This is a genomic window from Halomonas sp. KO116 (assembly GCF_000734975.2).
GTDB classification, from domain to species: domain Bacteria; phylum Pseudomonadota; class Gammaproteobacteria; order Pseudomonadales; family Halomonadaceae; genus Vreelandella; species Vreelandella glaciei.
Window position 1 is genome coordinate 1 of record NZ_CP011054.1, and the last position, 115,343, is coordinate 115,343.

Annotated in this window: 117 protein-coding genes (1 of these 117 running past the window's edge); 91 read left to right on the forward strand and 26 right to left on the reverse strand. The window is 51.0% G+C overall.

The annotated features are described in order from the left end of the window. The 20 genes from mobH to traN all read left to right on the forward strand — a co-directional run bounded on the left by mobH (window position 1) and on the right by traN (window position 28,700). Window positions 1–4,110, forward strand: a complete 4,110-nt coding sequence (mobH, locus tag KO116_RS24360) for a MobH family relaxase (RefSeq protein ID WP_052703868.1) — start codon at window positions 1–3, stop codon at window positions 4,108–4,110. Between the two features lie 7 nt (window positions 4,111–4,117). Beyond that, window positions 4,118–5,974 carry a conjugative transfer system coupling protein TraD gene (gene traD, locus KO116_RS22975; RefSeq protein ID WP_035565601.1) on the forward strand — a complete coding sequence of 619 codons (1,857 nt, stop codon included), beginning with the start codon at window positions 4,118–4,120 and terminating at the stop codon, window positions 5,972–5,974. Window positions 5,975–6,019: 45 nt separating this feature from the next. Next, window positions 6,020–6,574, forward strand: a complete 555-nt coding sequence (locus KO116_RS22980) for a hypothetical protein (protein WP_144408659.1) — start codon at window positions 6,020–6,022, stop codon at window positions 6,572–6,574. Further along, complete coding sequence (locus KO116_RS22985) at window positions 6,531–7,160, forward strand: DUF4400 domain-containing protein (protein WP_035565595.1); 630 nt, start codon at window positions 6,531–6,533, stop codon at window positions 7,158–7,160. Before KO116_RS22980 ends, KO116_RS22985 begins: the two co-directional genes overlap by 44 nt. 101 nt (window positions 7,161–7,261) lie before the next feature. Further along, window positions 7,262–7,579 (forward strand): hypothetical protein, encoded by a 318-nt coding sequence (locus KO116_RS22990; RefSeq protein WP_035565592.1) that lies wholly within the window; start codon window positions 7,262–7,264, stop codon window positions 7,577–7,579. A 178-nt stretch (window positions 7,580–7,757) separates the two neighbouring features. Then, the gene (gene traL, locus KO116_RS22995) at window positions 7,758–8,036 is read left to right on the forward strand and encodes a type IV conjugative transfer system protein TraL (RefSeq protein ID WP_035565752.1); all 279 of its coding nucleotides are present in this window, start codon (window positions 7,758–7,760) and stop codon (window positions 8,034–8,036) included. Then, a complete protein-coding gene (locus KO116_RS23000) occupies window positions 8,033–8,656 on the forward strand; it encodes a TraE/TraK family type IV conjugative transfer system protein (protein ID WP_035565590.1) in 624 nt (207 codons plus the stop codon). Before traL ends, KO116_RS23000 begins: the two co-directional genes overlap by 4 nt. Beyond that, the gene (locus KO116_RS23005; protein WP_035565588.1) at window positions 8,649–9,590 is read left to right on the forward strand and encodes a TraK domain-containing protein; all 942 of its coding nucleotides are present in this window, start codon (window positions 8,649–8,651) and stop codon (window positions 9,588–9,590) included. Before KO116_RS23000 ends, KO116_RS23005 begins: the two co-directional genes overlap by 8 nt. Beyond that, window positions 9,590–10,999, forward strand: a complete 1,410-nt coding sequence (locus KO116_RS23010; protein WP_052703869.1) for a TraB/VirB10 family protein — start codon at window positions 9,590–9,592, stop codon at window positions 10,997–10,999. Before KO116_RS23005 ends, KO116_RS23010 begins: the two co-directional genes overlap by 1 nt. Before the next feature lie 64 nt (window positions 11,000–11,063). Continuing rightward, window positions 11,064–11,579, forward strand: coding sequence for a TraV family lipoprotein (locus KO116_RS25380; protein ID WP_082072724.1), 516 nt, complete (start codon window positions 11,064–11,066; stop codon window positions 11,577–11,579). Window positions 11,580–11,611: 32 nt separating this feature from the next. Further along, the gene (traA, locus tag KO116_RS23020; RefSeq protein ID WP_045812345.1) at window positions 11,612–11,983 is read left to right on the forward strand and encodes a TraA family conjugative transfer protein; all 372 of its coding nucleotides are present in this window, start codon (window positions 11,612–11,614) and stop codon (window positions 11,981–11,983) included. 366 nt (window positions 11,984–12,349) lie between these two features. Beyond that, a complete protein-coding gene (locus KO116_RS23025; RefSeq protein WP_035565587.1) occupies window positions 12,350–17,941 on the forward strand; it encodes an Ig-like domain-containing protein in 5,592 nt (1,863 codons plus the stop codon). A gap of 195 nt (window positions 17,942–18,136) precedes the next feature. After that, on the forward strand, window positions 18,137–18,892 hold the full coding sequence (locus tag KO116_RS23030) for a DsbC family protein (protein ID WP_052703870.1): 756 nt from the start codon (window positions 18,137–18,139) through the stop codon (window positions 18,890–18,892). Between the two features lies 1 nt (window position 18,893). Then, window positions 18,894–21,341, forward strand: a complete 2,448-nt coding sequence (gene traC, locus KO116_RS23035; protein WP_035565585.1) for a type IV secretion system protein TraC — start codon at window positions 18,894–18,896, stop codon at window positions 21,339–21,341. Beyond that, window positions 21,331–21,843, forward strand: coding sequence for a hypothetical protein (locus KO116_RS23040; RefSeq protein ID WP_035565583.1), 513 nt, complete (start codon window positions 21,331–21,333; stop codon window positions 21,841–21,843). Before traC ends, KO116_RS23040 begins: the two co-directional genes overlap by 11 nt. Window positions 21,844–21,845: 2 nt before the next feature. After that, on the forward strand, window positions 21,846–22,403 hold the full coding sequence (gene lepB / locus KO116_RS23045; protein WP_052703871.1) for a signal peptidase I: 558 nt from the start codon (window positions 21,846–21,848) through the stop codon (window positions 22,401–22,403). After that, window positions 22,378–24,333: a TrbC family F-type conjugative pilus assembly protein gene (locus KO116_RS24365; RefSeq protein WP_052703872.1), complete on the forward strand. Its 1,956-nt coding sequence runs from the start codon at window positions 22,378–22,380 to the stop codon at window positions 24,331–24,333. Before lepB ends, KO116_RS24365 begins: the two co-directional genes overlap by 26 nt. Beyond that, window positions 24,330–25,349, forward strand: a complete 1,020-nt coding sequence (locus tag KO116_RS23055; RefSeq protein WP_035565579.1) for a TraU family protein — start codon at window positions 24,330–24,332, stop codon at window positions 25,347–25,349. The genes KO116_RS24365 and KO116_RS23055 overlap by 4 nt, the downstream gene beginning before the upstream one ends. Window positions 25,350–25,365: 16 nt before the next feature. Continuing rightward, window positions 25,366–25,905: a DUF2726 domain-containing protein gene (locus KO116_RS23060; RefSeq protein ID WP_052703873.1), complete on the forward strand. Its 540-nt coding sequence runs from the start codon at window positions 25,366–25,368 to the stop codon at window positions 25,903–25,905. Then, complete coding sequence (gene traN / locus KO116_RS23065; protein WP_035565577.1) at window positions 25,905–28,700, forward strand: conjugal transfer mating pair stabilization protein TraN; 2,796 nt, start codon at window positions 25,905–25,907, stop codon at window positions 28,698–28,700. Before KO116_RS23060 ends, traN begins: the two co-directional genes overlap by 1 nt. 89 nt (window positions 28,701–28,789) lie before the next feature. On the opposite strand, the gene KO116_RS23070 is transcribed toward traN, so the two are convergent. Continuing rightward, window positions 28,790–29,686 (reverse strand): hypothetical protein, encoded by an 897-nt coding sequence (locus KO116_RS23070; protein WP_035565574.1) that lies wholly within the window; start codon window positions 29,684–29,686, stop codon window positions 28,790–28,792. A gap of 148 nt (window positions 29,687–29,834) precedes the next feature. Beyond that, window positions 29,835–30,620: a DUF1845 domain-containing protein gene (locus KO116_RS23075; protein ID WP_052703874.1), complete on the reverse strand. Its 786-nt coding sequence runs from the start codon at window positions 30,618–30,620 to the stop codon at window positions 29,835–29,837. A gap of 487 nt (window positions 30,621–31,107) precedes the next feature. Here KO116_RS23075 and KO116_RS23080 point away from each other — a divergent pair, with 487 nt between their 5' ends. The 15 genes from KO116_RS23080 (at window position 31,108) to KO116_RS23150 (ending at window position 46,692) form a co-directional block, all read left to right on the forward strand. Then, window positions 31,108–31,416, forward strand: a complete 309-nt coding sequence (locus tag KO116_RS23080) for a hypothetical protein (RefSeq protein ID WP_035565570.1) — start codon at window positions 31,108–31,110, stop codon at window positions 31,414–31,416. Window positions 31,417–31,658: 242 nt separating this feature from the next. Then, window positions 31,659–31,856 carry a hypothetical protein gene (locus KO116_RS23085; protein ID WP_035565568.1) on the forward strand — a complete coding sequence of 66 codons (198 nt, stop codon included), beginning with the start codon at window positions 31,659–31,661 and terminating at the stop codon, window positions 31,854–31,856. 260 nt (window positions 31,857–32,116) lie between these two features. Beyond that, the gene (locus KO116_RS23090) at window positions 32,117–33,160 is read left to right on the forward strand and encodes an AAA family ATPase (RefSeq protein ID WP_045812346.1); all 1,044 of its coding nucleotides are present in this window, start codon (window positions 32,117–32,119) and stop codon (window positions 33,158–33,160) included. A 74-nt stretch (window positions 33,161–33,234) separates the two neighbouring features. After that, window positions 33,235–33,792 carry a hypothetical protein gene (locus KO116_RS23095; protein ID WP_144408661.1) on the forward strand — a complete coding sequence of 186 codons (558 nt, stop codon included), beginning with the start codon at window positions 33,235–33,237 and terminating at the stop codon, window positions 33,790–33,792. A gap of 88 nt (window positions 33,793–33,880) precedes the next feature. Then, the gene (gene bet / locus KO116_RS26370; protein WP_052703875.1) at window positions 33,881–35,002 is read left to right on the forward strand and encodes a phage recombination protein Bet; all 1,122 of its coding nucleotides are present in this window, start codon (window positions 33,881–33,883) and stop codon (window positions 35,000–35,002) included. Window positions 35,003–35,061: 59 nt separating this feature from the next. Continuing rightward, entirely contained in the window at window positions 35,062–36,054 is a 993-nt protein-coding gene (locus KO116_RS23105; RefSeq protein ID WP_035565563.1) for a YqaJ viral recombinase family nuclease, read from the forward strand. Window positions 36,055–36,295: 241 nt separating this feature from the next. Next, window positions 36,296–37,702 (forward strand): DUF3150 domain-containing protein, encoded by a 1,407-nt coding sequence (locus tag KO116_RS24375; protein WP_052703876.1) that lies wholly within the window; start codon window positions 36,296–36,298, stop codon window positions 37,700–37,702. Between the two features lie 95 nt (window positions 37,703–37,797). After that, complete coding sequence (locus KO116_RS23115) at window positions 37,798–39,822, forward strand: VWA domain-containing protein (RefSeq protein WP_035565561.1); 2,025 nt, start codon at window positions 37,798–37,800, stop codon at window positions 39,820–39,822. Between the two features lie 304 nt (window positions 39,823–40,126). Further along, window positions 40,127–40,573, forward strand: a complete 447-nt coding sequence (locus KO116_RS24380) for a hypothetical protein (RefSeq protein ID WP_052703877.1) — start codon at window positions 40,127–40,129, stop codon at window positions 40,571–40,573. Between the two features lie 92 nt (window positions 40,574–40,665). Further along, window positions 40,666–41,049 (forward strand): hypothetical protein, encoded by a 384-nt coding sequence (locus KO116_RS23125; protein ID WP_035565559.1) that lies wholly within the window; start codon window positions 40,666–40,668, stop codon window positions 41,047–41,049. A gap of 80 nt (window positions 41,050–41,129) precedes the next feature. Next, window positions 41,130–41,585 carry a hypothetical protein gene (locus KO116_RS23130; protein ID WP_035565554.1) on the forward strand — a complete coding sequence of 152 codons (456 nt, stop codon included), beginning with the start codon at window positions 41,130–41,132 and terminating at the stop codon, window positions 41,583–41,585. Window positions 41,586–41,653: 68 nt separating this feature from the next. Next, the gene (locus KO116_RS23135; protein ID WP_094584656.1) at window positions 41,654–42,139 is read left to right on the forward strand and encodes a hypothetical protein; all 486 of its coding nucleotides are present in this window, start codon (window positions 41,654–41,656) and stop codon (window positions 42,137–42,139) included. 81 nt (window positions 42,140–42,220) lie between these two features. Next, window positions 42,221–43,336, forward strand: coding sequence for a hypothetical protein (locus KO116_RS23140; protein ID WP_442905835.1), 1,116 nt, complete (start codon window positions 42,221–42,223; stop codon window positions 43,334–43,336). A 98-nt stretch (window positions 43,337–43,434) separates the two neighbouring features. Then, entirely contained in the window at window positions 43,435–45,288 is a 1,854-nt protein-coding gene (locus KO116_RS23145; protein WP_045812347.1) for a phosphoadenosine phosphosulfate reductase domain-containing protein, read from the forward strand. 141 nt (window positions 45,289–45,429) lie between these two features. Then, window positions 45,430–46,692 (forward strand): DNA methyltransferase, encoded by a 1,263-nt coding sequence (locus KO116_RS23150; RefSeq protein ID WP_045812348.1) that lies wholly within the window; start codon window positions 45,430–45,432, stop codon window positions 46,690–46,692. A 215-nt stretch (window positions 46,693–46,907) separates the two neighbouring features. Here the strand turns inward: KO116_RS23150 and KO116_RS25385 are convergent, their stop codons facing one another. Further along, window positions 46,908–47,066, reverse strand: a complete 159-nt coding sequence (locus KO116_RS25385) for a hypothetical protein (RefSeq protein ID WP_157738127.1) — start codon at window positions 47,064–47,066, stop codon at window positions 46,908–46,910. A gap of 185 nt (window positions 47,067–47,251) precedes the next feature. On the opposite strand from KO116_RS25385, the gene KO116_RS23155 reads away from it, so the two are divergent. From KO116_RS23155 to KO116_RS23195, 9 genes are all read left to right on the forward strand, one after another. Continuing rightward, complete coding sequence (locus tag KO116_RS23155; RefSeq protein ID WP_035565550.1) at window positions 47,252–47,725, forward strand: GNAT family N-acetyltransferase; 474 nt, start codon at window positions 47,252–47,254, stop codon at window positions 47,723–47,725. A 188-nt stretch (window positions 47,726–47,913) separates the two neighbouring features. Then, entirely contained in the window at window positions 47,914–48,447 is a 534-nt protein-coding gene (locus KO116_RS23160; protein WP_035565548.1) for a hypothetical protein, read from the forward strand. Window positions 48,448–48,533: 86 nt separating this feature from the next. Next, window positions 48,534–48,740 (forward strand): hypothetical protein, encoded by a 207-nt coding sequence (locus KO116_RS23165; RefSeq protein WP_035565547.1) that lies wholly within the window; start codon window positions 48,534–48,536, stop codon window positions 48,738–48,740. Between the two features lie 84 nt (window positions 48,741–48,824). Then, window positions 48,825–49,556 carry a DUF5983 family protein gene (locus KO116_RS23170; RefSeq protein WP_035565545.1) on the forward strand — a complete coding sequence of 244 codons (732 nt, stop codon included), beginning with the start codon at window positions 48,825–48,827 and terminating at the stop codon, window positions 49,554–49,556. Window positions 49,557–49,671: 115 nt separating this feature from the next. Then, window positions 49,672–50,304, forward strand: a complete 633-nt coding sequence (locus KO116_RS23175) for a hypothetical protein (RefSeq protein ID WP_035565544.1) — start codon at window positions 49,672–49,674, stop codon at window positions 50,302–50,304. A 95-nt stretch (window positions 50,305–50,399) separates the two neighbouring features. Continuing rightward, window positions 50,400–51,686, forward strand: a complete 1,287-nt coding sequence (locus KO116_RS23180) for a hypothetical protein (RefSeq protein ID WP_035565542.1) — start codon at window positions 50,400–50,402, stop codon at window positions 51,684–51,686. 108 nt (window positions 51,687–51,794) lie between these two features. Beyond that, window positions 51,795–52,445, forward strand: coding sequence for an SOS response-associated peptidase (locus tag KO116_RS23185; protein ID WP_035565541.1), 651 nt, complete (start codon window positions 51,795–51,797; stop codon window positions 52,443–52,445). Window positions 52,446–52,529: 84 nt separating this feature from the next. Beyond that, complete coding sequence (gene parS / locus KO116_RS23190; RefSeq protein WP_035565538.1) at window positions 52,530–53,000, forward strand: type II RES/Xre toxin-antitoxin system antitoxin; 471 nt, start codon at window positions 52,530–52,532, stop codon at window positions 52,998–53,000. Continuing rightward, complete coding sequence (locus tag KO116_RS23195) at window positions 52,997–53,461, forward strand: RES family NAD+ phosphorylase (protein ID WP_035565535.1); 465 nt, start codon at window positions 52,997–52,999, stop codon at window positions 53,459–53,461. Before parS ends, KO116_RS23195 begins: the two co-directional genes overlap by 4 nt. A 45-nt stretch (window positions 53,462–53,506) precedes the next feature. Here the strand turns inward: KO116_RS23195 and KO116_RS23200 are convergent, their stop codons facing one another. Together KO116_RS23200 and KO116_RS23205 are read right to left on the reverse strand one after the other, a co-directional pair. Continuing rightward, window positions 53,507–53,779 (reverse strand): DUF1456 family protein, encoded by a 273-nt coding sequence (locus KO116_RS23200; protein WP_035565533.1) that lies wholly within the window; start codon window positions 53,777–53,779, stop codon window positions 53,507–53,509. A 224-nt stretch (window positions 53,780–54,003) separates the two neighbouring features. Next, a complete protein-coding gene (locus KO116_RS23205) occupies window positions 54,004–54,753 on the reverse strand; it encodes a hypothetical protein (protein ID WP_035565530.1) in 750 nt (249 codons plus the stop codon). 237 nt (window positions 54,754–54,990) lie between these two features. Between KO116_RS23205 and KO116_RS23210 the strand changes: the two genes are divergently transcribed. The 11 genes from KO116_RS23210 (at window position 54,991) to KO116_RS23260 (ending at window position 65,200) form a co-directional block, all read left to right on the forward strand. Continuing rightward, window positions 54,991–55,653 carry a tyrosine-type recombinase/integrase gene (locus tag KO116_RS23210; protein ID WP_035565527.1) on the forward strand — a complete coding sequence of 221 codons (663 nt, stop codon included), beginning with the start codon at window positions 54,991–54,993 and terminating at the stop codon, window positions 55,651–55,653. Then, window positions 55,653–55,862 carry a TrfB-related DNA-binding protein gene (locus KO116_RS23215; RefSeq protein ID WP_035565525.1) on the forward strand — a complete coding sequence of 70 codons (210 nt, stop codon included), beginning with the start codon at window positions 55,653–55,655 and terminating at the stop codon, window positions 55,860–55,862. The genes KO116_RS23210 and KO116_RS23215 overlap by 1 nt, the downstream gene beginning before the upstream one ends. A 246-nt stretch (window positions 55,863–56,108) precedes the next feature. Beyond that, window positions 56,109–57,899: an acyl-CoA dehydrogenase gene (locus tag KO116_RS23220; RefSeq protein WP_035565523.1), complete on the forward strand. Its 1,791-nt coding sequence runs from the start codon at window positions 56,109–56,111 to the stop codon at window positions 57,897–57,899. 198 nt (window positions 57,900–58,097) lie between these two features. Continuing rightward, complete coding sequence (locus KO116_RS23225) at window positions 58,098–59,471, forward strand: solute carrier family 23 protein (RefSeq protein WP_035565521.1); 1,374 nt, start codon at window positions 58,098–58,100, stop codon at window positions 59,469–59,471. 46 nt (window positions 59,472–59,517) lie between these two features. Continuing rightward, entirely contained in the window at window positions 59,518–61,149 is a 1,632-nt protein-coding gene (locus KO116_RS23230) for an acyl-CoA synthetase (RefSeq protein WP_035565519.1), read from the forward strand. An 18-nt stretch (window positions 61,150–61,167) separates the two neighbouring features. Further along, on the forward strand, window positions 61,168–62,016 hold the full coding sequence (locus KO116_RS23235; RefSeq protein WP_035565516.1) for a 3-hydroxybutyryl-CoA dehydrogenase: 849 nt from the start codon (window positions 61,168–61,170) through the stop codon (window positions 62,014–62,016). Window positions 62,017–62,137: 121 nt separating this feature from the next. After that, the gene (locus tag KO116_RS23240; protein ID WP_035565515.1) at window positions 62,138–62,911 is read left to right on the forward strand and encodes an enoyl-CoA hydratase-related protein; all 774 of its coding nucleotides are present in this window, start codon (window positions 62,138–62,140) and stop codon (window positions 62,909–62,911) included. Window positions 62,912–63,019: 108 nt separating this feature from the next. After that, window positions 63,020–63,715 (forward strand): glutathione S-transferase family protein, encoded by a 696-nt coding sequence (locus KO116_RS23245; RefSeq protein ID WP_035565513.1) that lies wholly within the window; start codon window positions 63,020–63,022, stop codon window positions 63,713–63,715. A gap of 65 nt (window positions 63,716–63,780) precedes the next feature. Then, window positions 63,781–64,320 carry a YaeQ family protein gene (locus KO116_RS23250; protein ID WP_035565511.1) on the forward strand — a complete coding sequence of 180 codons (540 nt, stop codon included), beginning with the start codon at window positions 63,781–63,783 and terminating at the stop codon, window positions 64,318–64,320. A gap of 105 nt (window positions 64,321–64,425) precedes the next feature. Next, complete coding sequence (locus KO116_RS23255) at window positions 64,426–64,755, forward strand: hypothetical protein (RefSeq protein WP_158414230.1); 330 nt, start codon at window positions 64,426–64,428, stop codon at window positions 64,753–64,755. A 19-nt stretch (window positions 64,756–64,774) separates the two neighbouring features. Continuing rightward, on the forward strand, window positions 64,775–65,200 hold the full coding sequence (locus KO116_RS23260) for a hypothetical protein (RefSeq protein WP_035565507.1): 426 nt from the start codon (window positions 64,775–64,777) through the stop codon (window positions 65,198–65,200). A 254-nt stretch (window positions 65,201–65,454) separates the two neighbouring features. Here KO116_RS23260 and KO116_RS23265 read toward each other — a convergent pair whose 3' ends face one another. Beyond that, a complete protein-coding gene (locus tag KO116_RS23265; protein WP_035565503.1) occupies window positions 65,455–66,252 on the reverse strand; it encodes a hypothetical protein in 798 nt (265 codons plus the stop codon). 210 nt (window positions 66,253–66,462) lie between these two features. On the opposite strand from KO116_RS23265, the gene KO116_RS23270 reads away from it, so the two are divergent. The 13 genes from KO116_RS23270 (at window position 66,463) to KO116_RS23335 (ending at window position 76,220) form a co-directional block, all read left to right on the forward strand. Further along, on the forward strand, window positions 66,463–67,464 hold the full coding sequence (locus KO116_RS23270) for a hypothetical protein (protein ID WP_144408662.1): 1,002 nt from the start codon (window positions 66,463–66,465) through the stop codon (window positions 67,462–67,464). Window positions 67,465–67,467: 3 nt separating this feature from the next. Beyond that, window positions 67,468–68,076 carry a type I-F CRISPR-associated endoribonuclease Cas6/Csy4 gene (locus KO116_RS23275; protein WP_035565497.1) on the forward strand — a complete coding sequence of 203 codons (609 nt, stop codon included), beginning with the start codon at window positions 67,468–67,470 and terminating at the stop codon, window positions 68,074–68,076. Window positions 68,077–68,087: 11 nt separating this feature from the next. Further along, entirely contained in the window at window positions 68,088–70,388 is a 2,301-nt protein-coding gene (locus KO116_RS23280) for a helicase C-terminal domain-containing protein (RefSeq protein ID WP_035565494.1), read from the forward strand. After that, window positions 70,388–71,077: a hypothetical protein gene (locus KO116_RS23285; protein WP_035565491.1), complete on the forward strand. Its 690-nt coding sequence runs from the start codon at window positions 70,388–70,390 to the stop codon at window positions 71,075–71,077. Before KO116_RS23280 ends, KO116_RS23285 begins: the two co-directional genes overlap by 1 nt. Before the next feature lie 702 nt (window positions 71,078–71,779). Beyond that, complete coding sequence (locus tag KO116_RS23295) at window positions 71,780–72,034, forward strand: hypothetical protein (RefSeq protein WP_035565487.1); 255 nt, start codon at window positions 71,780–71,782, stop codon at window positions 72,032–72,034. A gap of 312 nt (window positions 72,035–72,346) precedes the next feature. Further along, complete coding sequence (locus KO116_RS23300) at window positions 72,347–72,724, forward strand: hypothetical protein (RefSeq protein ID WP_144408663.1); 378 nt, start codon at window positions 72,347–72,349, stop codon at window positions 72,722–72,724. A 748-nt stretch (window positions 72,725–73,472) separates the two neighbouring features. Then, window positions 73,473–74,087, forward strand: a complete 615-nt coding sequence (locus tag KO116_RS23305) for a hypothetical protein (protein WP_035565481.1) — start codon at window positions 73,473–73,475, stop codon at window positions 74,085–74,087. Between the two features lie 79 nt (window positions 74,088–74,166). Continuing rightward, complete coding sequence (locus KO116_RS23310; RefSeq protein WP_035565478.1) at window positions 74,167–74,658, forward strand: hypothetical protein; 492 nt, start codon at window positions 74,167–74,169, stop codon at window positions 74,656–74,658. Next, a complete protein-coding gene (locus KO116_RS23315) occupies window positions 74,658–74,903 on the forward strand; it encodes a hypothetical protein (RefSeq protein WP_035565475.1) in 246 nt (81 codons plus the stop codon). Before KO116_RS23310 ends, KO116_RS23315 begins: the two co-directional genes overlap by 1 nt. Window positions 74,904–74,919: 16 nt before the next feature. Further along, complete coding sequence (locus KO116_RS23320; protein WP_035565473.1) at window positions 74,920–75,150, forward strand: hypothetical protein; 231 nt, start codon at window positions 74,920–74,922, stop codon at window positions 75,148–75,150. A gap of 93 nt (window positions 75,151–75,243) precedes the next feature. Further along, a complete protein-coding gene (locus KO116_RS23325) occupies window positions 75,244–75,567 on the forward strand; it encodes a hypothetical protein (protein WP_035565470.1) in 324 nt (107 codons plus the stop codon). 14 nt (window positions 75,568–75,581) lie between these two features. Further along, window positions 75,582–75,890, forward strand: coding sequence for a hypothetical protein (locus KO116_RS23330; RefSeq protein WP_035565467.1), 309 nt, complete (start codon window positions 75,582–75,584; stop codon window positions 75,888–75,890). Window positions 75,891–75,899: 9 nt separating this feature from the next. Further along, window positions 75,900–76,220, forward strand: a complete 321-nt coding sequence (locus tag KO116_RS23335; protein ID WP_035565465.1) for a hypothetical protein — start codon at window positions 75,900–75,902, stop codon at window positions 76,218–76,220. A 97-nt stretch (window positions 76,221–76,317) separates the two neighbouring features. Here KO116_RS23335 and grpE read toward each other — a convergent pair whose 3' ends face one another. After that, window positions 76,318–77,391, reverse strand: coding sequence for a nucleotide exchange factor GrpE (grpE, locus tag KO116_RS24385; RefSeq protein ID WP_052703879.1), 1,074 nt, complete (start codon window positions 77,389–77,391; stop codon window positions 76,318–76,320). A gap of 384 nt (window positions 77,392–77,775) precedes the next feature. Here grpE and KO116_RS23345 point away from each other — a divergent pair, with 384 nt between their 5' ends. From KO116_RS23345 to KO116_RS23400, 12 genes are all read left to right on the forward strand, one after another. After that, window positions 77,776–78,033, forward strand: a complete 258-nt coding sequence (locus KO116_RS23345; RefSeq protein WP_035565463.1) for a hypothetical protein — start codon at window positions 77,776–77,778, stop codon at window positions 78,031–78,033. Window positions 78,034–78,068: 35 nt separating this feature from the next. Beyond that, window positions 78,069–78,461: a hypothetical protein gene (locus KO116_RS23350; protein WP_035565461.1), complete on the forward strand. Its 393-nt coding sequence runs from the start codon at window positions 78,069–78,071 to the stop codon at window positions 78,459–78,461. A gap of 13 nt (window positions 78,462–78,474) precedes the next feature. Further along, window positions 78,475–78,924 (forward strand): hypothetical protein, encoded by a 450-nt coding sequence (locus tag KO116_RS23355; protein WP_052703880.1) that lies wholly within the window; start codon window positions 78,475–78,477, stop codon window positions 78,922–78,924. Between the two features lie 44 nt (window positions 78,925–78,968). After that, window positions 78,969–79,199 carry a hypothetical protein gene (locus tag KO116_RS23360; protein WP_035565459.1) on the forward strand — a complete coding sequence of 77 codons (231 nt, stop codon included), beginning with the start codon at window positions 78,969–78,971 and terminating at the stop codon, window positions 79,197–79,199. Window positions 79,200–79,283: 84 nt separating this feature from the next. Further along, window positions 79,284–80,153, forward strand: a complete 870-nt coding sequence (locus KO116_RS23365; RefSeq protein ID WP_035565457.1) for a hypothetical protein — start codon at window positions 79,284–79,286, stop codon at window positions 80,151–80,153. Window positions 80,154–80,261: 108 nt separating this feature from the next. Continuing rightward, window positions 80,262–80,939 (forward strand): hypothetical protein, encoded by a 678-nt coding sequence (locus tag KO116_RS23370; protein ID WP_035565455.1) that lies wholly within the window; start codon window positions 80,262–80,264, stop codon window positions 80,937–80,939. Window positions 80,940–81,216: 277 nt separating this feature from the next. After that, window positions 81,217–81,429: a hypothetical protein gene (locus tag KO116_RS23375; protein ID WP_035565452.1), complete on the forward strand. Its 213-nt coding sequence runs from the start codon at window positions 81,217–81,219 to the stop codon at window positions 81,427–81,429. Further along, window positions 81,426–81,644 (forward strand): hypothetical protein, encoded by a 219-nt coding sequence (locus KO116_RS23380; RefSeq protein WP_035565450.1) that lies wholly within the window; start codon window positions 81,426–81,428, stop codon window positions 81,642–81,644. The genes KO116_RS23375 and KO116_RS23380 overlap by 4 nt, the downstream gene beginning before the upstream one ends. Before the next feature lie 362 nt (window positions 81,645–82,006). After that, a complete protein-coding gene (locus KO116_RS23385) occupies window positions 82,007–82,891 on the forward strand; it encodes a hypothetical protein (protein ID WP_035565448.1) in 885 nt (294 codons plus the stop codon). 100 nt (window positions 82,892–82,991) lie between these two features. Then, the gene (locus KO116_RS23390) at window positions 82,992–83,435 is read left to right on the forward strand and encodes a hypothetical protein (protein WP_035565446.1); all 444 of its coding nucleotides are present in this window, start codon (window positions 82,992–82,994) and stop codon (window positions 83,433–83,435) included. A 134-nt stretch (window positions 83,436–83,569) separates the two neighbouring features. Continuing rightward, complete coding sequence (locus KO116_RS23395) at window positions 83,570–84,133, forward strand: JAB domain-containing protein (protein WP_082072727.1); 564 nt, start codon at window positions 83,570–83,572, stop codon at window positions 84,131–84,133. 92 nt (window positions 84,134–84,225) lie between these two features. Continuing rightward, window positions 84,226–84,576, forward strand: a complete 351-nt coding sequence (locus KO116_RS23400; RefSeq protein WP_035565444.1) for a hypothetical protein — start codon at window positions 84,226–84,228, stop codon at window positions 84,574–84,576. A 70-nt stretch (window positions 84,577–84,646) separates the two neighbouring features. Here the strand turns inward: KO116_RS23400 and KO116_RS25250 are convergent. Together KO116_RS25250 and KO116_RS23415 are read right to left on the reverse strand one after the other, a co-directional pair. After that, window positions 84,647–86,004 (reverse strand): IS3 family transposase gene (locus tag KO116_RS25250; protein ID WP_094584660.1). Its coding sequence is split into 2 segments (ribosomal slippage): window positions 84,647–85,524 and window positions 85,524–86,004, totalling 1,359 coding nucleotides; the frame shifts between segments, so codons are not numbered across the junction. Between the two features lie 76 nt (window positions 86,005–86,080). Continuing rightward, a complete protein-coding gene (locus KO116_RS23415; protein WP_144408664.1) occupies window positions 86,081–86,395 on the reverse strand; it encodes a hypothetical protein in 315 nt (104 codons plus the stop codon). Window positions 86,396–86,578: 183 nt separating this feature from the next. Between KO116_RS23415 and KO116_RS23420 the strand changes: the two genes are divergently transcribed. The 5 genes from KO116_RS23420 (at window position 86,579) to KO116_RS23440 (ending at window position 90,109) form a co-directional block, all read left to right on the forward strand. Beyond that, entirely contained in the window at window positions 86,579–86,941 is a 363-nt protein-coding gene (locus KO116_RS23420) for a hypothetical protein (protein ID WP_035565436.1), read from the forward strand. A gap of 97 nt (window positions 86,942–87,038) precedes the next feature. Beyond that, window positions 87,039–87,332 carry a hypothetical protein gene (locus tag KO116_RS23425; RefSeq protein ID WP_035565434.1) on the forward strand — a complete coding sequence of 98 codons (294 nt, stop codon included), beginning with the start codon at window positions 87,039–87,041 and terminating at the stop codon, window positions 87,330–87,332. Between the two features lie 96 nt (window positions 87,333–87,428). Next, entirely contained in the window at window positions 87,429–87,845 is a 417-nt protein-coding gene (locus KO116_RS23430; protein ID WP_035565432.1) for a hypothetical protein, read from the forward strand. 9 nt (window positions 87,846–87,854) lie between these two features. Beyond that, window positions 87,855–88,424 (forward strand): hypothetical protein, encoded by a 570-nt coding sequence (locus KO116_RS23435; protein ID WP_035565430.1) that lies wholly within the window; start codon window positions 87,855–87,857, stop codon window positions 88,422–88,424. A 464-nt stretch (window positions 88,425–88,888) separates the two neighbouring features. Continuing rightward, window positions 88,889–90,109: a DUF7146 domain-containing protein gene (locus KO116_RS23440; RefSeq protein ID WP_052703881.1), complete on the forward strand. Its 1,221-nt coding sequence runs from the start codon at window positions 88,889–88,891 to the stop codon at window positions 90,107–90,109. A 147-nt stretch (window positions 90,110–90,256) separates the two neighbouring features. Here KO116_RS23440 and KO116_RS23445 read toward each other — a convergent pair whose 3' ends face one another. Then, window positions 90,257–90,631: a histone-like nucleoid-structuring protein, MvaT/MvaU family gene (locus tag KO116_RS23445; RefSeq protein ID WP_035565428.1), complete on the reverse strand. Its 375-nt coding sequence runs from the start codon at window positions 90,629–90,631 to the stop codon at window positions 90,257–90,259. 207 nt (window positions 90,632–90,838) lie between these two features. On the opposite strand from KO116_RS23445, the gene KO116_RS23450 reads away from it, so the two are divergent. The 4 genes from KO116_RS23450 to KO116_RS23465 all read left to right on the forward strand — a co-directional run bounded on the left by KO116_RS23450 (window position 90,839) and on the right by KO116_RS23465 (window position 94,505). Continuing rightward, window positions 90,839–91,675, forward strand: a complete 837-nt coding sequence (locus KO116_RS23450; RefSeq protein ID WP_144408665.1) for a hypothetical protein — start codon at window positions 90,839–90,841, stop codon at window positions 91,673–91,675. A gap of 14 nt (window positions 91,676–91,689) precedes the next feature. Then, complete coding sequence (locus tag KO116_RS23455) at window positions 91,690–92,007, forward strand: hypothetical protein (RefSeq protein WP_035565424.1); 318 nt, start codon at window positions 91,690–91,692, stop codon at window positions 92,005–92,007. 642 nt (window positions 92,008–92,649) lie between these two features. Then, window positions 92,650–93,834, forward strand: coding sequence for a tyrosine-type recombinase/integrase (locus KO116_RS23460; RefSeq protein WP_035565422.1), 1,185 nt, complete (start codon window positions 92,650–92,652; stop codon window positions 93,832–93,834). 35 nt (window positions 93,835–93,869) lie between these two features. After that, window positions 93,870–94,505: a hypothetical protein gene (locus KO116_RS23465; RefSeq protein ID WP_035565420.1), complete on the forward strand. Its 636-nt coding sequence runs from the start codon at window positions 93,870–93,872 to the stop codon at window positions 94,503–94,505. 53 nt (window positions 94,506–94,558) lie between these two features. Here the strand turns inward: KO116_RS23465 and KO116_RS23470 are convergent, their stop codons facing one another. The 16 genes from KO116_RS23470 to KO116_RS23540 form a co-directional block, all read right to left on the reverse strand. Next, window positions 94,559–94,801, reverse strand: coding sequence for a hypothetical protein (locus KO116_RS23470; protein WP_035565418.1), 243 nt, complete (start codon window positions 94,799–94,801; stop codon window positions 94,559–94,561). 62 nt (window positions 94,802–94,863) lie between these two features. Continuing rightward, window positions 94,864–95,970, reverse strand: coding sequence for a hypothetical protein (locus KO116_RS23475; RefSeq protein WP_035565416.1), 1,107 nt, complete (start codon window positions 95,968–95,970; stop codon window positions 94,864–94,866). A 307-nt stretch (window positions 95,971–96,277) separates the two neighbouring features. After that, complete coding sequence (locus tag KO116_RS23480; RefSeq protein ID WP_144408666.1) at window positions 96,278–96,775, reverse strand: hypothetical protein; 498 nt, start codon at window positions 96,773–96,775, stop codon at window positions 96,278–96,280. A 225-nt stretch (window positions 96,776–97,000) separates the two neighbouring features. Continuing rightward, window positions 97,001–99,811, reverse strand: coding sequence for a phospholipase D-like domain-containing anti-phage protein (locus tag KO116_RS23485; RefSeq protein ID WP_045812349.1), 2,811 nt, complete (start codon window positions 99,809–99,811; stop codon window positions 97,001–97,003). 32 nt (window positions 99,812–99,843) lie between these two features. Beyond that, window positions 99,844–102,894 carry an anti-phage-associated DUF1156 domain-containing protein gene (locus KO116_RS23490; protein WP_035565697.1) on the reverse strand — a complete coding sequence of 1,017 codons (3,051 nt, stop codon included), beginning with the start codon at window positions 102,892–102,894 and terminating at the stop codon, window positions 99,844–99,846. A 12-nt stretch (window positions 102,895–102,906) separates the two neighbouring features. Then, the gene (locus KO116_RS23495) at window positions 102,907–103,524 is read right to left on the reverse strand and encodes an anti-phage-associated DUF3780 domain-containing protein (RefSeq protein ID WP_045812369.1); all 618 of its coding nucleotides are present in this window, start codon (window positions 103,522–103,524) and stop codon (window positions 102,907–102,909) included. Window positions 103,525–103,562: 38 nt separating this feature from the next. Beyond that, the gene (locus tag KO116_RS23500; RefSeq protein ID WP_035565412.1) at window positions 103,563–106,667 is read right to left on the reverse strand and encodes an anti-phage-associated DUF499 domain-containing protein; all 3,105 of its coding nucleotides are present in this window, start codon (window positions 106,665–106,667) and stop codon (window positions 103,563–103,565) included. A 4-nt stretch (window positions 106,668–106,671) separates the two neighbouring features. Next, window positions 106,672–106,860 (reverse strand): hypothetical protein, encoded by a 189-nt coding sequence (locus tag KO116_RS25260; protein ID WP_144408667.1) that lies wholly within the window; start codon window positions 106,858–106,860, stop codon window positions 106,672–106,674. Window positions 106,861–107,060: 200 nt separating this feature from the next. Further along, a complete protein-coding gene (locus tag KO116_RS23505; RefSeq protein ID WP_035565409.1) occupies window positions 107,061–107,315 on the reverse strand; it encodes a hypothetical protein in 255 nt (84 codons plus the stop codon). A 58-nt stretch (window positions 107,316–107,373) separates the two neighbouring features. Further along, window positions 107,374–108,075: a hypothetical protein gene (locus tag KO116_RS25560; protein WP_198362320.1), complete on the reverse strand. Its 702-nt coding sequence runs from the start codon at window positions 108,073–108,075 to the stop codon at window positions 107,374–107,376. A gap of 17 nt (window positions 108,076–108,092) precedes the next feature. Further along, window positions 108,093–109,976: a hypothetical protein gene (locus tag KO116_RS23515; RefSeq protein ID WP_144408668.1), complete on the reverse strand. Its 1,884-nt coding sequence runs from the start codon at window positions 109,974–109,976 to the stop codon at window positions 108,093–108,095. After that, on the reverse strand, window positions 109,957–110,949 hold the full coding sequence (locus KO116_RS23520; RefSeq protein ID WP_082072729.1) for an IS30 family transposase: 993 nt from the start codon (window positions 110,947–110,949) through the stop codon (window positions 109,957–109,959). Before KO116_RS23520 ends, KO116_RS23515 begins: the two co-directional genes overlap by 20 nt. A 127-nt stretch (window positions 110,950–111,076) precedes the next feature. Next, the gene (locus KO116_RS23525; RefSeq protein WP_035564255.1) at window positions 111,077–111,559 is read right to left on the reverse strand and encodes an RDD family protein; all 483 of its coding nucleotides are present in this window, start codon (window positions 111,557–111,559) and stop codon (window positions 111,077–111,079) included. A 62-nt stretch (window positions 111,560–111,621) separates the two neighbouring features. Continuing rightward, the gene (locus KO116_RS23530) at window positions 111,622–112,713 is read right to left on the reverse strand and encodes an endonuclease/exonuclease/phosphatase family protein (protein ID WP_035564256.1); all 1,092 of its coding nucleotides are present in this window, start codon (window positions 112,711–112,713) and stop codon (window positions 111,622–111,624) included. 31 nt (window positions 112,714–112,744) lie between these two features. Beyond that, the gene (locus KO116_RS23535) at window positions 112,745–113,290 is read right to left on the reverse strand and encodes a hypothetical protein (RefSeq protein ID WP_144408669.1); all 546 of its coding nucleotides are present in this window, start codon (window positions 113,288–113,290) and stop codon (window positions 112,745–112,747) included. Then, window positions 113,247–113,876: a hypothetical protein gene (locus KO116_RS23540; protein WP_035564261.1), complete on the reverse strand. Its 630-nt coding sequence runs from the start codon at window positions 113,874–113,876 to the stop codon at window positions 113,247–113,249. Before KO116_RS23540 ends, KO116_RS23535 begins: the two co-directional genes overlap by 44 nt. A gap of 188 nt (window positions 113,877–114,064) precedes the next feature. On the opposite strand from KO116_RS23540, the gene KO116_RS23545 reads away from it, so the two are divergent. Then, window positions 114,065–115,096, forward strand: a complete 1,032-nt coding sequence (locus KO116_RS23545; RefSeq protein WP_035564263.1) for a DNA-binding protein — start codon at window positions 114,065–114,067, stop codon at window positions 115,094–115,096. A gap of 3 nt (window positions 115,097–115,099) precedes the next feature. Continuing rightward, window positions 115,100–115,343: the 5' portion of a DNA replication terminus site-binding protein gene (locus KO116_RS23550; protein WP_035564265.1), read on the forward strand. Its footprint extends 641 nt past the window's final position; only the first 244 of its 885 coding nucleotides appear in the window; the start codon lies at window positions 115,100–115,102; the stop codon falls past the right edge of the window.

Genomic DNA, 115,343 nt, shown 5'->3' on the forward strand with positions numbered 1-115,343 from the left:
ATGTTGAGTGCGCTCAAAAAAAGGTGGATGGCCTGGCAGGCGAAAAATACGGACTCATCAGCATCTAGCAATGGCGACATACACGCTCATCTGATGGATTTGGAAGATGCGGATATTCCGCGTTACCCACCCTTTGCAAAAGGGTTGCCGGCTACCCCGATAGATAAGCTGCTCGCTACCCAGCGCCAGCTAATCGCTAGAATTCACCAATCGCTCGGGTTTTCACGGGAAGATGGCGAACGGCTGCTGTTTCCGGTTATCCGCAACTATGCCGCGTTTGTGCATTTGCTACCGGCCTCAGAAGCACATCATCACCGTGGTGCTGGTGGTCTATTCCGACATGGGCTTGAAGTAGCCTTTTGGGCGACCCAGGCCTCCGAAGCCGTTATTTTTGAGCCGGAAGGCTCGCCGGAAGAAAAAATTGAGAAGGAACCCCGCTGGCGCTTTGGCGTCTTCCTTGGCGCGCTTATGCACGATTTGGGAAAGCCACTCTCTGATGTAGTCGTTACCGATAAGCCCGGAAAGCTTGAGTGGAACCCATACGCGGAAACCCTGGAGGAGTGGTTACGAGAGACCAGCATCACTCACTATTTTTTGCGCTGGAATAAAGGCCGTCACCAACGCCATGAACGCTTGGCTACGCTAGCGCTGAACATGGTCATGACGCCGGAAGTAAATCGTTATTTGCGCTTACCCGGCCCTGAATTGATGAAAACGCTGATAGAAGCGATTTCAGGCACCAGCGCGCTTCACCCGATGGCTAAGCTGATCATGCTGGCCGATTCCGAAAGCGTTAAGCGCGATCTGAAAGAAAGCCGCTTAAGTGTGGACGGTACCTCGCTGGGTGTGTCCATCGAGCCCTACATTATCGACGCCATACGATCACTGGTTCAAAGCGGACGCTGGAAAACCAACCAGATGGATGCGCAAGTCTGGCACTTTCCACAAGGCACGTTTATCGCTTGGCGTCAGGCCGTGCCGTCGTTGGTGCAGAAGCTCAAAGACAATTCGGTACCGGCCGTTCCCCACGATCCCGATACCCTAGCCGACTATCTCATTGACCGTGGTTTTGCACTGCCACGCCCTATACCGGGTCGGGAAGATGAAGCAGACGAACATTATTACCGCTATTGGGAAGTGACGGTAAAGCTTGAAGCCGAAGAAGGTCTGACGGTCGAGCCCACGATACTCATGCTGCGCATGGAAGATTCATTCCTAGTATTCGGCAATGCGACTAACCCACCCGAGGAGCTGGAGGCGACCATCCCTGGGTTAGACGCTGATGGGCAGCTGATAGCTACACAAGAGAGCGGTGAAACAGCACAGGAGGGTGAACAGGCGAACACTGGCGAGGAAGATGACGCCGAGGAGGAGAGCGATGGAGAGCAGCCGCCTAGCAGTGTGCGCGCACGTCTTCTTAGCTTTCAAGCCGCTGGTGATGGCGACTCAGAAAATGTATTGGCTGCACTAGATGCGCTATCGGCGGATGCATTCGGGAGCGGGGCTAGTGAGACCAGCAATACGATAGTAAGCCGTAATACGGATAATACAGTAATTACAGTAGGGGGTAGTGAGGAGCCAGACGCCGAGCAAAGTGCGTCAGCATCAAATAAGTTGACCGGTAACAGCGCGAGTATTACCGGAATTGACGCCTTAGATTTGCTTACGCCCAAGTCCAATAAACCAAGCCCTAAAAAATCAACAACTAGCAGCAATGAGAAAGGCATAGCCGATGCCGATCTGGGGAACCTGTTAGGTACGAACAAAAGGAAACCCGCAACACCGACACCGGTTAAAAGTACGTCGGCTGCGACTGAAAAACGGGCTGCTTTAGACAATGATTCCCTTGCAGCTCTTATCGGTTCGGATGCAGCTCAGAAAAAAGCCATCCAATCGAACAAGGGTAATGGCGCGCTAACGCCAGCCGTAGCCACACCCTCGCCTAAGGCAGCCAGTGAGGGCAGCGCAGGGTTAACGCAAGCAGCGGTCGTCAAGCGTCCCAGTAGCAAAGCAGTAGCTCCCGAGCCAGTTTCCCCGGTTAACGACGAAGAACATGACGCGTTGGACGATAGCGAATCCGTACTCGCCACCTTAGCCGAGCTGTCTAGCGCGATGGGCGCCGATATGGGTATGGATCTGCCGTTTGAACTGCCGGAAGCAACCTCCAGCGGCACTGAGACAGACGAAGACGATGATATCCAGTACGAAAGCCTGGAAACAGATGGCGCGGATGTAGCGGCAACTACAGAACAACCTACGGTAAACGAAGCACCTAATGTAGCTCCACTGGTCGATACCGCGCATGAAATAACCGCTGATGTTTCTCCAGTAGAAAGCGTGTCATCGCCAATGTCGGGGGAGAGTACGCAGGCCCCAGTAGTGGCGGTAACGGACGAAGCGAGAGGCAATGCGGTCCCAAAGCAAGATGCTAAAAAGCCTAAGCATAAACGGCGTAAGCGTGCTGCCAACTCCCCCCAGTCGGAGACGGCAACGCCAGATATGTTCGCAGCCAACGAAGTGAACAAGGCAAGCGAAAAGAAAGGCTCAGAGGCCGTGCCGGCAGCTGGTGGATCTAATGACTGGTTAGCTCACTTGACGGGACTGGCGCCAGCTCAAACACCATCACCTACGGTAAAGGCTGCCAAGACGCCGGTTAATAAACAAGGTAGTGATTTTGACTTCCTAATGGGGGCTGGCGCGCAGAAGCATAGCCGGAATAAAGCAAAAACGACGTTACCTACCCCAGATCCTACAACCGTACCGGCCACCCGTGAGCCAGCGACAACCGATGATAACAGCACAACTGTAGAGCCGGAGTCGGTCAAGGTACTTGTCGAGGTTGAGATACCCGCCTCGCCAACAAATGAGCCTATAGAGAGCGCTGCAAACTCACTATTTGATATTGGGATGCCTGATTTTGGCAGCGAGCCTGAACCGGACAACACCTCAACGGCTGAGGTGGTTGATACAGATAACGTTGAAAGCCTAGAAGGGGAGTTACCGGGCGTCTCCCTTGTGTTGGATGAACCGCAATGTCAGGAGCAGGGTGATCCAGTTTTGGATGCTGGTACAGCTGACAGGGGCGATCTGCCCCCCGTCGATTGTTACGACGATATGCCTCCAATGGATGACGATGATGATATGCATCCTATAGAGGACGATTACACGCCATCCAACCAGGATGTGACAAATACGTCGCCTAACAAACCAACGGCCCATAGCGAGCAATCAGACGACTCTACAGGGGAAGACCTGGCGCCATTGACGGTTATACCTATTACTGCAGGCAACGACTTGGCGGAACAGGTAGCCAATCAGTACCTATCCGATGTGCTAGCACCAATCTTGAAGGGCTATGGCTTACTCGGGCAGGTATTGCTACGTGAGCCCCCGCACCTTGTGCTGCTGGTTGACGCTGCATGCCAACTTCTTGATGTGGAACGTGGAGTATTGATCCCCGCGCTAGTGAATGGCGGGGCTGTTCTCGATTCCGATGTTTCACTGAACATTGAGAAGCTAATACTTGCTCCCGCGACGGGTCGGTGGGTGGAGCGCTTGCTGCGTGAGCGCGAAGCAGAACGATTAAACGATATCGCCATGGCCGAGGAGTCAGATAACGCGACCCGCCGAGCTGATGAAAAACCAACCACGTCAATTGTTCGTCGTAAAACACGTTCAAGCCTGCCGGACAATGCTCCCACCTCTTTAATGGGCGAAACGTTTAAGACGGCTCCACCTGAGTCATCTTCGCGCAAAGATGCCTGGGCAAGTTCGCCGTCTGTGCTGAATGGCACAAATACAGATCAAGACGATGACAGCACCGATGGTAGTGCGGACGAAGAACATGTTCCGTCGCCACGAGCGAGCTTGTCAGCCCACGATGCGCTTAGTCGGTTGCGGTCAATGATCCTGGTGGGTGAGGGGGAGTGGCTGGCGGGGAGCGTGAGCAAAGAGGGTGAGGGTTACAGCACTAGCGATTTATGTCTTGAGAAAGTGGTTAAAGATAACCCGGAGCTATCCCGCGCCATGTTGCGTAATGCCCTTAGAGCCTCAACCGATTTGAAGATGGCTGTTGTGGCGAAAGATAAACGAATATTCGTGAAGGATTAACACGGCAATGAGCGAAGATATTGCGTATGAAATGCCCTGGCGGGCTAATTATGAGGCGATGGCCATAGCGGGATGGTGTGCTGCGTCCGTCACGGCTTACGGCATTAATCAGCTCACGAACATGCCCCCAGAACCGTTCTATTGGATGAACGGTATCTGTGGCGTGATGGTGCTTGCCCGTATTCCTAAAGCCATAAAACTCCATACGCTTAAGAAGCATTTGAAGGGGCGTGAGTTGGAGTTCATCAAGTTCGAGGGCTTGATGAAGAAGATTAAAAAGCATCCTACTGAAATGTGGTTGGGCACGGGTTTTCACTGGGAGAGTCGCCATGCGCAGCGCGCCTTTGAAATCCTTAAACGCGATTGGTCAAAGATCGTTTCCATCGGCAATGAAAGCGGGAAGCTCCAGGCAAAACTAACAGGCGAGAAAAGGGCGGTCCCGATGGGCCATACCTGGATACATGGGGTGGAGCCTAAAGAGCATGCCCTTATGCAGCCCCTCCAGCATTCCGAATCACACACGTTGATTGTGGGTACCACCGGTAGTGGCAAGACCAGGTTCTTTGACCTAATGATCAACCAGGCCATTGCACGCGGCGAATGCGTCATCATCATTGACCCGAAAGGCGATAAGGAAATGCGTGACAACGCTCGTCGGGCCTGCGAGAAGTTAGGCACCCCCGAACGTTTTATCTCGTTCCACCCTGGCTTTCCCAAAGAGTCAGCACGCATCAATCCTCTCCGTAATTTCACCCGGTTAACCGAAATTGCCTCCCGTATCGCTGCGCTGGTGCCGTCAGAGGCCGGGGCCGACCCGTTTAAAGCCTTTGGTTGGCAAGCTTTGAACAACCTCTCGCAAGGGCTTTACATTATTGATCAGCGTCCAACGCTCAAGAATTTGAGAAGTTTGCTTGAGGGTGGGGCTGATGGGCTGGTCATAGAAGCCATTTCAATTTATAGCGAAAGGAATATTGAGGACTGGCAGAGCCTCGCAGCGCCCTACCTTGATAAGGCAGCCGGAGGTACACGTACCAAGCGGGCTCGTATGCTGTGTCACTTTTATACGGAAGTCGTCCAGCAGATTAAACCCAGTTCTGAGCTGGAAGGCCTCCTGTCGATGTTCCAGCATGACGCCGCACACTTCGGGAAAATGGTGGCATCACTGTTGCCTATTCTTAACATGCTCACCTCGGGTGACCTGGGCGAATTGCTGTCGCCCGATCCTCACGATATGACAGATGATCGCCCGATCACCGATTCCGAGAAGATCATCAATAATTGCATGGTTGCGTATATCGGCCTCGATTCGCTCACCGACAACATGGTGGCCTCGGCTATTGGCTCGATCTTTCTTAGTGACCTCACCGCTGTCGCGGGTAAGCGCTATAACTACGGCAAAAATCTTAAAACCATCAACGTTTTTGTCGATGAGGCTGCGGAGTGTATCAACGACCCGATGATCATGTTGCTTAACAAGGGCCGGGGCGCGCTGTTCCGCTTGTTCGTCGCGACTCAGACCTATGCTGACTTCGTGGCACGTCTAGGTAGCCAGGAAAAGGCGCTGCAGGTGCTAGGTAACATCAATAACACCATTGCGCTGCGGGTGAAGGATACCGAAACCCAAGAGTTTATTACCAAAAGCCTTCCCATGACGCGGGTGAAATACGTAATGCGAACCCAAGGGCAGAATACCGTGGCGGATCAACCAATATTCCACGGGGGTAACCAGGGTGAACGCTTGATGGAGGAGGAGAGCGAGCTTTTCCCTACGGCGCTCCTTGGGATGCTGCCTAATTTGGAGTTCGTAGCGAACATAAGCGGTGGGCAATTCATTAAGGGTCGAATACCGATTCTTAAGCTCTAGCATATGACTACCGAAACTATAACGAAGTTACTAAGGGTACTGCGCGTGATTCCCGATAAAGAGAAGCGCCCACTCATTGATGTGTTGCGAACGGACTATCAGCGCCATGCGCATTTTGCGGAGCTGTTGTTTTATGACTGGCCCAAGGCAAAAGAGGTGGCCATCGCAATGTTGGACTATGTAAGTCTTCATATCCGTCGCCAGGATGAAGCACTGGCACTGGAAATCCTTTGTGAAGCCTTATCCGCCTATAGCGAGGTGGCCCAGTTTGCCCGGATAAACCGCAATGAGAAGGTTGATGATGCGCTGCGGTTGGCTATTTTTGTCGATGCCCTGGTAACGGTTTCACTTCGTGATTTGCAAATTGCGATAGAAACCGAAAAGGGTGAGCAATGGACGCTACCGGAGGGAGTCGCTTTAAGTAAATGGTTAGCTGAGCATGACGGCGATTTAACCGTGTATCACCAGCCGCTCCTCGACTCGATGCCCGTTCGCGCCATGATCTACGGAGCAATCACAACCGAATCCGTTAAACGCATCCTACAAAGAGCAGATTATGAAAACGCCATTTTGGCTAATCGCTTGGCTATTAGTCGCTGAACTTTTCATCATTATGGTTTTTATACCGGGCCACTGGACTGAGCGAGTGATCCAGAAAGAATCCACGATGATTGAGAGTCAGCTGGGTAGAGATACTGTGGAGTGGATCGACCGCAAAGCATTGCAGTGGTACAACCGCTCAATGTGGGACACCGGCATCTATCACACCCTACATACGCTGCTGATACCTACCGAACAAGAGCGCGTAGCGAGCCGGGGGATGGAAGGTATCGGCGGCAAAATCTTTCCTTGGGTAGAGGACCGCTTGGCGGCCATGATGAACGTGGTTTATCAAGTGTTCGCCCGTGCTGCGCTGTTGATCGTCTGGGCGCCCTACATGCTCATTCTGTTAGTGCCCGCCCTGTGGGATGGGTTTATGACCTGGAAGATTAAGCGCACCAACTTCGATTATGCGTCGCCTATATGGCATCGCTATGGGGTAAGAGGTGTCTTTTTTGTTCTCCAGTGCTTACTTATCGCCTTCTTTGCCCCCGTTGCGCTCAACCCCATCATCATCCCGATGACCATGATGGTGATGTGCGTAATGATGGGGCTGGCCACGGCGAACTTGCAGAAACGGATTTAAGGAAGGCTGCATGCAACTAGCAAATCCTAAGTTTGCTTGCACTGCATGCAGTGCACCTTGATAGATTAAGAGCTCAACATGCGTACTGCGAGGAGGTGACGATGGGTATGGAAGACAGGGATTATTACTGGGAAGACAGAAAACGCCGCGAAGCGTTGATGCTTGAGAAGGTAGACGTAGACGCTCCACATCAAGGTAACGGTACTGGTAATGGCAAACCATGGGGCCCCATCGTCGTGCCACGCGATTACGCTTGTACGCGCCGATCCAAACTGCGCCCAGTGATTATGAAAGGGTTCCTGTTCGGCGCCTTTTGCGGCGTGTCAGCAACCCTAACGACTATTCTTTTCAATCCATCCCTCTTGAATAAGCCATTAACCTTCATCGGCTACTTTTGGCGCGGTCTAGGAATCCTCTAGGCCGTTTCTTTTTTTCAGCAAGTTGTCGTTGTATTCCCGTCCAGTAGTTATCCCTTCGATGCCTACAGTGTTTTTTTATAAAAGTGCTGTAGTGCGCCTTTAAGGGCTCTATGGGGCCGGGGTCTTTTTGACATAAGCGCGCAAAATGGCGCCTATTCAAAAATACCTGGAGTCGCAGATGGAGCCCGTAGAAATTCCTGGCCGTATAGATGACCCAATCCACGTCCTAATGTGGTCGCTCGATGAAATGGGCCCCATCTTCGTTGGCCTAATTATCGGCATGGCCATAGGGCAGGCCATGATTGGGTTTGGTCTCGGTGTGCTGATTACCAATAACTATCGCAAGTACCGTGACCGTCACCCCGATGGTTACCTATTCCACATGTTCTATTGGTCAGGTTTTTATCAATCCACTCGCAGCATGGTGAATCCCTTCATTCGGAGGTACTTACCGTGAGGCTTGATCGCTTAACTAAAACCTGGAATGGCGCACTGAAAGAAAATCGTGGCCACCGTTTAGTGAACCTTGTTTTAGCCGTGGCGATAGTGCTGGCGCTGGTTAAGGCCTTCACCGTCGATACCATCGTCACTATCCAGCCTTATACCCTCAATGAAGAAGCCTGGGTTAGTCAGAACAAGTCCTCCCAAAGTTATAAAGAGTCATGGGCGATGATGTTGTCCGCACTCACCGGCAATGTCACGCCAGGTAGTGTGGAGTTTGTTAAAGAACGCATCGAGCCTTTGCTATCCCCCCAAATCTACCGTGACGTTATGGAAGCACTGGAAATTCAGTCGCTTAACATCCAGCGAGACCGTGTAAACATGCGCTTTGAGGCGCGTGCTGTTGAATATGAGCCTGAAAGCGATGTGGTGTACGTCTATGGCAATTCATACGTCCAGGGTGCAACAGGCGATCCGGTACGTGAAGAACGTACTTACGAATACATCATAGATATTCGCAACTACAGCCCTGTTGTGACTCACATCGAAACCTACTCCGGTCGCCCGCGCACCGAACGTGTCCGCCAACAAATGGAACGAAGTCTTGAAAGAGAAGAGGAGCGCAACCGTGACTAAACCGTATCGTTTTCGACTGGCGCTGAATGCGTTGGCCCTAGCGGTAACGTTGGGCGCCACCACGGCTATGGCCGAAGTACAAATCCCTGTCGAGCCGGTCAATATGAGCGTCCCTAACAATGTGCTGCGCAATAACGTACCGGCGCTCACCAGTAGTGGCGGTAGCGGCAATACCAGCGCAAGAAGTACCTCGCCTCGTACCGAAATGAATGAGGCATCCAACTTGGTAATGGCGCCCGGAGTGAATGAGATCGTACCGGTCGCCGTCAGTCACTTAAATCGGATTGTGACACCCTTTGGTGAGCCAGCGGTTAACACCACCTCGGATGCCACCGTTAATATCGAAGATAACGTTATTTATGTTGCCACCAATGAAGAAAACCCGGTAACGCTCTTTATCACTCAGAAGGGGTCTCAAGCCCGCGCATTGTCACTAACACTTGTTCCACGCCGTATCCCACCGCGTGAATTGTTTTTGGAGCTTGAGGGGGGCGCCACCAATGCGGCACTGGTCGGTAATCCGAAAGCCGAACGCTGGGAAACCTCTCAGCCCTATATCGACACTCTGCGTGGTGTAATGCGCAGTCTTGCGCTGGGGGATATACCGCAGGGCTACACCCTCCACGATACCAATAGCCAACAACGCATGCCGTCTTGCCAGCAACCGGGCTTCAATTTTCAGTTTGCCGGTGGTCAGACCATGGTAGGCCATCGCTTGTCTGTGAATATCGGCGTGGCTTCTAACGTCTCGGGACAACCTCTGGAATTTAAAGAGCAGTCTTGCGGCGATTGGGATGTGGCGGCCGTTGCTGCATGGCCCCGCAATGTTCTAGGGCCCAACGAACGCACCGAGGTCTATGTGGTTCGTCGTGCTGACAAGAAAGATCCCCGTATGCCTACTAATACCCGCCCGTCCCTCTTAGGGGGTCTGTAATGATAAAGGAAAAGTGGGACGAACTTTCAGCCAAGAATAAGCGCATTGTCACTATCGCAGGTGCGGCGACGGTAATGATGCTGGTGATCTGGTTCTTCTCCGGTGATACGCCTGAGAGAGAGGTACGTGGCAATCAGGAAACGGTTCGTCACGTACTGACAGATCGTGATACCCGCGATGTTTCTATTGATGGTCTCGCGGCTCAAATCCGTATTGCTAACCAGCAAAACGATGAGCTACGCAATGAGATTGGCACGATTCAGCGCTCCTTGGATCAGTCGCGGGAGCGTAGCGAAGCCTCCGAAGAAATACGTCGTGAATTAGATGGCCTCCATGGTCAGCTAGAAATGCTGATTGAACAAAACATGGACCTGGCAATGTTAGCGGAGGAGCGGTCAGCATTACCGCCGATGGGCGTTAATGGCGGTGGCAGTGATCGCCGCTTGTTGGGAGAAGATGAAAGCCCCTTTGAAGCTTACGGTCTTACCCAACCGTCTCAACAAGCCTCAGACAGCGACCCTTATGAAGTAAACCCTGATGACGTGTTTGCTCGACCGATGCGCGCTCCGGCTAATAGCTCTGCAAACGATGCTGCACATTCACCCGGTCGTGCCAGTGCGGCGCGTTCACAAGAGGGCGATGCACCTATTGAAGACGCAAACACTCCTGTCGCAGCCAGTGGAGGTTCAGGCGCCACCATTTTCAAGCATACAGCCGAGGAGACAGAGGCTGAGCGTGAAGAACGCGAGGCTGCGGGCGAAGAAGATGATGCTATGTATATTCCCGCTGGTTCGATTCTTACCGGGATAATCTTGAATGGTATGGATGCCCCCACAAATTCTGGTGCGCGCCGCGACCCGTTCCCCTCTCTGCTACGCATTAATCATGAGGCCATTCTGCCTAACCGCTTCACCGCTGATATTCGTGAGTGTCACATGCTCGTTGCTGGCCATGGCGATCTGTCGAGTGAACGGGCTTACCTACGCTCAGAAACGATTAGCTGTATTCGCAACGATGGCGGTGTGATTGAAGCCCGCATTGATGGCTATGCCGTTGGTGAAGATGGAAAGACGGGTGTACGGGGTCGTTTGGTCTCAAAGCAGGGCGCCATCATTGCTCGTAGCTTGGTTGCTGGCTTTATGTCCGGTGCGGCTAACGCTTTTGATGTTGATGCTGTGCCGATCATCCAAACGGGCTCAAACGTGGGTGGCAACACTGAATACCAGTCCAACTTCTCTCCTTCGATGTTCCAAGGTGCTGGAGCGCAGGGTGCGTCACAAGCCCTTGATCGTGTAGCACAGTTCTATGTCGATATGGCTGAGAACATTTTCCCGGTGATTGAAGTGGATGCTGGACGCGAAGTTGAGCTGATTTTGACTCGCGGCGCCTCTCTGCAAATTCGTGGCTAACGAATTAATTAAACACCTTATTGAATTAATGCCTTTAAGGGCATCGCACCAGTCGGGGTTATTCATGCGTTCTCATTTAACATTCTTCTCTAAGCTCGCTGCCGGTTTAGGCCTTGTAGTTGCCGTAAGCGGTTGTTCGATCCTTAACGTTGGGGAACCGGACTACGGCTGTAGCGGGTTGCCCGAAGGGGTGCAGTGTATGTCTACGCGGGACGTGTACAACCTTACCAAAGATGGGTATGTACCGACCGCCATGGACTCAGACGCACAACAGGCAGCCCACGAAGTGGCAGAAGCTGGCACAGGCAGCGGCGTAGGGGAGGGCTCGACTGACCCCAATGATGTGGTGAGTAACTATGTGGCACCGCGTCTACCCAACCAGCCTGTTCCTATTCGCACACCCGCACAGGTAATGCGCATATGGATTGCACCTTGGGAGGACGATCGTGGTGACTTAATAGTGACTGGCCATCTGTATACCGAAGTCGAACCCCGGCGTTGGGTGATTGGTGAGCAAGCTGCCAATACTCAGCCTTCATTACGACCGCTGCAAAGCATTCAGCAAAACAGCGACGACTAAACCGCAACTACGAACCTTTGGAGTATTACTAAATGAACGCATCACTTATGCAGCGTAAAGAAATGTTGGTTTTTATGGCGTTTGCCCTTGGCTTCGCGGCGTTACTCTTGTCACCCACGGCATTTGCTGGTGCTGGTGGTACCGAATTTGATGAGGTGTGGATCACATTAGAAGATTGGACCCAGGGTACGTTAGGCCGGATTATTACGTTGTCTATCATCGTCGTAGGCGCGGTAATTGGTGTAGTGCGCCAGTCACTGATGACATTTGCTGTTGGCTTTGCCATGGGCATGGGCCTCTACAACGCGCCTACCATCATTGACTCAATCGTTGGAGCCACGCTGACTAACGCAGCAACCGTCATTAACACCGGCGCTGTCATCACCAATGGATTGGGGATGTAATATGACCTTCGCCGTAGGTTACACCTTAGGAATGGGTTTTTTGAAAGTACCAGCCATCATTCACTCAATGGTTGGCGCCACGATCTCTAACGCAGCAACCGTCATTAACACAGGCACTGTCATCACCAACGGATTGGGGATGTAATCAGCGCAACGCTAGTCGTAGTTTTTTCATAGTTTCTCCGTCCTTGATACCTCTTGGCTGCCCACTGGGCAGCCTTTTTTGTTTTGCCCATACGCTTCTTGGTGCCTTTAAAGGCAGCGCCAGCACCCCCTCCGAATTGCAAACTCAGATTAACCTTTCTAGTGGCGCATTCCGTTCGGCCTGCGTTCTCTAGCTAGAGTAATCAAACAGGAGGGTTACAAATGAGTAACCGTTTTTTAAGTCCAAAGCAGCTGGCAAAAGCCGCGCTGATCGGGGTTATGGCCATAACCTCAACCAGTGCCTATGCCGAGCTATTGGGCTACCGCTTTACCGACGTGCATGGTGAGCAGAGAGACGTGGGGCCTGATCAGACCTACGTTAACCCTCAAGGTGATATGACGTTCTATCTTCGAGCAGGTGTTGACCGACGCCTAGAAATTGAGCTTCAAGACCTTGAAGGAAAAAAGATCGAGGTTAATACCAGCGATCTGATTGGTGCAAATGACCGTATACAACATGGTGGAGGTGAGCATTACGGCACGACACTTACACTATCTAGCCCTGGCGATGGAGAATATCGTCTTGTATCACGAATCATTTCCTCAAGTGGTGCAGAAATTGATAGTAATCAGTTCCCGCTAACGGTGATTCGGCAGAAGCCCGTACTTGGTGAGATAACCATTGATCAACGCCGGGCGCACATCTGGGCTGGCGTTGAGCACCCACTAATTGGATCAGGGCGGTTCAATGGTCTTTATGTTGGTATTGAATCAAGTGCTGTGGAAATCTCACATGCTGTTTTCAAAGCCACTAACGTAGATACTAACCAAGTCCATACTTTTACAAGCACACCAAGTGAAGGAAGAGTTGGTTTCACAAGAGGTGAGTTACTGCCCAACGGTAATGAAGGCGAATACGAAATTAAAGCTAACGTTTTCGACGTAGCTGGGAACGTCGCCTCGACCTCAATAACCGTTTTCCATGACCAAAGTGATGGTGTCGCTAGAACCGAGCCTACTGTGACGGTAGGTATTTATGACCCAACAAATTTTACGGGAGCACCTTTACCTGGGGCTGGCGTCGTTGAGGGCTATGTACCTTACTCACCGAACATAAGTGTTTCACATAATCCGATACAGTTAATTTTCCGCGTGCCAAGAGATAATTTTGTGGATTATTCTCCTTATGGTATTGGTCATATAGGGAACAATTTGCCACATATCGGTAATACGATAGTTCGTGAAAATGCTAATTATGTTTACGTAAAATCCGCTAATAACTTCTTTGCGAACAGGCACGGCACTTCATCAATGAACTATAGGGGTTATGACCGTATCCTTAACCACCATAACAATGTGGTAAATTGGAATTTAAGTAATGATTCAATCATAGCCCCATCTAGCCCGAATTTCGCATTGCAATACACTGATATAGGATGGTCTAGTGACTTTCGACGTGTCTACAATTTAGAGGATCGAAATGGAAGCATTACCGCTGTTCGTATGAGGTTTGCAGCTAGGAACTATGTTCAGAGAGTTCGTGTATGGGGAGGAGGTATAGATAAGTCCGTCACTGCAGCTCCTGGAGAGACGGAAGTAATTATTCCTTTTGAGTATAATTTTTATGAGAACTATGTCAGTAGCGGAGGCACTTTAAATAAAATATCAATCAATACTCTAACATATGGCGAAGGTGATGCAGTTGGGTTTAACTCCCCCAATGGAACTTACAAGGACATAGAGGGAGACTTTACTCAAGCGGTTATTAATTCAATAAAATTGGTTGAAGATAAAGTCGTGGTAAACACATTTGAATCCGACCGCGACAGAACGAATGGTCTGAATAATTCGAATTTCTACCGAGTTGTACTGAATAACTCAAACGCAGAAGTTAAAGATGTTAACGGCGTATGGCATGAAATATCTGCTATTAAAGAAAATGTTTATTCCCAGTGGGATAGAGACTTAGTATTTAATTTGAGAACAGCTCCAGAAGGAAGGCTGACAGCTGTACGTGTAAACGTTGCCGATAACGCCGGTAATATTGCTAAGCAGGAAATAGCCATTGATTATCTAAACGATATCACCCCACCTGTTGTAGATATTATTTCGGATAGCAGTATTTCATCACTAGATGACATACTTATTCGTACCACCGACAATATCGACCAAAATCCTGTTGTTACGAATGCGCGGATTTCTGGTGGCCCGGCTAACGATGACGTTAACTTGGCGACTGTTCGCGCCAGCGGTAGCGTTCCCACCTATAGCTTGGAATACCCGGTTATTTTCCCATCCATGGAAGCTGGGGAAGAATACGAGCTTGAAGTTACTGCCCGCGACGCCAATGGCAATGAGACGGTCGAGCGTAAAGTTTTCTCCTATAAGCCCACTGTGGTGTCACTTTCTACAGGTGACGGTAGCGGTATTCGAATTCCTGCCCGCGTAGCAGCCTTTCTACGGAGCGATGGTGGTGACGTACTGCAGAGCGAGCCTTTAACGCTGTCAGGTGGCGCCCCAGTTGCCGGCACCTACGATGTGTATGCAACACTTCGATCCGACGCAGAAGTGCCTATGATTATTAATGGGGTTCGGGTTACTCCCGGAGATACCCAAGAAATTATGGGACAACACAACTTCTCCAGCACTGGAGGACGCTTGAGTATTCCGGTTTTTCCCGCCGAAGATGGGGTTGTAGGTACCTCAACAATACTGGTGACAACCACGGCGCCAAACGCCCCGGTACTGCTTGTCGATATCGAAACCTGGGAAGGCTCAGCAGATCTCACGGGTAGTAATTGGGAGCCACGCCAGGTAATAGACCCGCTAAGCTACATTGCTAAGCCCACGTCTCCTACTTACTGTCGATTTACTACCCGTGAATCCGAGTCTCGCCAAGCGGACCCGATCACAAATGCTGCTTGTTTCTTAGAATGGGATCGTTTACCTGGGGAACTTTACCCTGTAGAGCGCCGAGATACTGAGGAAGCCATTCCCGAAGTTACCGGTCTTGCGACGCAACAAGGGCCGCAGCAGATTAGCTACAGCCTCTACATGTACGACTCTAAAGGCACCAAAGTTAAAGTGGGTGGTGGCTCACGGGTAATGAATGTAGTGACGGCTCTAAATTCGGTCGTATATGCTTCTAAAGAAGACTACAGCGCTGTAAATCGGGTGCTGCATGATTTTGACGTACGTTTGGATCAGCGCAGTGGTCCTGAATGCCAACCAACCCTTACCGAAGGCGTAGCCCGCCAAGCCGGTGAGCGTAACGGCTACAATTCCACGCGCCGCACTTGCTACTTTGAATGGTCTCAAGTACCGAATGGACTTAGCCAAAACGCTGGTTCAGATTCGCCTCAGCTTATAGGGAACATCAGTACGCCTGGTGAACATACGCTTAGCTGGAAAGCGTACACGTTCTCACCAGGAGGTTATCGCGTTGCAGTAGCACAACAGAGCGAAATCATTACGATGGTAGAGCCGGAGGCGCCAACTATCGAACTAACCTCAGATTACCATCACGAAGGAAGCACCTACATTGTGCCCCAGAACCGCAATTCTCTCGGTGGGCTCATTGTCGATGCGCTCCCTACCGACGTTCGCTTAGATATTAAGCGTGGCACTGAGCAAGTTGAAAATGAAGTGTTCACAGCAGGGTGGGGGGCAAGAAACCGGATGATCCGTAACATGCGCACTGACGCCACACCGGTGTGGAGTGAAACGGTACATTCAGTCGCGGCCATCTACGAAAAGCTACCTGAGATCCGTACTGAGGCCGACTATAACGTTGTCTCTGCGCCGTCTGATAGTGTCCAGCCTCAAGTGTTCATGGACAGCACGACGATCCTTGACACTGAACCGCTCAAGTTGACGGTTCAAATGCGCAATATGCTGGATCGTGATGGCGAGTACGTTGAAAGCGAAATGGGAGAATGGGAGGTACGCCTACTCAACCAGCAATCTTACTCCAACCTAGAGCCCATGACCGAGCTTGCTCCAGCCGTAAACGGCGACGTAGATTTTGAAGTGGATATGGAGCGACTGACTGATGCGGGCCTGCGTATTGTGGCAGAAGCACATCTAGTATCGCCCATTGAAGGCTATGAGCGCATTGTCACCTCACGACCAACCTTTGTTGAGGTTCTTCGCGGTGGTGCCATTGATGGTGATGTTACAAGCCGTCAGTTCTCGGGCCCTGCGCCAATGACCGCTGTTTTCCAAATTTCACTGGAAGATCGCCTGGACCAACAAGCGCTAGGCGACGTGGTGTGGCAAGTCAGCACCGATGATGGCGCCACATGGGAAAACCAGGAAATCGACCCTCGCCGCAAAATGCAGTTTTACAACACCTTTGAAGAAGGCGAGTACCAACTTCGTGCCTTCATGGTGAATGGCAACTCCGGCGCCGAGTCCTATACAGAGACAGTGGAGATCGTAAGCTACGCCCAGCCGGAAGTAGAGATTAGTGGTCCTACCGTTTTGTTCGTCGGTGACACGCATACCTACACGGCCGACATTACGTTGCCCGAAACTGCCGTCAAGTCACCTGAGGACGCCATTGTGGAATGGTCGCTGGATGGTGGCGATACCTGGACGCATACGGGACGTGAGCTTGAGCTATTTAGTGACATTGAGGAACGGTTCTCGATTCGGGCACGCACACGCATGCCAGAAGCGCCAGAACTCGACCGGGACGCCTTCAATGAAGGCCGGATCATGGTGAACTTCCGTGATGTGGTTTCTCCGCGTGTTCGGGTTCGCTCGAAAACGCTTCTTGAGGAAGGCAATACCTATGAGATCAGCGTGTCGGCCACTGCGCCTTACCGGGGCCTGGAATACGATATCAAAGGCTACTTCACCATGCCGGATGGCTCCACGCGTGAAGGGAGCGTAATCGAGTACGTGCCTACCATTGCCGACGCCGATGCTGGGTCAGCGACGTTCACCTATACCGCTTGGGTGGACGGCTTTGAGGAAGAAACAACCTCGACAGATAGCTCCACTAGCCGTGTGTGGCAATACGTGTGGCCTGAGTTTTACTTTACTGAACGTGTCTCTACCGCAGTCGCCCCGGCAGATGTCTCATTGTCGCTTCGTCACCGTGATGGTGCCCGTAATCTCGACAACCCAACGTATGAGTGGGAATTGCCTGAGGGCATCACGGAACTGCAAGAACGTGGCGGCACCACACGACTGTTCCAGATCACCGAAGCTGGTACCCACCGGATTACAGTGAATGTTAAGGACGAACGTGGGCACTCGTCGTTGTTAGAGCAAGTGATTGAGCTTGGGGAACCTGACCCGTTCGACATTTCCCTGCGCTACACACCATCCAACAACTACATGCGTGAACCACTGGATGTGCGCCTTCGTCCCACCTATCGCGGTGGCCACCCGCGTGACCGTGTGAGTACCCAGCGCTTCCTCGTCAATGGTGAAGTAATCTCGGAAGGTGCTAACTCGGGCATTGCCACACTGAATGCAGGCCGTCACGAGATTGTGTTTGAAATTGAGAGTAACCATGGTGTGCAAGACCAGGGCAGTATCGTTATCGACGTGCTTGAGAACCAAGTCCCGATATGCGAACTGGAGTCTAGCGAGTCTTCACGTAACTGGATCGTGCGTGCTTCGTGTGAAGATGTTGATGGTCGTGTCAGCAACTACCACTGGTTAGTGAATGGGGAAGAAAACGCACGAACGTCCAACCGATTAGGTATCCTAAAACGGGATTATGAAGATGAAATGCCGTCGGTAGTTTTGATCGCGGTAGATGATTCGGGCGGTGCATCAGATCCGGTAAGCTTGCCGTAACCCACAAACCAGACCAATGACCGCACTTTTGGCCGCCTCCATATCGGAGGCGGTTTTTTTGTGTTTATTCGCCCGGCTTCGCCATTTGATCGAAAGTCACCGAGAGCGCCCTTAAAGGGTTACTCGGCACCCCCTTGGTTTTCATGCTTGGGCTTAACCTGCATGGCATCAAAGTACCGTTGAGACTTTAACGCCATGAAAACGCTGCTACACACTGCCGTATTAGTCGCCTCCATGGCGACTGCCATTACTGCCAACGCAAGCCTTACACCGGCTAGTCCCATTGCAGATAGCCCGCTGTTCGCCAGTATTCCCTTTGAGGAGCTGACGCTTGAACACATGGACATTCGACAAATCATCCCGATGCCCATAAATGGCTTGAGCGCAATCGACAATGCGGGCCAAGTGATGTACGCCTCAAGCAATGGTCGCTTTGTATTCATTGGACAAATGTATGACCTCTGGAAAGGCGGTGCGCTTGAAACAATGGAGGAGATTGAACAGGCTTCCACGCGCATTTACCTCGATGGGCTCCAGCTCCATCCTCGCGATTTAAATACAGTCACCATTGGCAATGGTCCCATCGACATTACCATTTTTACAGATCCTCTCTGTGAGCATTGCCACGCCCTCGCGCACGAAGCTAAAGCCTACAGTGATGACTACACCTTCTATTTTGTCGTGGTACCTGCGCTGGGAGACGAATCGCATGAGCTCGCTCAACGGCTCCACTGTGCTGAAAACCCCAGTGAAGGTGCAGAGGCGCTGCTAAACGGCACCATTAACCTTTTAGCCACTCGCGAAAACTGTGACCTAGAAGGGTACGAGAAGACCTTATTGGCCTCGGAAGTCCTTGGGGTCAATGGAGTACCTTTCCTGATCCATCAAGACGGGCGCGTTAACCGCGGCCGACCCCAGCATTTGGATCAATGGTTGCAGGGGGGTCGCTAACATGGAAGTCATTGTTAATCGCGGCCTAAAAGATCGCCTATACCCGAAAGAAATGGAGGCGTCAGGTCTAGTACCCGTGCTGGCCTACGATCCCGATAAAGGGATCTACCTAAACGACGACCAAACGCTGGGCTGCGCCTTTCTCTGTGAGCCGTTGACCTACGGCGACGAAAAGATCCAAGACCGTGTTACCGAGCTGTTTAACCAGCTATTTCCCGAAGAAACAACACTGCAATTCATATTGTTCCGTTCCCCGGACGTGAGCGCAAAGCTTGCAAGTATGCTGGCGCTGCGTGACGGATTCCGTCACCCCCTTTTGACCAATGTTGTGAAAGAGCGTGTGAAGTTCATGCGCAAATACACCAATGAAAAGTTGGTTACGAAAAACCGTAAAGGCACCTACGACAACGGCTTAATACAAGACCTCAAGCTGATCGTGACTGTCAAATTTCCGATTACAAATCCTCAACCTACGAAGGCTGAGCTGGAAAAAGTTTATAACCTCAAAGAGAAGGTTGATTCGTCACTGCGGGCAATAGGTCTCCAGCCAAGAGAAATGGACGCCAATATGTTGATCCGCACCATGAGCACCATGCTGAATTGGGGGCCAAACGCATCCTGGCGTGATGGTGGTGCGAATTGGGAGCACGATAAGACAATTGCTGATCAGGTATTTGATTTCGGCACTGAGATACGGTTAGACAAACACAGCTTAATGCTGGGTGACCAGCATGTGCGGGTAATGAGTGCTAAAAAAATGCCGCCGGCTTTCTTTTTTGGCAGCGCTATGGCGTTTGTAGGCGATATCACAGGCGGTAGTTCGTCAGTGCGTGAAAACTACATGATTGTAGCGAATGTGTTTTACCCACCGAGCCAGAAGACCAAAGATCGCTTGGAAACTAAGCGTAAAATTACCGTCAACCAAGCCTATGGCCCCATGCTCAAAATGGTGCCCGTGCTGGCGGAGAAAAAGGGTGACTTCGATGTAATGTATGGCGCTCTTGGTGATGGCGCCAGCATCGTCCAGGTTAGCTATTCGGCAGTGATTTTTGCCCCGACTCGGGAGCGTGTTCAATCAGCTGCAACCTCTATGGCGAGTTATTGGAAAGAAAGCCGGTTCACGTTGCTAGAAGATAAGTTTATCTCGCTGCCGGTCTTCCTAAACTCCCTTCCGATGTGTACTGACCGCAAAGCGGTTAAACACCTCAAACGCTATAAGACGATGACAAGCAAGCAAGCAGCCGTGCTGGTGCCCATATTTGGCGAGTGGAAGGGCACTGGCACCTTCCATGCGGCGCTTATGTCGCGCAACGGTCAGCTCATGTCTGCCAGCTTGCATGACTCCGACACCAACAAAAACTTGGTGATCGCGGCAGAGTCAGGCTCAGGTAAGTCGTTCTGGGCGAATGAGTTGTTGTTGTCGTATATGTCGGAAGGCGCGCAGGTCTGGGTTATTGATGCGGGTAAGTCGTACCAGAACTTAAGTGAAGTATTGGATGGCGACTTTCTGCAATTTAACGAAAGCACCAATATCTGCTTGAATCCTTTCCCGCTGGTGAATGACTACGCCGACGAAGAAGATTCCTTGGTGTCACTGGTCGCTGCGATGGCCTCTGAAAAAGGTCTTCTTTCTGAGCTCCAAAAGGCGCAGCTCAAGCGCGTTATGTCCGAGCTATGGGAGAAGCATGGAAAAGAATTGAAAGTCGATCATATCGCAGATATGTGCTTATCCGACGAAGACCAGCGAGTACGTGATGTTGGTTCGCAGCTGTTCATGTTCACCTCGAAGGGTAACTACGGCAAATACTTTGCCTTCGATAACAACGTTCGCTTTTCAAATCCCTTCACCGTGTTGGAGCTGGATGAACTGCAGGGCCGCAAGCACCTCCGGCAAGTCGTGTTACTGCAGTTGATCTACCAGATTCAACAAGAAGTCTTCCTGGGCGAGCCAAACCGTAAAAAGATCTGCTTTATCGACGAAGCGTGGGATTTGTTGAAAGAGGGCGAGGTCGCCACGTTCATTGAGCACGCTTACCGCAAATTCCGTAAGTATGGTGGCTCGGTCATCATCGCAACACAGTCCATCAACGACCTTTATGAAAACACTGTCGGACGTGCGATTGCGGAAAACTCCAGCTCCATGCACCTACTTGGCCAGACGGCCGAAACGGTTGAATCGGTACGCGAAAGTAAGCGCCTAACGCTCAGCGAGGGCGGTTTCAATCTTCTGCGTTCAGTGCACACCGTCGCGGGCGTTTACTCAGAAATCTTTATCAAGTCCAAAAATGGGACGGGCGTAGGCCGGTTGATTGTAGGCGAGTATCCGAAGCTGATGTACAGCACGGACCCAGTAGATCGTAACGATATTAACCGCTACAAAAAACAGGGGATGAACGTTCATGACGCCATTACCCAAGTGTTGAAGGATCGGGGGCTAAATGATGTCTAACCCAACTACCCAGCAGGACACCCGAGAAGCTAATGACGTGTCAATGTCGTCTGAATATGAGGCAGAGACAACACCGACTAGCCATGTAAAGGCCGATCCCAGTGAGCGCGCACCCAAGAACCCTAAATCACGCCGCCAGCGAAGAAAAGAAGCAGGCAATAGTGGGGAAGGGCGAGGGGATTCTATCGCTGGCACCCTAATCGTGTGCATGTTCTTGGTCGTGATGGTGATGGGATACTTTCTTAATAACCGTGTGAATGCTCTGGAATCCGTCACCGCCAGTGCTGCAGAGTCCATATTAATCATTGACTACCAATCGCTGTTTGCGAACCTGCCCGAAGATATAACCGGCGAAGCCGCGGACAAAATCTTTATGGACGTGCAAGCGCGTATCTTAGCGTTGCAAGAGGCTGGTTATATCGTTCTTGATGCCAATGCTGTGCTGGCTGCCCCTCCTGAAATGCGTATTGATGGCTCCCTTTTGCTAAGTGGGGAGCTTTAATTATGACCGAGCAAACTAGCTTGGCTAACGCCCATGCCGATAACAGTAATGACCAAGGGTTTTGGCGTGCGCGCCGAAAGTTGATGGTCAAGATGGCCATTACTGCCATGGCCATCATCATGGCGGTTTACACCTTTACTTCGCGTTACCACATTGGCTTGGATACCCAAGAAGTTAAATGCATTGGCAACTATTCGTTTTTCCTCGTAGACCGTGGTGATTTGGGCCTAGAAAAGGGAAACCTCTATGCCTTTGAAGCGCGTCGTGTCGCCCCATACTTCGATGAAGGCACCCAGATGGTCAAGATTCTCCTTGGCGTTCCGGGTGACCACATAGCCATTACCGAAGACGCCAACGTAACAGTGAATGGCAAGCAGGTAGCTACCGGTCTTGCCTTGGCAAAAGACCTGGGCATTGATCCTTCAACCTTCATGGGCGAAACGGTTCTGGAGGAAGGCCATTACTGGTTCATGGGCGAGTCTAGCGTCAGTTTCGATTCGCGTTATTGGGGTACTGTTCTTGAGGAGCAAGTCATTGGCCGCGCCTATCCACTTATTTAATCGCGCTGCCCATCGGGCAGTGCTTTGTTATTCTCTGGCCCTCCTTGTAGGGCCTTTAGCCGTTTTTGCGCATGCTGATGAGCGTGGCGGTGCCTCGGTCCTCACCGATGACGATATGGCGATAATCGAGCGCAGTGAGGAGATATCAGAGAAAGCCTCTGACCGGCTCAACATAGACGACTTTTTCCCACCGGATATGGGCGAAGATCGGAGAGACGCTGAAAAGTTCTTTGCTGACCTTGCCCGCACCAATCCCACTTTGCAGGAACATGTGCAACCCGATGATGGCCCTAGAGAGCCAGGGGAGCGCTACGCCGGTCACCACACATTGTTGTTTGCCTCTTTTTCCCTAGAACGCCAGGGCTTAGAGGATATGTTTGAACTGGCTTCCGAAGATCCCGGTGTGGCCATTATTTTCCGGGGTATCCCTGATGATATGGAAGTAGCAGAGGGAGTGCTATTTCTTCAAACGCTAGCCGCTGAATACACGCCCATTCCGTCTGTGGTGATTGATCCTACCTTGTTCCGTGATCACGTAGTGAATGAAGTCCCTACGCTGATACGTATTGGCGATTCGCCACACCCGGACGATGTTATCGCTCGCGTTGCCGGTATCAGTGAACCCCAGTGGCTTGATCGACAGTTAGAGCATGGTGAACGGGGAGATTTCGGCATACGCGGTCCTGTAGTCGAAATTGAAGAACGGGATATGATCGAAGTCATGCAAGAACGCGTGGCTCAGATTAATTGGGAGCAAAAAAGGGAAGACGCTGCAGAGCGCTTCTGGAGCCGCCAAACATTCCAATGGATGCCTCCCGCCACTCGACCGAGAACACGCAAGCTGGACCCCCGTGTGCGCGTTTACGACGATATTGTTGGCGCCGAAGGGCAGGTGATAGCAGCAGCAGGCAGTGTGATTAATCCACTAGACTCCGTGCCGTTCGATCAAGCCATCATTGTCTTTAACGCGACCGATAAACGCGAAATGGAACTGGTTGCCGAGCGTTTGCCCGCACTTACGGCTAATGTCAGCCGGGTAATGTTAATTGCTACCGAGCTGGATGCTGACGAAGGTTGGGATGCCTATAAAGAAGTAACCGACTTCTTTGATGCCCCGCTTTATTTGCTCACGCCGGATGTGAAAAGCCGTTTTGAGCTGGAGTTTACCCCCTCAGTGATTACCAGTGACGGTGAGAACTTTGTCATTCAAGAACTGGTTCGGGGCGTGATGATGCCTAAGGCAAAAGTTGCGTTCCAGCCCATCGTTTGCAGTAAAACAACCACCCGTAAAGCCTATGAAGTGCTGGCACGGTTCCCTGGGTCCACGGGTCTATATGAGGGCCCACATGGTCATGTATCCGCAACACAGTGGGCGTCTCTTGATCTAAAAATTATTGCCATGCTCGCGAAGTGGGTAGCCGTAGGTAATCGGCTTCGTCATCCCCTTTATATCAATGTGTCAGCTGGAACGCTGTCTTGTGACAATGCGTTTGAGGCCTGGGAGGAGCAATACAAAGCCTTCCGCATTTATCAACACACGCCTGTCATGCTTGAAATTAACGAACTAGTCAGCGACGACGCGATTGAAAAGCGCTGGTCCCGGTTAAGCGACTGTGGATTAGGCCTCGCCCTGGATGATTTTGGTTCCAAAAATGCCTCGTTAGAGCGTTTGCAGGCTTTTCCGTGGTCAGTGTGCAAGTTTGAAAGCGAAACTTTGGATCATGCGGATTCTCAAGCCGCGCTGCGCCATGCACAAAAAACCAACATATTGACCATTGTTGAACGTATCGAAACGACAGAAGACGCCAAACGCGCCTCTCAATCAGGCGTGTCACTCCATCAGGGCTACTTCTATGGCTTCCCACAAGTAGTGGCGCTGGACTATGCAGTATCGGTACCGACTATTCAGCTAAGGGAGGTTGCGTCATGAGGTTTCGGCACTTTATGGCCGCAATGGTTCTGGCAGTTATCGGCACCGTGGCACCACAACTGGCGCATGCGACGCCTGGATGCGTTGATGCGCAGGTGATAGGCCCAAAGCTCATCACAGATATTTGCTGGGATTGCTTATTTCCAATACGAGTGGCTGGTGTTCCGTTGACGGGTGGAAGTGGTGGAGTTCCTGAGGGAAGTGCTGACCGTATGCTATGCGCCTGTGAGGATAATCTGGGTGTGCCACGGCCAGGTGTCGTGACCAGTTTTTGGGAACCGGCACGCCTAATTGAATTTCAACGCGTACCTGGCTGCTCCTCGGTACTCAATGGTATCCGTTTCCCCATGGACCGCACATTTCAAGGCATGCATGGCGGAACTGACTTTGATGGTGGTGACGGCACGTTCATGCACTACCACTACTACGCGTTTCCACTGCTTTTGATGATGGATATGTTTGTGTCAGGTGCATGTAATGCAGATGGTTATACCGACCTCGATATTATGTACTTGAGCGAGCTTGATCCTACCTGGAATAACAGCGATCTAGCCTTCTTCACTAATCCCGAAGCTGCAGCGGTGGCTAATCCAATTGCAGCCGCCGCCTGTACTGCGGATGCAGTAGCCTCAACTGCGGGTAAGCCCATTAACTCCATGTTCTGGTGCGCGGGCTCCTGGGGTCCTATTTACCCATTATCAGGACAAATTACCGGGGGGAATGGCGTCATCCAAGAATCAAGCCTGATGAAAGCACGCGTACTGGCAGCATTGCACCGTCGCGGCTTGGCTTGGCGCACCATGGGATCAGACGCCATGTGTAGTGGTGGCCACATCAGTCCTACACTGCCAAAAACTCAGTACAAGTTTAGCTTGCTTCACCCATTACCCGAAACCAAACGCGGCCACGTAATGGGCGAGTCTACGTTGCGGTGGGGCAATGCCCGGATTATCCCTGGTGTCGCAGAAGACCCAATTTATACCATTTGGCGCTGGCAAGACTGCTGCAACATGTAGGTGAAAAGGAAAAAACATGGAATTTGTCAATGTTCTGCCCGTGTTAGATGCGCTGCCTTTGTGGGCGAAGGGTATACCCGTCTTTATTTTCCTTTTTTTACTCTGGGGCTGGCTTCGTAAGCGGTCCCCTGAACCCTCATATGATGGTCGGCAATACCTTTTCACCAAGACTGAATGGGGATTTTACCGCTACTTAGCCGAGGCAGCTGGAGATCAGTATTTGGTAATGGGGAAGCCTCGTATTGCGGATGTGCTGTTTGTTCGTAAAGGGCAAACTCGCAGCGATTGGGCTAGGGCATTCAGCCGAATTTCTAGCAAGCACATTGACTACATCATTTTGGACCCGATTGAAGGGCGCATTGTCGCTGGGGTTGAACTGGATGACCCCAGCCACCAGCGCCAGGACCGCCAAGAGCGCGATATCTTCGTTAACAACGCCTTCGCAGAGGCCGGTATTCCGCTTCTACGTTATCCCACGGCGAGTAGCTACGACACTCAGCTGATAGCCCAGGATATTCAAGAGGCAGCCTGTGACCGGCTAGGGAGTAGTCAATAATGGAAGTATCTAAGCGCAAACATTGGGGAGCGGTTTGGCTAAGCTGGCTGCTGATCACACTAATGGTGATTCAGCCTGCCATGCTTTACGCCGATGCGTTTATAGATGCAGCCAGGAATGGTCAGGGCTTTGCCGACGACATAGGTGTAAGTGGCCCTGCGAACGTAGATGGCGGATCTATCTCGTTTGGCGACGGTGATGCTATCAGCGTCAACGATCTGTTTCCTGATACGGCCAGTGACACTGGAAAAAGTTATAACTACCCACACATGCGGCCTCAGGATGAATTAGAAGGTGAGTCATCGAGTGATTCAGGGTTGTCCGATGTAGGCAGCCTTGCGCTATCAAACATGCGTGCCGAAGTGACCCAATCGGGTGGGCCGACCTCTATCCAGGGCATGGCCTACGAAGTGGTCCATAAAGCAGGTGATTTATCGCGACCTGATTTTAGCAGTGACCCAATGATGAATCAGTCACGCGAAGTGTTTGACAGTATGGAGGACTTCGCGAATAACTTTGCTGATTGTAGTGTTGATGAATCTTTTGCTGAATCGAGCTTTTCAGCACACGTCCCAGAATATAACCAGTGCATCCGTCGGTTTAAGCCCGAGGGCAACTGCCGCATTAACCACCTTATTGAGATAGATACGGAACCAACGGATATTGTATTTCTGATTGATCATACTGCCTCAATGGAACCAGAGATTGGCGCTTTGCGTTATGGTCTAGGTAATTTCGTTAATCTTTTATCACGCGGTAAAAGTGACAACGTTCGTACCGGTGCATTAGCCTTCCAAGGGGATGACCACACTAAAAAAGCCTTTCAGGTTCCTCTTTCTTACAATGTCGATGCGGTACAAAAATGGGTCGATAAACTCGGCATCGAGCCAGGTCAAACCGACGCATGGAAAGTCGTTGCGTATGCTGCCGATTTTTTCCAATGGCGCGAAAATGTAAATCGGGTAATTGTCGTTATTGGTAATGAGGACGATGGGGGAGATAGTGGTGATCGCGCCGCTGCCTTGAATGGGATTAGTCGCAACGGCTTGGACGTTAACTTTTTCCATAACAATCGAGATACGGCTTCGATCGCTAACCACGTAAACGACGTTTTCAATAATTCGACCTTTATGGGGTTCGCCCAATTCTTCACAGTGGTAAACGACAGCTGGGGGCCACAAAGCTGTATAGATGATGCAATTGTCACCCAAGAGGAGTTCTGTGAAGGAAGTTATGAGGCGGTACCTGCAGACGGTGCATCATGTCGAAATATCGACGGTTTTAACGTGTGTCCGGGTGACCCTATTGAAAAGCAGTTGTCGAATGCCCCGATCCCCAACGTTCCACGATTAGCCTCACACGTCGAAGTCGCACCACTCAGCTGTAATTATGATCAAGGAACATCAACCTGCTGGGAGGATATCAACGGAGAAGAACAGTGCCTTTCAAGTGGCGATGCAATAGAAGAATGCGCTGAGTTTGAAGCAAACCCGCAGTGCGGCTATATAAGCACCTCTTGTGTTGATGGGGCAGAAGGTTCAGAAGGTAATTGCTACGTCCAAGAAGAAACATGGGACTGTGGGACAAGCTACGAAATACCAACGATTGAGCGTGAATCTGAATATAGTTGTGCGGGCCCAATACGCTGCATGGGGTCAGAGTGCTTTGAACATGAAATTGAGCAAAGCGCTGATTTTGCCCGTGCTAGCGCCATGATGAATGCAGCACAAAATATGGTTCAGGATCTAAGCTGTTCAGAATCCTCTACTGGCATGTCATGTACGGTCTTTACCGGCGAAGCTGGTGAATGCAAACGCGCCGTAAGTGGCACGGTGGATTGCTGCGAAAAACCATCCGGTATTTCTATGGGTGATTATCTGACGATGATCATGACCGTACCGAAAATTGATAACGCGATTGTTGGTCTGGAATCGGATGGACCTTTAGCAGCCTTAAAAGGTTCGTATCAATTGCTGCGTGATCCCATCACAAGTGGTTGGTCAAGCGTGACCCAACCATTCACTTCCCGTATTGAAAACGTTTCAGGCGCATGGGATGCGTTCTCTGGGTCGGTTAAAAACAAAGCACTTGAACTAGCAGAGCCATTAAAAGAAAAAGTGGCCGAAATGACCGGCGATATGATTTTCAATTCGGCAGAGGTCGCAACCGGGGAAGGTGCAGCTGCCGTCGGTAGTGGTGAGGGTGCACAAAGCTTTTCCCAACAATTGCTTGGTGAGGCTGGCGCTAGCTATCTAGGTGCAGCCATGACGGCCTACCAAATTTACGTAGTCACTATGTTAGCTATTCAGCTGATATGGAGTTGCGAGGCGGAAGAATTTGAGCTTAACGCGCAGCGTGAACTCAAGTCGTGCCGTCATATAGGCACATACTGCAAAACAGAAGTTTTAGGTTATTGTATAGAACGTCGCCAAAGCTATTGTTGTTTTAATTCTCCCTTATCACGCATATTGCAAGAAGAAGTGCGCAAACAATCCGGTTTAAGCTGGGGCAGTGCTGAGAGTCCTAGCTGTGGCGGTTTGCCGATTACAGCACTAGAAAGTATCAACTGGGATCTCGTTAACCTGGATGAATGGTTGGGCATTCTTCAATCTGAGGGGCTTTATATGGGCGATGGTGGCTTTGACCTTGAATCCCTAACAGGTACAAATAATCACCTTAATGTGGATGACCGAGCAGATGCAGCCACTCGGACTCTAAATCGTTTTGAAGACGTTGATAGTGACGCGTTTAGGCAAAAGACACAGAATGAGCTGAGAAGCGATTTCTATGATTAGAATGAAACAATGATACAGAAGCGTAAATCCCCGCCGTAGGCGGGGATTTTGCTTTCTGGGTACTATCTAAATCAGATTATAGGGGATGCTTACTTACGTGTGATGAACAACTCAGTTTCACCCTCGGTAATAACCATGGGAGGTGTATATTCTTTAGGTGTCTCGTAGATAAAATACCAACTCGGCATATTTGCGGAGACGGTTTGCAGCAATGCTAGGCGCTCCTGAGCCAAGCGCTCCTCACCAAGTAACTCCTCGGCTTGTTTTGAGAATTTAACTACCGTTTGCAGGGCGCGGGTATTGTCGTGTGCGTGTACAGCATAGCTGCGAGCACCAGCACTATCTCTGACGGCTAAAGGTGTATCGGCAAGCTTACGTGTCTCGGTTGGGTGGATCAGCGCCAATACGCAATTGTATTCTGCGCTCCACTTTTCAATTTTATCTGGGTCTGAGCAGCCAAGGCTCTCATTAACAAAGGTAAAGCTTACGACTTCCCGCTTTGAAGAATGGCGATAACCAAAGCTCTCATCGGTCACTCTCAGAGAGTAACCCGCCTCGTCTTCACCTGCTTTGGCGCTTTCATAAAAGGAATTAGTTATTACCTTTGCGGCATCGGATGGATTGGATGCCATGCTTTCAGGCACAAAGGCAAATGCGCTATCAAACCCCATCATCCCAGGCCCAGAGAGTAGGGCAGTGGCAAGGCCGATCCCGAGGGAAGTTCCACCAGACAGCCCAAAGCCCGATGAACTAGCGAGCGATAACCCGGTGCTTGCGCCATCCGCCAAATTGCTCATCATGTAGCTGTATTGGTCATCGCCAAGCTCTGTATCTCTTGCTTCATGTAGCCCTCCTGCTTGGGCAAGGTTATATGCACGGCTATTGTCTTCGCTAAAACGACGATCAGCGGTTGAAGTGCCGGTTGATGCGCAGCCAGAAAGTATAGATGCAGTCGCAATGCAGGCAATAAGTGTCAACTTTTTCATCTTGATTCCTTCAGTGTGGTGTTGATAGCTGTAGACTGAAATCTGGTACCAGTTTACCGCCAAAATATGAGATCCCTAATTAAATACCCATGAAAAAACCGCCGTTCACAAGAACGGCGGTTGGAGATAGGGCAGGGTGACTTTAAGGTTAAGCGGTGGCTGCATTTTCCTCGGCACTGGTGCTGTTTTCCTGCGTCGGGAAACCTTCGGTTGTTTCACCTGCATCGGCTGCGATATTGGCGTCATGCTCTGCATGGTCTGCCATTAAAGGCGCATGTTCGGTTACTTCGTCGCCTTTACCCTGCCGCATTGCAGAGCCACGGGCGCGACCTTCCATCTGAATAATTTTTGAGGCTACACGGTTGACGTGCTGGCGCCATTGACGTTGTGCTGCCGTACGCTGCTTGCCGGTTAGCACTTGTTTATGCCACAAGTTGTCGATCAGCATGACTAGGCGGTCCAGCTTGCTCACTAGATCAATAAATTGGCCGACTTGTGGTGCGGTAATCTCTAATTTAAGCGTGACCGGGTTTGAGTAGCGAGACACACGCTTACCTGAACCTGAATGGACCTCAAGAATTTCTTCCATTTGCGCGATGACACTATCAAGCTCACCGTGGGCATCTGCCACCATGGCAGAAATAATATCGGCAACATCGTCAATCTGATCTTCATCGCCAATGAGACGCAAGATAACGTCCGTGGAGAATAAGCTATAGCTGACACGAATAAACGAACGTTGCATGACCTGCTGTGCCTGTAGCGAGTACAGCGTCAGTTCCTCGTCTATTACTGGACGTGAGTAGACATTTTTTCGTTCAGCATGCTCTTTTTGGCTGATCGGTGAGGTCATCTGTTGGCGCATTTGCGTAGAAGGGCTACGCGGTTTTACACCCTCTGGCTGGGTGATAGGCAGTAAGGCTTCCTGAGTCATTGTTCACATCCTCAAAAGTGGGCAAAAAAGTACGGTACGCAACGCACACTTTACCTTGATGTGTCAAAACCACTTGGGCCTCTAGGCCTCCCTTAAGGGCATCGAAGGAGATATAGGGTTTTTTTTACACTACTGCTCAATGAGCTAGCTTGTCACCTCTCAACGGGTCGCTTATAGTTGGAAGTGTTGAACTCTTTAGTTCACAACCCCCAAGGTAGCTGACCTTATCAAACATCCAGCATTCTTCATTTGCCTCAACTCCGCACTCGCGGTCCTAGGGCTACTCCCCTTTGTCTTTTGGCATCTTTCTATGTCGCGTTCTGCGACGTAGCGGCTAGTTGTTCAAGTCGTCAACGTTTGTGTTGTTAATTCGGGCACCATTCGGTGTTCCGTAAACCCGTGCCTGTTTGTCCGTTTAGGATAAATCGGTGCTTACTATGCACTGCATGCAGTGCATCTTTTGCTCGATAGAGCTTTGGAGACCATCATGTTCAATCTCACTATTAGTGAATCCCTCACTGCAATCGCGTTCATTTTTTTGCTCGCCTACGCTGCGCAGATCGTGAGATACGCGCTTAAAGACGATGTAATTGCTTTCAAGGCAAAAGCACTCGCTTTTGTTTGCCAATGGCAAGCAAAACGAACCTGCCCTAAGCCTGAGATTGTCGTTGCAGATCCTCTATTTTTTGACCCTAAGACCGATCCCGAGTGGCAACACTTGTATGTCCCGACGTATATTCGCCAGGGCCGTGTTCTGTCTTTTGAGCAAACTAAAGCAGTCGTAATATCCCTATAGCACCTCGCCATTTCGGCAGGTGCTTCTAACCCACTGACGGGGCATTCTTCCCGTCAGGGTAGATGCCCCTTCGCTTTAATGAAGGCATCTACCATGGCATTAGCATTTTTTGCACTTAGTATCGCAGGCTTTTCTTCGGCTGGGATCTACTACAGTTTTGCAACTGCTTAATCTCTTACATCCCTACAGGGGCTCACATCCCTGCCGGGAGTGCGCCCCTTTATCTTATGGAGCGCACTACTATGATTATCATCGACCGTTTGGTTAGCAGAATTGCGTCGAGCTACGAAGCTATGGATATAGTTACCTGGCTGGTTTTGCACTACGTCATCATACTGTTTGCCATCATCGTATTATCGAAAGCTGTTATGTGGGCTCATGCTCGCATTCTTTTAAAGCGCCAGCCGGAGCGTCGGGTATTGCACCCGCGTAAACGCTAGCAGCCATGGATCATGACAAGCCTTTGGGTTTGTCATGACTCCTTTCTTGCATCTACGTCTTTGTGGTTATCGGTAAGTCATCACTCGATAAATGACTTACCCATAATCATTTTATTGTGCCGTTGCACAGTGAAAAGAGGTAGCGCTGACCTCTCAAAATAACCAGCATTCTCTAGCTTAATTGCTTATTCCTTCCCTGTAGGGACACTCTCCTACAAGGGGAGTGTTCTATCGCAGGGAGTATTCTATGGAGTTCTCCCATGACTAATCCTGCATTCTCGAAAGTATCTATCGCTTCTACCTTCAACGTGAAAGTTGATCCGTCGAAAACGATGGTTATGTTCAATGATACCGCCAGTCCCTACATTCCTCCGGCTACAGCGGAGTATGTGTTTCGGGCAACGGCGATCACAGAGTTGTTATCGTTCCTCCGCAATCCGATGGGCGATGCACTCTATATCACTGGCCCTACCGGGTCGGGCAAAACCTCACTCGTTTTAGAGACAGCTGGCCGGTTAAATTGGCCTACTCAGTCACTAACCTGTAGCGGGCGAATGGAAGCCGCTGATCTTATCGGCATGTACGTTCTACGCGCACCGAAACCCGGTGATGAACCCGTGACGGCTTGGCAATATGGGCCATTACCAATGGCTATGAAACTGGGCCACATCTTGCTTCTCAACGAAGTCGATATGATGGCTCCTGAGGAACTTTCAGCCTTCAATGATGTGTTGGAAGGTCGTCCGTTAGTGATTGGTGCTAATGGTGGTGAAGTCATCAAGCCGCATCCGATGTTCCGTGTGATTGTCACCGGGAATAGCGCGGGCGGTGGTGATGAATCCCAGGCTTATCAAGGTGTGATGAAGCAAAGTATTGCGGCCATGGACCGTTACCGGTTTATGAACGTGGGCTATGCACCTGAACACGTTGAGAAAGACATTCTGGCCTCAGCCGGAACGAAAGTGCCGGAAAACCTGAGGGAACGTATGGTTACCTACGCGAATGAAGTAAGAGGTCTATTCGAAGCGGGTCAACTGTCGATTACCTTCTCAACACGCACCTTGTTGCGCTGGTGCCGTCTGGCGTCGCGTTTCCGTGGCAGTGTTGATCCCAGCAATAAAGCTAACAGCGTTGGTTATGCGCTTGAAATGGCGTTTTTACGTCGGGTGGGTGATAAACCCGAACAGCGTGAAGCACTGTTGCGGCTAGCCCGCGATGTGTTTGGTCAAGACAACTGGGTAGATGGCGAAGTAGCAGAACCTGGCGAAATGCAGCAAGCAACACCCACTGCACAAGCCGCTTAAAGGTCAGCTAACAAGCGCACACCACGCCATTAGGGTGGTGTGCTGTCTATACGGTACGCATGTCGAGATCCAATATGTCGAATACTACTAGCTCTACCTTATGGTGCTGGCTGTTGAATGGCCGCAACGCAACCGAACGTGCAGCGGACACCGATATGGTGTTAGCGCTGTATAAAGGTGCGGATCGTCTTGGTGGCAAGGGCACTGGTGATGTGTTGATCAAGGAAGGCGTGATGTTTGACGCCTTTGGTCTCACCATCCATAAAGGCTCAAATGGCGCTAATAATACCATTGACGAAAAAGGTGAAGGTGCTGGCGAAGTGAATTGGTCGCTAGGGCATCGCCCCTTCGTTCTTATGGTTTTTGCCAAGCAAGAACTCGATCGCCTGTTCCCCTCTGACCGGGTTGATAACCCAAAGCTTTCAGTGGCAGATGAGTCGATGAAACTAACCCCAGCGCTAACGTGTTGGAGTGACTTTGAAACTTACCTCGCGCCCTTTGTGGCTCATGGGGTAGACCTTGAACAAGCCCGACTAGATTTAGAAGCGTTAGGTCTGATTGGTTCGCCTATGGCTTTTGGCCTTGACGACGATGATGACGAAGACGACGACTTTATTCTGCTAACGGCTTAATTCCTCAGCGGCATGTCCGCTTACCCCCGAGAGGGCACTACTCCCTCTAGGGGGTAGTGTTCCTCCATTCTATGATTGGAGAAATACGATGACCGCAGCACAACCTTCTGCATCGCAGGCTTCGCAGTTCGTAATGACCATGGCAGCACGTTACGGCATTGATGAAGACCAACTGTTTAACACGCTTGGCAGTACCGCATTCAGGCTCAAGAACGGTGAAGTGCCAACGCATGCTCAAATGACAGCCCTGCTAGTGGTTGCCAATGAGTACAAGCTTAATCCCTTCACCAAGGAGATTTACGCCTACCCCGATAAAGGGGCGGTGATTCCTGTAGTGGGTGTCGATGGCTGGGTGAAGATCATCAATTCCCACAAGCAATATGCGGGCGTTGAGTTCGTGTACTCCTCGGAGTACGTCACCATGCCGGGAGCTAAGGTTCCAGCGCCTATGTGGATTGACTGTTTGATCCACCGTAAGGACTTGGATAAGCCAGTAAAAGTGCGGGAATTTCTTGATGAAACCTACCGTACGTTACCTGGCCCTTGGCAGACACACCCTAAGCGGTTGCTTCGACACAAAGCGCTTATTCAGTGTGCCCGTGTTGCGTTTGGCTTCTCTGGTATATACGACCAGGACGAAGCAGAGCGTATTATCGAAGCTCAAGCACATACGCAAACCGGCAACGTCGTTCAGCTCAATGCGTCCAGCAATGGTCAAGGCTCGTCAATGACCGCTATTCCGCATCTTACTGACGCGGAGCAAGCGGGATTTGCGAAAGAATTAGCAGCCTTGATTCAGCGTGGTGAGCAGCTAGGCTCGTTTGCACCTTGTCGGGCGTGGGTAGAGTCGTTAGATAACCCTGCAGCTCAAGCCTATCTCTACGCGGAACTGGAGTCAGCTGAGCAATCCTGGCAAGCGCGGGATGCTGAGCAGGCGACTGATACCGAAAGCGAAAAAGGCACAACGCAACATGTAGAGCCGCAAGCGTCTGTCTCAGACAGTAGTGGTGAGCATGATGATGAAAAGCCAAAAGCTGATTTGAAATCAACCGTCAAACAGGTGATTGATAAATGTTTGACAGCTAATAGCTTTGACCCTGGCCGTGCCTGGATCAAAGCACGTCTCGCACATAGTGAAACAGCAACAAACTATGCGCTGGAACAGCTAGAAGCAGCTGAATCCGAGTGGAAGCTTGCAGTCGCTAGCTAACCACCTCTCGGGGGAGTGCGCGGTATGGCACTCCCTCGGGTGATACCGGAGGGTTCGATATGAAGGTAGTTCCTTTAGTACAAGGCTCTGCTGAGTGGTTGCTTTGGCGCCAGCGTGGCATTACTGCAACGGATGCGGCTATTTTACTAGATCGCTCTCAATACAAGACGTACTGGCGCTTGTGGGCCGAGAAGTCTGGATATGCCACTGAGGTTGATTTGAGCTTAAACCCGCTCGTGAGAGCCGGTAAGCGCAATGAAGCCAAGGCGCGTGCCGCGTACGAAGCTAAGGTAGGGGAGCTAATCTTACCTGCCTGTGTGGAGTCGTCACGCATACCTTTGCTGCGGGCATCCCTTGATGGACTCAAAAGCAATAATGAGCCTGTCGAGATTAAGTGCCCCAGCGATAAGGTATGGCTCGATGTGCAAGCAAACGGTCGCCAAAGCCGTGATTACAAGCTGTACGTCTGCCAAGTCCAGCACCAGCTATTGGTGACTGAGGCGAGGGTGGGATGGCTTATTTTCTGGCACTCCGAATACGGCATGCTTGAATTTGAAATACAGCGAAATGACGTGTTGTTACGTCAGTTAGTTCAGAAAGCGAGCGTTCTCATGAAGCAGGTCTTTTCTGGCCAAGAGCCGGCTAAAGACCCTAAGCGCGATCTGTATTTCCCCACTGATGACGGTCGAGCGAACGATTGGATTGAGCAGGCACAATCCTACAAGGGTTTGCAGACTGAAATTGATGAACTGAAAGCCAAACTGGCTGCTAAAGAGGAGAAGCAACGTACCCACCTTGAGTCGTTAAAAGCGATGATGGGCGAGTATTTCCATGCTGAATACGCGGGTGTCATGGTGACGCGTTACAAGTCGAAAGGGCGCGTGAGTAACAAGCAGCTATTAGCTGACTTGGCTAAGCGCGGGGTACCTGTCGATGAGGATCGTTTCCGTGGCCAACCGTCTACCCGTTACAAGGTGACAGTAGGCAGTACGCTGGCGCCTCGTAACATTGTTGATAGAAGCGTGTTAGCGCCTCTTGACGCGATAAGCTAACCAAGCGATGCTTGGAGGATATCGGGGGGTTAACCCCCCGTTTTCTTAAGCAGTTTGTGAGTAACCGACTGTTTAAGAAAACGCTTTATCGCTCTTTAGCGATGAATGTGGTAGCACTGGCCACACTAAATAACCAGTATTTTCCTTTCGCAACGTCTTCGTTGCATTACTTGCCCAATGGGACGCACACGCCTATTGGGCGAGTCGTATTCATTGGGCTTTTTCCGTTGGAGAAAAACCCATGACTACTACCACTACTCTGAACCTCCAGACATTGAACCAGCTATGCATCGTGCATGCTGATTTTGATATTTGGAGTGGGAAGGCTCGTCTTGAAGCGTCCGATATCAATTTTGGTGCCGGAGGCGAAATTCCTCCCGAAAAACTCACCAGCTTAGGATCAAAGAAAATTTGCGATCCTTCTGATATTAGCCGTTTTCATGCTCTTAAAACCCAGACGCGGCGCTTACTTAGCCACTACGGACTCCGGTTCATGAATGGCTATGCAATCCCGCAATCGAAGCTGCAGTATGTTCAGTCAGAGCTTGACTTGATCGAACAGCAATTCCTTATTGAACGGCAACAATTCCTCGATAATTACGAGGATAGCGTTAACAAATGGGTGGATGAAAATCCTGACTTCGCAGACGCCATACGTCGCGGCATTATGCCGCTGAATGTCGTTTCTGAACGTATTGGCTTTAAGCACACCATCTACAACATCAACCCCGTCGGTGAGGAGTCAGCTAAACAGCTCTCACGGCAGGTGGATGGCCTAACCAATGATCTCTATGCGGAAATCGAAGCTGAGGCTGAAAGCTTCTATGATCGCTACCTCAACGGTGTATCGCACCTCAACGGCTCTACCAAGCCTTCTCTTGAGAAACTGTACGACAAAGTAGATGGGCTGAGCTTTATGAACGCTTCCCTCGATCCTCTGGCCAAGCTGCTAAAGGAAACAATCGACGGGTTTGACGCACATAAAGTGAAAAACCGCATCGAGGCGCCGTATCTTTTCCAAATCTGCTCGGTTGTATTGATCTGTGCGGACAAAGATAAGATTCACGGCTATGCCAATGGGAGTGTCAAAGTCGATAACGTGTTCAGCGGTGCTGGGCTTAGTGATGACGATGAAATGCCCGCGGTTCCTGTTCAATCAGGCCTGTTAGCCGAGACGCCTCCAGCTGAAACCACTCCCCCGGAGACGGTAGACGCTCCTAGCGACGTTGATACGTCAGTAAGCGCAGAAGTCACAGCGGCTAAGCCTGCAAGTGACCCTACGCCCTCTGGCCTTTCGACTGACCTGTTAGGCGATATGGATAACTTCTTTGCTGAATTCATGGTGAATTCTGACGCGCCAGCCTTCCCGGCCAGCTCGTCAAATGTCGAAACGGAGCCTAGTGCTGCGGTCGAGGCGTTGGTTGAGGAACAACCTCAAGCAGCTGAAACAGTTGCTACCGAGGAAGTGCCTGTAGAAGCCGCTCAGGAGGCTGTCACTGTCGAGGAAGCGCCAGCTACCCCTCAGCATGAGCAGTCGTTAGTTGAATCGCTTGCCGCCATGGGAGCGATGCCGATGGAGTTTGATCCTTCCTCAATGGATGGCGCGGAACTTCCTGTTTTTGCTTTTGAAGACGACGAAGAATGGTGAGAAACCATTTTTCCTAACCTACCGTCACGCTGTTGACGCTTTAACGCCATTTCCCGGAAGGGGGATGGCGTTTCTTTATGACTTGGAGAACTACCATGACGCAACGCCAAACGCTGCATAACGCACTACCCATCCTCTGTGCGGCTTATGCTCGCAAAGTCGGAGTAGACATCGTTATAGGAGGACAAAGCGCCTATACGAACGGTAAGACGATTGTTCTGCCCAATATCCCGGATACTTGGGATAACTTCGATGCCCTTTGGGGCTACCTGGCTCATGAAGCAGCTCACGTTCGCTTCACTGACTGGGATGTAGATTTTGGGCGCGGTCTGCTTAAGAGCTTGTTCAATATTTTTGAAGACTGTCGCATCGAGCAGGCAATGATTGGCTTGTACCCAGGCATGGCGCATACCCTCAATGAAGTTGCGAGGTATATGTCTCATGCAGGGCACTATCAAATCCCCACGACCGACACCCACCCGGCAGCCGTACTAGAGTCTTACTGTCTCTATTACGTTCAATGCCGGTATGTTGGTCAGCACGCTATCAAGCGTGAGCTGGAGGAAACCGAAAAGGTCTTCCGTGCGGTATTCACGCAGGGCGCCTACGTGCGACTTCAAGCGCTATTCCGTCGTGTCCCAGCAATGGCATCTACCCAGGATGCACTTGATCTAGCAAAAGCGGTTCTCGCCATGCTGGAAGATGAAGCGCGGAAAGAAGCGGATGATCGCGTCGTTAATCAACCTCCTCAGCTGCCTAACCCGAGCCAAGACCAGGATCAAAACCAAATCGGTGATGATCAAAGTGCAAGCCAAGGTCAGAGCCAGAAGGGCGACGATAGCCAGGACGGCGACGATCAAGGCGCAAGCCAGGGTCAGAGCCAGAAGGGTGATGATGGCCAGGACGGTGACGATCAAGGCGCGAGCCAAGGTCAGAGCTCAAAAGGCGATGATGGACAAGATGGTGACGATCAAGGCGCGAGCCAAGGTCAGAGCCAGAAGGGTGATGATGGCCAGGACGGTGACGATCAAGGCGCGAGCCAAGGTCAGAGCCAGATAGGCGACGATAGCCAAGACGGTGACGATCAAGGTGCAAGCCAAGGTCAGAGCCAGAAGGGCGACGATAGCCAGGACGGTGACGATCAAGGCGCAAGCCAGGGTCAGAGCCAGAAGGGCGATGATGGCCATGGTGGGGATGACCAGGGCGATAGCCAGAGCCAGCATCAAAAAGGTGTGATCGCTCGTACGCTGGATGCTACGGACGATGACCATCTGGAAGACGCGCATGAATGCTTACGTCGTGACTTGGAGAGCGTAGCGGAGCCAGGTACACCGCTATGCACAACTATCCATCAACCCGATGATTCCACGTCGTTACAGCCGAGTGCTGCAGAGGCACTTAAGCAGCGGGTTCGCTTAACTTCCTCCTCAATACGGTCCCAGCTGATGGGGCTGGTGCAGTCGGAAAAGCGCAATGGTGATCGTACGGCACGTAGCGGTAATCGCTTAGATAGTCGGCGCTTAACGCGCTTACGTTTGGGTGATACCCGGATCTTCAAAAAGCGTGTCGAGAAGAAGGCCATTAACACGGCCGTGCATCTGCTAGTGGATATGAGCTATTCCATGCGCATGCCTTTAGCTGAGGGTTCTATCCCTTACCAAGTTGCTAATGAAGCTTCATTAGCGCTGGCGCTAGGGCTTGAGTCGATTAATGGTGTGAATACAGCGGTTACCTATTTCAATGGAAGTGGGTACACGCCGGTAACGTCGGTCATCAAGCATGGCCAATCCGTGGCTAATAACTCGGATCGGTTTCAATGTTTGCCACAAGGTTCAACGCCAATGGCAGAAGCCGTTTGGTACGCAGGCTTTGAACTGTTGCAACAGAGGGAAGAACGGAAGCTGATTGTGATCGTCACGGATGGCGAACCCGATAGTGAGCCAGCCATGCGCGATGTAGTCTCACGCTGTGAAGCGTCTGGAATGGACTTAATTGGGATTGGCATTGGTTCTAACAGCATTAAGAGCTTTGTGAAGCAATCTACCGTTATCAATCGAGTAGAAGATTTGCAACGAACGCTCTTTGAATTAATTAGTGCTAGTTTGCTTCGCGCTTCCTAAGCACTTAACCCCAACCCTATCCAAACCGGATAGGGTTTTTTTTTGCCTAAACGGTAGAGTGGTTGCCGGCGACGACGACACTGTTTTGTATTCATAACCTGCCGAAGGCGCGTACTTATTGCCAACGCCACACTGACACGGCTATCATGAAAGTTCATTCGCTCTTTAGCGTTTCGACGTGGTAGCACTGGCCACGTAAATTAACCAGTATTCTTCTTTTGCAACGCTGTTGCATCCTCTGCCTAGTGGGCCAATCGCCCATTAGGGGGATTGGTTTCTGGGCATCACTTTATGGAGCCCTACCATGAGCCAATCTATCCTCCTTACTGCCGAACAAGCCCAAGAAATTCTCGAGAACTTGTCGGATTATCACGCGCTTCTTAACGACGAAACCATTCAGGAAGACGTTGACCGTGTATGCGGTTTCCTTCACCCGGAAGATATCGTTGTCGCTGAATCTAGCCTTGAACCGGCTGTGCTGGTTCGTGTTGATTGGTTTGATCACCCAACCTTTCAAAACTGGGCCAACAAAGCTCGCGTTTCTGGACTGGCAAGCTGGGGTCATAATTCCCATTCATCAGAAGGTTACTGCGACATTTTTGTAACCGTTTGCCCCGCCTTGAATGGTGAAGGAAGCGACTCCGATATGCCTACCCCCTACTGGGAGGCGTTGATGGTTGCCGTTAAACACCACGTTCGTCCCAATGCCACCGAGCAAAATATCGTCGTGCGAATAGCGCCTGCGATTTAACGCTACGTGGTTTAACTAAGCTGTAAACCCTTGCGGGCACTCTCTCCCGCTGGGGAGGGTGTGCCTGCTCATTGCCTAACTGGAGAAATACCATGAGCACCAACACCACTGCCTCTACGATTGAACAACGCGCCTACGGTTATGCCGCATCCTCCTTTCTAACGTTCGTTGGAGAATGGGATAGCGCAGAAAAGCATTACGAGGCGTATACCAAATTGCTTGAACACTACAACGACTATGCCGAGCTAGATGACAATATCGCATTGGTTTGGCAGCCGTTTGAGCAAGGCCATCTTGATGACCTGTTGCATCAGATTGACGATATGGCGCAAGCCATCATCGGCCAAGTAGAGCAATCGCTTGCAGACGTTAAAAGTGGCTTGGTGTCCGCTGCAATCGACTGCGAGCTACCGGACGATTATCGCGACCTCGATATGAAAGCGCTGGCTGAATCGGGCGCTGAATCAACCACCTAATGTAGCAACGCTACATTTTCTCCCTAGAGGGCCATCGACCCTCTGGGGTCGGCTGCCCTCACTTTAGTGTGAGGTTCCCTATGGCCGCTAAACGCCAAAATGTGCATGTGCTGAAAGAGGAGGTCCAGCTAACGCTAGACTTCTTAATGACAGCACCAGCCCCCTCGGAATTACCCTCCCGCAGGGTAGTGCCGTTTCCCACCCCCAAGCCGTCTCCGGCACTTAAGTCAGTTCCAAACAAACGCCAACGGGGCCGCCCAGAAGGGCGCGCTGAACCGGCTGGAAATGACTTCGAGTGGTCTAAAGACACTATTTTGCAGATGCGTGTTCGACTCTTGAAGGCCACCTTAGCTGAGCTTGCCAATCCGCTTGTAGGCGGACGCAAGGAAAAGCTTGCATGGCTGGCATCAGATGGCATTGGGCCGTTTTCTTACCGCGTTTGCTGTAGTGCGGCTGGATACGATCCCGATGAATTCCGAAATGCCATGCGGGATTACGTAGAAGACGCCACCTGGCGTCACTTCGATGATGACTGATCAACCTACCCAAGTAGGCCTACGTTCCCTCTGGGGAGTAGGCCTGCCCCCTTCATTATGAGGAAGATATGATGACCTATGATCTGTACTGTGAAGCGGATGTGGTGGTTGAGTGCTCCCTATCGGGAACGTCAAGCCGTTACCCCGTAAGCTTTAATGCTGGCAAGGTGTCGAGCCTTTCTAGCGTCGATGATGCCATTACACTACCCGCGCCCGAGGCACTGTTAACACCGGGCAAGCTGGGTACTCGTTTGGCCTATGTGGAAATTACCGGTGTGCGCATTTATCACGCGGGAACGTTCCTGTTAGGGGGTTATTTGTCTCCTGTCGCTAAAGGCGTTCAGTGGGTAAAGCCCGTGCTTCGTCCTGATCAGCGCCAGCACCTAGAGTGTCTTGTCGCTGAGCTCGCGCAGCGTGCCAGTAACGCTTCTTATATGGCTCACCTGGCCCGCCACAGTGCGCAGATGATTGCGCTGGCGCTAGTGGGTGACGCTCATCCCTTCGGTGATTTGACGTACCTGGGCACCGCCCCGGAGCGTTTCGCCAACGTCTAGCGCTGCTGTTTCCTAGCGCTTATCTGCCGTAGTGGCCATCTTCCGAGAGGGGGATGGCCACTTGTCTATGAGGTATGTCTTATGACAACTATGAATGCAGCCGTCCTCGATCGCTTCGATGACCAAGCGGTCATTCCTTCGCTGGGTAACCAGCTAGGACTCGATCTTGGTGCGGAGCCGCTATTGCGGGCAAAGCCTGGGGTGTTCTTTGAAGCCCCGGATATCGACCTGAACTACGATTTATTCGTGGTAGCCTTTTCCGGGGGTAAGGATTCCTGGGCAAGCTACCTACGCCTGATTGAGCTCGGTGTACCACGCTCAAGGATAGAAATGTGGTTCCACGACGTTGATGGACGTGAAGGTTCCACACTAATGGAATGGCCATTTATGGCTGACTACAACCGCAAGCTGGCTGCAGAGTTAGGCGTCCAGCTGTACGCGTCGTGGTTAGTCGGTGGCTTTGAAGGTGAGCTCAATAAAGAGAACGCCTACAGTGCCCCGCACAAGGTTGAAACGCCTGACGGTGTTATTACACTCTTGCGTGATACGTCACGCGCTAAACCAGGCACGCGCCAACGGTTTCCTCAGGTCTCAGCGGATTTAAACGTTCGCTGGTGTAGTTCGACCTTAAAAATTGATGTAGCACGTCGGGCAATCAATAACCAAGCGCGATTCAATGGCTTGCGGATATGTTTCGTAACGGGTGAGCGTCGTGAAGAAAGCCCAAACCGAGCGAAATATAACCAATTGGAGCCCCATGCGTGCGACCGTCGTAAAGGACGATTAGCACGGCATGTGGACACCTGGAGACCAGTGCTTCATTTCAATGAGAGCGACGTATGGGAAATTATGGAGCGGCACGGTGTGCTGGCGCCGATTCCCTACCGTCTTTCTTGGCCTCGCTCGTCGTGTCGTTCGTGCATCTTTAACTCGCCGTCGATCTGGGCAACGCTACGCCGGTACTTTCCGGGCAGTGTTGAAACGATTGCGGCGTATGAGCGCAAGTTCGATACCACGATCAGTCGTGACCGTATCAATGTGATGGAGATTGCCGATAAGGCGACCCCCTTCAATATTCTTGATGAAGAAGCGTTGGCGCAGGCTTTCAAAGCTGAGTACACGCTGCCCATCATTGATCGTGCAAACTGGACGTTGCCTGCTGGCGCGTTTAGTAACGTGAAATGCGGGCCTACCTAACCTACGGCTAGTCCGTTTCTAACCGATGTGGCCATGGCCACCTTTTGAGTCCTGTTCGCCGGAAGGCGGGAGGGCTCTTTTCCTTTTGGGAGCTAATGATGAACTTATCCATAACTAACCGTATAGCAGCCGTAAGCGACGTTGCGATCAAGCGCCATGCGGGGGTCTATGACAAAGCAGAAGCCGTCATAGAACGTATGCAAGCGCTCTTAGCGGATAACTACACCATTGGGGTAGCCGAGAGCTATGGCAAAGACTCAATGACCGTTCTGGTTCTGTTTTTGGAAGCCTTGAGACGGCATATAGCGTCGGGAGGCAGCTTAAACCAGCACTACGTGACACATGCCAATACTGGTATTGAGAACCCGGCAATGTCTGTTTATTGCCAAGCTATGAATGCTGCGTTATCTGGCTATTGTCAACGGCAGGGATTGCCTCTGACAGTGGTGGAGGTCGAACCTTCGATGGCATCAAGCTTTGCCTATTCCACTATCGGCCGTGGCCAGCTTCCCGTTTTTGCGGGCTCGTCTCGTTCATGCTCGGTAGATTGGAAATTGCGGCCGCAGCAAAAAGCGATTAAGCAACTGGAAAAGCGTCAGCAGCAGCCCGGTAATTTGGTTGTCCTTTTGGGCACCCGGCATGCCGAGTCAACGCAGCGTGCAGACAGGATGAATGAGCGTGGTGAGAATCACGAAACATTGATCCAGCAGCCAGGTGGCAGCTATACCTTCGCACCGATTGCCAATTGGGACGTGACCGATGTATGGGGCCTCTTGCTAGCGATTGATCAACGACGTGATGCGCTTTATCTAACATTCCTCGCTCATGCTGACTGGACATTCGATCTCTACCGGGATGGCAATGAGGGCGTGTGTGGACTGGTTGCCGGCGAGCAAGCACAGAGAGCTCCGTGCTCAGCCCGCTTCGGTTGCAGCTTATGTCTGGCAACAGGCAATTCAGATAAAAGCATGGAGTCGATGATTGCGTCTGCACCGGAAGCCCATGGCCATTTGCTTGGTGTGAATCGCTTACGGACCTTTTTGCTCAATACACGATGGGATATGACACGTCGTGAAAACTTGGGCAGGAAAGTAAGTGATGCGGGTCACATGGGCGTGGCGCCGACCAACTACAGCGCGCAAATGAGGCTAGATCTGCTGAGGTATATGCTTACGCTGGACGTGGAGGAAGAAGAACGTGCAATCGAGCATGATGGTGCCCGCGCTAATGGTGAACTGCCGGAAACGGACTCTGACGCGCAGCAGGTATTGTCTGGTACGACGTTCCAATTCATCACACCGCGCCAGCTGATTGCAATCGACTTCGCTTGGTCGCTTTCGTACGGTTTTAATAACGCTTTCCCCGCGTTGCGCGAATGGTACGAGATACGCGTGATGGGTAAGCGCTATCCGATCCCGGTGATTGACACGGTGGCCAAGCAACCGGTACCGCCGATGGTGTGGTATCCGTTGCCTGATGGTGAAGGTCCAGCTTTCGAGCCAGGGCTAACCCCGTTCGATGCTGGTGACAGTAAGGGCAGGGTAACGTCTCGCACAGTGGCCAGCGTCTACACCGGGGAGCCGACCAAAACGGTCTACTTCGAGGAGGCTGACGAACTGACCATAGATCCTATGGAGGCTACGTTGTTCGTTGATAGCTTTGACGATGATCGTTATTGGGCCTCAGGGCTGTATCCCGCTGTTGATAGTGCCAGGGTGTATCTTGACCAGGGCATTGTGAAGCTAGCAAAAGGGAAGGCAGCAACGTACGACGCGATGGCTCGCCGTAAGCACTACTTTGAGCGATTGGCGTATGAAGTGTGGCCAAAGGAACTCCAGGCACACTTACAAGAGCGTTCAATATCAGCACAGGAGCATGACCGACTGCTTGAACCGTTGCAGCAGGACAAAGGAAACGATGAAGGCACACTGGACTTGTTTGTAGCGGCATAACAAATGAGTGATTAGCAAAGACGACCGGCTCCCTTGGGGGCCGGTTTTTTTGTTTTTAAGTTTCAGGCAAGCGCTGACGATTTAATTAGGGTGATACGGTTTCAGCGGTAATCTTGTTGTTATTTCAAGAGCAAACAGGCAATGCCCAATAACATATCGCCTCAATACGACTTGTTGGACGAAACGCTTAATGCTTACCGTGCAGCGGACCGACCAGTAAACAACCAGTACCTTTACAACGCCGTGGCGCAGCGAGCCCATTTAACCGACGAAATTACCCAGAACTGCCAGCCCATCGGGAAAAGCGGTTCGCAGCGTAATGTGTACCATCGTCAACTGAGATGGCATCAACAAACTCTCCGGGATATGGGCATGCTTAAGCGCATTCCCGGCAAACGAGGAGTGTGGGAGTTAACCGATAAGGCGAAGCGTGGGTTGCACCCGATACGTCGTCCGTTATCACTGGTGGCGTTCAGCACAGATCTCGGCGTTGCGTGCTGGGGGTATAGCCAAGACGTATTTGGTCAATGGCCGTCGAATGAGCCCATTATGCTGGCGCTCACCTCGCCTCCGTACCCGCTGGCATCGTCACGGCGTTACGGTAACCCGTCCGCGAGTGAAATGGTCGGTTTCATCCTCGATATTTTGGCCCCCATCGTTGAGCGCATGGCCCCAGAAGCCAGTTTGATACTCAATCTTAGTGAGGACATTTTCCTTCCACAGTTACCGGCACGCTCCACCTACCTGGAAAGGGTGATCATTGCACTTGAAGATCAACTGGGCTTGTCCCTAATGGACAGAATCCCGTGGGTGAACAGGTCTAAGCCTCCAGGCCCCTTACGGTATGCGTCAATCACCCGCCAGCAGCTCAACGTGAGCTGGGAACCCATATTGTGGTTCGCCCGCGATCCTAAACGATGTAAAGCCGACAACCGGCGAGTATTGACGCCGCACAGTGAGCGCCAGCAGCGCTTGATTGATCAGGGTGGGGAGAAGCGCACCGCTGTCTATGGTGATGGCGCCTATCGCTTGTCACCGGGGGCATACGCTAACCCAACCGCTGGCGCGATACCGAAAAACACGCTTGAGTTTGGCCATTCCTGCGCCGTTGGCCGTAAACACCGCAAATTATGTCAGCAGCACGGCCTACCCACTCACGGTGCTGGAATGCCTTATCGTCTGCCAGAATTCTTTATCAAATTCCTGACTGAGGAAGGTGATTTAGTGGCCGATTCCTGTGGTGGCCGACTCATGACGGCGCGTGCGGCTCAATCACTTAACCGGGCCTGGGTGACTACCGAATGCATGGCTGAGTATATAGCCGGGGGATCGTTGCTGTTTGAGGAGGAGAAGGGGTTTGCTCGTTCAGCAGCTTTTGAAGCCCTTCTGCATAGTGTCGCTTAAACGCTAACCATCTTTCTAAATGCTGAAATAATCCAAAAATTATCTTCATGTTTTAACGAAAAGTGCCCAGCTAGGCTGGGCACAGGCGATCATTTCTTCTGCCTATTCGGCGGTAAACTTCTCTTTTTCTAAATGCTGAAATAATCCAAAAATTATCTTCATGTTTTAACGAAAAGTGCCCAGCTAGGCTGGGCACAGGCGATCATTTCTTCTGCCTATTCGGCGGTAAACTTCTCTTTTGCGTTGGCAACGATGATGCTTTTATTTTCAGCTGCCTTTTCGGCGGTAAGGTTTTCGCTGCTCACTACTGGTATAGCCAACGTAACTGGAGTCGGCAAGATAATTTTTCGTGATTGCTCTTGGTTGACGACCAACTGCTCTCCCGAATCCCTGCATTGCTGTGCTATATTCTAGGCTCTATCGCTCTTTAGCGATCTGACGTGGTAGCGCTGGCCACGCAAAATTAACCAGCATTCTTCCCTAACTCGCCACTCGGGCACTTCTTCCCGATGGCGGGTGATGTGTCCTTGGCGTTCTCCACTCAAGCTAAGGACTAACCATGGCGCAACAATTCCCCTCAGAGCTTTCTCTGTCTGCAAATGACTTACCTACTGAACCGTTAAATGAGCTTGGAAGTAGCACGCCAAAGAGCGATCTTGATAGCGTGATAACAAAGCTTAAAGCGACGGGCAGCTGCAATTTAAGTGATTTACGTTTGAAAGACTTCCCTATACTTACCTACGAGAATATCGGTCTCTATTCGTATGTTAGTGTCGATCTCGGTGTTTTTCGTCCAGGTCATTTGATCTTGTTCAACATAGCCGTAGATGAAAACAAGCGGAGCGTAGGGCTCGGTTCAAAGGCTTTAAAGCTCATATTGTCTGTAGCCGATGAACTGAATATGTCGGTTGAACTCTTTGCACGATCCCATAGCCGCAGTCCGCTCTCTGGTCAAAAGCTAGCGAGTTGGTACGAACGAAATGGTTTTCGAGCTAGAAGGGGTGGCCATTACCGCGACCAGAAGCTCACTTAACTAAAATACGTGCTTGGGCTGGCATCACCAAGAGCCTGTGGTATATTCAGCTTTCTATCGCTCTTTAGCGATCTGACGTGGTAGCACTGGCCACGCAAAATTAACCAGTATTTTTCTCTAAACCGCCATTCGGGCACCTCTCCCGAATGCGGGAGTTGTGCCCTTAGACCTTTTCTAAGGAGCATTACATGACTAAGCAAATCTCTATCCCCGTGACTGGCGCCTATCTTTCGACTGGTGCTATGCAATCTACCTGTTGGGTGGGCGCGCTGTACGTTGCTACTCGCACGTACAACATGCCAGAAGCTGAACTGGTAGAAACCGTCGTTAGCTTTGCTGATTTAGTGGCAAAACAATTCTCCGAAATAACCTCTCTTGAAGAATTTAAGGGTGATTACACACGGGATGTTGTGATGCCAATCGGTGAGCGCATTGCTCGAAGTATTGCGCAACAAAAGACGTTCCCCAATGACGCTGATGTGCTGCTTATAGCTCGTCAAGTTATCCTAGCTAAAGAGCTATCTGCTATGCCAAACCTCTGTCCGCATTGCGGGTCAGCTAAGCATAAGCCGTCTGATAAGGCTCCAGCGCTGAGCACTACGATGCCCAATGTCATTGAGCATGCTCACGACTGCCTGGAGTGTTCCAAAAGCTTTATCCTGCAATTTGCACCTGTTGCTTCGGTTGCGCCTGTGCCAGCTGCTACTTGCCCTGTGGAGTAGACAGCTCACTCTTTGCAATATCTATCTCTACCATCCCTTACGGGGCTCACTCCGTTAGGGGTGGGCTCTATTTAAAGAGGCATTTTATGCAAACTCAAGAACAGCCCTCCGTTGATGACCTGCAGGAATTATGGGGTCAGCTCGGCAACGTACCTGTTGATGTAGATGGTTATTTGGAAGCCCCATTTCTCCACTTCGCGGTGGGTACTGATCGTGAGGATGTATGGCATTGGTTTGAGGCGCAGCATCCCGACGTAAGCGTTGCTGCATTCATGGGCATTGCTAAACCCTAACGTGCGTTTTAACTCCGTTTATGGGGTTGTAACGCCTATCTAACCATTCCACTTCGGAATGGTTTTTTCTTTTGGAGAAACATCATGACAACACCTACCAACAACTTAGCGGGCATGCAGTGCCCCAAGTGTGGACACAATGCGGGCTTTAAGATTGAAGCAACGTGTCTTGCCACCGTCTTTGACGATGGCATAGATGACTCTATTGAATATGACTGGAATGAACATTCCGCTTGCCACTGTCACTCATGCAAGTATCACGGCGTGGTGGGCGACTTCCAAGGTGCTGAGGTGGCTGCGAAGTTCTGCCAAGAGAAATTGCTTGGTGAAACGACCCATCCGCGGATTGGTGCAATCTACGCTTTAATGCGGCAGGCCAGTCTTCAGTATCCAGACTTTACCAGCTTATGTGTTGGCTCTTTGGATCTGGAATTTATGCAAGATCAATTCCTTTATCGACCGCTTCCGCCATTGAATGCAACTCTGGTGGCTGAGGTAATGGGCGATCCTACGCTGCGTGGGAAAACCTTTCACTTCATGCCAAAAGGTGGTCTACCCAGTGAATCAATGGTGGTCTTAAGCACTGGTCATTTGCCCCAGTCTGAGATCAACGCGGCGGTTCATCAGTTAGAGAAAGGTGGTAATTGGGCGATTGGTGCTAATCGAGATACCGGTTTTTTGATGTATACCGCTATCGAAGATTGTCCATTATCAGCGCTCCGCAAGGTCTTGGCCTTGATGCGCAATGCAGGCTATATCTGGGTGCTGTTCGACGGTGATGGTGAGCTTGTCGATGGGTTACCTGATTACCTGTGAGCGAGATAGCCATTGCACAAATGATGGCTCCTTTGATTAATCTTTAATCTCAACCCCCTAAGGGCATATCTCCCAAGCGGGGGGTATGCCCTTAGCTATTTGCTAAGGAAATGTAATGAACCTACCGAGTATTTGGATTGCTTACGAGAGCAATCGACTTGTGGATGGTGACGTACACAAAGAGTGCGGCTATGTGAATGAATCGGGGGTTCGTACGCCCATGCGTGACGATCAACCGTTCAATCCTGATCATGCCTACCAATATCCGCTTGGCCCTAAGTCGCAAGTAGAGTGGGCGGTTGACATGCTAACGGCATTAACGGCCTTCACACCGAGCGGGGGATGGGATAGCCCAGACCTCATAAAGTGTGTTTGGAACACTGCCTGCGAAAATGATATTTGGCGTGAAGGGGCCACCGTTCGCTACCGCTGTCGCTTGGCGGGTTTTAGCGTTCATGACCTTTTGGATATCGCAAAGATGATGCGTTTAAAGCAGCGCTCTCATATCCCGTGCTTGGAGTTTGATCGTTACGATCTGGTGCTACGTAGCCAGCTTGGAAATGAACGGCAAATGAAAGGCCTGGATATACCCGCTGATGTACCTGGGTACGAGTTGAGAGACTTAGCCAGTAGGCTCTTTAATGAAACTGAGGGAGAAGGCTTTCCTGCGGACGATCTGCCGTTTGATGAAGGGCAACATACCTGGATTCATAAATTTGCGTTCAATCTGAAAGCCCATTATCGCTAATCCATAGCATCCTTCGCGGTGCTCAATTTCCACCCTATCGGGGCAGACCATCCCCGATAGGGTGGCTGCCCTGTTTTCTATGCAGGAGCAATTCCATGATGATACTAGGCGATATCACCGACCCGTCGGCGGTTAACAGTCAGCTATCCAACTACGCCAGCCTTTGGGAAACGACGGGAGCGGCATTTGGCCCGTTCGTGGGGAGTGAAATGCGAATCCCCACCAAACCGGAGCTTTGGTTACTGCGTGATCTGGCAGCCCTTAAACAGACACAAACACGCTTTGCGCGTAACTATCCAGTGGAGTTTGAACGCCACTGGGAAGGCGTCTATAAGGCTCGTGGTAATGTATTTGGCGACAACTACGACATTCGGCGCTCAAAAAACCTACCGACCGACCTTGTTCGTGAACTCGAACGGGAATGGCTGGCGCTTGACCCTCAAGTGGCTCGTTACAACATTGCTCAAACCCGCCCAGGTATAAGCCCGGAAGCGGTATTGGCGGGTGCCAGCTTGTACGATGCCTGCCAAGCGATCGTTGCCAGGGCGAAAGGGGTGGATAGCCTGCCGGTGCGCGCTGTTGGCCATGTGGAAATGGGCCTCAACGACACAGAATGGCCGTTCAGTACCGATGGCGATTATGTGGCTCTGCCGTTTGGCTTGCGTATCTTCAAGGTGAAGAAATCGCTGTATATTCATCCCACCTACCGTGATTGGTTTGGAGGCATGGAGTCAGAATTCCTCAGGATTCACCATGAAGATGCCTCGGTCATGCTTTTGAAAAATGCCCTGGTGGAATTCGTTCGGGAACTGCTTAAAGCCAGCGCTACCATTGGGTTCACGCTCAATCACGAAGTTGACAGCCTGGACCTGGATAGTCGCCCGGTGATTGGCGTCATTCAGAACGGCTATAATTCGTTGCCTGGAAAAGCCGCGTTAGCGTGTGTGAAGGATGGCAAGCTTAGTGTTTGTCATGCTGTGGTACCCAGCGTTAGCAAGGCCATGTGGAAGTATGATGATGCCGTCTGTGACCTGTCCGATTTCATTATTGAGCAGTGGCACCAGCGGACCCACCTTGCTAGAGGCGATTGGGAGCGCTTAGCCTTCATTGACCTATCAGCGCATGCCAGACTTGTGCAACCGTTGGTGGATAGCACCCCCTGGTTCTCCGGTGATGCAGGCGAGGTCTTGGCTTATGCAAAGTCGGCCAGTGACACCGTGCGTGATCACGTAACGGAGAAAGAAGGCCGCTATGTAGTAACGCGACACGGCTTAACCAGCAAGCTGCCGATCCTAACCACTGACGATGTGACGTTGGCCATTCGGCTGGCGCTGGCGCATCACACCGACCATAAATGGTCATTAGGCTTAGTAGCCTCTTAACGACGACCCGGCGCCCTTTATTGGGTGCCGGTTTTTTTTTGCTTTGAAATGGGAGGTGCAGTCAGTCGTCTATAGTGAGTGAGGACAAACGATACCAAGGAAAGAACTATGTGCAGTCACTACGAAGCACCGACCCTGGAAGCACTTCAAGAGACGTATGGTGTGGCACCGGGCTCATCGTATAAAAATGATATTTGGCCAGGGTATAGCGGCGTTTTCCTCCGGGCAGCAAAAGAGACCGACCCACACGACGAAGCAGCACCCGCCATCGAGGCGTTACCGGGCAGGTTTAGCCTGCTACCCAGTTGGGCGAAAGACGAAAAGCTTGCCAGGAGCACGTTTAACGCACGCTCAGAAACCGTGGCCACCAAGCCCTCGTTCCGGTCAGCTTGGAAGAACGCACAGCACTGCATTATCCCTGCTACCGCGATCTATGAACCGGATTGGCGCAGTGGCAAGGCCGTACCCACACGCATAACACGCCATGATGGCAAGCTACTCAGTATTGCGGGTTTGTGGGAGTGCTGGCGCTCACCGGACGGCGAAATGGTGCACAGCTATACCATGTTAACGATTAACGCCGATGACCATCCAATGATGCAGAACTTCCACCGACCGGGCCACGAAAAGCGCATGGTCATCGTACTCCCTGGGCCTCAAGTCAGTGAGTGGCTAAACGCCAGTGCTGATGAAAGTGCCCGCTACTTCCAACAGTACCCAGCTGAGCGGCTGACAGCTGAACCTCAACAACCCAGATGAATATGCTGAGTAAATAGCGAGCGGAGTAGGTTTGGTCTATCATGTCATTTGAAGGTTTTAATATATCAAATGACGAGGTGTAAGATGGGTGATGCCACATTAAGCCCTACTAAACATGGTCAAGCTAACCCTAAGACCCTTGCGGCTAGCTTCTGGCGCTTCACAGCCTCTCAGGAGGCGCATAGCGAAACCGAGCGATTAAAGCGTATTCGCATAGGATTTTCACCGACCTTATCCCAGGCCTTGCGGGTAACGTTTCGGCTGCAGGACAAACAAGTAGAGATGTTGCTGAATGCCTCCACTTCAACGCTTGAACGGCGTCGCCGTGAGCATAAACGGTTGGATTCAGTTGCCTCTGAGCGCCTTGATAGAATCGCCACAGTCAGCCAGTTGGCTGCTGAGGTGTTTGAAGACAAGCAGGCCGCGACGGATTGGCTCTCACGCTCCAATGACGCACTGGGTGGGCAAGCGCCGATCATGCTCTGTGATACAGATATCGGTGCTAAGCAAGTACGGCGCGCACTGCATGCCATGGAGTGGGGTGGGGCTGCGTGAGGGCTTGGAGAATAGCCAAAGCGAAGCGGGCGAGCGATCTGAGCGGTGTAGGTGCGGCGATTGAAGGTGGTCGCTGGAATCACGAAGATATCCCCGCTGTGTATATGGGGTTAAGCCCTGCTATCTGTTGCTTGGAAACCTACGTACACGCATCAGGGAAACCGCCAGTTCCATTGAAGATTACGTGCTTCGACTTACCGGAAGACCTCACTCTTTATTGGGAACCTACCGCTGCAGAACTTCCCCCCGGCTGGGCATTATTACCAGCTGACAGGCCGAGCATGGATTTTGGTACTACCTGGCTGCTTGGCAATCATCAGCTCGGCATGATCGTGCCCTCTGCGGTGCTACCCCTTGAGCGAAACGTTGTGATCAATCCGAAGCACCCAGCGGTAGCCCGGATCAAAGTCATCGACGTTTATGATTTTGTCTATGACCCCCGCATGCTGAACCGTTTGTAACTGAATGCTCTTGTCCAATTTTCCGTGAACAATTTTCTATCGGGGTTAATGGTTCTGGGCTGTTTCTGCATCGTCTAAAATGGCCTTTATTCCCAGGCAAAAAGCATCAAAAGCAATGTCAGGCATGGGCTTGTATTCTGTGTACCCAGATGGCGTATACCCAGGCCCCTTATCTAGCTCTTTACCTGCTCCTCGCAACCAGTGCGCAACATCGGCTAGGGATGCGTCAAAACCACCCGCCTTGCATGCTTTTGATATATCGCCACGATCTAGTCGCATGGCATGCGCTAGAGCTTTTAGGCGTTGATTGTTGTCCATACAGTGCCTCACAGTTATGCTTTTATAGCTACTGAAAAAGCAGCTCAGAAAATAATGCGCTTGCTTGCGAGTCGCTACTGAACAAGTAGCTCAGAAATACTAGCGCACACCTTGGTATCATCTGCCGTACAGGCAGCTTATAAAATTACAGCGTGTAAATATGCGTTGCCATGGGCTGTCGAAAAGGTAGCAAGGCCCGCTTAGTGCGGGCTTTTATGATTTAGTTATAGCACTTGTACTTCCAGTCGGTGCAGTAATAAGTGCCACATTGCAAAGCTCATGTTCTGCCGCGATTTTGCCCCATCTTGTGCTGTGTATTTCCTAAAGCTGCTAGGGTTAACGCCTACCAGCGCCGCTGCTTTTGAACCGCTTATCCCAATGAGGCTGCCTTCACCAACTACGTGACGAATTTCCCAAGAGGACGGAGCGCGCCACTCTTCGGGGTCAATAGTCATCACATTGTCGGGTAGAAGATTGGCTATCCAGCCGTACTTAGGCTTGAATGTTGACGGGGGTTTTTCAGCTACGGCACGAGCATTTAGCGCAGCATAGTGGGCTTTTTTTAACCGCTCAAATTCTTCTATTTCAATCGGCATCGAGCGGCCATCAACTACCAGCCATGTTTCAAAGCGGTCATCTATGAGTCCTGCAGATAAGCCAGGAATTTCAGCTTCCCAGGGCATTGAATCAATAACATTTCCTGTTTTCTGATCAATCAGCTCTATCCACCTGATATCAAAAGGGACTTCTTGGGGCTTTGGTTCTGATCCTTTGAGGTCAGATACAATACTGGCTATCGCATCTTCCAACTGGCTGGCCACTTGGGATTGAGTGCCGGGAGTTACAGGGATGCGGTCACGCATGGTTTCATGGCCATACTCAATATCAAAAAGCTGCTTCTGAAGACCGTTTAAAGTTATCTGGCCCACAGGGCTAACAGTAAATGGGCCAATATTGAAATCTTGTTTAAGCATAATGCCTTCTCCTTGAGGAACAGGGCTAGCGGAGTGCCGTCCTGACAACCATCAATATAGCTCCTATGGAGCTATATTGCAATGATTAATCTCAAAGATAAGCTCTTTTTATAACGCTTAGATACAGTATCGTATTTTCCGTGAACGTTGATAACGACGAAGGCTAGCGATGATTGCTGGCCTTTTTTATGCCAATGTCTGTTAGGATAGATGCTTTATAAACATCTAGGATGCGCGATGCCTAAAGCCATTGTGGTTGAAGACGATCAACTAGAACATGCGGTAAAGGTCGCCAGGGTTAGCAGTGCAGAGAACGGCTTGAGAGATGCCGCCCTGCTGCTTGCTTGCTTCGGCACGGGCATGACAGTAACAGAGCTATCGCGGCTGCGTGTAAGTGATTACCTAGCTGAAAATGGCTGTGCGCTGCGTGACTCAGTGGTAAGGGCAGAAATTGCCTACAACCAAAAATCAAGACCGTTGTGCTGGACGAACAAAAAGCTAACTAATGCCATAGACCACCATTTAGCTGAACGTGTAGAGCGTGGGCATGGGGTTACAACGCGGACGGCTGCTTATCGTGGCCTTGATCCTGATTCACCGCTTTTCGTCTCAGGCCGCACGGGCGAAGGGCTAAAGCTCAGCGCAAAGCGTAGAGACGGCAAGACTTACTACAGTGCTACGCAGCTCAGTCGAATTTTTACGCGGCTTTTTGAACAGGCGGGGATAGAAGGCGCAAGCGCTCAGTCGGGCAGGCGCACTATAGCGGTGAAGTTAAAGCGCCGTGGGATTGATCTACGGCACATAAGCGAGATATTGGGTATCGAGTCGCTAGAAGCGGTCAAAAAGCTTTGTGCTGGCGATCCGGCACGGCTCGGTGAAATTGTACGGAGAATAATTTGATGACAGCAGAGCAGTACGACGCGCTTGTTAAGTTGATGCGTGGCAGCCCTGATAGTGCAGGCAACCTCGCGGCTCGCCGTGTGCTAGTTGATGGTGTATCTAAAGCCGAAGCAGGCCGAGAGACAGGAGCAAGCCGAAGCACGGTGCATTTAACAGTGAAGCGGTACATCGAAGGTTACGAATTGATGAAAAAAGTGTTTTCCAGTTGAAGGGAAAAGGCTTGCGTGTATTACCCTAGAGTAATACAATATAGATATTGAAACGAACCAAGGAATTCTGAGGTGCGTCGATAACGAGAACTGGGTGAAACTGAGACAAAAATGCAGATAGAGGACTGATGTTAATTCAGCAGGTGAGACCTTGGGCTAATGGTGTGATGAAAGTAGTGAAACTACTATTCATGATAGTGTTTTTGCTAATTGCTATTTATCACCGATTTTCTCTGAGGTTTCGCCATGAATTATTATGCTGCGCCGGTACGCGATTTGCGTTTTGTACTCGAAGAGTTACTTGCGCACCGCTCGCTGGGACTGCCAGGCTTCGAAGAAGCCACGCCCGACTTAGTTGAGGCGGTGCTGGAAGAGGCAGCAAAGCTTGCAGGCGATGTGTGGGGGCCGCTAAATAGTGTCGGTGACCGACAAGGTGCTAAGCGCCACACCGATGGCAGTGTCACCACCTCAGAGGGTTTCGCAGCGGCCTATCAGGCGTATGTAGAAGGCGGCTGGAACGGCATTGGTGTTTCTGAAGCGTTAGGCGGACAAAACCTACCTGAGGTAGTCGCCAGTGCCGTTCAAGAAATGCTTCACGGTGCCAATATGGCCCTGGGCCTTTGCCCCATGCTGACGGCAGGCGCAATCGAAGCGCTGGCGCATCATGGCAGTGAAACGCTAAAAACGACTTATCTCCCCAAGCTCGTTGAAGGTACCTGGACAGGTACCATGAACCTGACAGAGCCTCAGGCAGGCTCCGACCTTTCTAAAGTACGTACCAAAGCCATCCCCGAAGGCGACCATTACCGCATTAGCGGCCAAAAAATCTATATCACCTGGGGCGAACACGACGCCGCTGAAAATATCATTCACCTCGTGCTAGCGCGAAAACCCGATGCGCCGGAAGGTAACAAGGGCATTTCGCTGTTCCTAGTGCCGAAGTTCCTGGTTAACGCAGACGGCTCGTTGGGCGAGCGCAATGACGTCACCTGCGCCTCTATCGAACATAAGCTGGGCATTCATGGTTCGCCTACCTGCACCTTAAGCTTTGGTGAAAACGACGGCGCTATCGGCTATCTAGTGGGTGAAGAGGGACGTGGCCTTAACCACATGTTCACCATGATGAATGAAGCTCGCCACAAAGTAGGTATTCAAGGTATTGGGGTGGCTGAGCGTGCTTGCCAGCATGCGTTTGCTTACGCCTTGGATCGCACTCAGGGGCGAGCACCTAAATCTCGCGGTGGTAACGAATGTACGATCAGCGACCACTTAGATGTGCGCCGGATGCTGCTCTCAATGCGCGGCCGCACCGATGCCCTTCGTGCTCTGGCGCTTTACTGCGCTGGCCAACTTGACCTTGCCCGACACAGTGAAAGTGACACCGAGCGCCAAACTGCCCAAGCATGCGCCGATGTACTGATTCCTATCGTCAAAAGCTTTTCTACCGACCAAGCCGTGGATATCGCCTCAGTGGGTATTCAGGTACATGGCGGTATGGGCTATGTGGAAGAAACAGGAGCCGCTCAGCTACTTAGAGATGCACGAATCGCGCCTATTTATGAGGGTACGAATGGCATTCAGGCCCTCGATTTGGCGGGACGTAAGTTACAGCGTGATGGCGGTGCTGCGTTATCTGCGCTAATTGATGAGGTGCAAAAAACCGCTGAGACAATGCGTTCTGAGCCTAGCCTTGCGCGTATGGGCAGTGCGCTAGCGGTCGGTGCCGACGATCTTCGTACTGCTATGCAGCTTGTGCTTGAACAAGGCAGTGACCCTGAGACTGGCCCGGATGCTGTGCAGGCCTATGCAACGCCGTTGCTGAATCTAGCTGGCCATGTGCTATGCGCTTGGCAAATGGGTAACGCTGCCCTTCACGCGACCAGTGCGCTGCAACAAGGCAGCAATGAGCCGTTTTATCTCGCCAAGTTATCCAGCGCCAACTTTGTTATCACGCAATGGCTGCCTGTTGGTCGCGCGCAACGCGCGGTTATCGAAGCGGGTATGCAGTGTTTGAGTGATTTTGAATTAACCCCATAAAACACTGTAACGCCAAGTGCTTTAACCACTCATTTCCGCCGGCCTATTGGGTCGGCGGCTTACGTTAATACGCAGTGAAACGATCGTTTTAAAACGTATCGTTGTGCTTAACCGCGTCAGTACGCTTGTGCGTATCGTCACGCTAACTCTTTTTTCTGGTTCACAACAACATTAATGACTCAAACCAAGGAGCATTTCATGCAACTTAAGCACCGCCAGCACGGCGAAGAGCAGCCATACTGGCCCCTGGGGCCGTTTAAAGTGCGACTACCTTTTGTCCATTATCGCTGGGAAATGGCGGAGATGATTCAAGGGCTCATCATGTTTGTGGTTAGCCTGGCGATGATTCCGCTTTTAGAGCAGTACCTTGGCTTACCTTATGATGTTGCCTTGGCTTATGTGGTGGTGTGCGGCGTCGGCTTTATGCTTCCTGCCTTGCTAGGCGTGCCAATGGTGCCTGGTTGGATAACGCCCGCAGTGCCGGTGGTGTTGGCCTTCCTAGGAGATTTTGAGCCAGGCCCAGAGGCTATTCAGGCGTTGTTTGCACTTCAATTCTTGGTCTTTCTGATTTTCTTAATTTTAGGGGTAACCGGGCTGGGTCGTAAGCTGGTTCACTTGGTTCCTAACTCCCTTCAGGCAGGCATTATTATTGGTGCAGGCATCGCGGCTATTACGGGTGAAATACAGCAGGGCGGGCGCTTAGCTGAGACCCCGGTATCATTAATCGCTGGTATGTTAATTGCCATATTTATGCTTTTTTCGGTGGCCTTTAAGCGCTGGGTAGAAGAACACGCGATCATGCGTAAAATTGCCAACTACGGCATGGTGCCAGGCATGATTATTGCGATCCTGGTGGCTTGGGCGATTGGTGAGTACCCACGTCCTACTATTGAGTGGGGGATTACCCAGCCGAACTTCATCGAGATGTGGAACTACCTACCTTTTACAGTCGGCTTTCCTGGCGTTGATGTCTTTATGCTGGCCATACCCACTGCGGTGATCGCCTACGTCATCGCGTTCGGCGATATTGTCGTCGGGCGGACGTTGATGTCTCGTGTTGACCATATTCGTACCGATGAAAAAATCGACTACAGCACGGATCGTATCCACCACGTCACCGCTATTCGCAATGGTATGCATGCTTTTTTTGCTCCCTATCCTGGCTTGGCGGGCCCGATCTGGACTGCTGTAACGGCGACCATGGCTGAGCGTTATAAGAATGGCCGACATGCAATGGAATCGATTTATAGCGGCGGTGGCACGTTCTGGATTACCGGCTTTATTGCGCTGTTTACCCTGCCATTGGTCAGCATGTTTCAGCCGGTGCTGCCCATTGCGCTCTCGCTTACTCTGCTGCTGACTGGCTATATTTGCTTAATGGTGGGAATTGAACAGACTAAAACCACTGCTGAGCGTGGCGTTGCAGGCACGATGGCCGTAGTGCTGGCGGTATATGGTGCAGGGTGGGGGTTAGCCGCCGGGGTCGTACTGTACGTGTTAGTGCAAAAAACAAATATGCTCGGGCGTGAGCCTTCGTCTAGCCAAGACACGGAAGAGCAAGATCAGCGCTAACGATAAAGATGATCAACACCAAAACGATCAACATAAAAGGTGATTTATGAACGCATCCATTTTTGAGCAGGGCATGCCGCCCACCGTTGCTAACCATGTACCGCTCTCTCCGTTGACGTTTATTGAGCGTTCGGCGGCGGTGTATCCTGATTACGCGGCGGTGGTGCATGGCACAACACGCCGCACCTGGGCAGAAACATGGACTCGCTGTCGGCAATTGGCGTCAGCGCTTGAAAAGCGCGGTCTTCAGCCCGGCCAAACGGTAGCGGCGATGCTGCCTAATATTCCGGCGATGTTTGAAGCCCATTTTGGGGTGCCTCTGGCAGGCTGTGTGCTCAATACCTTGAATATTCGCCTGGATGCCGAAGCCATCAGCTACATGCTGGCCCATGGTGAAGCGAAAGCTGTTCTTGTTGATCCTGAGTTTGCACAGGTCATCAACGAAGCCGTTGCCTTATTAGACAATAAACCGCTGATTATTGACGTTTTCGATCTGGAGTTTTTAGGCGAAACTCAAGGTATTGGTGAGGTTGAGTACGAAGCATTGCTCGCCGAAGGTGATGCTGACTATGCCTACAAGCTGCCTGAAAATGAGTGGCAAGCGATTTCGCTGAACTATACCTCGGGCACCACGGGTAAGCCCAAAGGGGTGGTTTACCATCACCGTGGCGCCTACTTAAACGCGGTCAGCAATATCTTAGAGTGGGCCATGCCGCATCATCCGGTCTATCTCTGGACCTTGCCGATGTTCCACTGTAACGGCTGGTGTTTCCCCTGGACAATTGCCGCTAACGCCGGTGTTAGCGTGTGCCTACGCAAAGTTGATCCAAAGCGGATTAATGACCTGATTGTGGATGAGAAGGTCACGCATTTCAGCGGTGCGCCGATTGTACTGAACGGCCTTGTGAACTTGCCAGCTGATCAGAAGCGGGAATTTGATCATCCCGTGAAAGTGACCACAGCAGGTGCCGCGCCGCCTGCATCAGTCATTGCTGGCGTTGAGAAACTCGGCATTGAAGTGACCCATGTGTACGGGTTAACAGAGGTATATGGCCCGGTGACGGTGTGCGCTTGGCGTGAAGCATGGAATGAGTTGCCGCTGGAGTCCCGTGCCAAGATTAAGGCGCGTCAAGGAGTGCGTTACCACATGCTTGAAGCGCTTTGTGTCGCCGACCCGTTGACCCTTGAGCCCGTCGCGAAAGATGGTCAGACCATTGGTGAAATTTTGATGCGCGGCAACAACGTAATGAAGGGCTATCTGAAGAATGCCGAAGCCACTGAGAAAGCCCTGGAAGGAGGGTGGTATCACACCGGCGATCTCGCGGTTTGGCATGCGGATGGCTACATCGAAATTAAAGACCGCTCTAAAGACATCATCATTTCTGGCGGTGAGAATATCTCCACTATTGAAGTAGAAGATGCCATTTATAGCCACCCTGCAGTAGAAGAAGCCGCCGTTGTGGCCAAGCCCGATGAAAAGTGGGGCGAGACTCCATGCGCGTTTGTTAAATTAAAAATCGGTTATGGTGAAATTACTGAAGCCGACATTATTGCTCATTGCCGAGAGCATTTAGCGAGCTTCAAAGTACCGAAGACAATCATTTTTAGCGAATTGCCAAAAACGTCTACGGGCAAAATTCAAAAATTTGTTTTGCGCGAAGAAGCGAAACAGCACTGATTCAGGGGATAAATAACGATGAGTGAACAACCAATCGGTGTAGTGGGAGCAGGCACCATGGGGCAGGGGATCGCTCAGGTCGTCGCTGCCAGTGGTTTTACGGTTCGTCTCTTTGATGTCGCCGATGAGCAGCTTACCCGCGCCCAAGGCAATATTGATAAAGGCTTTGGCAAGCTGATCGCAAAAGAAAAAATGAGCGAGCCGGCTAAGCAAGAAGCACTGGCGCGGCTTTCCACGACCACTGATCTCGAAGCGTTGAGTGACTGCGGTATTATTATTGAAGCCGCACCAGAACAACCCGCGCTGAAAGAGAAGCTGTTTCGTGATCTGAGTCATTTAAGTAGCGATGCTATTCTTGCCTCTAACACCTCGTCGCTCTCGCTAACGCGGTTGGCTGCCGTGTGCGAACGTCCTGAGCGGGTAGTGGGCATGCACTTTTTTAACCCAGTGCCGGTGCTCAAATTAGTGGAAGTGATTCGTGCTGAGCAGACTTCTGATACCACCGTTGAGCGCATAGAAGCGTTGGCAAAAGCGCTGGGTAAAACAGCGGTACCGATTGGTGATTCACCGGGCTTTGCGGTTAATCGCTTGTTGGTGCCAATGATTAATGAAGCCGCCTTTATTGTTCAAGAAGGAACCGCAACGCCAGAGGCCATTGACGAAGCGATGAAGCTTGGCGCTGCCCATCCAATGGGGCCGTTGGCGCTGGCGGATCTGATTGGTCTTGATGTTTGTCTGGCGATCATGAATGTGTTGCAAGAAGGGTTTGGCGATCCTAAATATCGCCCCTGCCCGCTGCTAAAGCGCATGGTGGATGCGGGGTATCTGGGACGTAAGAGCGGTCGCGGCTTTCATATATACGAGTGAGCACGCGTAAGCGCATCAGGTCAGTCAAGCGCGACAAAAGAAGTGATTGCCTACCAACCAAGCGTTCGCTAGGGTTGGTAGGTGTTCACTTTAAATGCGTAATAACAATTAAGGAGCCTGTATGAGCGATGCAGTGATTGAAAAAGTTGATAACGACGGTGTGGTACGTCTGACGATTAATCGCCCTAAGGCGTTGAATGCACTGAACAGTGATGTGCTGAGTGCCTTAGAAGCTCATCTTGTAGAGCTTGAAACGCATCCACGTTTACGCGCTGTCATCATTACCGGTGCTGGTGAAAAGTCGTTTGTTGCCGGTGCTGATATCACCGAAATGCGCGATAAAACGCCAGAAGAAGCGCGTGCTTTTGCTACCCAGGCACTGCGTACTATTAAGCGCTTAGAAACATTGCCCGTGCCGGTGGTCGCGCTAGTGAACGGGTTTTGCCTTGGCGGCGGCTGCGAATTGGCGTTGGCCTGCGACTGGGCAGTAGCTAGCGACAACGCTGTCTTCGGCCAGCCTGAAGTGTTGCTAGGTGTGATTCCCGGTTTTGGCGGCACCCAGCGGTTGCCGCGTCGTGTTGGGCCTGCCATGGCGATTGATCTAGTAACCACTGGCCGAAAAATCGATGCTCAAGAAGCGCTGCGCATTGGGCTAGTCAACCGTGTCATGCCCCAGGCTGAGCTTGAAAGCTATGTAGAAGAGCTCACCAAGCAGCTTAAAGGCAACGGCCCTCTATCAGTGCGTGGCGCGAAGCAAGCCGTTCACGATGGTTTAGATCAAGACCTTGATAGCGCCTTGGCGCTGGAAACCAGCCTGTTTGCATTCTGTTTTGCTGGCGAAGAGCAGAAAGAGGGCATGAGTGCTTTCGTTGAAAAGCGCAAACCCAACTTCTAATCTGTGCTTAACTAAGTTTTGCTCATTTAAGGGGTGGCGGCTACGTCACCCCTCTTTTGTGCTCGATAGTTGGCTTCAGCTGTTGTCGGTATTCACAAGGAGCGCTGCATGTTTGATCTGTATATTGCCAACAAGAATTACTCGTCTTGGTCGCTGCGCCCTTGGGTGCTAATGAAGGCGCTGAATATCCCCTTCAATGAACATGTTATGCCATTTGAAGGTGGAGTGGGGGACAGTCATGCCACCTTTACGCGTTTCTCACCTTCTGGCTTGGTGCCATGTTTGGTGGATTCGGATGATGAGGTGACGGTATGGGACTCGTTGGCTATTGTTGAGTATCTTGCTGAAACGTACCCAGGTGTGTGGCCGGAAGACAAAGCAGCACGCGCCTGGGCACGTTGTGCCAGCGCTGAAATGCACAGCGGGTTTGGTGCACTGCGCGCTGAGTGTCCAATGAACTGCGGCGTGCGTGTTGGGCTTAAAGAGCTTTCAGCAGGGCTAAGCAACAATTTGGCACGGCTTGATACGCTATGGCAGGAAGGCCTTGAACGCTTTGGAGGCCCCTTTCTGGCAGGGGGGCAGTTATCAGCTGTGGATGCGTTTTACGCCCCCGTCGCATTTCGGGTACAGACGTTTAACTTGCCGCTGAGCGATGCATCATTGGCTTATGGTCAGCGTCTACTTGCACTTCCGGCGATGGAGGAGTGGTACCAAGCAGCATTGGCAGAAACTTGGCGTGAGCCAATGCACGAGCAGGACACGTTTAAAAACGGCCCTTTATTAAACGATTACCGCGCGGTTTAGCGTACTGTCGCCCTGTATTTTGATAAATCCGCTACACTGGCGAAAATTTTAGATGGATATTTCCAATGGCGTTGAGTGCTACCCCTTACAAAGTTGATGTCAACCTGACGGACCTTGATCGCAATGTCTATGAGACGCTGCGTTTTACGGTGGCTCGGCACCCTTCTGAAACCGAAGACCGGATGTGCGCACGCTTGATCGCCTACTTATTGTGGTATAGCGAAGCGCTCGCTTTTGGTCGCGGTCTTTCCGATGTTGACGAGCCTGCCTTGTGGGAAAAAAGCTTGGATGGTCGCGTGCTGCATTGGATAGAAGTAGGGTTGCCGGATGCAGAACGTCTTACTTGGTGTTCACGCCGTGCTGAGAGGGTGTCACTATTAGCTTATGGGCGAGTAGATCTTTGGGAAAATAAAGTGCTACCGGCGGTGGCGTCGCTCAAGAATGTACATGTAGCGGGGCTACCGCAAGAGGCACTTGCTACGATAGCAGAAGATCTGCCGCGGTCCATTAACTGGGCAGTCATGATCAGCGACGGCTCGCTGTTTATTACCGATGAAAATGGCCAGCATGAAGTAACACCTCAGTGGCTTTTCCGAGATCGCTAGAGGAGGAAAGCCAGTTGACGCTAACACAAGACTTTTTTGATGAAGTGACCAACGCCCCGGTGCCCATAGATATGCGCGCCTATCAGGCATTGCGGAAAAGCGACTGTGAAGATGAAGCTGGTTCTTAGAGCTGTTGCTGCGGTAATGGTCGTATCGGTCGCCCTGGTGGGTGCTCAATTTTACGTCACGATGAAAGCCGTGGATAGTGAGCGAGAGAAAGCGATTCAAGCATGGGCTAAATCGAATCCTGATGGATTTGAAACCGTGGCCCGCTACAGAGAGCTTTGCCAAAAGCGCCCTGGTGAGTTGTCACCTGAATCGGTTCCCGTTTCGTTCGTCCAATGTGCCGAACAGGTAGGCAGTGAATCTCTAGCTGCTGTCATCGAGCATGCTGGAAACTCAGTTGAAGTACCGGCCCCGTTGCGGTGGCTATAAGTTCAAGGAAAAGAAACCAATGCATAAAATCCTTTTCGCTACCCTTGTGGCACTGATTATAGGCCCAGCTTGGGCAAATGAGCTGCCTGAGTGCGGTCTTGATGCTGGCGCTGAGTTCGGTGCGCCAGTAAAAGTGCTCCAAGCGTTGGCTATCAACGAAAACAACATCCCGCCACCACTACCCCACCAGCTGCCTGAGCATGGCCCTATGGGATTGGGTGAGTTCACAATCAATTATGTCGCGGACAATATCGACTCGTCGATGGAGGAAATCAAGACGAACCCTTGTGAAAACTATAGGGCAGCTGCCTGGTTTCTCATGAACGAAGCTGGCGGCAATGAACTTCCAATTTGGGATGCCGTCAATAATTACTATTATGGCGGACGCACCCGGTCAAGCTATCCGATGACCGACGCGGCCAGAAACATCTTTGACCAAATGTAGACCGCACAATCTAAGCTGACACGGCAACGTTGTGCAATTTTGGCAGCTTTAGCCCACCACATTGACCTGGGAAGACTCACCCGTGGTCGCGTAGCGACGTAGGGTGGGGAGCAGTCACTCTTATCAATAATTTATAGCTACCTGCACGGCAGAAACTTCAACTAAAAATTATATACCTCTCCAACTGCCTCTTCGGCAGAAACTTCAACTAAAAATTATATACCTCTCCAACTGCCTCTTCGGCAGAACAGCGCTTATGCTGTATCGTGACTTTTTGCCCCAAACACGTTGTCATTTGCAAAAAACCAATCCATGACTATGGCGTTAGGGGAGTCGGCCATTACCTGCAAACTCCGCAGGATGTTCAGAAAATCAGGGTATTTGTTCTGCAGCTGTTTCATATCTTTGCGTAGAGTCTGCTCTTGGCGCTGCAAAGTGAAACTTTCCTGTTTTCCTGTTGAGGCCTCTTTAGCCACTGTTTTCGCCAGTCCTTTCTGTATGACAAGCCCCTTTTTGACGCCTTTCCATGGTATGCCGCTCTTTTTGAGAATGGCGATGTCACTTCGATAGTCAGCCAGGTGAATACAGAGCGTTCCTGTTTTACCTGATGTAGTGCAATAGTAAACCGTCATCGGCGGCATGGATAACCTCATCGAAGGGACAGGGTTCGCCTTTTCGATACTCCCAATCAGAAACGGACGATCATCTGGCGCGTCATGGTACAGCCAGTGCGCGATATACTGCGTGCCGCTAATAGCCACTTTCCCATCATCATTGTCAATTCGTACTGATGTGACCTCAGTAGTTTCGTCAATTTCCACGTTCGAGAGAAACCAAGCGTGATCTTCAGTGACGATGTAGAACACGGGCATGCCGGTGCCCACTCGACGTATATCTAATGGTGCGGAGGGGTCAGTTGATCGGGCCTCTCGAGCTTTTTTGGTTCGGGTAGGCAAGGAGGGTGCTACAGAGTCTGAAGGGGTAGCCCCAGGCGCTAAGTACTGCCCCAGGTGCTCATGATAAAAATGAATCGCCCGCGAGTTAAGTGACATTTAACCTCCGTATATAATTTATAATATCATGTTGCCAGAAATCGAGAGTTACGATACCTTTGTTTCCTAATATTGGCAATGCGCCACGATCACTAAGTAGCGCCACTTCAAACAATCCGTTCAAAGGCTGGAATTATGTCGCATAAAACGTACATCTTTGAGGGACGCCTGGTTGCAGAGCAGCCGCTGGCAACGTGCTCAAAGGACTTATTGGACCGTGAAGGCAAGAAAAACCAGCCAACACCTATTCCAACCACGCAGACGCATATGGGGGAGCGCTTAATGTTCCCGGCATCGGGTATTCGGGGCGGGCTACGCCGTGCGTGCCGTGATGTGGTTCGTGAGTGCGTCATAAACAAAACAGGTAATGACAAGCCCTTCGATCTGGACACTCATCTGATGCTGTCGCTGGGTGGTATTAAAGGCGCCGGCGAAGAAGATAAATCGTCGGTGGTCCGCATTGCGGAGCTGCGCACTAAAAACCCCTTGATCAATTTGTTCGGTGCAGGTGATGCAGGCACGGCAGGTTTTGTGTCTGGGCGCTTAGGCATCGGTAACGCTATTTGTGAAGAGCCTTTGGAGCCAGTGATTTTTTCTGGAGCGCGTGTAGATGATATCTATCGTGATCCAGACCAGGCAGACTTTTTAAGCAATGCTGATTTGATCCGATTGACCGACATGGCTTCTGGAAATCGTGAGCTTTCACGCCTAAAGGGAGAAGCTACTAAGCTCAAACGCTCATATTATGAGGCGCTCGATAGTGGTAGCACTGAGTCTGCACAGACGATTACCGATCAGTTAGATGCCCTTGAAACCAAAATGGCCAGTATCCGCGATGAGTCTGGCAGCAAAAACTCTATTGGTATGCCGCTGGCGGGGTGGAAGGCGATTCCACAAGGCGCCAGAATGTCTCAAAAAACTATCATGCGACGTGCAACAGTCGTTGATTTGGGGCTTTTTCTCGCCACACTGAATCGGTTCGGGCTAGAGCCCATTTTGGGTGCTCATTATGCCAACGGAAACGGGTTGGTAAGTGGCGAATGGACGGTTTATGAAGTGACGACGGCCGGTAAAAAAGAGATTGGTCTTGTCGAAATGCCGACTTTTGAAACGATCACGGTAACCGGTGAACCGCTGATATCTGCCCAGAAAGCCTTTGATGCCTTTATTGAAGAGGGCAATTGGAACTTCAATCAGCCAGAGAAGGTGTAAACCATGCCCCCCGCGCTGACACATTATCAAGATATCGTGTTGCGTAATGGCTCGCTGGCCCCTGAAATATGGGGTCGCGTGGTGTACGCGATCCATTTACAGCCGAAAGAGCGGCCCTGCTTTATAGATTTTCCAGGGTTCTGCGACATAGGCATGGGATTTGTGGCTCGTCTCTATGGCACAGCCGAACATTTACCCGATCTCATCCAGCGTATTCAACCGTTGGCCCAACACGACTTGATCGTGATTGAGAAAATGTCCGAAATTCCTCAGATTAACGATACAACTAGGTGGGGCGTGACACTTCGGGCTAAGGCAACACACTCCGCACGCGAGCGTCGCCATCAAAAAAGAGCCGTGGCAAGAGCGCTCAAAGCAGGCGAGCCGCTTCCCGAGTTTTCTGAGCCTAAGCCGATGCCGTTAGATCAGTGCCGTTACCCTCGCAACTACATAAAGATGATGAGCTCATCCACGAAAACCCTGTTCCCGCTGCTTATTCGTCGCAAGGTAGTGTTTAGCGATCAGGCTAAAACACTGTTGGCCGATCCTCCTGGTGCCAAAAGCTACGGCCTGGGTGTGCCGGTACCGTTAATTGGAAGCACTGAGCAGTGATAGGAGGCCGTATGGCAACAGTAGCCCCCCAACGTCCTGGCAGCACCAGCGAAACAGAGCAGGTACAAGTAATCGTCACACTGATTCTTGGTGAAAAGGGCGTGGCCGTAGAGAACGGTTATCGTTACTCAGCGCAACAGCACGACTACGCTCAGCGCTGTGCTGCCATCCTATGCGGCTACGATCGGGCAAGACATAAAACAGCGATTGGGATGCTGGAGGCGGCTACAGGCTTGGGCAAGACATTGGCCTACCTCACAGCGCTCTCCGCGTATGCCGCCACCACAGGGGAGCGCTGCGCCGTCTCTACGCACTCGCGCCAGCTGCAACGGCAGATGTTAGAGAAAGATGCTCTTAATGTAAGTGACTGGATTCAGACGCTCACGGGAAAAGCGCTACATATTGCTCGACGTGTGGGTAAGACGAACTATGTATCGCCCAGTAAGGTGGCGCGGTTGTTGTCAGACCTGCCACAGGCGCCCACCAAAGCCGAGGAGGGTGGTTCCACGCTGCGGTCATGGGTAGAGCTACTTAGCACTTGGCTAGAAGACGGGTCAGGCGTGCTTGATGACTTCCTCCAGGAACGCGGAATCGATTTGCCCGGAGAGCTGACTCGCAACCAGTTAACACTTGATCAGTATAGCGATGATGATGACGCGCAAGCTTACCGACGCGATGTCGGTGAGTCCAAAGTAGCTGACATCTTGATAGTGAATCACTCGCTGCTGGTGCTTAATGCATTCCGCTGGGGGGCTATTCTTGATGCCGCAAGTGAAGAGGGCAGAGCGCTACGAGCGTTGGTGGTTGATGAAGCCCATAAACTACCCGCTGTTGCAGAGTCGGTGCTAAGTGATTCACTGTCACTAGTTCGTTTTTCACACCTCAGCCGGCGCGTTGCGGACCGGTTCTCTGAGCGTGGCGATCGCAACGAAAGCCGCTTTTGGCAAGTCCTGGCAGACAAGAGCGATGCGCTGAAGACATTTTTACAGGCTCAACACGAATACGCAGAAAGCCGTTATGCCTCGGCACGCGCTATTTACGGTATTCGTGAACATTTCCAGACACTCTCAGAAACAGCCATTCAGGCGTCAAAGCGCTTAATGAGTCACATGCGCGACGATCTGTTAAGAGATACGCAAATAAAAGCTCATCAGGACTTATTGAGAGAGGCGCTAGACCATTGTCACGACGCAGCCCTCTTGAATAAAGCGCTGGAACAAAAAGCATTTGGAACGCCGATAGTTTCATGGTCCCCGATCAAAGAGTACCCTAGTTTAGGCATAGGGGAGCCTGATGCTGGCCGGACCTTAAACCGGCTGTGGGCACCTCTATCTAAAGGAGACAATGACACATTAAATGAACTGTTGCCGCCTCGCCCACTGCTTAACAGCGTTGTCCTTACCTCGGCTACACTCGGGCCTCCTGGCGATCCCTTACCAAAGGCTTTCGATGGACTATCGCGCAAACTTGGGATTATCCGACATCCAGGTAAAGACAATCTGCCCGTCCATAATGTGCAGACGGATCTAATGGTGCGCCACGCCCCCCGAGTGTTCGGCACGATGCATTTTGTTTTACCTGACCCGACTATCCCGTTGCCGACAAAGAAAATAGTTCGCCACTTTAAGACGTTGGTTGAAACGAATGCCGAGTGGCTGGCATACAGTGCGCAAATGCTCAAACAGGCTGCCAGCTGTGGTGAGCGTGTTCTAGCGTTAACCCTGAGCTGGCGCGATACTGCAGGTCTTGCCCAGGCACTCCGTCAGATTGCACCTGACATTAATCTAATCGTTCATCAGCGCAGGGAGCCATTAAAGCAGGCCTTAACCCTCTTTCAAGCACATGATAATGCAGTGCTTATCACGCCGGCTGGCTGGGAAGGGGTAGATGCCCCAGGGCTCGTAAAAAACCTGCTCATTCATCGTATCCCGTACGCCCCACCTGACGGCGATGCCGATTTTAGATTGCGCATACATCTACGCGATAACGGTTACAGCGATGATGCAGTTGACAAGATCATACATCAGCACGCGCAAGAGAACGTGCGCCAGCAGTTGGCACAAGGCCTAGGGCGCGGTATTCGTGCTTACGATGACGAATGCACGGTTTGGGTCAGTGATCCACGCTTCCCTTTGCCTCAGCACTGGCGCAGCAGCTTCGATCCGATCCTGGAAGAGCGAATGACGTTTATTTCGTCACGGAACTATAACCGCCGCTTGCTCGACGCCATTCCGGCACGGTTCAAAGACAGCTTTAAGCAGGCTTCTATTTTGCTGAATGATGGCGCTATGTATATGCCGGAGGATATTTAATGCAACCCTTCAAAATGACCATGACACTGGCCTCGCCGGTTGTAATGCCCTTCAATACAACGCTTGATGGGCTTTTATCTTTTGCCGGCGAGGCATTAACCGGGCTACGTGGGGCAAAGCTGGCGGATGTTATGCCGCTGGCGCGGGACGTTGAAAGTGGCATTTTCAAAGCTTCATCCATTTTCTTGAGTAACGCTGCGTTCTACGAAAACCTCGTCAAGGTGCGTGCCCTTAAGCATTGGGATTTAGATACTCAATTAATAGGCCCAAAAAAAACCAAAAAAGGGAAAGTTGCTCGTGTTCCGTATCCTTCTATTGATAAGTCCAGGGGAGACTATGCCAATAAACTGTCGGTAATGACGACGTTGCGCACTCCCCTAGCCGCCTGCTATGGCGTTGGAGATATTGAAACAATCGAGTTGTGGATGCAGTGCATATTAGGCTTGGGAAGGCACGCGCAGCAGGGCCAAGGTGAGATCGTACAGCTGGATATCTCGCCGATGGATGCAGACCTCTCGTGGGTGAATGATGATGGTCTGCCTCAGCGTCCGCTACCGGTCAATGTTTGGGTGCGTGATGGCCATGCACTTGATGGCGTAACCACCACCATAGCAGCTACACAATTCCCATACTGGGAGAGCCCGTTAGAGAGCTGTGTTGCCCCCTTACATACTGTTATTAAGCTTTGACCCTAATTTCTGGGGCCATAAATTTTGTAAATTAAATAGATAGTTACGTAGGATGGTGAAATAAGGGTAAACGCGTTCTATTCGTCGGTATGCTATCCATATCAAAGTCTTGCATTTTAAAACCATTAGTGTTCTGCCGTGTAGGCAGCTAGAAATATATTCCTGATGAGCTTTCGATATCCACAGCCGTGTTCTGCCGTGTAGGCAGCTAGAAATCAAACCAGGCGTAGAACTTCGTATTCTGAGCAGTGTTCTGCCGTGTAGGCAGCTAGAAATCAAACCAGGCGTAGAACTTCGTATTCTGAGCAGTGTTCTGCCGTGTAGGCAGCTAGAAATCAAACCAGGCGTAGAACTTCGTATTCTGAGCAGTGTTCTGCCGTGTAGGCAGCTAGAAATAGATGCAACACTAACGTTTCGAGGCCTGAAAAGTAGGATTATCGGGGCCATTCGCTAGCTGCAGCCAACTGCCGAATTTTCAGGAGATATAATGAAAGAATTATTATTCCTATGTATTGGATCACTACTTCTGTTTTTAATGATTAAAGATGGCAGAAAGTCTTTCAGCAAAAAGCCACCCAAAAAAATTAAACTTGATGAATTTAAGGACCGGCCTCCACTGACATGGACGGGGCGCGACAAATCGAATCCACTGGACACCGACTTGAAATAACCAACTGATCAAGGAAAAGGGGTAAAACTGTAATGACAACCCAAGATCGCGGCTCGGCTTTTAAGAATATCTGTGATGAGACAACTCGGAATTTACTGACTGCGGTTAAAGAGGGCCGTCAAAATCAGGCTCGTATTTATCTTGCGACACTTTCCGGTCTGATAATGGGCGCATCAACAACGGGCGGCATATCTCAGGCGCAGGCATATCAGCAAATGGAAATGATCAATAGCATGCGACTAGAAATTGATCGAGCGTTTGAACCGCAGCCAAAGCAAGTAACATAGGAAAACACCGTATGCCAAATGATAATCGCAAGTTGCCGTCGTGGGTTTGGCTCTTTTACGGGGCTGGGTGCGTCGCTTTTGGCTGGTGGCTCAGAACAACCATTGGATAGGGTTACAGATTGGCCCGAAGCACTTACACGCGACTGATCAAGGAAAAGAATCAATGCTTCTTTTTTGGGTAGCAGTAGCCGTGCAAATTCTCATATTTCTATTGCTAAGCATGAGCGTGGCTTGCGATGGCGAGGGCGACATAGATGCATATCCGCAATAATTAGAATATTTGCTTCTATATCAATCAAAATGGAGTGTGTTGTGCTAAAAAAAGTAACATGGATGGGTGCTGCGTGCCTTATTATTTCTTTTGCTAGCGTGATGGCGTTCGGCACAAGTGGTGCAAACGCCTCAGACGCGCACGATGAATGGAAGTCACTAGACAAGCAGAGTGCCGATAATGTGATCAGCGTTCCTAGCGATTGGAAAGCTCCAAACATATTAGACGGCCGTAACCGCCCGAATGCGCTTGACGGTAGCAATCGCATCAACGCGCTGGATGGCAGTAACCGTATTAACGCACTTGACGGTAGCAATCGCATCAACGCGCTGGATGGCAGTAACCGTATTAACGCACTTGACGGAAGCAATCGTATCAACGCGCTAGACGGTAGAAACCGGGTGAGCGCCTTTGATTAACGAATTGTTTAAATATCTCTGGCGCTTCTATACGCGCCAGCAATAACCTTACATTCATGGCTCAAGCCATGAGCAGACCATGCAAAATTGTCATCAGTTATTTCGTTGTTAACAGTTATGATTGGTCTACTGAATCAGGTTTATATGAGAACGTAAGTATTGAGGCTCAAATACAATGTCATTTTCAAGAAAAGACGGTGGGGATGTACCGATAGACGACGTTATCTCCTCAATTCTCGCATCACCTGCAACAAGCGAATGGCTGCGTCAATCGCTTACGCAAGCTTTGACTCGTGATTGCGTGGATGCGGCAAATGACGCCGAGTTACTAAGTGATCTATTGATACGAAAGTGTTCTTCGATAACAAATTCGATCGCTTTACTGGATTAATGGTTAAGGGCAGTTTTTATTCTGCTGATCCGCTTGGGAACGTTAGATAAATGAAAAAACTAAATAGGCGAGCCATTCTGGTATGACAGCCATGGGTTAGCCGAACAGCTTGAAAAAGGCTTTGAGTTTTGCCATTAATGCCCTTGTGTACCTCTACACCAACGTGAACAAGATTGATCACATGGGCTGGCAACGCGCTACGACCGTGTTATATTTGGTTTTCTATCGCTCTTTAGCGATCTGACGTGGTAGCACTGGCCACGCAAAATTAACCAGTATTCTCCCCAACTCGCCTATCGGGCATTTCTCCCGATAGCGGGTGAAATGTCCTTGGCGTCTCTCTGTTAAGGACTTCTCATGACCGATATAAACCTGGACCTGCATACTGACTCTGACCTTATCCTTCTCGCGGAAGGAACCCGTCTGCGCAGTAAAGTTGAAATCACTGATGGTGATGAACACGGGCAGGATCGAATCACGCCTCCTGGCGCTATTTGGCGAACTGTCGGCACCTTTGGTACTGATGGTGACTATGAGATTGTCTGCGATGAAAATGGTGCTTGGGTGTATACCTTGGCGTCTAATCTTCGTGACAACTTTGAAATCCTACCCGATCTGTTTCACCAGCAAATTGGCCTTGCGGTTTCCCACCTTGGGCCTGACAGCGCAACGAGCGCCATGCTGCATGCACTTCATTGTTTAGCCAATGAGCAACATCCCACCGTGCCGACGGCTATCACCACACCCGCGCCTGTTGTCGAGTCTATTGATACCCGGACAGCGCGAGCAAAGGATGTGATTGCACTCTACGGCTTAATGACTGGCAGTGACGTAGACGTGCAGACTTCGTTATCTGATTTGCTATGTGACTTAATGCATGCCGCAGTCATTGATGATGATGATTTTTTGCATGCATTGGAGTCAGCAACCGATAACTTCCTCGCTGAGTCGAGTGAGTTAGCCGTAAGCTAAACTCCTGCGAACTTTTACTTAACCCTTTGGGGCACTTATCCCCATTGGGGTAGTGCCCCGCTTTTTTTGGAGCACTACCATGAACCTATCTATGCCCACCTTCGCCACCAACGGCTATGTAGTCGATCTCATTACCTTTGATGGTATTCCGATCACCTTGGCCATCAACAATGTGGTGACGTGTACACGCGATATGTCGGAGAACAAAGACCGTAACCTTACCGTTGAGGAGTTTGTTGATCACCCGCGCAATCAACACCGGCAAATTGCGGTGCTGGATGATGCCGCGTACGACACGTACCTGGCCTCGTACCACCAAAAGGCTTATTTTGATAAGCCACCTGAGTTGATTACCAAAGCGTGTTTCATAAAGTACCTGGAGGTAATGCCAGCGTTACGGCAAGGTACGAAACTGGGAATGACTTACTTTCTGGTGGCTGAACCCTTAACAGGCTCCATTGTGAGGATGTGCGCGCAGTACAATGGCGTCTATCTCACTAAGTGGGTTGATTACTTGGCGCCGGATACCTGGCTCACGCCTCATGCCTTTCGCCAAGTGGAGGTGAGCTAATGGAACGTCGCTTAAACATTACCTATCGCATCCACCCGGTAAGTGGTGGCGATGTACCTGATGATCATAAAGAGGATCTTGAGGTACTTGCGCTTGATCAAATCAGTAGCATGCTGGAGCAGGGCTACCGTGAAGGTGAGCTATTTAGCAATCTTCGTATTACCACGGGCGCGATACCTTATGAAATTTCAGAGGTGTATAAAGGCCATTGGCAATGCGAGTTTGTTGGCTTTGACGGCAATTAACAAAGGGAGTTGTTTGATGCAGTTATCAACCGCGGTTGAAGGGATGCGCGAATTTCAAAATTTGAATGACGCGTTGGATCACCAGATTGATCAAGGTGGCTGGGTGTATGCGCTTGATGGCAATGCCCGTACCTTTTGGTTTCCTGAAACTGTGTCGGCGTACCGCATTATGCTCTATTCCCCAGCGCTGTACCTGGCTGGCCGTTTGATTGCCGATCCGGCACGCACGATTACCGCTGTCGCCTAGCGCCAGCTTCTAACTACCCGGTTAACCGGGTTCACCCTTGCGGGCACTTATCCCCGCTAGGGGGTAGTGCTCGTTTTTTATGGAGCACTACCTATGACCTCTCGTTTCTCTTTTACGGCTCGCGTAACCCAAAAGCTCAATCACGCCATGGCGTTGTCGGCACTTGATGACGGCTTTGGTGCGGATGCAATCTGGGAGGAGCTTAAAAAAGATGTGTACGACGAAGCCTATGCCGTTGGCAGATCTTCTTCGACCGTCTTTTGCAGCGCCCCCGTGTGTGTTGAAGGCACCCCGCTGGCTTCTACCTACCGCTCCGGGTTTAAAGATGCGTGCATTCAACGTCGCCTAGTGCGTCGTGAAAATGCAGCATTGCTTGCTTCCCCCATGATGGCCACCACGTTCGCCGTGGCGTCGTAATGGGAGACGCGACCATGACCTTCTTTATCCTGCTAAACGGTAAAATGGTTGAAGTCAGTGGCCAGTCTTTCATGGCCGATATTGCCGGTGAACATCGTTTGTTTGCGACCTACGATCTTAATGGTCGTAAGTGGTTAGCAGACGTGGCCACCGGTATTACGCTGACCTCCATGACCCCAAACGTTCATGCGCGCTTTTCAATGCGTAGAGCGTCTGGGAAAGGCTTTGCTCGCCGGTTGCTGACGAAAGTTCTCCATGAGAAAGGTGAGCGGCAAACGCTGGCTCTTTTGAGTGACCAACCCGTGATTAATCCTGATCATTAAGGAGTCAGCATGAAAGCCGCTAGAAAGCCGTATAACGCGCATACGCTTGGGTGTAATGCCCAGGCAGTGCTAAAGGCATTTTACGCTGTACCAGCGTCACAGCGCCCTACAGGGCTCGATATCCACCAGGGTATAGAGTTCTTTGTAAGCGAAACTGACAATGGCTTGTGTCGGCGGGTCAGTAGCATGAGCTACGTCCCTATGAGTAATGCCGAGGAGGCGCAAATGTTTGAGAACCTTTGCGCTGGCGCGGTAGAGCTTTATACCTTGATGCCCACTGGCAAAGTGCTTCTGCATGCTGCCACGGGCCGACCGCTACCCATTGAGTAGCATCTAACTTCCTACCAGCCGCTTCCTACCCAGGGGAGCGGCTTTTTTTGTGCCATGAAATGGGTAGACAAGACACGCAGCAAGTGGATAGAGCCAATTACCCGCTAACCCGTACCAGGGCAGGGCGAAGCAAGCGATCCGCATGGGTATAGCCTTCCTGCAATACATCGGTAACGATATTTTTTGCACGGCCCGTATCGTGACTAACCGCTACTGCTTCGTGCTGGTGAGGGTTAAATTTATGCCCCAGAGCGGGAATTGGAACAACACCGTGCTTGGCAAGCGCCTTGCGCTGCAGATCCAGAATCATGGTGACACCTTCCCGATGGGCTTGATCGCCAGGGGCGCACATATTCTCTAGTGCTTTTTCCAGGCTATCTATGGAGGGTAGCAAGTCCTCGATGACCTTTAAGGCACCTTGCGCGTTCCAGGAGGCTTCGGATGAAGTGGCAGATTCCTCAACGGTATCTATCAGATTAGCGTTTTGGGTTTTTAGGTGAGATACGTTCAGTTGTAAGTTTTCTATAAGGAGTTCTAGTTCCTCAATACGCTTAACGGCGGCTATTTCATCGTCGCTAGGTGCGTGCTGATCGTCATCCTTTATGTTGACGGCAAAATATAGATGCCCGCGTTCTTTATCGTTTATTTGATACCCACCCATATCTTTTATCCGTATACGATTACCGTGTGATAACTGATCTGGGCGTACTATAATGTTAGGTCTTCCGTTAAAGCTTCCACCTATTGGTATCTTCCCGCCAATCTTTGCTTGAAAGGGAGTGATCCATAGTGGTTTGACAATATCTTTCCCTTCAATTAATACCCCACTTTCTTTACTTATGTTGAAGCTGGCGCAAAGTAGCCCATACGAGTTCGTCTCCGGGGAATAATGACCGTGTTCTTTGTAGTAAAGTGTCATGCCTCTGTTGTCGATGTGAGGAGGTGGCGTCGTCAATGTGGCCGTGTGGCTTATATTTTCGATCTGCGTATCGAGACAGACTTTACAGTGTTTGATCCCACTGGAGGATTTTCTAAAACTACTACAAACACGACATTCAATATTGCGAAGGTAACTAACCTTAATGCCTTCATCTGGGCCGTTATTAACAATAGTGTCCAACGTTACATCGACGGTAACCGCAATGTCGTAGATACTTTTACCTTTCTTCATTTATATATTCCGAATTTCCCGAGAGCTTAAAATAATTATGCCACGGTATGTTTGAGTCGCAAATTAATCCCTTGGATTTGATCCTTTATAGAAGGCAGGTAAACGGTGGCCATTGGAGAAGAAGGTATTTTTCGATAAGGGCATTGGTCAACGTAGTCAAAAGCGGTTTTGTGGTGACCTGACCAACGCCTATGAAACGCCGGGGGCTGGCATTGGGCTATTAGCGTGGTATATTCAAATTTCTATCGTTGCTTAACGATCTGACGTGGTAGCGCTGGCCACGCAAAATTAACCAGCATTTTTCCTCTCTGCTTACGCAGTTCCTACCCTACGGGCCACTTACCCGTATGGGGAGTGTCCCGTTATTTCTTGGAGACATTCCCAATGACCCACATTACCCGCGTCTCTCTGCGACGCGCTAGCAACTCATGCCCGACCATGGTGCTGACTTTCCACCCTAAGGCGACCATGCCTGTTCGGTTGGAAGATCACGCGTCGCGCCTGGGTATAACTGCTGAGCAACTTGTCCATCGCTTTATCAGCGAGGGTATGCGCCAGCACGTCTCGGATAACGCTACACCTGGCGAACTTGGCACTTCCCTTGAGGAAATGTTTGTTCGCAACGGTGTCCTCGCCGCGTAACCGAACACATCACTGACCCTCTGGGTGGAATAAATATGGCCAATAGCCCTTTATCCGCCCTTGTGGGCGGTGTGCTGCTTGTTTGGTGGCCAGAAGACGAAAATCCGAACCTTCCTGGTCCGAAATACCGTCCTGGCTATGTCCTCGACATTGATATGTCTGCCAAGAAAGTGCTGCTCGCTTATGGCACTACACAGCGGCTAGACGTTCAAGCCGCAGGCGAAATGGTGGTAACTCACGATGAAATGCCCACCTTGAAACAGGACACCAAGTTTTGTTTCAGGCGCACTAAGTGGATTCCGCTTTCCCCTGCATTCCTATCTAAAAGCCAATCCGGCGTTGACGTTATCTACGTTGGCCCGGTGCCCCTGGCTCGCGCTGACGATCTGCTTAACGCCATGCAAGAGGCGCGGCTGATCACTCCCTAATGTGGAGTTTCCTATGTTGCATATGAACTATGTTGTTCAGCTGCCCCCACAAGACTCTGGGTTGCAGCTAGGGATCGCTCGATTTCACAACTTACATATCGACGCTAAACGCCAGGATCACTCACGGCTTTTTCGTCGCAATGCAGTGTGTATTGTGAATCCCGAAAACGGTGCCTGGATCATCCGCTATGCCATGGGCAGTGGGGGTGTGAAGGGCGTTTGTAAGGATAGTGTTGGGCTGGATTACGATGGAGTGGATGCCTTAGGTATTCGCTTCAATCAACCCGCTCAGCTCGTTATCCGTCGTGCTCGTCGCCGGGAGGTTATCCGCTGGCTAGCGACCTACCCGGATCTTCCCGTACGTCTGGGCATCCAGCTTGGCCTCTTAGGAGCTGTACTAGGGCTGTTAGGGGCTGGGCTTGGCATCATGGGCCTTGCGATAGGTCTGATCTCATTGCTGTAGACCCCTTCTGGGGATACCGCTTCAAACGCCTTTGGAGGCACATTATGACTACCAAACCGGATAATCCTTCACAGCCGGTGAAGACCGCCACACTTCCCGAGCATTATTGGGACGATATCATCTACATTCTGAACGAAGGGTTGGCCGATATGGCTAATTTCTCTCCCAAAGAATCAGATGGTTATACCCCCGAAGAAATTGCTAAGCGGGAACGGATAATTCAGCACGATGCCTTTGATGCCTTAGTGCGTTCTTTAGAGCAACAAAACGCTTAATTCTCGCGCTAGTCGCGTTTCTCCCCCCCAGGCGGGCCTATTCCCGCTAGGGGGTAGGTCTGCCTGTATTTCATGAGGTGGACCATGATTGAAATTGATCGTTACTTCAAACATCGCTTAGCGAAGCTGGGTTATGACGATGATATGGACGTACGTTACAGCCTTAGCTACAGCCAGGGCGACGGTATGGCTTTCTACGGAAAGATTGATACCCATGCGCCTTTGATTGAGCGGTTTAAGGCTCACTTGGAGAGTGGTCAAGCCACCGTCTACAAGCGACTAAAGACACGGCGATCTATCGAGTCTCTGAACCGCTACATCGAGATACTTGTTGAGTGGAGTACGGCGGTTGTCGTTATTTCCCCGACAGGCAATGGCCGTTACCACGGTCCCAATAGTATGAACGTTGAGACTGAGGCGCTTCTTGGGGAGGAGTTGATTGATCTGGCCGAAGATGACAACTACGACGTTGGCGATCGGCCTGCTGTGATTAGCTCTATAACCCAAGGTGAGCCGTTATGGGATAGCTACCTTGAGTGGCTTAGAGAGGACGGTTCGGCCATTTCACATGCGTTAGAACGTGAGGGGTACAACATCCTTGATGCGATGGTTTCAGAACCTAGAGTCGTATGGGAAAAGACCACACCGCAGTATTCAGTGGTGGTTGAACTCCAGGGTGATGAAGATGCCCTTGATTCATGGGATTCGGAAATCGCTATCGACACGTTGTGTGAATTTGCCGCTGAAAAAGGGGCCTGCTATTGGCTCAATGCCAAGGTAGAGTGCCTTGAAACCGGCGTACAGCTTGCACAAACGACGTTAGGCGGTATTCATACTACTAAGTCCTTACAGGATGCTAATGGTCGTGATAACGGCTATCTGGCGGATTTGGTGTATGAGGCCATTAAAGACGCAAAGGCTAAGGTATGTCAGCACAGCGCGATAGCTGCGTAGTGTAGCGCGAATGCTACTGATTTTATTGCTGCCGCAACTTGCAGCACCACACCATCAGCGTACATAGCCCGTAAGGGTTATGTGCGCTGTTTTATTAGGATGATAGCTATGATGAATCCATCGGAAGTCATTGAGGTGCCTGCCCAGCTATGGGAGCCCTTAACGGAGATCAATTCCTGCTCTATCGCAGCGATGACAAAAGAAAAGATCGTGCCGGTGAAGGCAAAGCACTACCAAGGCCGTTTTTATACTGCTTTTGGAACCGCATACGGTCCCTTTGGGGCCCGTTTCGCCTGCTATATTTCCGCCTATGAGCTTACCCCGGCTGAGCGATACCAGGGGGAAACCTATGAGACCTACTATGACGAAGAAGCCATTGCATCTGGAGCTCGCAGTCGTGGTGATCACCTTGGTCTGGTGGTGAAAGTTCAGGGTAAGAAGTGGGTCTGCTCAAAAGCTGTGCGCCTAGAGAAAGGATTGCCATCTTCGATCCCGGTTTCTCTAACCGAGGCCAAAAAGTGGTTGGAAGAATCCTATGGACGCTATGTGATTGACTATCCAATTAAGCAGGGGCATTGGGCTGCCTATGAAGGCAATCCGGTACGCTGTTATCACCAGAACGGATCGGAAGTCCATGACATGCTCTATCGGGACGAAGCGGGTGGTGTTCTAAGCATGCGTCTTTGTAAGTCGCTGGCGCTGGACACCCAGGCGACATTGGTTGGCAATGAATTGCCGGTCAATGTGGTCGTGTCGAACCACAACCAACTGGGTATGCTTTTTTAAAGTGAACTTTGGTCTGCTACAGATAGCCACTTCCTCGGAGGTGGTTTTTTTTTATTTTGCCCGTATAGGGAGCTGCCAGGGCTGGCGCCGTGAAGCTGCACTATGTATATTAAGCCCATTCTCACTCTTTAGTGAGCAATCGTGGTAGCACTGGCCACGCAAAATTAACCAGTATTCTTTCTTACTACGTCTGCCTGCAGATGTTTTCTATCTTCCCTATGCGGGCAATCTCCCGTACAGGGTGGTTGTTCGCCGGGACTAACCCGGAGTAATAACCATGACTGACCCCACCGTTCAAACGAAGCCCTCTGTACCATCAGCGCTTATCGCTAAATACCAAGCACTCCATGACGGTCTATCAGAAATGATTGAGTCTGGACGTTTGCGCGAAAAGCATATTCCTGATGATTACCAATGGCTCGTAGCGTCCTTGGAGGAAGCGGCCGCTTTGGATGCTAAGGCTGTGACCATAAACGGGCGCCATGCATGAAAATGAAGACAATAGTGATGCGTGCTATGCTGGATGTAGTTGATAGATCATCTTCTACGATGGCAGCAGCTTGTTTGGTAGCAGCCCTGTTAGGCACCATTATCAAGCCAGATAAGATAGTGACAGCCTATATAGGAGCGTTTACCTTCTTTGTTGTTGCTTTCATCGCCAGTACACTGAAAGCTATGCTAGATGCGTCGGAGAAAAAATCATGAGCAGCACAGCACAGTTCTTTATCGGTGTTTCACCGATCCTTGTGATCATGATCGGAACGCTCTGCGCGGGTGGTTATATGGTGTTTCGTAGAATGAAGCATCATAACGACTAACTCACTGAGCTAATTCGTCACTGATCTGCTACACCCTTTGCCTCGCGGGCATTTATCCTGTGAGGGAATCCCTCTCTGGTATGCCCGCATAGGCCTAAAAAACGCCTGTGTGAGCATTTGCTTGCTTGTCGCGCCAATCGAACCGTCCAGCTCACTTAAACGCTGGCGCCTACCCTCGCACCCATACTGTTCCCATCGCCCTTAACGGCGTTGTAACAGCCTGTGCGTGCCTTAAAAAGGATCTTTCCTATGTTTGCTAACTCTATCTGCAGCTATCCCGACCGTGGCCACTACGGTAACAGCCGTTATCGCGGCAATTGCTCTGGCCATATCATTAAAGACTTCGTTGAGACTTACCGCACACGCCAGGACGGCCTTTTGGTTGATCCCAGTGTTGGTGGTGGTACATCGAAGGACGTAGCGACCGAAATGGGCGTGCGTTTTTTCGGTACCGATTTACACCAAGGCTTCAACCTTTTGCGTGACGATCTACTGACTGCGGCAGGTGAAGAAGCGAACCTTTGCTTCTGGCATCCGCCTTACTGGTCAATGATTAATTATTCTGGCAACCAGTGGGGCGAGCCCAATAAATGGGATATGTCACGCATGGAGCTTGAGGAATTTATCGAGGCCCTGCAGCTCTCGTTGTTGAATATCCACGACGCCTGCGAAGAAGGTGGCCACTATGGAATTCTGATGGGCAACCTTAGAAAAGCTGGTTCTTATTACAACCTTTCTAGCCTAGTCGAGCGCGTTTCACCCGGAAGGCTGGTCGATGAAATCATTAAGACACAGCACAACTGCGTGAGTGATCAACGCAAGTATAACGGCCGTCTGGTCAGAATTGCCCATGAAAAGCTTTTAGTATTTAAACGTAAAAAAGCGACTTCACTAGCGTTTCTTGCGGTCATAAACCAGCGTGCCAACAACATGCTGAACATCACTTGGAAAGCCGCGGTTCGACGGGTTCTCCAACGTGGCTCCACCATGAGTCTTGCGGAAATCTACCAAATGATGGGCCCCTTTGCAGCGATGCGAGGCAACCAACATTGGCAGGCAAAGGTACGTCAATGCCTGCAGGATGAACGCTACTTCCACCGGGTCGAAACCGGGGTTTATACCCTCGCGGCATAAGCCTTACTCAAAACCCTTTCTATCGGCGTATATCGCGCCTTAATGCTCAATTTCACCCGAGAGGGTGGTGTTGTGCTTATTCCTGCATTGGAGAAAAACCATGACGACGACCAAACTATTAGTGGAAGTGACCCAAGTATGCACCTATGAGCGTGTTATCGAAGTCGAACACTATAAAGCCGTAGATCTTGCACACCATGAATCCGATGAAGAAATTGGTATGCTCTTCAATGGATGGCCCCCCAAAGCCACTGTATGGGAAGGCGCACTGGTTAGCGAAGTTGCGGACAGTGTTCCAGTAACGCTAATGCCTCAACCTGAACGTGCAAAGTCTGCACTACAACTGGCCCTTGACGCGCTAGAACTGGCTTCAACGGATGGTGCTGAACTTGATCGCGATTATTATCTTGAGGCGCACCAAAGCTTAAAGGAATTGGTAGCTAATATTTCCAATGGCTATCACACGATGAACTACGAAGAACGTCCGCCCATGGGCGACGACTATAACGAGCTGCTTGAACAACTTGGTTTGTATGGGAGTTAGGAAAGCCGCTATCCGTTCGACACACTGCGATTAGCCACCCTGGTTGATCGTATCTATTGGTTTTACTACACGTCCCGAGAGCGCCCCATTTGGGGCGTTTTCTCGGTATACGTGTATCTATTTGGAATCCCACTATGACCACTCAACACACATTAGCCTTTGAGCTAGAACCTGAGCTTTGTTACGACCAGCTAGGTAGCACTGAGCTCGTTAGCTTGACCGTTGGTGAAGCACCAGGAACGTATCGCGTTGACCGGGATGTAACGTGTGAAGAACTGGTGCATCTAGCTCGTCTAGCGGTACAAACCAAGCTGATTAAAGGGATGAAATTTGAGAGACCCTTTCAATCGGTTGAGTATTTGCAAGGCTACCTGTTGGGGATGGAGCATGAGCTTTTCGGTGTGCTTTGCTTGGATACGCAGCACCGCTTGATAAGCAATGACGTGCTTTTCCGAGGAACGATCAATTCAGCTTCGGTTTACGCTCGTGAAGTCATAAAGCATGTGCTAAAGCACAATGCTGCTGCAGTGGTGTTCTATCACAACCACCCAAGCGGTGATTGCACAGTCAGTGATGGCGACAGGCGCATAACCAAGCAGCTCCAAGAAGCGTTGGGGTTAGTCGATATTCGCGTGTTGGATCACATCATCGTATCTCACGAAGACACTACCTCAATGGCCAACAAAGGCTATATCTAAGGTAATTCCATCCACCTAACGATGGCTTTTGCCATGTATTGAGCCTGATGCCCGCGAGGGGATTAGGCTCGCTATCCTACTGGAGAAACGTTATGCAAATCTCGATGACGACCTTGCAAAGCATGCAATCACTCGATCTCTGTGCCGCTGATCCAGCGGATCATGTGTTGCGGGTCTGTTTCACAGAGGCAGGGCAGAACTGGTGCTATGAGCTACCTGATACACCCCCCGGTGGGCTATCAAGCATGCGACTAAGCCAGTTTTTGCAGGAGTTTGAATATGCGATGAATAAGCGCCAACAACCGTCTTCATCGTTTTATATCGATCTGCGCGAGCGTAAGGTACACGTTACCTGGCTTAATGCACACGCAGAGGCTTTAGAGCGGGAAGCGCGTATGTCGCGTTTGTTTGCCAGCCGCATTAGTGGTGGGCAGGCAGCTTAATCAAGACGTACGCTTATGATGTAAAAACCCCGCCTAGTGAACTGACCCCATAAACTTGGACAGTGAACAACTAAGCGGCCAAGGCCTGATTCCGGTACTGCACCGGACTCAGGCCTTTTAGTTTGGTCTTAATACGCTCGTGGTTATAGTAATGGATATAGTGTCGGATGCCCGCCTGTAACTGCTCAATAGTGGCGAACCGATTCAGGTAGAAATATTCAGACTTCAGCGTTCCAAAGAAGCTCTCCATCGCGGCATTATCCAGGCAATTTCCCTTGCGTGACATGCTCTGGATCACCCCATGCTCGGCGAGCTTGCGCCGGTAGGCAGGCATCTGATATTGCCAACCTTGGTCGGAATGCAGCAGCGGCGCGTCTTGGTCGGTCAGCTTGGCCAAGGCTTTGTTCAGCATCTCCCCTACCAGCGAGAACTGTGGTCGTTTCTGCATGGTGTAAGACACAATTTCCCCGTTATAGAGGTCCATCACGGGCGACAGGTACAGCTTCTCGCCTCGGACATTGAACTCCGTGACGTCGGTGACCCACCGTTGGTTGGGGCGTTCAGCCTGAAACTGACGGGCAAGAAGGTTGGGAACACTGGCCTGCTGGCCACGATAGGAGCGGTATTTCTTCGGGCGTACCAACGACTTCAGCCCAAGGTGCTGCATGAGGCGTTGGACTGTCTTGTGGTTGACCTGCTCTCCCGCCTGGCGCAACGCTGCTGTGATGCGGCGATAGCCGTAGCGCCCTTTGTGACGCTCGTAGAGGGCATGAATTCGACGCTTCAGACCCGCATGCCGATCATCCAGCTGCTGAACACTTACCTGATAATAGAAGGTGCTACGCGACAGTTCGGCGACTTTTAGCAGCACCGGCAAAGGGTGGCCTTGCTTCAGTTCAAGGACTACTCGCGCTTTTTCTGCGCGGCTTGCTCTTTGGACTGACGCAAGGCCCTCAATTTTTTTAGGTAGGCCACCTCAGCACGCAAGTATTCGTTCTCTTGGAGCAGCTGCTCCAGCGAGCTCTTTTCAGTCACTGGAAGTGGGGGCTTGGGGGGCTCTGCTGTGGGCATCTTCGTCGGGCGACCTCGGGCTTTAGGCTCCAGCGCCTGGAAGCCTCCTTCATGATACTGACTTTCCCACCGCCGTACGACCCCCACTCCACCTCGGATATCGAACAGGGCAATCGCTTGTCGGGCTGAGAGCTCCTCTTGTCTCATCCGTTGCAACACCGACAATTTGAACTCAGCGCTGTAGCGGCTGGACTTCTTCTGCAGGCCGCTCAGGCCATGCTGTTCATAGCTTTTCACCCAACGCCTGACGGTGGCATGGTCAAGACCGTACTGCTTGGCCAGCCTCCTATAACCCTCTTGTCCTTCTGTGTAGCGCTGTACGACTAATAGCTTGAACGCTTCCTTATACTTCGCCATGAAAAACACCCCAATCGCTGGATGAGTGTCCAACTTTTGGGGTGCAGTTCATAGTGCGGGGTTTTTTTTGGCTTGGCTATGGCGAGGAAACGCGGTCGTTGTTGCCCTGGGACTGTCGTATTCGTTGATCAAATTCGATATGCCACCGTGTGGGGTAATCGCTCAATACGGAGGCTAGTGCCATTACTACCAAGCCGAAGGGCATGCCTATGGCTGTGAGTAATAACAGCCATAGCGGTAATGGTTGAAACCAGGAATGGAAAGCCAATGGCATCAGCCCGGTCACGACCCCAAGAAGACCGATGGGCATTAGTTGCTGGCGCACGCGTCTGCGCCACTCCATGCGGCGTTGAGCGAGCGAGGGTAGATCAGGTAATGGCTTATCCGACATAGCAATGTTTCTCTCGATGTATATACCAATCATACGTGATTTCGGTATATTAGGCGTTCTATCGCTCTTTAGCGATCTGACGTGGTAGCACTGGCCACGCAAAATTAACCAGTATTTTTCTAACCCTTGTGGGCTCCATGCCCTTAAGGGTAAGCGAGCCTACTTCTACGCTAGGTTTCCGCTATGACAATCTGCCCCACCAAGACAGAGCTTTCCCAACTGGTAACAGCCTACGGCTGGCTACCCGCAAGCCCTTTCGACCTTCGACATACCGGCATCCTTGCTACCAAGGATTACGATACGGCCGTAGGTCCCAAAACGGCATCCCTTTGGTTATCTCCCGCTGGCGCTGGGCAGTTTCGATTAGCCGGTAACTATTGTAGTGAAGGGCGCAATGTCCTCTCTACGGTTTCAGGCTATTGCTGGGAAAGTAGTTCTCATCATGACCTACAAGCCACCTTGGAAAAGGTGTTATCCCAGATTGATCAGAATGTTGATCAGTCCTACGCCCGTCGTTTGTTGCTAGGCCGTTCCGCCACCTCTTGAGGTACGGCTGACTAGCTATCACGCAATATCACTACGGATGGTTCATGGCCCTTCGGCTGTGCAATCACCTATTTCTATGAGCCTAAAGGAGCTTTACATGGAAACTTCAATGGTCAGGTTTGAATTTACACTCAAGCCGCATACCGATAACTTTGATATCGACGATATCGTTCAAGAGGTGGACTACCACGTTACAGACCCCTTGATAGAATCGACCGAGATTATTAAAGCAGAGGGACGCACCATCACGGTGAGCGCCACATTGCATCACACCGTCGATGAGGACCGGCTGCAGGAACTTGCCGCTGATCTTGATTATGGCTTTGTGTGCCCTAAGACCGGAATTGTGTTTGATACTGAACTTACCGATGCCTATGGTAAGCCGTTCTAACGCAGCTGCGACGTTGTTCTAACCTACCTTTTACTACCCGCTTGGCGGTATTTCCCCAAGCCGGGGAGATACCGTCTTCACGTATGGAGATGGATCATGAGACCTAGTTTAAAAGCGAGCTTTAAGCGGCGACAAGCAACCATGGATGCATGCTGGGAACGTCACTCAGGCAATCCCATTGGTGTTCAGCTGAAAACGACAACCGATCTATATGCGGTTATCCTCCCGGATGCAACTGAGCCAGGTCATTACCGGGCGCAGTTTTTCGATGAAAAAGGCTTTAGCGGACACAGTACGTACGCAACGCCGGAACAGGTTCTAAAAGACCTTATCTCTACCGGCTATGTGCTGACGGCCAAGAACGCCCTTGAAACCCTTAGTACGCAAGAGAGCTGGCGCCTGGGTGTCCAGGCACAGGAATACCGTGACCTGTTTCACTACGGGAAGCTTACGTTCAGCGAAATGCTAACCGCCATAGATGCCCTTTACTCAACTGCCCAACAAGCAGCGTAGGAGAGGTCTATGAAAGATACATCGCGGTTCGAGCGTGCAAGAGGAATGGTAATCGACCTGCTGGATAGTACGTATGACATTGATTGTGCGTACCTAGCGGTGGTGCCCGAATTCTATGCAGAAGGTGACGTATTTATCGAGCTTCTGGGTGAGATCACCCTTACCGGGCTCAAAAGCTTGCTCCTTCGTAATAGTGAAATCGATGACGAAACCGAAGGTATGGCCGAGCGTCTACGAAAACGGCTTAAAAGCCGTGATATGGAGGTGCTAAACCTTCTGTCATCTTTCGTGGATGATCCAGATATTGACGTGCGCTTTAATATCGTAGAGTTGGGCGGAACACCTGATGGCACAATTGGTACCAAGATTGCTGCCGACGTTGAACGCATAAAGCAGGAAGTCATTAACCTACTGCGCTTTGAAGATGATCCACTGGGCAAAGCAGGGTATGACATAAATATCGCAGCTATGGCCATGTGCCGTATCTGTGACTATGCCACACCAGCATTACATGACTTGCAGTACACTATTAGTGACCTCGTTACCCAAGGGCTTAGCAATAAAGCCCAGGCAGCGTAGCCACTGAAACCATAACGCCACTCAATGAGTGGCGTTATTCTTTACACAGCAAAGGGTAGATAGTTAGGTATATACATTATACCGATATCATATTGCATAACTGTATATGAAATAAACTTGCGCGCTGCACCATAGAAGCCTAACGCTTTACATGCCTGTGGGATCATGCGAATCTATGGGTGTTCTCTATCCGTTGATAGAGCTTCGAAGGTAGCGCTGGCCTTGCTAAATAACCAGCATTCTTCTTTTGCGGTTTACCCCGCTATTCCCACGCTTTTTTTCTATACGCAATCGTCCTAACGATCTGCGTCTTTTGGCGTTTTCGTCATATACCCACCTTGGCAGGGAACCGATCCCCTGTTAGGGGCGCGTTCTCTTTGCCGTGGGGTTATGGGGCTTCTCTTAACCTTGGCACGGCCTGGGTTAAGGGAAGTCCCATACCCTTAACTTCATGGAGAACCGTAATGCTCAAAGATAACGAATACTTTGAATCTGATGCAGTAAAAGAAGCAGTGCGCGGTCGTTGGCCGTTAGCCCTGGGTTCATTACTCCCCGAGGGCTTTCAAACAGCACTGCAAAAACCCGGCAAGCAAATGCCTTGTCCCTTTAACGGCGGTAAAACGCGGTTTCGTTTCTTCCGTGATACGCTCAACGAGCGTGGAAGCGCTATCTGCAACTGCTGTGGCGCATTCTCTGATGGCTTTGAAGTCCTGATGTGGGCTAATAAATGGGATTTCCGCACAGCCTTAGAGGCGGTAGGTGAATCTCTCCAAGTGCAACCTAAAACCCGGCTAACCGGAACGCCAGCTAAGCCACGTAGTAATGTGGTGGTGCCTGAAATTCCCCGCTGGGCAAAAAACCTCCAAGAACGCATGGCTAAAGTTCGCACGGTATCTCCCGAGCGGGCTCGTTCTAAAATCCTTTCGGCTTGGAATGAAGGTTTAGCGCTAACAGCGCCAGAAGCAGCTCCGTTTCTTCGCTACCTGATGAAAGACCGTGGCATTCGACTGCGCGTTAGCAGCAAGTTGTTTGATACTGAACACTTGCGCTTTCACCCAGCACTGCCTTACTACGAGGAGACGATCCAAGAAGTAGATGGGGTCGAAACCTCGAAGTGGTCTTGCCTTGGCGATTACCCGGCATTTATGGGCGCTTTGCGTAATGCTGATGGGGAGCTGGTCACAGTTCACCGCACGTACTTGACGCCAGAAGGGCGCAAGGCACCTGTTGAGTCGGCTCGTAAGATGATGGCTGCGCCTTCCGATATGGAGGTGAATGGCTGCTCTATCAAGCTAGGCGATCCAGTAGGTGGCGTGCTGGGCCTGTGTGAAGGCAAAGAGACTGGCTGGGCTGCCATGTCTGCTACAGGCATCGGTGTTCATAGCCTGGTTAACACGTCTCTGATGGCTGGGTACCAAGTACCATTGGTGCTTAAAGATCAGGTTCATACGTTCATTATTTGGCAGGATAAAGATGTATCAAAAGCGGGCGAGGAGGCCGCTAACACGCTGAAAGATCGTCTGGAGGTAGAAGGATTCAAAGTGTTTGTCTTTGAGCCCCCAATGCCCATACCAGAGGGTGAAAAAAGCGTAGACTGGAATGACGTACTGAAAACGCAAGGGGTGCTGGGTTTCCCAGACTTGCGATTTCTACGCAGATCCGCACCGGTTAGGCGGCAAGCCTAACCGTTAACACCACACCTCCCGGCGCTTGCGCTCGGGAGGTTATTTTTTGCCTACCTTTTGGCCAAAAAAAAGGTGCAGCAACCGAAGTTACTACACGCATTGTTAAAACTTGCCCCAGTGAGCTTTTTAGCAAGTAATCACCCGCAATTAAGTATGCTCAGCGATAACCCAACTATCTACCGTTTCCTGGCCATACTGATCCTTCCAGGCGCGAATGCCTTTGTGGTTCCCACCTCGTGTTTCAATTACCTCACCGGTTTCCGGGTTTTTATAGACTTTGAGGGCACGTTTCTTACGTACCCCAGTTCCCGTCTTGCCGGAAGCATTCGTAGAGAAGTGCTCAGGATCGAGTAGATTGATCACGTCACGATTGGTCTTGTCAAACTCCGTCATCAAGGCTTCAATTCGCTGTTTTAACTCCATTTCATGCTTAAGGCCAGCATCATCTTTCATTGCTTCTAATTCGGCCTGCAGGTTTTTTAATTCGTTCTCTTTATCCAGGTACGTTTTTAATACTGACATTTCTATATATCCTTTACTTAGTGATGGGCAGATACTATATGAAGTCGATTCGCTTTGTCCAAAAAAAAACCGTTGGATAGTTCCCGAATTAATTTGCCATATTCAATATGTATGGGAAACTATACACATCAACCAACCCAACCACCATCCGCGATAAGGTAGCTCAGTGGTGACACTGTTCTACATACCGCTGAAATGAAAGGAGTAATGAATATGATGACCTTAAGAACCTGGCTAGTGGATAGCTCCCTAGATAAAGTGAAAATAGCTTGGTCAACAGGCCTTAATAAGTGCGGTACGGTTATCGTGGCGTTCCCAGAGCCACAGGCAAGTCATGAACTTATCGCTGAGTTTGTAGCTATCCGTCATTTGCTATTTCATGAGCAAGTATTTGATCGTTATCCTGTTGCTGGCGATGGTCATAGTTTCTTTTTTTCATCAGAACAGATTTTGCAAATTATCACTGGTGCCCGCAAAACAAGAAACCTTGTTCCGTATGCCCGTTTCTTATGGTCAGATATGCTTGGCGCGGCCATGAAGGTCAATGGTAACGACGATCGCCTTCAAAGTGCTTTAGAAGGCCCATCACTAACGATTGAGTTCGACCACTATCTGCATGCTGGAAAAATTACTTATACCACCCCCGTCCTGGGAAAAATACAAATCAGCCCGCATGCTGTACAACGCTACACCGAACGAAATACCGACTTTATTAAATCTCCACGTCGCAGCTTAATGCGCTTTTTGTATCGTCCAGAGTTTGTTCAAACGCAGCTGCCTGACAGCGTTTTAAAACATAAAAGTATGCGATACGGCCCTCATGATCCCGCTGAAACCTGGACACTTCCTGGCAGCAATCTCTACTTGCTGTTCATCGTCAAAGATGGCTATAAAGAGCTTGTGACATGTTATGTGCCTGACCTAGCCCCATTTAAGAAACGAAATGCTGCTTTACGTCGTAAAGAACAAGAGAGCATCTGGCGTGAAAAGCAAGCCAAGGCAGTCTTACCTAAAACGAAGAAAAAAATCAGAGTAGTTCTTTGAAGAACATAGTAAATATGTGCTACACGATCAATATTGGCATGATTTATATAGACCCTTCGTATCGTAAGCACCAGCTCTCTTATGATTTAGCTTGGTTTATTGGGGCTGAAATCCCGTTCCTTATTGAGCCTTACATAGAAACTGATATTAGTAAAAACGTCACTGCTTTTGAATTTGAGATTAATGCAGAGGCCGAAACGTTAGCGGGTTATAAATTTTGTGGTGAATTTATTGATGCTATGTGTCTTGAAGAACGAGTGGAAATCATGATGATTGATCATTCACCGACGCCTAGTGTTTCTTACACTGAAAATATCGACTACGTGCCGTAGCGATCAAAATACAGCCTCCAGCACAAATCCACCTCATATTACTGTAATACCCGTATTACAGTAATTACGCTTAATCTGTATTCAGTGTGCTGGGCGGGTATACGCCGCATTTAGTGCTTTGTGTGGAAGTTAAGCACTTTGCGTTGAGAAATTAAGCACTTTGTGTGGTCGCCTACCTGCTTTGCAAGATTCTGGGAAGCCATTTTCAGCGTCTCTACGAAAATTCCGAGCCCAACGCCCCTGCTAGAAACCTAGATTTTAAATCTGAGCCCTCATTTGTACCACGCAAAGCAACGCATACTGTTGATATATATGCGAAAAGTGACAATTAAGCTATTAACGAGTGAAGCATATAGAAGGGCGGTGACGCACCAAGCGGCTCCCATATCCCTTTCAAATTATATATAATGTACGTAATAGATACTTTGATATAGCCCGGTTACCGGTACCGGGAGATCCAGTCACAATATGGGCGCCTGCTATGAACGACGGAGAATTCTACGTATGCCAACGCTGTGGCCATGAAGCTCATGCGGATAAGTTCGGCAAATACTGTCCATCTTGTGGAACCGACCTTGATGACCTGGAAACTGCACTGCAGTCTGTGTCCAAGAGCAACGACGTTTAAGGATGGCCAGTAGTATGAGTCATGATGTTAAGCACTCCCAGGTTGTGCCGCTCCATAACCAAGGTTCGGTGATCCCATCGCCGGCTAGCTATGGCAATGTGGCCATCACGCACGATGCCATTCCGGTACGCATGTCAGCATCACCGATCCCGCGTAACCGCAATCCCGCTTGGCGCCACATCCAGGCCCAAGAGTCAAAAGTATCCCGCGATAATAAGCGTAGTCAGCTGAACCGCATTGCTCAATATTTTATCGGCGTGCCCAAGCCCCCTAAATTTGTACCCCCCGGTGTAGATAAGCCCGACAAGCGCAAGGTCTATCCCGAGCAGCTGCATTGCATTGATTTTGTGCATTGGGAAGACTTCACCGGGAGCGTCGTTCAGGAAGCGTTGAACTCATTACGCGATCACCCCGATAAACCCTTAAGCGCTGCCTCGCGCAACGCCTTCCGTGCTTTGTTCCGAGGCGTGGCCCAAGAAGCCGTGATGCTGGGATTAATGGAACGCGAGACGTATGAGCGTATCAAGTCGATCAAGCTGGCCAACTCGGATAAATCGAGCCGCGGCAAAGCCCATCCACGTTTTGTGCTCGATGCGATACTGACCTACTGCGACAGCTTGAATTCCGCGATGGGTGCCCGCGATGGTGTGATTTTTTCGCTGCTGGCCACCTGTGGTTTCCGGCGTGCGGAGGCCTGCAGCATAAAGCTTTCCGATATTGATATGGTGACCCGTGAAGTCCATGTGACCGGTAAAGGCAACAAAGACCGTACGCTTAAGATTGCCGATGGAACGTGGCAACGCCTGATGCACTACCTGGACCACTACCGGGGCCGGGAACCTGGCTTTCTGCTCACGGCGATCTGGCGCAATGGCAAACGGCCGAAGGATGTTAGCAAGCCGCTTTCGGTGGCCATGATTAACAAGCGCCTTGAGAAAATCTGTGGTGAAGTGAACCAGCGACTTCGCCATCTGCTGGGTAGCGAACACGTTGACATTGCGCCACACGATTACCGCCGTACCTATGCAACCACCCTGCTTGAAGCCGGTTTGCCGCTTCGTGCCATTCAAAAGTTACTGGGCCACTCGACCGTAGCGACAACAGAAACCTACTTGTTTGACGCCACCACCGGCTATCGTGACGATGCGGCCGATATATTCAACAAGGCGTTTGCGCTATCAGCGCAGAGTGATTCTTAAGCCCTCTACTCTATTTAGCACGGACATTGACACTTATGGCCAAAACTAAAAGCCCCCGGAAGCGCACCGCCGCGCACAGCAATAAGCCAATATCCGTTCGTGAGCGGAGCAAAATCGAGCAAATGGCGCGGCTGGCTTATAGCTGGCGCTACGTTCTGCATTCCCGTGCCGAAGCCGGTGAACCCATACCAGCCCACCACCACGGCAAAAACCTACTCTGTATCGCTACCCCGGAGAAGATTGAAGCCACCTACACCGTGGCCTCTGGCACATTTCGTCATTGGCAGGCCATCGTAATCGCCTATGTTCGTGACGGTGAAAGCGAATACCGGAGCTGGGCTTGGGTACAAACGCAAACGCCCATTATTGCATCGAAAGACGGTATCTCCCCCCTCCTCGCACACGCGAATAGCATTGCACTTGAAGGAATGGAACAGACGGATGATTGCTACGCCCGCGCAACCATTTTGGCGCCCTGGGATGCCAAGCACCCCATTCTGCCAGACCGCTATGCGGCGCGCTTACAGAGCCGATTAGGCCTGACCAAAGAGGATATAGTGGCGGTTTCTGAATGGGATAAGCCGGAGATTATGACGGTTTCGGCTAGTGAGATTGAGCTGGATATCGCTTTAGCAAAGGCGCTCAGGGAATCGGATGCGTTGACTGATTAATCGCTGCATACCTGATACCGCCTGACGCTTTGCAGGCGGTATTACGGTGGCACTTAGCCCTCTTTATTAATGCCTAAACGCTTCATGCCTTCTAACGCTCGCCCGCACTCCGGGGAGCCGTGACGTAGCCCATCTGACAACGCCGCCTGCACTCTTTGAACGCCCATGACAAAGCCAATGCCAATGCCTGCCTCAACGCCTTGGGTTACACCGTCACCATACCCCTGGTTATACGCCACACGGGCTGCCGCCATTGCTGCTTCAAGGGCCTTCTCTTTCTGATCGTAGTAGCTCATATTTGTCTCCTTCTGTGATTGTGCAGAACCCACCGAGATTCCGCGTTTGCCGCGTGCAATAATCAAATAGCACTGCCATCGGAGGCATTCAGCCCAGCCCTATACCCCATGTCATAAGCCGTCGAGGCAGCAGCTTTAGCAGCAACCATCGCAGCGACGTGACATTTACACGTCACTGGCATTCCCGGTAAGGCGTTAGCACGTTCTATATAGAGTGAGCTGCATTTCAGACAGGATTTAATCTGGGGTAAGGACCTGATACCACCGTGAAGATGCCACTTTAACTTCGTCCCATTGGGCCAGCCTTCGTAAATGCTTTTATCTAAAATGTTGCCCACACGCCATCCATCACTATCGGGTCTTAACTTTGCATAACGCTCATCATAGAGCCAATGCGGTACGTAGAAGTTGTATTGATCATGGGCTTTGCCCGTTGCAGGGTCTTTACTCCCCCAAGGCTCAGCTATAATCACGAACCCCATCCCCAGTGACGCCCTATTACGATCGTACTCACCTCCACTGCCCACCCAGCCATCAAATATATCCATTGATGCAGTGGTTGTTTCACTTAGCTTTGCGGGAGGAAATGACCAGACATAGCATTTACTTCTCGCAACGATCTCAAGCACGTTGCCATTGAAATGCGTACTCGGCTGCTTACTCATTAAGCCTAAACGGCTGGCCCACGATGTGTCCGGTTTAGGTATGACCTTGCTAGCGATTGCCATGGTTGCTGTGGTCGGTTTATAACGCCCCTCCTCAAAAGGTAATCCTTTGAGAAGGAAACCAAGGTGCGCATCCCGGATATTCTCGAAGGTGGGATCAAGGAACAATTGCGCCTTATTCAAGCCAATCCGATTGCTGCCAAGCTCACTAATGACCAGCTGAGCAGCGTCATCACTTTGCTGTTGTGGTAGGCCTAATAGCCGACTTATACGGCGTGAAGTCGATATAAAATCGTACTCAGGGCACCAGTCGAAATAAGGGGGGTATTTTTCTATTGGTAGTTTATGTTCACCGGCTTTTTCGGGGCTGATCGAACCGAGAGCCGCATGGCAAAATTGCGCGGTACTCGCGAGAGGGTCTTTATGATCCTCGGGGATCGGAAGAATGGTCACCAACTTGGCGATGACGGGCTTTAATAGCCTGGAGGTAGGACTTTTAGACATGACGACTCCTTTTTTGCACCACAATCAAACCGCCTATTGGCAGTTATGGCTACACATGTTTGGCCATAAGTTGTGTAGCGGTGGTATTAAAAAGGGCATCCACACTACGAGGGTACTCTGTTAGGGACACTCACAGCACGGCCAAACCTGTGAACGAAGCCACTAACACCTTTTTAGTTCAGCATACTTTGTCAGGTTCAAGCAACGATTTTTTAACAGGCCCTATAATTTTATTGTGCCCATAAAAAACAGGGCCTCATTTCGAGTCCTGGTTAGTGGGTTGTTTGGCTGCTTATAACCTACTGCTTTATAACGTTTTTAGCGTCATAATTGATGGCTCGTCATCGCCACCATGAATGACAACGTAGACCTCTGATTGCTTCTCCTTCGCCAATGCAATGGCCGCTTCTTTGGCCTGCTCCTTATCAGCGAACATGGCTTTATCTGTACCATACGAAAAGTCAGCGCTACGCTTTTTTCTAGGTAGTCTTTTCCCGTGCGTTTGCGACTCGATTAGCGTCCCTGGATGGTGTTCAACTTCATACCACGTTGTGGTGTAGCGGTTTGCCCTCCCTGGGCGCTCCTGGTGCTGAACACCATTGTATGGTGTTGTGGGGTCTTTTCGTGGCCTGCTAACACTTCGTGCAGGCACGGTAAGGATCTGGCGCCAGCGCTCCTCCCCCCATATTGGTATGGCAATCTTGTCACGCTCGGCTTTGCATTTCTGGATGGTCTCCAGCTCATCTTCAAGCGGATTCACTGAACGGGTGATGTATTTTCCACAAGGCAATGGAATCCGAATCATAGGCTTCACCCAGCTTGCCGGCCAGCTCACATACTTCGTGTACTTCCATGTATTGAGATGCTTTAACGCTGGCCGGTTCATTCGTTATCCATTTCTCAAAGCTATGAATTTAAAAGTATTTTAATCTACAGATGCCAGACTGACTTAGTAGGTTTACATAGGCCAGCCCCTGTATCCTCGTAAGCCTGCAATGCCAACCGTTTTCTGCATACATAGGCGCGCCTTTCAAAGCAGGCTGTTTTGTTCAACATGTGTATTCGCCTTTACTTTCCCACTCCAGCTTTGATTCATAAGCACCTGAAAATCACGACGCGATAGAACCGCCGCACACTCCCCCCAATCAGTATCCGTAGGCACTAAGGTGTTGTTATACCTAATGTCGAACCCAGTCTCTTTCTTCTGTGCCTCGATGTATTTATCCATTTCTTCACCCAGGTCTTCGATATTCTCAATCCACTCGTCCTTGATCGTGTCAGGCAAGGCACCAAACAGGTCAAATCGGTCACGCATTCGTTCTGATAGCCGCTCATAGACCCGTTCATCTACTGTGCCATGGTTGACCAGATTGAGCATATCGACGCGATCACGCGTCTGACCAAAGCGCTTGATACGACCAATACGCTGCTCCAGTTTTGTTGGATTCCAGGGCAGGTCTACGTTGATTAATGTGCCTAGCGTTTGGAGGTTTAAGCCTTCACAAGCCGCATCGGTGGCTATCATCAGCTTAATTTTTCGCTCGGCCACCATGAGCTTGAGATTTTCACGCTCGGCCGCAACGCTAGTCCCTTCAAAGAACAAGCGACTTTTACCCGAACCTGCATACAAGCCAATCGCTTCGTTGGGGTAACGTGATGCAAGCGATTGCGCCACCCAGGCCGCCGTATCGTAATACTGGCTGAAGACAATGCAACCCAGCGACAGCCACCGCTCTTTGTCCAAATAGAACTGTATAGCGTTCAGTTTGGGATCTTCGCGGACTTCACTCAATCGGCTAATCAGCGTTTCCAAGGCTTCTACTTCTAAACTTGAGGCATTATCAACCTGAGCGATTATGCCTTGATCATCGTCGTCATCTTCGACTGCCTCCCCTTCTAGCAATTTTCGAGCAGTGCTAAGACCCGCATGGACAGAGCTACAAATACGCTGCTCCATCAGGTTTTTCATAAAGCCGCTTCCCCGCCCCTTCGCGGCGAGCGCTTTACCGAACAGTTGAGCTGCTTCGTACGCTGCCCGGTAATCGTCATCAACACGCAAGCCAATTCCGTCAAAGAGCCCCCGAAAAGCGTGATCATCGCTAACGCGGGCAAGGTCCGGGTGTACGTCAACCGCAATACGCGGCAGCAAACCGGCATCTTCAAGCGTTGACCGCTTGCGCAGAACAATGTGGCGAACAAACGGGTTTTCTCGCTGAAAGAAGCTGGCGCCGTTCACGTCCTGGTCTAAGGCATCCTGCAATACGTCACGTATGTCTTCATCGAGCGTCGCCAGTGGTGGGTCGCAATAGTAAGCGCCTTTTCCTATTCCAAGCTCGGTACGGATAAGATGATAAAGCTGTCTAGCCTTGGGCTCATTGGTCGCCCCAACGGGCGGTAATGGCGTTTTAACCAGTGTCCAGGCCTGTTCAGCGCGGTTTATCCGCTGGACCCCCGAAAGCAAATCTACCACCTCAGACGGGTAGTGCCAGCGAGATAGCCCTTCACCCAATACAAAACTGCCTTTCCCTTGGTTGAGTATCCGTAGCGCGTCCCACAAATCTTCTCGACGGGTTTGGATGGGCGTTGCTGTACCGAGAATGACGTGCTTTGCCTGCCCTGCGAGCCTTTTCAGAAACGCTAACAGCTTGTTGTCTACCTCCGGGCGCGATCCAGGCGTCAGCATCGAACGTGCCTTGTGGACTTCATCAACGACCACAAGCCCATAATCACCCCGGCGACCAAGAAGATACTGCTTTTCCTCGGAGTCGCGAACCATCAGGCCTGTTGAGATAATGCCAATCCGAAGCGGGCAATTTGCGATGTGGTGCGTACCGATAGCCGATATCAGTACACCATGAGGGTTTACCCATCCCTTTTGTTGTGTATCCCAACGAGCGGTGGGAATCCCCAGCTTGTCGATCAGCTCCGTTTGCCACTGTTCGCAAAGCGTGGCCGGTGTAAACACCACGGTCGGCTGTGCCTTACCTCCCTGCTCCTCCAGTAATGAAAGCGTCAAGGCACCCGTCGCCATCGACAGCGTTTTGCCAAGCCCCACTTCATCGGCTAACAAGAGGCGCACTACCCCGTAGGCTCGATAGTGTTTTAGCACCTCAGTCACAAAGCCTTGCTGCCACGGCTGGAGCGTGAACCCTTCCCGATACATGGGAGACTCAATCAATGCTGCTGGCGCTACGTGTTCAGGGTCTTTGATCTCTGGCAGGGAAACTTCATGACGCTTTGTGCGTCGGCGTATTTCGGTGGAGACCGCCTCTGGTAGTAAGGCAGCACTGTTCCAAAGGTAATCAAACTCAGCCTCTATCCAGGCAATACCCTCCGGGCTTTCATCCGCCCAAAGGATCTCGTAATGGTGTCGCCAACCCGACGACGTTTCATTCATGGAGCCGATAAAGCCGATCTTGCGGCCGTTCGCTAGGTCGATAATGCCTGCTTTGCCATGCACAAAACCGCAATTACTCGACGGTGCCACTTTGATGGTATGGCCGCGTGTTAGGAACTCTGATAACTGCTGGTAGCGCTTACGATTGAGCAACGCATCGGCTTCAAGGTCTGTGTGTTCATTCCACTTTCCCATGAGCTTTGCCTGGGCGACCTTGGCCACCCGCAAATCGTCTGGCTGAATATCCGCATTGCAAACAATTTCCACACGGGGAATGTTCATTATCTCCTCGCCGGCCACTTCAAACATTGAGGAAGTGAAATAGCCTGCAATACGGCGATAGCGCGTTGCCCCTTTCAGGTACTTGTTTAAAAAGGATTCATCGAGCGCGTGGGTGCGCGATGATAACCGGGTAATGCTGGGGGGCAGTGAACCCGCCCCCATCGACATAGGATAAAGCGACACGCGGGACCCCCCTATGCCAGTTGTTCGTTAGCGATACGATCGCCCAGTACCTCTGCCCATTGCCGCACGTCCTCATTGGCCACCTTCGCGGCGAGGAAATGCGACATATCGACCAGTTCACCGCGCTTTTCAAAGTAGTCGGGTAGGTTATCGGCTAACTGCTTCACCGCAACTTTGATATCAACGTCACCTAATAACTGCTGCAAGGCCACCATTAAGTGCCCCAGGTGCGTGGCCCCAAGTTCCGTGGTCTCCATTAAGTCACGCGAGGACATATCGTTGACTTGCTTAAGCTTGGCACTGTTCGGCGCGGTACTTGCCATCACGCGGGTGTAATCTTCAACGCGGAAGGCTTTGGCGAAGTTCTGGTAGTTATCAAGCTTACTGGCACCGGTCGTCTCAATATCGAGGAGCCTCAGGTAAAATCGCTGGATACCGTTGATCGACTGCCAGGTATCCCGCTTAAGGCCCTCGGGTACTAAGAGACCATTCGCGGTTTCAGAGGCTTGCTGAACGATCTCATCAACCACGGTTTTTTCACCTTTTTTGCGCGGACGTAGCGCAAAGGTGGTCACATCTTCACCACCAATCTCGGTGTAGGCCGTCAGTACCTTGAGCGCAGCGGCATACCCGGCCATTTGCAGATCAGCATCGTTAAACACCGGTTCGCCTGTGTGATCTTCGACCTGCTGGTTAAGGTGAAGCATTTCCTCTATCTGGTTTTCCACCTCATTGTGCACAGCGGGGTAGATACGACGTGTAAAGCCCTTACGGTCGCCGTCGAGGCGCTTGCGCAGCATCAGAATAACGGTACCCTGTACGTAGCCACCCTTCTTCAATTCAGATGTGGTCTCTGTGGCGATGTACCAAGCGCCCACCACCTGCAAGCCTGCGGCCCAAAAGATACCCACCATATCGGACCAGACCCCGGTATCCTGGTGGGTAAACATCACGCACTGCATGCCATTATCGGGCATGTGATCAGCCATCGCTTTGTACGCATCGACCATACCGCTTCGGAAATCGTCGTCAGAACCTTTGATGGCTAAGTTCCGGCGTGAGTCCCACTTCCATTGGTCAAATGGTGCTGGGGGATTCTTCCTTAACCATGGAATAAAATACTCGAGAATTTCGTGGTAATTAACCGCGTCGGCGTATGGAGGATCAGTTATATATAGGTCATTAATTTGGTCTATTTCGCTGGCTGTTTTAGTTGCAACGACGCTCTTACCCGGCACGGGAGATACGGGCGCATTCTTTTGATAAATAGGAAGGTAATCGTGCCAGGATCTTCCCGCATAGTTAGAATGCGTGTTTAGTGCTTGGTTGTAGAATACATGTACGGAATAGTCACCTGCGCCTCCCGTGGCTCGGGCAGGCGATGTTGCCCATAAGCAAAGTCGAGACATCCAATTAGGGGTATTAGCTAGCTTATGGTAGAGATAGTTAGCCATTTTTGAGCTTCGTACGTGACGTTGCAAAATGGCCATCGTTAGCAGTTGCCGTGGCGTGAACAAGTGGTGCCAATGTGACCAGCCTCGCTCGCGGATAGGCTGACTTGTGTTGTAGCCATGCTCTATCGCCATATCAGGGACAAATCCGCTTTCCTGCCACTTGCTTAAATTATCGGCTAACAATCCCTCAACCTTTTTTTCCCGCGTTATGTCAGCCTCGGTGGCTGAGGTGAAAAATGTCCTGGGCTTCGTGGTGTTAACCGTGTCCGCCTCAATCCATTGAACGGCATAAAGACGCTCTTGAAAGATATCGTCCGCCTTGGGTTTATAATCACTTTTTTCCCAACGGCGAAGCCTATTACTGTTATTGCCCTCTGCGGTTTTGTAATCACCCCTTAAGGTTTTAATAGCGGTGCGATAAGTATTGCCATTTAACTCATAAACCAATGAGCCATTTTGCACCGTGCCTACGTCCGCATGGTCCATAGCCTCTTTGGACACCCCTGATGCAATCACAAGATCAAACCGCTTATTTTCATGATCCGGTATCAGCTGAGCGACAACGCTTCGGCTTTTGGAAATGACCCAAGACGGTGACATAGGCACCATCCAGCCGGTTTCAGGACATTTTGTTTCCAGGCAGTAGAGGAAGGCCTTAGCACGGTTACCCTGTGCATCATGCTCAATGCCTAATTCGGTAATGTCTTTATCAACCGCGTTGGCTACCTCCTGCTGCGCCTTCTCGATTTCCGCACGCTTTTCCGGGCTCGCCCCAATGATGTTGAGTGCGCTCCACGTTAGCATGCAGGCAATCGGGTTAAGGTCAGAGGCATATACATCACACCCTAAGCGAGCCGCTTCAAACGGAATCGACCCGCCACCGCTAAAGGTATCGCCCACACGCGGGCGTCGGCCATAGCGAAGCTGACCAAGCTGGTCAACCAGCGTATTAAAAGAGTCGGCATTTACGCCAAGGTGGGCAAAATGAGCATTCACTTTTCGCCACACCGGGGCATACAACCATGCCTGATCGACTTCCTCTGGGCGCTTGCATAGGCTGGCGCGAGCTTCGTAGCTAGGTAGTGTTTCAAGCGCTTTGGCCATTACAAACGCTTTGCTGTCGTCATCCAGGCCACGTTTCCATTGCAAGGTTACCCCAAGCGCATCTGCATCCAGCGGAAAGTGTCGTGCTTTAACGTCCTCCTCCGTAATGGACGCGCCATTTTTCACGCTTGGCTTGAAGTACGCCCATGGATTCTCCAAGCGAACCATGGCTGCTATACCTTTGGGTTTTAAAGCCTTTTGAACAACGGCACGACGCGCTAGACTGTCGATATCGAAGGCCATCAAGGCTTCTAAGATTGCCAGATCCGCCTCCGCATCATCTGTTTGCGGTAATAGACTCCCTAACACAATCGCTCGAACCAAAATGAGTGGCTTACGGCCTTTCCAGTATGATCCAAGGCTAGTTAACGTTTGAGCGTGACCAGCCCCCCTCTCTCTCTGGGCTTCATAAGACACCTTGGTTGCCGGGAACGCTTTTTCAATGAGTGCTGGCGCGTCTTTCAAGGCAAAGGGCACAAGCTCTGCTGGGGCAGATTGCGTCATAGAATTCATACATCACTCCTTGGTGGGGTTATGGCTAAATAGGTCAAATGACTGTTCTGAGCGATCGTCTGCACGCTTGGTTACGCCGCGTGGCTTGAACAGATCATGTTGAGCTACATCACCCAACGCGTGTCGGAGTGCTACGCGCCAGCCTCTATCGTCATCATGGGCAAGACCGGTACTCATCGCCGTCATGCTAAAAAGCCACCAGCGTTCTTCTGGCCGAAAAGCCATCCAGTTGCGCACAGCCACGGGTATATTGTCTTCGTCCATTCTTTCGACGGCCCATGCCAAGACACACAGCTCTTTACCTAACAGACGATCAACCGGGTTATCACCCACCTTCCAACGGCTCGTCGTTAATTTGTGTTCTTTTAGCCGGTTGTTAAAGATGCGCTGCACTTCCTGGCGTATGGCTGTCCAGCGTGGACGATCCAGAATCACCCGCACGATTTCCTCACTACTGTTGTCTTTAGCCTGAACCCCCAGGTTTTCAACAATCTCGACCGCCCCTTTGTTGTTCTTGGGAACGCGGACCAGAAAACAGTGTGGGTTAGTCTCTGTCAGGGGTACGCCAAACCCTTCGGTGGGACGTGGTTGAGAATCAGGCCCATTGTTTGACTGTTTCATGGCGGTTCCCTCAATGTTGCGATGTGCCAATCCCATGATCACTCGCCCCCCTGCACTAGATGCTCAGGCTTCAACTCTACGCCGGCCAAACGAGCAAACTCTTTGGCCTCAAAGCCGTTAACAAAGGCAGCACCGCTGTCGATGCGAATAGTCACGATAGCGCTATCGTCGTTGAGAATTTTGCGAATGGCGTCCAAGGCTAGTTCTATTTCTGCGGCGGTGGTAGCACGTTCACTAAAACGCATCGACACAGTATGCTCGCCTTCACCTACTTCAATACGTACGCCTCGGAAACGAGTTTGCGTGTCGCTCTTGAAGTGGTTTAGAACAGCATACGTTTTAGCGGTCGCGTCGAGGATGGTCTTGCTAGTGAGCCGGGTCGGCTTTTTGTCATCTATCTGAACCCGGTTATCCCCCTTGGCTGGTATCGTGAACCGCTCGCTGGCGCTGGCTTCACCCGCCTCGGCATGCACCAGAAGCACTTGTTTTTCAGGCTCGACCTCAAAGGGCTCCTTATACGGTGTGCCTTCCTTCGGATTGGAACCATCTAGGGTATAGGTCATTTCCCCCTGGGGAGTGCATTGCAGCTCGATGAGTCGCTTATCGCCTTGCTTGTGAATCTGGTGGCGCATTTTCAAGATCGCGTTCCAGGGAACGGGCTCGCCAGCTATGTGCTTACCGTCACTATCCACGACGAGAAAATAGAGCGTCGGCTTGTCCGTCACATACTCGTCAGGGGTTTCCACTACGGGGTCTGAGTTACTAACACCTGCATGCTCAGCTACGTGGATAACGGGATTGGCTCCCGCATGACGTGGCGTGATGGCTAGTTCTGTGGTGCCGTTTTCCGTCGAAGTCTTGTTAACTGAAATGATCGCGGTGGTCTTTTCTTGCGGGAACGGACCTTTTTCAATGTACCCGTCGCCACTATCTCGCCAACGCCCTTGCTTTAAGGCTTCTTGTTTGAGCGTTTCGAGACCATTAGCACCTGGCAGCCAGGGTAGCGCCGGGTCGGTCTTCATCAGGCTAATCGCATCTTGCCAGCGCACGCGCCGTGATTTCTTCGGCCAGACGTGTTCCTCAAGCTCAGAAAAGAAGGACACTAAGTTATCCCGCATATTCAGCGCCAGCTTATCGTCGCAACTGGCGCTTGCTAGCAACGCTTCCAACTGCTGTTCAGCGCTCTTGATACTGAGGTTGTTTTGTATAGTGGTGCGACCTAGCTTGCCAGCTCCCTGAAAACCGGCAGAGGGGAAGTAAAGGCGGTTGTACGCTGCTGCAATCGCTTGATCGAGGCGCATCTGAATATCTTCTCGACGCTCTTGAGCTTCTTGATAAAGCGTATCTCCAGGGTTTAGCTGGTTACATATCTGCTCGATGGCGTAAGCTTCTCGCTGTCGCGCTTCGACGGCATCCGCTAAGTGGCTTTCCATCCCTGTGAGAAAGGCCAGACTATTTTTTTCTTCCACGTATTCAAAGAACCAGTTCAGCTTTTCGGGCGGGGTACGTCCATCAGGGCGCACCACAATCAATACCCGTCCGCTGCCAAGCCGAATACTGTCCAGCTCTGGCATCACAAGCACATGCTGATACGCGAGTTTGTCACGCGGCGTCAGCATGGCCGTAATCCGGCGAATCAACTCTGTGTCTACACGGCTCGATGGCACATCCTTTGCCATACGCTCGATTTGGCGGGTTAAGTTTTCGGTTTCCTTGAAGTAGTAGCGTTCTTCTTCCCGATGAAGATACCACGCTCGTTCCTGCAACATGGCAAGCGCGGATTTGTACTCGCTCGGCTTGCGGTTCGGGGCTGCCAGGAACTCAAGAATTTCGCTCTCTGTTAGGCCGATCCGACCGCCCGTGCGAGATAGTGACGTGGAGAGTATCAACGTGCTGATCTGTTGAGCACTGCCGGCATCCGCATCAATCTCAGCGTCAATTTCTTCGGCAATGGCATTTCCATTATCCGCAATATCACGCGCTAAAGCTGGCGTTAACTGTGTCGCGATGCCCGTAAATTCAGAGCGTACGGCCGGGTCATTGAGGTCAAAATGCTGCGCACCGATCAGGTACACATCATCTTGCTCTCGTATAAGCACACTTTTCGCTAGCCGCGCTGCAAACTGCATTAACCCTCGCGTTTGGCGGAAGCCCTCATTGTCTTTGAACAACGCCACGATATGCTTGAACGACGGGTGGAACGGGTACGTTTCTTCTACTTCCTCCACCACGTTACCGATATACGTGGCGTCGATATGCCCACCATCTTTGGCCGCTTTCACGCGACTGGCGTAGGCGTTCGCCACTTCGCTGATCACGTCTTCATCGGGCATTTCAGTAATCAAGCGCTTGCGCAAAATCTGGTAAATCTCACTGCCTTCTAGCGATACCGGCGTGATACTTTTCGCTTGACGGCTGGCTTCGTTCTGCAAGTCTGAAATGGCGTTACGAATCTCGCTCGTCTGCTTCTCGTAGGCACCGGATAAGTTCGCAATGACCACAGCGCAACGCGGTAGTTTGAGCGCAGCACTCATAAGGCAACTAAGGGTATACGTCGTCAGGCTGGCAAGCGTGCCATCGCCTACTTTTTGTGTCGCGGCCATGCTCAGGTAGGGCGGAATCTCATCTATGACGATGAGTGTAGGCGCATCACCAATCAATTCCATCCACTTCGCCTCATCGACGGCGCGTGGCCCATCGGCCCAGTAGTCGCGTATTTCCGCTGCTTTGCCAAGCTGAGAGGCTATTTCACCCCACACGTAGTGGTTAGGAGCATTTCGACCATTGAACGCGGCCAGATTCACATCCTGAATATCGACCTGGCTTTCTAAGGATTTTGGCAAATACGATTGCCGCAGGTGCGGGTGCTTGGCCATCAACCCTAACGCAATCATCAGGTGCGTTTTACCGCCACCCATGGCTTGACTGAGTTCAAAGACGGCTTGATCAGATTTCCCCGACAAGCGCAACAGCCCTTCGTTAAACAGCTGCGCCATACCTTGTGTGACGTAATTACGCTCGAAAAAGGCCGTCCCGTCGCCTTGCCCCGTAATCAAATCGGATACGTGTTCAACGGCTTGGGCCATTTGGTAATCCATGACCTGTGAATTGAACACGCACGCTTGCTTGACCGTTTTCAACATAAGATTAACTTTCCTCTTTACTGTTTGATTCGGTGTCCTGAGAACTTCGGGAAAGCAAACCATCTTCAATCGCTTTCTGTTTGAACCATTCACGCATGGTCAATCCTCCACGAGCCTTAAGTTCGGCATAGATGGCACGCTTTTCTTCCGGTGTAATGTCGATGACCACACGACCACTCGTACTGGATCGCATAATAAGAACCTATCAGTGGAACATAACGTCACGTTACGTGATGTACTAATGCCTGTGAAGGCACCTTGTGACCCTAAACGTTAATAACAATAGAGTAATGGCTAGTAAGGATTCGTTATCTACTGCTAAGTACGTGGCTATTTGCGAGGTGTTAGGCTTGAAAGAAGCCCCGGCGCGTGCGCCAGCCAAGCCTTTTAAACCTAGCCTCTTTGGAGGCCGTTTTGGTCAACGTCTGTTCCTCCGTCGCCTCCGTCAAAATCACCATCTAAAACAGCAAGAATTAACGCCCCCTGCTTGCCTGAATCCGTTCTAAGCATTCCGGTACCGCTTCCACCGAATACAGTTAAACCCAACCGTTCAGCCTGTTTGGCGTATCGGCTCAGACCTGCCGCTATTTTTTTAACCTCGTTCGGATCGACCCCTGCTGCTTCGCACTCATCGGTGTTTACGTACATCGGGATAACCTCAATAAGTGGGAGTCAAACCTTGATACTGCCCGTACCGTCACACTGGCTAGCTATCGCCCATGGCGGAAGGGAGATCTGTCTTGTTGGTTTCTGCGATACGGCGTTGATCCGCTAGACGAATATCCATGAGGATGTTGTCAGCCTCTTTACGGGCGGTTGCTACAATCTCAGGCTTTTCTTCGGCCAACAGTTCTTTCAATGTGCGCGTCATGGTAGTGACCCTTTTTTTAGCCATGAATGGCCCTTCGGCACGAACGTTCATTGTCTCTACTACGAGTTCAACTATGTTATTTGTGAACTGAGTTGGGATCAGCCGTTGGGTGGTGCCCTGGTATACGGTAGCACCTGTTTCCAGGTCGTTATTTTCAATTACGTCCTGCAGGTCATCATAGTTGAAAAGCTCATCATCTTTTGACCATACGATTTCGGGTACGGTTGGCGGCAGGCTGGTTAGCTGTTTCTCAATATCGCGCCCAAGGCGTTCATGCTCTGCTGCTAGTAGGGCCATGGCCTTTTCAATGTTTCGCCTGGGGTCGCTGCTCGGCTTCCACCAGTCGGCACGCCATGGCCAGTGCGAAACGGCTTGGCTTTCAACCCCGGTTCCTGTCGTGTTGGCAGCTAGTGCGTAGGCAACGGCGGCTTGGACTAGCTCACCTTGTTTGTACTGGTCGTCATCCTCAGCGGTGAAGCCTTCGCCGTTGATCTGGCGCTGGCGCTCTTCTAAGGCTTTGATAATAGCTTTGCTCATTGGATTCACCTTTATCCTTAGTTTTGTGTCATGACCTGCACACACCTCTCCAGCCAGTCATCCGCTGCCTGTTTGGCCAATTCATCCGATGGATAACGTGACCGGGATGTACCAAACGAAAAACTCTTAGACGTTTGTTTGAAGCTAGTTATCTTTCCCGAACTGTTCTTTGCCGGTTCATACCAGGAGACAATGAAATTGGATGAGGTAAAACGCGTACCCTTTACCAACCGCATGCGCGGCGCAGGCTTGGTTCCCAGTTTTGTGGCGACTTTGTTACTCTGGTTATGTCTCGCCGGTCTGGTAGCAACCTTATTAATCTGACTATTTTTAGCTGGCTTGCTTTTCAATCGCGCTTGTTTGTCCAATTTCCGTTGCTTTCTTATCTTCCGGCGTTGCTCAAGCCTTTTCTTCTTCCGAAGTGCCATACGTTCTTCTTTGCCAATAGGGCTTGGAGCTATATGCGGCACGCTCTCGTTGGTGCCTGGGGTTGTGCCTGGGGTTGTGCTTGGGATTTTGCTTGGGATGTTGCTTGGGGTAGTTTTCTCCTTGGGTTTAACCCTGATGTTGGATGTGTCCCTGGAGTCGTCAACGATGCCTAAAAGGCGCTCAAACATTTCTTGGTCAATAAATGTTTTAGCGTTACGCGGGGTCTCTGAGCTGGCGCCCATTGCCTCTTTCTCCACGCCCTTTTCAATAGCACCAGCCCCTGCACTGTTGGTGGCCTCATGAGGCTCAACGCTCCAGGCGTCGCGAATAAAGCCATAAGACGTGTGAGTGGTCGGATCAAACAGCACGTCCTCCATCTTAGAGAGTGCTTGAGCCTTAACCATTGGACGCTTGGGCTTCTCTATCCGTCGAGGTGCATTTTTCCATGGCTGCGTGGGTCCTTCTTTACGTCTAGGTGCTGGTAGTGGAGACAGCAGTAACTCTAAAGCAGCATCTAGATTGATTCTGTCCTGCTCGTTGTCACCAACCTTACGTTGAGCTTGCTTCACAGCAGAAGCACCACGACTTTGCTCGGCTGTGCTTAAGTTATTGTTGCTCTTTTCAGCCACGAGCTGCGATTGTTTATCCTGAGTGTTTTGGCTTTCTAATAGCTCTATTCTCTCGAAACTAGTCATCCGTCTTTCTATCTCGCTAATTGGCAAGTAGCTGATACGGCTCACATATCCTAGTCTCATTAAAAAGGCTTTCTGTCTGTCTGGGTACTCAGGAAACCCGACTACAAACTCATCTAGGTTTTTTGCTTTATGAGCAATGATCCGGTCTAGCCCCACTACTCGCGCCCACTCCAAAGCAATCACGGGATAGTTAATATTTTTCTTAACCGCCTTTTCATGTAGGAGCTTGCCGTCAGAAAGTAGCTCCCCGACATGGCCATTCCAACTTTCTACAACGGCAACCGCCCCTAACCCAAAGGCGCGAGCCAGTCTTGATGGTTCAAGCGGTGTGATTCTATGATGCGATTTACATGAATAAACGCCTACCAGCGTGCAGTCGGATAAGCGTTTCTGGTGACTAATAACCTTCAATATATCTCCCGGCCGATAGGGAGGCATGATCCCCAATCGGCGGGCAGCCTTCACAAACCCTCGCGCATCCAGTGCAGGCAGTTCGCTTTCGGCTAGCATGACCGCCTGTTTCCTGCTCTGAGGGGTCACGGTGGCGTCGTTGACTGGAAACGGCTCGTAAGCTTCAATCCCCCGATCCACAGCGTCAACACCATCACTCGCTCCTTCGTCTTTAAAGGCCTCTGCGGTCGGATTATCGACCGGCACCGTTTGCTCTAAAGCAACATTTTCCACCGCAATCTTCTTGTTCTTACATAACCTTTTAAGCACTGCGAATGCCATGACTAGCCCCTTGCTTATCCTGAATTCAAGTAATAAGTGCAGCACCTGCGGTATCCAGGGCACCTGAGTACTCACCCAGGAACACCTGTGCCGGTGTTCGATAACCGAGCCGTTTTCTCGGACGGTCATTCAGTTTTTTGACGACCTTTCTTAGCTCGCCATCTGTCACCTGCCGGAAGTCAGTCCCCTTGGGGTAGTACTGCCGGATGAGGCCATTCGTATTTTCATTGGTCCCACGCTGGCCGGAACAGTAAGGATCACAGAAGTAAATTGAGGCGCTCACCGCCTTGGCCACTGCCTCGTGGTTGGCAAACTCCGAGCCGTTGTCCAGCGTCACGGTTTTGACAGCGCCACGCCTCGGCGTTAGCAGTCGGATCATAGCCTTCTGTGTCAGCTCGGCAGTGATATGGGATAGCCGAGCTGCCAATAAATAGCCACTGCGGCGCTCAACGAGGGTGACTAACCCTGACTGTTTGTGCCCCTTGAGCACCGTGTCGCCTTCCCAGTGGCCAATCATGAGCCGGTCATCCACATCGGCGGGGCGATGTTCGATACCGACCCGGTTAGGGATTTTACCGAGCCCAGCGCTCTTGGCATGAGCACGGTGCTTGCTGCGCCGCTTAGGCTGACGAAGGTGTCGCCAAAGATCGCCGCCACGGACTTTGTCATCCCAGATCAAGGAGTAGATCCACTGATGGCTGACGCCAATGCCGATCAAAGGCGCCATGAAGCCGCTAATTTGCTCTGGACTCCACTCCTCACGTAGTTGCTTGGCGACGATGTTGACCATGCTGGGCAGGCGCTTTGTCCATTTCCAGGCGGTACGTCGCCGGTCGTTACTACGGCACTGAGCCATCTCAGGTTCATAACCTTCGCCTGTCGCATTACGACGCAACTCACGGCTTATCGTGCTGTTATGAACGCCAAGGTTTTTAGCGGCCTGTCGCTGGCTCATCCCTACCCCAATACAAGCGTGAATCTGGTATCGTTGGGCCTGGGTCAGTTGTCGGTATCCCATGCTCTGCTTCACTTTGGTCGGTAAAGCAGGGAGGGTACCGGCGCTGGCCCTCCTGCTTCTACCGGGTGGTCCAAAGTGCTGCAGTTATTCTATGAATCCAGGTATTAAAATACACTTGGTCTTTTAATTATTTTCCAAACCTTACGGGTGTTGGCTGGTGGTTCTTATTACGCACAACTACGGTGCCTGCAATTTTATCGTGGAGCCCCTGTTTCCGAGGGTCAAAGGCAATCCAAATAAATCCTAAACACATTGGTATGGCGGATATAAAGTACGCTATGTATCGAATGGCCAACTGATCTAAGCCAGCAGCTTGCCCCGTTTTCTGATCGACTATCTTGGCTGAGATAGCCATTTTTCCGGGCGTTGCTTTGTGATATGTCCAGAAAAGGAGAGTACCGATCGCTGGAAAAACCCAGGTCATAACAAAATCAAACGTTCCTTGAGACGAACCATCTAAAAGCCAATAAACCCAATAATCTGAGCCGTAGAAATAATTAAGAATGGGAATAGTGACGAGTAATAGTAAAAAGCAGTCAATAATTGAAGCCCATAACCGCGATCCGAAACCAACATATTCCAATTCCGATGCATTCCCTACTTCGTTCATGCAACCCCCTCAGGTAATAAAACGATTCAATTAAACGTGTATGCCAAAAGTAATGGCTTCTCTTATGAACGACTGCAAAGTTGCTGGCTTTCCAAAATGTCATTTACCCTGCTATCACTCAGCCCCCGAATAGACGTTAGCGCTTGGGTGCTCGCCCACGGGCGCCCTTCAATAATGGTCTGTGCCCGCACTTCGCCAATATGCGGTAATCGGCCAAGCACATTGGCATCACTACGGTTCAGGTCTACGCAGTCATACACGGCGTCATTCGCAGCCGTCGCCGGGATTGCCGCGCCAGCATGATATGACTCCAGGCGAGGCGCTGGCGCGCTACCTAGCGCGATCCATACGGGTACATGGTCGGAAACCACCTCCCTGGCTCGCTGGTTACTAATGCCAAGCTCGCTGGGAAAACGCAGAATGCCCCGGCTAGTGACGTTTAGTGCCGCTGGCTCTAAAAAGATATGGTCATAGTGGTTCGGGTAACGGCCCTCTATCGTGCTGAGCGTGGTGCCATTGCCATCGTAAACTGCTGCGACCGCACCGCTATTGAGTAGCGACTGAAATGCCCGGTGCCGACTATCCAGATTGAAGTCACCAACGAGAAGACGTGGCGTGCCTGGGTACACTTCTGCCAACCACTCCCAGTAATCCTCCAGTGCGTTAATCTCCGGTAGCCTGTCGCTGACGCTTTTGCCGTACAGCACATGAATATTCCCTACTGCAAAGGTGTCGCCGGTATAGCGACTGCGGAACCGGGCAGACAACGGCTCCCGTGAGTACACATCCTGAGTGTCGAGAAAAACCACGGCACCATCCACATACTCAACGGCGGTTTCACGCCAGAAAAAACCGTATGCTTCCCGGTAACTGCCTCGGCCAATAAGATGCGATACCATATAGTCCCAGCTCTCCCCGCTTTCCCCCTCAAGCGCCTGATGTAGATTCTCCGCACCCTCCTCGCTCATAATTTCCTGCACCGCTAGAAAATCGAACTCCTGGGCAATATGGGCGACCATTCCAAAGTCTTTCCCATTATTCCAGCCAGTATTTTTCAGATTCCAAGTTGCTATGGATATGTCACCGAAGGCAGGCATGGCCACTACTAATACCGACGCCAGTGCTGCTCTACAGAGCTGCTTGAACACCTGCATAAACCTCTCTCCCTACCTACGTTGTTTTCGACTACTGAATGGCATTCGTGCCCACCCCAGCGGCTTGCTGCCTGGGTATCCATACATCCAAGAACCTAACCACCCGCTCACTGGCTGCCCGCACGTCTTTATGGATCAAACCCGCGGGGATACGCAGTACCACCCACCCCTGCAGACTGAGTAGGTAGTCTTTCTCACGATCCCGGTTAAACGCCTCTTTCGTGGAACCATGATTCCTCCAACCATCAACCTCTATTGCACAGCGATACGTCACTAACGCACAGTCAATCTCGAATTTTCGCCCCGGTACCGCATTGCTGTAATCCAAAGCCCACTCATATTGGCTGGTACGCGGGTCGAGCTGCAGCTGGCGCGTTAACACCTCCTGGGGCATGGACGCAGCTTGGATTTCCTTGCTTATTTTGTTCACCGGATTAGGGCCGACTACCTTTGTAGGCTTCTGCTCTAACTCTCTGGTGAGCTGGGCTTTGATCGTGGCTGACATAGACAGCCCTTTGATATCGCCTAGCGTTTTAACGCGCACGGGTATTAGGCTGCCATTGAGGTTGAAAGACATGGCACTGGGCGGTGCCTCTAAAGGTGTCGCGCACCTCGCCGCTTAATATCTCCCCACCTGCCTGCCACTGTGGCGAGCGCGCAACATCGAAACAGCGATCCGACTGCATCCCCAGGTCAATACGGGTCGGGCAAATCTGCACGCCCATGCTGTCAAAATCGACTACCGCCGAATGCGCCCACCGTCCATCCCAAGAGCCGATAGTGATTTCCTGAGGGAATCCCCGCCGCACCACGAAATGTTCCGGGTAGGCCTTCACCCAGCCATTCTGGGCACGCATTTCCCCCTGGATCACACAATCGGCTTGATTGTTTTGGTTATGGAATAGGTCGGTGTACTCAATGTGCGCGAATTCAGGGGTGGCCGACAAGGACATACGCAGGCGTGCTTGATCACGTCGCCCCTCGTCGCGCTGAAAGCGACCTGCCGCATTGACGGCTACCTGGCGCTGCGTTGCTTCCACTTGTTCTTCAAACGTCATCTGCTCCCACTGGCTGCTGCTTATACCCAGTGGGTGCTTGCTGGCGCAACCGGCCAAGCCAATCGCCAGCGCCAATACGCTTATTCCCTTCGCCCATTGCTTCATTTCTCACCTCATATTTCTAAACCCGGCAGGCTGCCGAGTATTTTATAGCCCAAAGCTCATATCACCCCGGCGCTAGGGTGCCCTTAAAGGTGTTTAGTGTTGGCAACTTTCTGCGCTGAGTGCCATAATTACTGTAATACGTATATTACACCTAATTCAGACACGCCCTATTTAATTGGAGCCACCTCGTGAGCATTCGCACCAGTATCACTAAAACTGATGTTGTGACCGCCGCTAACGCCCTGCTCGCTGAGGGTGTAAATCCGAGCGCAAACAAAGTCCGCGATATGCTCAAGAAGGGCTCCTTCTCTACCATTCAGGGCTACCTAGAAGAATGGCGACAAGGCTCTCCAACACGGCTGAAAGACGTTCCTCAGGATGTGCAGGAATACTTGGTCACCATTGCCGCTGATTTATGGGAGCGAGCCCAAGAGTCTGCGAATGCTGTCATAGAGGGCGAGCGTGAAGAACTTCGTCAGGAACGTGCAACGCTGATGAAGGAAGTGGACAAAGCGCTGGTTAAAACCGAGGTAATCCAAGAGCGTGTTGTCGAAGTAGAGGCGGAATTGAAGCAAGCTCAACGCGATTCCGCCCGGTACCGGCAGGAATTGGCCAGCGCTAATAATGACGTAAGCACTCTACGAAAAGAGGCACAGCGCGCCGAAGAACGCATGGATGAATTGGAAACCACTAATGAGCGGCTGTACCGGCAAATGGCCGAGAAAGACCGTTCATTGGCAGAAATCACCGCCACTGAGCGGACGTTACGGGTCAGCTACGAAGACGCCAGGGAGCAGAACGCCCGTGACAGAGAGGCGCTTGCAAGGGTCAATCAGCAGTTAGACCACTTAGCAGCTGCCCACCGCGAAACGACTCAACAACGAGACGACGCTGTTGCGGCCGCAAGTGCGGCGAAGGAAGACCAAGCGGGAGCTCTGCATCGGCTTGATCTGGTTGAACAGCGACACCGCGATGGTCAAAAACGCTATGACAAGCTTAATAAGCTCTATACGGAAGCCATGGCCAAGGCTGCGCACATCGACACCCTCACGGAACAGCTTAGTGAGGTTAAGGCCAGCACTGAGACGTTCCAGAAAGAAAACAACGATCTCCAACGCCAATATGCTGAGCAAACAGGGCAATTAAACGCGTTAGTGACAGAGTTGAGGCATGCCCAACGCACGCTTTATCAGCGAGGCATTGACCCTAACCAGGAGTAACCCATGGATAACGAGTACCGTCTGATAAAGACCTGCGAACATGCCTTTGATACCGTCACAGAGGCGGTTAATGGTGTAGTCGATGCGTACCGGCATTCGATGGGTCAAGCGTGGGCGCTGCACTCGCCCCGCCCTGATACTGACTGGCTGGCCAACGCGTTACTCGACTTCTGGTACGAGGGTGACCAGGATGGCCGTACTACCCGCGTTTATATTGGTCTTATTGCCGCTGATCCCCAGTTAATCC

Excerpts from the sequence above, each read along its gene's own strand:
- mobH (WP_052703868.1), top strand. The coding sequence starts at position 1 with ATGTTGAGTGCGCTCAAAAAAAGGTGGATGGCCTGGCAGGCGAAAAAT.
- traD (WP_035565601.1), top strand. The coding sequence starts at position 4,118 with ATGAGCGAAGATATTGCGTATGAAATGCCCTGGCGGGCTAATTATGAG.
- KO116_RS22985 (WP_035565595.1), top strand. The coding sequence starts at position 6,531 with ATGAAAACGCCATTTTGGCTAATCGCTTGGCTATTAGTCGCTGAACTT.
- KO116_RS22990 (WP_035565592.1), top strand. The coding sequence starts at position 7,262 with ATGGGTATGGAAGACAGGGATTATTACTGGGAAGACAGAAAACGCCGC.
- traL (WP_035565752.1), top strand. The coding sequence starts at position 7,758 with ATGGAGCCCGTAGAAATTCCTGGCCGTATAGATGACCCAATCCACGTC.
- KO116_RS23010 (WP_052703869.1), top strand. The coding sequence starts at position 9,590 with ATGATAAAGGAAAAGTGGGACGAACTTTCAGCCAAGAATAAGCGCATT.
- KO116_RS25380 (WP_082072724.1), top strand. The coding sequence starts at position 11,064 with ATGCGTTCTCATTTAACATTCTTCTCTAAGCTCGCTGCCGGTTTAGGC.
- traA (WP_045812345.1), top strand. The coding sequence starts at position 11,612 with ATGAACGCATCACTTATGCAGCGTAAAGAAATGTTGGTTTTTATGGCG.
- KO116_RS23025 (WP_035565587.1), top strand. The coding sequence starts at position 12,350 with ATGAGTAACCGTTTTTTAAGTCCAAAGCAGCTGGCAAAAGCCGCGCTG.
- KO116_RS23030 (WP_052703870.1), top strand. The coding sequence starts at position 18,137 with ATGAAAACGCTGCTACACACTGCCGTATTAGTCGCCTCCATGGCGACT.
- traC (WP_035565585.1), top strand. The coding sequence starts at position 18,894 with ATGGAAGTCATTGTTAATCGCGGCCTAAAAGATCGCCTATACCCGAAA.
- KO116_RS23040 (WP_035565583.1), top strand. The coding sequence starts at position 21,331 with ATGATGTCTAACCCAACTACCCAGCAGGACACCCGAGAAGCTAATGAC.
- lepB (WP_052703871.1), top strand. The coding sequence starts at position 21,846 with ATGACCGAGCAAACTAGCTTGGCTAACGCCCATGCCGATAACAGTAAT.
- KO116_RS23055 (WP_035565579.1), top strand. The coding sequence starts at position 24,330 with ATGAGGTTTCGGCACTTTATGGCCGCAATGGTTCTGGCAGTTATCGGC.
- KO116_RS23060 (WP_052703873.1), top strand. The coding sequence starts at position 25,366 with ATGGAATTTGTCAATGTTCTGCCCGTGTTAGATGCGCTGCCTTTGTGG.
- traN (WP_035565577.1), top strand. The coding sequence starts at position 25,905 with ATGGAAGTATCTAAGCGCAAACATTGGGGAGCGGTTTGGCTAAGCTGG.
- KO116_RS23070 (WP_035565574.1), bottom strand. The coding sequence starts at position 29,686 with ATGAAAAAGTTGACACTTATTGCCTGCATTGCGACTGCATCTATACTT.
- KO116_RS23075 (WP_052703874.1), bottom strand. The coding sequence starts at position 30,620 with ATGACTCAGGAAGCCTTACTGCCTATCACCCAGCCAGAGGGTGTAAAA.
- KO116_RS23080 (WP_035565570.1), top strand. The coding sequence starts at position 31,108 with ATGTTCAATCTCACTATTAGTGAATCCCTCACTGCAATCGCGTTCATT.
- KO116_RS23085 (WP_035565568.1), top strand. The coding sequence starts at position 31,659 with ATGATTATCATCGACCGTTTGGTTAGCAGAATTGCGTCGAGCTACGAA.
- KO116_RS23090 (WP_045812346.1), top strand. The coding sequence starts at position 32,117 with ATGACTAATCCTGCATTCTCGAAAGTATCTATCGCTTCTACCTTCAAC.
- KO116_RS23095 (WP_144408661.1), top strand. The coding sequence starts at position 33,235 with ATGTCGAATACTACTAGCTCTACCTTATGGTGCTGGCTGTTGAATGGC.
- bet (WP_052703875.1), top strand. The coding sequence starts at position 33,881 with ATGACCGCAGCACAACCTTCTGCATCGCAGGCTTCGCAGTTCGTAATG.
- KO116_RS23105 (WP_035565563.1), top strand. The coding sequence starts at position 35,062 with ATGAAGGTAGTTCCTTTAGTACAAGGCTCTGCTGAGTGGTTGCTTTGG.
- KO116_RS24375 (WP_052703876.1), top strand. The coding sequence starts at position 36,296 with ATGACTACTACCACTACTCTGAACCTCCAGACATTGAACCAGCTATGC.
- KO116_RS23115 (WP_035565561.1), top strand. The coding sequence starts at position 37,798 with ATGACGCAACGCCAAACGCTGCATAACGCACTACCCATCCTCTGTGCG.
- KO116_RS24380 (WP_052703877.1), top strand. The coding sequence starts at position 40,127 with ATGAGCCAATCTATCCTCCTTACTGCCGAACAAGCCCAAGAAATTCTC.
- KO116_RS23125 (WP_035565559.1), top strand. The coding sequence starts at position 40,666 with ATGAGCACCAACACCACTGCCTCTACGATTGAACAACGCGCCTACGGT.
- KO116_RS23130 (WP_035565554.1), top strand. The coding sequence starts at position 41,130 with ATGGCCGCTAAACGCCAAAATGTGCATGTGCTGAAAGAGGAGGTCCAG.
- KO116_RS23135 (WP_094584656.1), top strand. The coding sequence starts at position 41,654 with ATGATGACCTATGATCTGTACTGTGAAGCGGATGTGGTGGTTGAGTGC.
- KO116_RS23140 (WP_442905835.1), top strand. The coding sequence starts at position 42,221 with ATGACAACTATGAATGCAGCCGTCCTCGATCGCTTCGATGACCAAGCG.
- KO116_RS23145 (WP_045812347.1), top strand. The coding sequence starts at position 43,435 with ATGAACTTATCCATAACTAACCGTATAGCAGCCGTAAGCGACGTTGCG.
- KO116_RS23150 (WP_045812348.1), top strand. The coding sequence starts at position 45,430 with ATGCCCAATAACATATCGCCTCAATACGACTTGTTGGACGAAACGCTT.
- KO116_RS23155 (WP_035565550.1), top strand. The coding sequence starts at position 47,252 with ATGGCGCAACAATTCCCCTCAGAGCTTTCTCTGTCTGCAAATGACTTA.
- KO116_RS23160 (WP_035565548.1), top strand. The coding sequence starts at position 47,914 with ATGACTAAGCAAATCTCTATCCCCGTGACTGGCGCCTATCTTTCGACT.
- KO116_RS23165 (WP_035565547.1), top strand. The coding sequence starts at position 48,534 with ATGCAAACTCAAGAACAGCCCTCCGTTGATGACCTGCAGGAATTATGG.
- KO116_RS23170 (WP_035565545.1), top strand. The coding sequence starts at position 48,825 with ATGACAACACCTACCAACAACTTAGCGGGCATGCAGTGCCCCAAGTGT.
- KO116_RS23175 (WP_035565544.1), top strand. The coding sequence starts at position 49,672 with ATGAACCTACCGAGTATTTGGATTGCTTACGAGAGCAATCGACTTGTG.
- KO116_RS23180 (WP_035565542.1), top strand. The coding sequence starts at position 50,400 with ATGATGATACTAGGCGATATCACCGACCCGTCGGCGGTTAACAGTCAG.
- KO116_RS23185 (WP_035565541.1), top strand. The coding sequence starts at position 51,795 with ATGTGCAGTCACTACGAAGCACCGACCCTGGAAGCACTTCAAGAGACG.
- parS (WP_035565538.1), top strand. The coding sequence starts at position 52,530 with ATGGGTGATGCCACATTAAGCCCTACTAAACATGGTCAAGCTAACCCT.
- KO116_RS23200 (WP_035565533.1), bottom strand. The coding sequence starts at position 53,779 with ATGGACAACAATCAACGCCTAAAAGCTCTAGCGCATGCCATGCGACTA.
- KO116_RS23205 (WP_035565530.1), bottom strand. The coding sequence starts at position 54,753 with ATGCTTAAACAAGATTTCAATATTGGCCCATTTACTGTTAGCCCTGTG.
- KO116_RS23210 (WP_035565527.1), top strand. The coding sequence starts at position 54,991 with ATGCCTAAAGCCATTGTGGTTGAAGACGATCAACTAGAACATGCGGTA.
- KO116_RS23215 (WP_035565525.1), top strand. The coding sequence starts at position 55,653 with ATGACAGCAGAGCAGTACGACGCGCTTGTTAAGTTGATGCGTGGCAGC.
- KO116_RS23220 (WP_035565523.1), top strand. The coding sequence starts at position 56,109 with ATGAATTATTATGCTGCGCCGGTACGCGATTTGCGTTTTGTACTCGAA.
- KO116_RS23225 (WP_035565521.1), top strand. The coding sequence starts at position 58,098 with ATGCAACTTAAGCACCGCCAGCACGGCGAAGAGCAGCCATACTGGCCC.
- KO116_RS23230 (WP_035565519.1), top strand. The coding sequence starts at position 59,518 with ATGAACGCATCCATTTTTGAGCAGGGCATGCCGCCCACCGTTGCTAAC.
- KO116_RS23235 (WP_035565516.1), top strand. The coding sequence starts at position 61,168 with ATGAGTGAACAACCAATCGGTGTAGTGGGAGCAGGCACCATGGGGCAG.
- KO116_RS23240 (WP_035565515.1), top strand. The coding sequence starts at position 62,138 with ATGAGCGATGCAGTGATTGAAAAAGTTGATAACGACGGTGTGGTACGT.
- KO116_RS23245 (WP_035565513.1), top strand. The coding sequence starts at position 63,020 with ATGTTTGATCTGTATATTGCCAACAAGAATTACTCGTCTTGGTCGCTG.
- KO116_RS23250 (WP_035565511.1), top strand. The coding sequence starts at position 63,781 with ATGGCGTTGAGTGCTACCCCTTACAAAGTTGATGTCAACCTGACGGAC.
- KO116_RS23260 (WP_035565507.1), top strand. The coding sequence starts at position 64,775 with ATGCATAAAATCCTTTTCGCTACCCTTGTGGCACTGATTATAGGCCCA.
- KO116_RS23265 (WP_035565503.1), bottom strand. The coding sequence starts at position 66,252 with ATGTCACTTAACTCGCGGGCGATTCATTTTTATCATGAGCACCTGGGG.
- KO116_RS23275 (WP_035565497.1), top strand. The coding sequence starts at position 67,468 with ATGCCCCCCGCGCTGACACATTATCAAGATATCGTGTTGCGTAATGGC.
- KO116_RS23280 (WP_035565494.1), top strand. The coding sequence starts at position 68,088 with ATGGCAACAGTAGCCCCCCAACGTCCTGGCAGCACCAGCGAAACAGAG.
- KO116_RS23285 (WP_035565491.1), top strand. The coding sequence starts at position 70,388 with ATGCAACCCTTCAAAATGACCATGACACTGGCCTCGCCGGTTGTAATG.
- KO116_RS23295 (WP_035565487.1), top strand. The coding sequence starts at position 71,780 with ATGACAACCCAAGATCGCGGCTCGGCTTTTAAGAATATCTGTGATGAG.
- KO116_RS23305 (WP_035565481.1), top strand. The coding sequence starts at position 73,473 with ATGACCGATATAAACCTGGACCTGCATACTGACTCTGACCTTATCCTT.
- KO116_RS23310 (WP_035565478.1), top strand. The coding sequence starts at position 74,167 with ATGAACCTATCTATGCCCACCTTCGCCACCAACGGCTATGTAGTCGAT.
- KO116_RS23315 (WP_035565475.1), top strand. The coding sequence starts at position 74,658 with ATGGAACGTCGCTTAAACATTACCTATCGCATCCACCCGGTAAGTGGT.
- KO116_RS23320 (WP_035565473.1), top strand. The coding sequence starts at position 74,920 with ATGCAGTTATCAACCGCGGTTGAAGGGATGCGCGAATTTCAAAATTTG.
- KO116_RS23325 (WP_035565470.1), top strand. The coding sequence starts at position 75,244 with ATGACCTCTCGTTTCTCTTTTACGGCTCGCGTAACCCAAAAGCTCAAT.
- KO116_RS23330 (WP_035565467.1), top strand. The coding sequence starts at position 75,582 with ATGACCTTCTTTATCCTGCTAAACGGTAAAATGGTTGAAGTCAGTGGC.
- KO116_RS23335 (WP_035565465.1), top strand. The coding sequence starts at position 75,900 with ATGAAAGCCGCTAGAAAGCCGTATAACGCGCATACGCTTGGGTGTAAT.
- grpE (WP_052703879.1), bottom strand. The coding sequence starts at position 77,391 with ATGAAGAAAGGTAAAAGTATCTACGACATTGCGGTTACCGTCGATGTA.
- KO116_RS23345 (WP_035565463.1), top strand. The coding sequence starts at position 77,776 with ATGACCCACATTACCCGCGTCTCTCTGCGACGCGCTAGCAACTCATGC.
- KO116_RS23350 (WP_035565461.1), top strand. The coding sequence starts at position 78,069 with ATGGCCAATAGCCCTTTATCCGCCCTTGTGGGCGGTGTGCTGCTTGTT.
- KO116_RS23355 (WP_052703880.1), top strand. The coding sequence starts at position 78,475 with ATGTTGCATATGAACTATGTTGTTCAGCTGCCCCCACAAGACTCTGGG.
- KO116_RS23360 (WP_035565459.1), top strand. The coding sequence starts at position 78,969 with ATGACTACCAAACCGGATAATCCTTCACAGCCGGTGAAGACCGCCACA.
- KO116_RS23365 (WP_035565457.1), top strand. The coding sequence starts at position 79,284 with ATGATTGAAATTGATCGTTACTTCAAACATCGCTTAGCGAAGCTGGGT.
- KO116_RS23370 (WP_035565455.1), top strand. The coding sequence starts at position 80,262 with ATGATGAATCCATCGGAAGTCATTGAGGTGCCTGCCCAGCTATGGGAG.
- KO116_RS23375 (WP_035565452.1), top strand. The coding sequence starts at position 81,217 with ATGACTGACCCCACCGTTCAAACGAAGCCCTCTGTACCATCAGCGCTT.
- KO116_RS23380 (WP_035565450.1), top strand. The coding sequence starts at position 81,426 with ATGAAAATGAAGACAATAGTGATGCGTGCTATGCTGGATGTAGTTGAT.
- KO116_RS23385 (WP_035565448.1), top strand. The coding sequence starts at position 82,007 with ATGTTTGCTAACTCTATCTGCAGCTATCCCGACCGTGGCCACTACGGT.
- KO116_RS23390 (WP_035565446.1), top strand. The coding sequence starts at position 82,992 with ATGACGACGACCAAACTATTAGTGGAAGTGACCCAAGTATGCACCTAT.
- KO116_RS23395 (WP_082072727.1), top strand. The coding sequence starts at position 83,570 with ATGACCACTCAACACACATTAGCCTTTGAGCTAGAACCTGAGCTTTGT.
- KO116_RS23400 (WP_035565444.1), top strand. The coding sequence starts at position 84,226 with ATGCAAATCTCGATGACGACCTTGCAAAGCATGCAATCACTCGATCTC.
- KO116_RS23415 (WP_144408664.1), bottom strand. The coding sequence starts at position 86,395 with ATGTCGGATAAGCCATTACCTGATCTACCCTCGCTCGCTCAACGCCGC.
- KO116_RS23420 (WP_035565436.1), top strand. The coding sequence starts at position 86,579 with ATGACAATCTGCCCCACCAAGACAGAGCTTTCCCAACTGGTAACAGCC.
- KO116_RS23425 (WP_035565434.1), top strand. The coding sequence starts at position 87,039 with ATGGAAACTTCAATGGTCAGGTTTGAATTTACACTCAAGCCGCATACC.
- KO116_RS23430 (WP_035565432.1), top strand. The coding sequence starts at position 87,429 with ATGAGACCTAGTTTAAAAGCGAGCTTTAAGCGGCGACAAGCAACCATG.
- KO116_RS23435 (WP_035565430.1), top strand. The coding sequence starts at position 87,855 with ATGAAAGATACATCGCGGTTCGAGCGTGCAAGAGGAATGGTAATCGAC.
- KO116_RS23440 (WP_052703881.1), top strand. The coding sequence starts at position 88,889 with ATGCTCAAAGATAACGAATACTTTGAATCTGATGCAGTAAAAGAAGCA.
- KO116_RS23445 (WP_035565428.1), bottom strand. The coding sequence starts at position 90,631 with ATGTCAGTATTAAAAACGTACCTGGATAAAGAGAACGAATTAAAAAAC.
- KO116_RS23450 (WP_144408665.1), top strand. The coding sequence starts at position 90,839 with ATGAATATGATGACCTTAAGAACCTGGCTAGTGGATAGCTCCCTAGAT.
- KO116_RS23455 (WP_035565424.1), top strand. The coding sequence starts at position 91,690 with ATGTGCTACACGATCAATATTGGCATGATTTATATAGACCCTTCGTAT.
- KO116_RS23460 (WP_035565422.1), top strand. The coding sequence starts at position 92,650 with ATGAGTCATGATGTTAAGCACTCCCAGGTTGTGCCGCTCCATAACCAA.
- KO116_RS23465 (WP_035565420.1), top strand. The coding sequence starts at position 93,870 with ATGGCCAAAACTAAAAGCCCCCGGAAGCGCACCGCCGCGCACAGCAAT.
- KO116_RS23470 (WP_035565418.1), bottom strand. The coding sequence starts at position 94,801 with ATGAGCTACTACGATCAGAAAGAGAAGGCCCTTGAAGCAGCAATGGCG.
- KO116_RS23475 (WP_035565416.1), bottom strand. The coding sequence starts at position 95,970 with ATGTCTAAAAGTCCTACCTCCAGGCTATTAAAGCCCGTCATCGCCAAG.
- KO116_RS23480 (WP_144408666.1), bottom strand. The coding sequence starts at position 96,775 with ATGATTCGGATTCCATTGCCTTGTGGAAAATACATCACCCGTTCAGTG.
- KO116_RS23485 (WP_045812349.1), bottom strand. The coding sequence starts at position 99,811 with ATGGGGGCGGGTTCACTGCCCCCCAGCATTACCCGGTTATCATCGCGC.
- KO116_RS23490 (WP_035565697.1), bottom strand. The coding sequence starts at position 102,894 with ATGACGCAATCTGCCCCAGCAGAGCTTGTGCCCTTTGCCTTGAAAGAC.
- KO116_RS23495 (WP_045812369.1), bottom strand. The coding sequence starts at position 103,524 with ATGAAACAGTCAAACAATGGGCCTGATTCTCAACCACGTCCCACCGAA.
- KO116_RS23500 (WP_035565412.1), bottom strand. The coding sequence starts at position 106,667 with ATGTTGAAAACGGTCAAGCAAGCGTGCGTGTTCAATTCACAGGTCATG.
- KO116_RS25260 (WP_144408667.1), bottom strand. The coding sequence starts at position 106,860 with ATGCGATCCAGTACGAGTGGTCGTGTGGTCATCGACATTACACCGGAA.
- KO116_RS23505 (WP_035565409.1), bottom strand. The coding sequence starts at position 107,315 with ATGTACGTAAACACCGATGAGTGCGAAGCAGCAGGGGTCGATCCGAAC.
- KO116_RS25560 (WP_198362320.1), bottom strand. The coding sequence starts at position 108,075 with ATGAGCAAAGCTATTATCAAAGCCTTAGAAGAGCGCCAGCGCCAGATC.
- KO116_RS23520 (WP_082072729.1), bottom strand. The coding sequence starts at position 110,949 with ATGGGATACCGACAACTGACCCAGGCCCAACGATACCAGATTCACGCT.
- KO116_RS23525 (WP_035564255.1), bottom strand. The coding sequence starts at position 111,559 with ATGAACGAAGTAGGGAATGCATCGGAATTGGAATATGTTGGTTTCGGA.
- KO116_RS23530 (WP_035564256.1), bottom strand. The coding sequence starts at position 112,713 with ATGCAGGTGTTCAAGCAGCTCTGTAGAGCAGCACTGGCGTCGGTATTA.
- KO116_RS23535 (WP_144408669.1), bottom strand. The coding sequence starts at position 113,290 with ATGTCTTTCAACCTCAATGGCAGCCTAATACCCGTGCGCGTTAAAACG.
- KO116_RS23540 (WP_035564261.1), bottom strand. The coding sequence starts at position 113,876 with ATGAAGCAATGGGCGAAGGGAATAAGCGTATTGGCGCTGGCGATTGGC.